The organism is Telmatobacter bradus, from assembly GCF_048629425.1.
Taxonomy (GTDB): Bacteria; Acidobacteriota; Terriglobia; order Terriglobales; family Acidobacteriaceae; genus Telmatobacter; species Telmatobacter bradus.
Map to the genome: position 1 here is coordinate 572,654 of NZ_CP184532.1, position 115,343 is coordinate 687,996.

The 115,343-nt window shown below is 58.0% G+C and carries 83 protein-coding genes and 1 pseudogene (2 of these 84 running past the window's edge); 52 read left to right on the forward strand and 32 right to left on the reverse strand.

Annotated elements, in window-relative coordinates; translation table 11 throughout:
- On the forward strand, positions 1–23 hold the final stretch of the coding sequence (locus tag ACOBR2_RS02505) for a hypothetical protein (RefSeq protein ID WP_420238494.1). It extends 1,936 nt beyond the left edge of the window; the window shows 23 of its 1,959 coding nt (coding positions 1,937–1,959); the start codon falls outside the window, past its left edge; it ends in the stop codon at positions 21–23.
- Between the two features lie 72 nt (positions 24–95).
- Here ACOBR2_RS02505 and ACOBR2_RS02510 read toward each other — a convergent pair whose 3' ends face one another.
- A complete protein-coding gene (locus ACOBR2_RS02510; RefSeq protein WP_420238495.1) occupies positions 96–1,736 on the reverse strand; it encodes a methyl-accepting chemotaxis protein in 1,641 nt (546 codons plus the stop codon).
- Between the two features lie 176 nt (positions 1,737–1,912).
- On the opposite strand from ACOBR2_RS02510, the gene ACOBR2_RS02515 reads away from it, so the two are divergent.
- From ACOBR2_RS02515 to ACOBR2_RS02535, 5 genes are all read left to right on the forward strand, one after another.
- Complete coding sequence (locus ACOBR2_RS02515; protein WP_420238496.1) at positions 1,913–2,665, forward strand: YdeI/OmpD-associated family protein; 753 nt, start codon at positions 1,913–1,915, stop codon at positions 2,663–2,665.
- A gap of 71 nt (positions 2,666–2,736) precedes the next feature.
- The gene (locus ACOBR2_RS02520) at positions 2,737–3,390 is read left to right on the forward strand and encodes an RNA polymerase sigma factor (RefSeq protein ID WP_420238497.1); all 654 of its coding nucleotides are present in this window, start codon (positions 2,737–2,739) and stop codon (positions 3,388–3,390) included.
- Positions 3,387–3,755, forward strand: a complete 369-nt coding sequence (locus ACOBR2_RS02525; RefSeq protein WP_420238498.1) for a hypothetical protein — start codon at positions 3,387–3,389, stop codon at positions 3,753–3,755. Before ACOBR2_RS02520 ends, ACOBR2_RS02525 begins: the two co-directional genes overlap by 4 nt.
- 102 nt (positions 3,756–3,857) lie before the next feature.
- The gene (locus ACOBR2_RS02530) at positions 3,858–4,385 is read left to right on the forward strand and encodes a zinc ribbon domain-containing protein (protein WP_420238499.1); all 528 of its coding nucleotides are present in this window, start codon (positions 3,858–3,860) and stop codon (positions 4,383–4,385) included.
- A gap of 42 nt (positions 4,386–4,427) precedes the next feature.
- On the forward strand, positions 4,428–5,255 hold the full coding sequence (locus ACOBR2_RS02535) for a LytR/AlgR family response regulator transcription factor (protein WP_420238500.1): 828 nt from the start codon (positions 4,428–4,430) through the stop codon (positions 5,253–5,255).
- Positions 5,256–5,414: 159 nt separating this feature from the next.
- Here the strand turns inward: ACOBR2_RS02535 and ACOBR2_RS02540 are convergent, their stop codons facing one another.
- Complete coding sequence (locus tag ACOBR2_RS02540; protein ID WP_420238501.1) at positions 5,415–6,662, reverse strand: sugar MFS transporter; 1,248 nt, start codon at positions 6,660–6,662, stop codon at positions 5,415–5,417.
- A gap of 256 nt (positions 6,663–6,918) precedes the next feature.
- Here ACOBR2_RS02540 and mtnA point away from each other — a divergent pair, with 256 nt between their 5' ends.
- Positions 6,919–7,968, forward strand: a complete 1,050-nt coding sequence (gene mtnA, locus ACOBR2_RS02545) for an S-methyl-5-thioribose-1-phosphate isomerase (RefSeq protein ID WP_420238502.1) — start codon at positions 6,919–6,921, stop codon at positions 7,966–7,968.
- Positions 7,969–8,045: 77 nt separating this feature from the next.
- A complete protein-coding gene (locus tag ACOBR2_RS02550) occupies positions 8,046–8,864 on the forward strand; it encodes a 4'-phosphopantetheinyl transferase family protein (protein WP_420238503.1) in 819 nt (272 codons plus the stop codon).
- On the opposite strand, the gene ACOBR2_RS02555 is transcribed toward ACOBR2_RS02550, so the two are convergent.
- From ACOBR2_RS02555 to ACOBR2_RS02570, 4 genes are all read right to left on the reverse strand, one after another.
- A complete protein-coding gene (locus ACOBR2_RS02555; RefSeq protein ID WP_420238504.1) occupies positions 8,750–14,944 on the reverse strand; it encodes a type I polyketide synthase in 6,195 nt (2,064 codons plus the stop codon). The genes ACOBR2_RS02550 and ACOBR2_RS02555 overlap by 115 nt on opposite strands.
- 13 nt (positions 14,945–14,957) lie before the next feature.
- Positions 14,958–16,799 carry a non-ribosomal peptide synthetase gene (locus ACOBR2_RS02560; protein WP_420238505.1) on the reverse strand — a complete coding sequence of 614 codons (1,842 nt, stop codon included), beginning with the start codon at positions 16,797–16,799 and terminating at the stop codon, positions 14,958–14,960.
- Positions 16,777–18,537 (reverse strand): carbamoyltransferase, encoded by a 1,761-nt coding sequence (locus tag ACOBR2_RS02565; RefSeq protein ID WP_420238506.1) that lies wholly within the window; start codon positions 18,535–18,537, stop codon positions 16,777–16,779. The genes ACOBR2_RS02560 and ACOBR2_RS02565 overlap by 23 nt, the downstream gene beginning before the upstream one ends.
- Before the next feature lie 482 nt (positions 18,538–19,019).
- A complete protein-coding gene (locus tag ACOBR2_RS02570; protein ID WP_420238507.1) occupies positions 19,020–19,148 on the reverse strand; it encodes a hypothetical protein in 129 nt (42 codons plus the stop codon).
- A gap of 27 nt (positions 19,149–19,175) precedes the next feature.
- Here ACOBR2_RS02570 and ACOBR2_RS02575 point away from each other — a divergent pair, with 27 nt between their 5' ends.
- Positions 19,176–19,550 (forward strand): response regulator, encoded by a 375-nt coding sequence (locus tag ACOBR2_RS02575; protein WP_420238508.1) that lies wholly within the window; start codon positions 19,176–19,178, stop codon positions 19,548–19,550.
- A 3-nt stretch (positions 19,551–19,553) separates the two neighbouring features.
- Positions 19,554–20,897 (forward strand): methyl-accepting chemotaxis protein, encoded by a 1,344-nt coding sequence (locus tag ACOBR2_RS02580; protein WP_420238509.1) that lies wholly within the window; start codon positions 19,554–19,556, stop codon positions 20,895–20,897.
- Between the two features lie 88 nt (positions 20,898–20,985).
- On the opposite strand, the gene ACOBR2_RS02585 is transcribed toward ACOBR2_RS02580, so the two are convergent.
- The 7 genes from ACOBR2_RS02585 to ACOBR2_RS02615 form a co-directional block, all read right to left on the reverse strand.
- A complete protein-coding gene (locus ACOBR2_RS02585) occupies positions 20,986–21,465 on the reverse strand; it encodes a VanZ family protein (protein WP_420238510.1) in 480 nt (159 codons plus the stop codon).
- Entirely contained in the window at positions 21,455–22,978 is a 1,524-nt protein-coding gene (gene guaB, locus ACOBR2_RS02590) for an IMP dehydrogenase (protein WP_420238511.1), read from the reverse strand. The genes ACOBR2_RS02585 and guaB overlap by 11 nt, the downstream gene beginning before the upstream one ends.
- A gap of 62 nt (positions 22,979–23,040) precedes the next feature.
- Positions 23,041–23,451 (reverse strand): HEPN domain-containing protein, encoded by a 411-nt coding sequence (locus tag ACOBR2_RS02595; protein WP_420238512.1) that lies wholly within the window; start codon positions 23,449–23,451, stop codon positions 23,041–23,043.
- Positions 23,408–23,815, reverse strand: coding sequence for a nucleotidyltransferase domain-containing protein (locus ACOBR2_RS02600; protein ID WP_420238513.1), 408 nt, complete (start codon positions 23,813–23,815; stop codon positions 23,408–23,410). The genes ACOBR2_RS02595 and ACOBR2_RS02600 overlap by 44 nt, the downstream gene beginning before the upstream one ends.
- A gap of 44 nt (positions 23,816–23,859) precedes the next feature.
- Complete coding sequence (locus ACOBR2_RS02605) at positions 23,860–24,315, reverse strand: hypothetical protein (protein WP_420238514.1); 456 nt, start codon at positions 24,313–24,315, stop codon at positions 23,860–23,862.
- Between the two features lie 117 nt (positions 24,316–24,432).
- Positions 24,433–26,097, reverse strand: coding sequence for a cellulose synthase family protein (locus ACOBR2_RS02610; RefSeq protein WP_420238515.1), 1,665 nt, complete (start codon positions 26,095–26,097; stop codon positions 24,433–24,435).
- Between the two features lie 481 nt (positions 26,098–26,578).
- Positions 26,579–28,096, reverse strand: coding sequence for a retropepsin-like aspartic protease (locus ACOBR2_RS02615; protein ID WP_420238516.1), 1,518 nt, complete (start codon positions 28,094–28,096; stop codon positions 26,579–26,581).
- 90 nt (positions 28,097–28,186) lie between these two features.
- Here ACOBR2_RS02615 and ACOBR2_RS02620 point away from each other — a divergent pair, with 90 nt between their 5' ends.
- Together ACOBR2_RS02620 and ACOBR2_RS02625 are read left to right on the forward strand one after the other, a co-directional pair.
- Positions 28,187–30,664: a protein kinase domain-containing protein gene (locus tag ACOBR2_RS02620; RefSeq protein ID WP_420238517.1), complete on the forward strand. Its 2,478-nt coding sequence runs from the start codon at positions 28,187–28,189 to the stop codon at positions 30,662–30,664.
- A gap of 193 nt (positions 30,665–30,857) precedes the next feature.
- Positions 30,858–31,772: a glycosyltransferase family 2 protein gene (locus ACOBR2_RS02625; RefSeq protein ID WP_420238518.1), complete on the forward strand. Its 915-nt coding sequence runs from the start codon at positions 30,858–30,860 to the stop codon at positions 31,770–31,772.
- 24 nt (positions 31,773–31,796) lie between these two features.
- Here ACOBR2_RS02625 and ACOBR2_RS02630 read toward each other — a convergent pair whose 3' ends face one another.
- Both ACOBR2_RS02630 and ACOBR2_RS02635 read right to left on the reverse strand, forming a co-directional pair.
- Positions 31,797–33,512 carry an NAD-dependent malic enzyme gene (locus tag ACOBR2_RS02630; protein ID WP_420238519.1) on the reverse strand — a complete coding sequence of 572 codons (1,716 nt, stop codon included), beginning with the start codon at positions 33,510–33,512 and terminating at the stop codon, positions 31,797–31,799.
- Positions 33,513–33,675: 163 nt separating this feature from the next.
- Positions 33,676–34,929, reverse strand: coding sequence for a hypothetical protein (locus tag ACOBR2_RS02635; RefSeq protein WP_420238520.1), 1,254 nt, complete (start codon positions 34,927–34,929; stop codon positions 33,676–33,678).
- Between the two features lie 425 nt (positions 34,930–35,354).
- Between ACOBR2_RS02635 and ACOBR2_RS02640 the strand changes: the two genes are divergently transcribed.
- Positions 35,355–38,837, forward strand: a complete 3,483-nt coding sequence (locus tag ACOBR2_RS02640; protein ID WP_420238521.1) for a carboxypeptidase-like regulatory domain-containing protein — start codon at positions 35,355–35,357, stop codon at positions 38,835–38,837.
- Positions 38,838–38,920: 83 nt separating this feature from the next.
- Here ACOBR2_RS02640 and ACOBR2_RS02645 read toward each other — a convergent pair whose 3' ends face one another.
- A complete protein-coding gene (locus tag ACOBR2_RS02645; protein WP_420238522.1) occupies positions 38,921–40,054 on the reverse strand; it encodes a metallophosphoesterase in 1,134 nt (377 codons plus the stop codon).
- An 88-nt stretch (positions 40,055–40,142) separates the two neighbouring features.
- Between ACOBR2_RS02645 and hemW the strand changes: the two genes are divergently transcribed.
- The 4 genes from hemW to ACOBR2_RS02665 all read left to right on the forward strand — a co-directional run bounded on the left by hemW (position 40,143) and on the right by ACOBR2_RS02665 (position 44,541).
- A complete protein-coding gene (hemW, locus tag ACOBR2_RS02650; protein ID WP_420238523.1) occupies positions 40,143–41,360 on the forward strand; it encodes a radical SAM family heme chaperone HemW in 1,218 nt (405 codons plus the stop codon).
- A gap of 74 nt (positions 41,361–41,434) precedes the next feature.
- Positions 41,435–41,683, forward strand: a complete 249-nt coding sequence (locus ACOBR2_RS02655; protein WP_420238524.1) for an anion permease — start codon at positions 41,435–41,437, stop codon at positions 41,681–41,683.
- Between the two features lie 269 nt (positions 41,684–41,952).
- The gene (adhP, locus tag ACOBR2_RS02660; RefSeq protein ID WP_420238525.1) at positions 41,953–42,981 is read left to right on the forward strand and encodes an alcohol dehydrogenase AdhP; all 1,029 of its coding nucleotides are present in this window, start codon (positions 41,953–41,955) and stop codon (positions 42,979–42,981) included.
- A gap of 168 nt (positions 42,982–43,149) precedes the next feature.
- Complete coding sequence (locus ACOBR2_RS02665) at positions 43,150–44,541, forward strand: TldD/PmbA family protein (protein WP_420238526.1); 1,392 nt, start codon at positions 43,150–43,152, stop codon at positions 44,539–44,541.
- 409 nt (positions 44,542–44,950) lie between these two features.
- Here ACOBR2_RS02665 and ACOBR2_RS02670 read toward each other — a convergent pair whose 3' ends face one another.
- Positions 44,951–46,348, reverse strand: coding sequence for an IS1182 family transposase (locus ACOBR2_RS02670; protein WP_420236173.1), 1,398 nt, complete (start codon positions 46,346–46,348; stop codon positions 44,951–44,953).
- A 94-nt stretch (positions 46,349–46,442) separates the two neighbouring features.
- On the opposite strand from ACOBR2_RS02670, the gene ACOBR2_RS02675 reads away from it, so the two are divergent.
- Positions 46,443–47,726, forward strand: a complete 1,284-nt coding sequence (locus ACOBR2_RS02675) for an excinuclease ABC subunit C (protein ID WP_420238527.1) — start codon at positions 46,443–46,445, stop codon at positions 47,724–47,726.
- 133 nt (positions 47,727–47,859) lie between these two features.
- Here the strand turns inward: ACOBR2_RS02675 and ACOBR2_RS02680 are convergent, their stop codons facing one another.
- Positions 47,860–49,149, reverse strand: a complete 1,290-nt coding sequence (locus tag ACOBR2_RS02680; protein WP_420238528.1) for a PAS domain S-box protein — start codon at positions 49,147–49,149, stop codon at positions 47,860–47,862.
- A gap of 380 nt (positions 49,150–49,529) precedes the next feature.
- Here ACOBR2_RS02680 and ACOBR2_RS02685 point away from each other — a divergent pair, with 380 nt between their 5' ends.
- Positions 49,530–51,704, forward strand: coding sequence for a tetratricopeptide repeat protein (locus ACOBR2_RS02685; protein WP_420238529.1), 2,175 nt, complete (start codon positions 49,530–49,532; stop codon positions 51,702–51,704).
- Positions 51,705–51,886: 182 nt separating this feature from the next.
- Here the strand turns inward: ACOBR2_RS02685 and ACOBR2_RS02690 are convergent, their stop codons facing one another.
- The 5 genes from ACOBR2_RS02690 to ACOBR2_RS02710 form a co-directional block, all read right to left on the reverse strand.
- A complete protein-coding gene (locus ACOBR2_RS02690; RefSeq protein WP_420238530.1) occupies positions 51,887–53,242 on the reverse strand; it encodes a sigma-54-dependent transcriptional regulator in 1,356 nt (451 codons plus the stop codon).
- Positions 53,239–55,548: an ATP-binding protein gene (locus tag ACOBR2_RS02695; protein ID WP_420238531.1), complete on the reverse strand. Its 2,310-nt coding sequence runs from the start codon at positions 55,546–55,548 to the stop codon at positions 53,239–53,241. The genes ACOBR2_RS02690 and ACOBR2_RS02695 overlap by 4 nt, the downstream gene beginning before the upstream one ends.
- A gap of 197 nt (positions 55,549–55,745) precedes the next feature.
- Positions 55,746–56,915 (reverse strand): NAD(P)/FAD-dependent oxidoreductase, encoded by a 1,170-nt coding sequence (locus ACOBR2_RS02700; RefSeq protein ID WP_420238532.1) that lies wholly within the window; start codon positions 56,913–56,915, stop codon positions 55,746–55,748.
- A 44-nt stretch (positions 56,916–56,959) separates the two neighbouring features.
- Positions 56,960–58,588, reverse strand: a complete 1,629-nt coding sequence (locus ACOBR2_RS02705) for a hypothetical protein (protein ID WP_420238533.1) — start codon at positions 58,586–58,588, stop codon at positions 56,960–56,962.
- A gap of 18 nt (positions 58,589–58,606) precedes the next feature.
- Positions 58,607–59,146, reverse strand: a complete 540-nt coding sequence (locus tag ACOBR2_RS02710) for a YfiT family bacillithiol transferase (RefSeq protein ID WP_420238534.1) — start codon at positions 59,144–59,146, stop codon at positions 58,607–58,609.
- Between the two features lie 97 nt (positions 59,147–59,243).
- Here ACOBR2_RS02710 and ACOBR2_RS02715 point away from each other — a divergent pair, with 97 nt between their 5' ends.
- Positions 59,244–59,372 (forward strand): hypothetical protein, encoded by a 129-nt coding sequence (locus ACOBR2_RS02715; RefSeq protein WP_420238535.1) that lies wholly within the window; start codon positions 59,244–59,246, stop codon positions 59,370–59,372.
- 155 nt (positions 59,373–59,527) lie between these two features.
- Complete coding sequence (tldD, locus tag ACOBR2_RS02720; protein ID WP_420238536.1) at positions 59,528–60,982, forward strand: metalloprotease TldD; 1,455 nt, start codon at positions 59,528–59,530, stop codon at positions 60,980–60,982.
- A gap of 172 nt (positions 60,983–61,154) precedes the next feature.
- Here tldD and ACOBR2_RS02725 read toward each other — a convergent pair whose 3' ends face one another.
- Positions 61,155–61,901, reverse strand: a complete 747-nt coding sequence (locus tag ACOBR2_RS02725; RefSeq protein ID WP_420238537.1) for a hypothetical protein — start codon at positions 61,899–61,901, stop codon at positions 61,155–61,157.
- 80 nt (positions 61,902–61,981) lie between these two features.
- Between ACOBR2_RS02725 and ACOBR2_RS02730 the strand changes: the two genes are divergently transcribed.
- The 4 genes from ACOBR2_RS02730 (at position 61,982) to ACOBR2_RS02745 (ending at position 72,555) form a co-directional block, all read left to right on the forward strand.
- Positions 61,982–62,593 carry an HAD-IA family hydrolase gene (locus ACOBR2_RS02730; protein WP_420238538.1) on the forward strand — a complete coding sequence of 204 codons (612 nt, stop codon included), beginning with the start codon at positions 61,982–61,984 and terminating at the stop codon, positions 62,591–62,593.
- Between the two features lie 61 nt (positions 62,594–62,654).
- A complete protein-coding gene (gene zwf, locus ACOBR2_RS02735) occupies positions 62,655–64,217 on the forward strand; it encodes a glucose-6-phosphate dehydrogenase (RefSeq protein ID WP_420238539.1) in 1,563 nt (520 codons plus the stop codon).
- A 737-nt stretch (positions 64,218–64,954) separates the two neighbouring features.
- Positions 64,955–71,962, forward strand: coding sequence for an InlB B-repeat-containing protein (locus tag ACOBR2_RS02740; protein ID WP_420238540.1), 7,008 nt, complete (start codon positions 64,955–64,957; stop codon positions 71,960–71,962).
- 134 nt (positions 71,963–72,096) lie between these two features.
- Complete coding sequence (locus ACOBR2_RS02745) at positions 72,097–72,555, forward strand: hypothetical protein (protein ID WP_420238541.1); 459 nt, start codon at positions 72,097–72,099, stop codon at positions 72,553–72,555.
- A gap of 127 nt (positions 72,556–72,682) precedes the next feature.
- Here ACOBR2_RS02745 and ACOBR2_RS02750 read toward each other — a convergent pair whose 3' ends face one another.
- Complete coding sequence (locus ACOBR2_RS02750; RefSeq protein ID WP_420238542.1) at positions 72,683–73,372, reverse strand: ribonuclease HI family protein; 690 nt, start codon at positions 73,370–73,372, stop codon at positions 72,683–72,685.
- Positions 73,373–73,478: 106 nt separating this feature from the next.
- Between ACOBR2_RS02750 and ACOBR2_RS02755 the strand changes: the two genes are divergently transcribed.
- From ACOBR2_RS02755 to ACOBR2_RS02770, 4 genes are all read left to right on the forward strand, one after another.
- Positions 73,479–73,685 (forward strand): hypothetical protein, encoded by a 207-nt coding sequence (locus ACOBR2_RS02755; RefSeq protein WP_420238543.1) that lies wholly within the window; start codon positions 73,479–73,481, stop codon positions 73,683–73,685.
- Positions 73,686–74,492 carry a YncE family protein gene (locus ACOBR2_RS02760; RefSeq protein WP_420238544.1) on the forward strand — a complete coding sequence of 269 codons (807 nt, stop codon included), beginning with the start codon at positions 73,686–73,688 and terminating at the stop codon, positions 74,490–74,492.
- 337 nt (positions 74,493–74,829) lie between these two features.
- Complete coding sequence (locus tag ACOBR2_RS02765; RefSeq protein ID WP_420238545.1) at positions 74,830–74,964, forward strand: hypothetical protein; 135 nt, start codon at positions 74,830–74,832, stop codon at positions 74,962–74,964.
- Between the two features lie 68 nt (positions 74,965–75,032).
- Positions 75,033–75,686: a DsbA family protein gene (locus ACOBR2_RS02770; RefSeq protein ID WP_420238546.1), complete on the forward strand. Its 654-nt coding sequence runs from the start codon at positions 75,033–75,035 to the stop codon at positions 75,684–75,686.
- A gap of 54 nt (positions 75,687–75,740) precedes the next feature.
- On the opposite strand, the gene ACOBR2_RS02775 is transcribed toward ACOBR2_RS02770, so the two are convergent.
- The gene (locus tag ACOBR2_RS02775; RefSeq protein WP_420238547.1) at positions 75,741–77,033 is read right to left on the reverse strand and encodes a glycosyltransferase; all 1,293 of its coding nucleotides are present in this window, start codon (positions 77,031–77,033) and stop codon (positions 75,741–75,743) included.
- 405 nt (positions 77,034–77,438) lie between these two features.
- Between ACOBR2_RS02775 and ACOBR2_RS02780 the strand changes: the two genes are divergently transcribed.
- On the forward strand, positions 77,439–78,398 hold the full coding sequence (locus ACOBR2_RS02780; protein ID WP_420238548.1) for an IS5 family transposase: 960 nt from the start codon (positions 77,439–77,441) through the stop codon (positions 78,396–78,398).
- A gap of 213 nt (positions 78,399–78,611) precedes the next feature.
- On the opposite strand, the gene ACOBR2_RS02785 is transcribed toward ACOBR2_RS02780, so the two are convergent.
- Entirely contained in the window at positions 78,612–80,234 is a 1,623-nt protein-coding gene (locus ACOBR2_RS02785; protein ID WP_420238549.1) for a CTP synthase, read from the reverse strand.
- Positions 80,235–80,519: 285 nt separating this feature from the next.
- Here ACOBR2_RS02785 and ACOBR2_RS02790 point away from each other — a divergent pair.
- Positions 80,520–80,648 (forward strand): annotated as a pseudogene (locus tag ACOBR2_RS02790) (macro domain-containing protein); the annotation flags it as partial.
- Here the strand turns inward: ACOBR2_RS02790 and ACOBR2_RS02795 are convergent.
- Positions 80,630–80,833, reverse strand: a complete 204-nt coding sequence (locus ACOBR2_RS02795; RefSeq protein ID WP_420238550.1) for a superinfection immunity protein — start codon at positions 80,831–80,833, stop codon at positions 80,630–80,632. The pseudogene ACOBR2_RS02790 and the gene ACOBR2_RS02795 sit on opposite strands and share 19 nt — an antisense overlap.
- A 54-nt stretch (positions 80,834–80,887) precedes the next feature.
- Complete coding sequence (locus tag ACOBR2_RS02800; RefSeq protein WP_420238551.1) at positions 80,888–81,382, reverse strand: lysozyme; 495 nt, start codon at positions 81,380–81,382, stop codon at positions 80,888–80,890.
- 302 nt (positions 81,383–81,684) lie between these two features.
- On the opposite strand from ACOBR2_RS02800, the gene ACOBR2_RS02805 reads away from it, so the two are divergent.
- A complete protein-coding gene (locus ACOBR2_RS02805; protein ID WP_420238552.1) occupies positions 81,685–82,239 on the forward strand; it encodes a septal ring lytic transglycosylase RlpA family protein in 555 nt (184 codons plus the stop codon).
- A gap of 634 nt (positions 82,240–82,873) precedes the next feature.
- Here ACOBR2_RS02805 and ACOBR2_RS02810 read toward each other — a convergent pair.
- The gene (locus ACOBR2_RS02810; protein WP_420238553.1) at positions 82,874–84,148 is read right to left on the reverse strand and encodes an MFS transporter; all 1,275 of its coding nucleotides are present in this window, start codon (positions 84,146–84,148) and stop codon (positions 82,874–82,876) included.
- Between the two features lie 466 nt (positions 84,149–84,614).
- On the opposite strand from ACOBR2_RS02810, the gene ACOBR2_RS02815 reads away from it, so the two are divergent.
- The 4 genes from ACOBR2_RS02815 (at position 84,615) to ACOBR2_RS02830 (ending at position 88,621) form a co-directional block, all read left to right on the forward strand.
- Positions 84,615–85,259 carry an RNA polymerase sigma factor gene (locus tag ACOBR2_RS02815; RefSeq protein ID WP_420238554.1) on the forward strand — a complete coding sequence of 215 codons (645 nt, stop codon included), beginning with the start codon at positions 84,615–84,617 and terminating at the stop codon, positions 85,257–85,259.
- 109 nt (positions 85,260–85,368) lie between these two features.
- The gene (locus ACOBR2_RS02820; protein ID WP_420238555.1) at positions 85,369–86,403 is read left to right on the forward strand and encodes a HEAT repeat domain-containing protein; all 1,035 of its coding nucleotides are present in this window, start codon (positions 85,369–85,371) and stop codon (positions 86,401–86,403) included.
- Positions 86,404–86,603: 200 nt separating this feature from the next.
- Entirely contained in the window at positions 86,604–87,485 is an 882-nt protein-coding gene (locus ACOBR2_RS02825; protein ID WP_420238556.1) for a PDZ domain-containing protein, read from the forward strand.
- 86 nt (positions 87,486–87,571) lie between these two features.
- Complete coding sequence (locus ACOBR2_RS02830) at positions 87,572–88,621, forward strand: radical SAM protein (protein ID WP_420238557.1); 1,050 nt, start codon at positions 87,572–87,574, stop codon at positions 88,619–88,621.
- Positions 88,622–88,829: 208 nt separating this feature from the next.
- Here ACOBR2_RS02830 and rpiB read toward each other — a convergent pair whose 3' ends face one another.
- Together rpiB and tkt are read right to left on the reverse strand one after the other, a co-directional pair.
- Positions 88,830–89,288, reverse strand: a complete 459-nt coding sequence (gene rpiB, locus ACOBR2_RS02835) for a ribose 5-phosphate isomerase B (protein WP_420238558.1) — start codon at positions 89,286–89,288, stop codon at positions 88,830–88,832.
- Between the two features lie 114 nt (positions 89,289–89,402).
- Positions 89,403–91,403: a transketolase gene (gene tkt / locus ACOBR2_RS02840; RefSeq protein ID WP_420238559.1), complete on the reverse strand. Its 2,001-nt coding sequence runs from the start codon at positions 91,401–91,403 to the stop codon at positions 89,403–89,405.
- 415 nt (positions 91,404–91,818) lie between these two features.
- On the opposite strand from tkt, the gene ACOBR2_RS02845 reads away from it, so the two are divergent.
- The 16 genes from ACOBR2_RS02845 to ACOBR2_RS02920 all read left to right on the forward strand — a co-directional run.
- Positions 91,819–92,445: a superoxide dismutase gene (locus tag ACOBR2_RS02845; RefSeq protein WP_420238560.1), complete on the forward strand. Its 627-nt coding sequence runs from the start codon at positions 91,819–91,821 to the stop codon at positions 92,443–92,445.
- Positions 92,446–92,829: 384 nt separating this feature from the next.
- Entirely contained in the window at positions 92,830–93,225 is a 396-nt protein-coding gene (locus tag ACOBR2_RS02850; RefSeq protein ID WP_420238561.1) for a hypothetical protein, read from the forward strand.
- Positions 93,226–93,390: 165 nt separating this feature from the next.
- Positions 93,391–102,684: a hypothetical protein gene (locus tag ACOBR2_RS02855; RefSeq protein ID WP_420238562.1), complete on the forward strand. Its 9,294-nt coding sequence runs from the start codon at positions 93,391–93,393 to the stop codon at positions 102,682–102,684.
- A 119-nt stretch (positions 102,685–102,803) separates the two neighbouring features.
- Positions 102,804–104,201, forward strand: coding sequence for an IS1182 family transposase (locus tag ACOBR2_RS02860; protein WP_420236173.1), 1,398 nt, complete (start codon positions 102,804–102,806; stop codon positions 104,199–104,201).
- A 189-nt stretch (positions 104,202–104,390) separates the two neighbouring features.
- Positions 104,391–105,920, forward strand: coding sequence for a terminase (locus ACOBR2_RS02865; RefSeq protein WP_420238563.1), 1,530 nt, complete (start codon positions 104,391–104,393; stop codon positions 105,918–105,920).
- A gap of 97 nt (positions 105,921–106,017) precedes the next feature.
- Positions 106,018–106,890, forward strand: a complete 873-nt coding sequence (locus ACOBR2_RS02870) for a HipA family kinase (protein ID WP_420238564.1) — start codon at positions 106,018–106,020, stop codon at positions 106,888–106,890.
- Positions 106,891–106,903: 13 nt separating this feature from the next.
- A complete protein-coding gene (locus ACOBR2_RS02875) occupies positions 106,904–107,791 on the forward strand; it encodes a DUF3037 domain-containing protein (protein WP_420238565.1) in 888 nt (295 codons plus the stop codon).
- A gap of 446 nt (positions 107,792–108,237) precedes the next feature.
- Entirely contained in the window at positions 108,238–109,377 is a 1,140-nt protein-coding gene (locus tag ACOBR2_RS02880) for a phage portal protein (protein WP_420238566.1), read from the forward strand.
- 4 nt (positions 109,378–109,381) lie between these two features.
- Entirely contained in the window at positions 109,382–109,918 is a 537-nt protein-coding gene (locus ACOBR2_RS02885) for a hypothetical protein (protein WP_420238567.1), read from the forward strand.
- Positions 109,919–109,987: 69 nt separating this feature from the next.
- Entirely contained in the window at positions 109,988–110,389 is a 402-nt protein-coding gene (locus tag ACOBR2_RS02890) for a hypothetical protein (RefSeq protein ID WP_420238568.1), read from the forward strand.
- A 200-nt stretch (positions 110,390–110,589) separates the two neighbouring features.
- Entirely contained in the window at positions 110,590–111,558 is a 969-nt protein-coding gene (locus tag ACOBR2_RS02895; protein WP_420238569.1) for a hypothetical protein, read from the forward strand.
- A gap of 392 nt (positions 111,559–111,950) precedes the next feature.
- Complete coding sequence (locus ACOBR2_RS02900; protein ID WP_420238570.1) at positions 111,951–112,307, forward strand: hypothetical protein; 357 nt, start codon at positions 111,951–111,953, stop codon at positions 112,305–112,307.
- Between the two features lie 3 nt (positions 112,308–112,310).
- Positions 112,311–112,745 carry a hypothetical protein gene (locus ACOBR2_RS02905; protein WP_420238571.1) on the forward strand — a complete coding sequence of 145 codons (435 nt, stop codon included), beginning with the start codon at positions 112,311–112,313 and terminating at the stop codon, positions 112,743–112,745.
- A 73-nt stretch (positions 112,746–112,818) separates the two neighbouring features.
- Positions 112,819–113,277, forward strand: coding sequence for a hypothetical protein (locus ACOBR2_RS02910; RefSeq protein ID WP_420238572.1), 459 nt, complete (start codon positions 112,819–112,821; stop codon positions 113,275–113,277).
- Positions 113,274–114,254 (forward strand): hypothetical protein, encoded by a 981-nt coding sequence (locus ACOBR2_RS02915; protein WP_420238573.1) that lies wholly within the window; start codon positions 113,274–113,276, stop codon positions 114,252–114,254. Before ACOBR2_RS02910 ends, ACOBR2_RS02915 begins: the two co-directional genes overlap by 4 nt.
- 33 nt (positions 114,255–114,287) lie before the next feature.
- Positions 114,288–115,343, forward strand: partial view of a hypothetical protein gene (locus ACOBR2_RS02920; protein ID WP_420238574.1) — the 5' portion only. 1,257 nt of this gene lie beyond the right edge of the window; 1,056 of the gene's 2,313 nt are visible here — the first part of the coding sequence; the start codon lies at positions 114,288–114,290; its stop codon lies off the right edge, out of view.

Consider the following 115,343-nt stretch of genomic DNA (forward strand, 5'->3'; position numbering starts at 1 on the left):
ACCCGGGACCGGTGCAACGTTAAGCCGCATCCCCGCAATGCAAAAAAGCCGCCTTCGGGCGGCTTTTTTGCTGGATATTCTTTCCGGGGTTAAGGTCAGAGTTTGAAGCGGACGGCCTGAGCGTTCAGGTCGTTGGCCAAATGGGTCAGTTCAGCGCAGGCCTGGGCGTTCTGGCTCACGGATTCGTTGGCCTGTTGTACGAATGCGGCTAGCTGGTTGACGTTGCCGGCAATTTCGTGGATGGCCGAGTCCTGCTGGCTGCTGGCGGTGGCAATCTGGTGGGCCTGATTACCGCTTTGTTGGCTCAGTTCCTGAATGGAGTTCAGCGCCTGGCCCATCTCAGCGGTTTTCTTCACGCCGCTTTCCACCTTGGAGGAGCCCATCTGCATGGCCTCGACCGTTTCCACGGTCTCGGTCTGGATATTTTCGATCATGGAACGGATTTCGCCGGTGGCCTGACTGGTGCGCTCGGCCAGACGGCGGACCTCGCCTGCCACTACGGCAAAGCCGCGTCCGTGCTCGCCGGCGCGGGCGGCTTCAATGGCGGCATTCAGGGCCAGCAGGTTGGTTTGTTCGGCAATTTCGTTGATGGTGAGCACGATCTTGCCCACACGGTCGCTGCTGTTGCCCAGTTCGATAATGCGCTTTTCTACTTGGCTGGTGGCGTCGGCAATGCCGCGCACGGCATCCACCGCCTCACCCACGACAGAAACGCCACGACCGGCGGCATCCACGGCGTGCTGTGCCGAGTCTGCCGACTGCTGTGCGCCATGCGTTACCTCCCGAATGGAGGATTGCATCTCTTCCATGGCGGCGGCGGCCTGCTGGGCGGCGCGCATATTGTCCTGAATCTGGTGGGCTACCTGCTCGGTGCTGGAGCTCATCTCGGCCGAGGCTGCGGCCACCAGTTCGGCTCCCTTGTGGATGGATCCCATCACCTCACGGAAGTTTTCCACTGTGCGCTGGACGGCGCGGGCCATCATGCCAATCTCGTCCGTGGAGTCGATGTCGATCTGCACGGTCAGATCGCAGTGGGCCAGTTGGTCAAGGCAGTCTGCCGTCTTGTTGATTTGGTGGGCGATCTGGCGGGCAATCAGCATGCCCAGCGTGATGAGCACAAACAGAATCGCGAGGGCGGACAGCGCCATGGTCCAGGTGCGCGATTTGACCATCGCCATGGCGTCGGTATTATTCTTGGCAATCCACTGGTCGGTCAGGGTGCTGATCTGGTTGATGGCTTCCTGGTTCTGCTTGAAAAGGGGCTGCATCTTGTCCAGCCAGATGCTACTGGCCTTGTTCTGATCGCCGGCCTGCAGGGCAGGAATGAATTCATCCTCGGCCAGTTGGTACCACGCCTCGGCGGTCCGGCGTTCTTCGCCGTTGACCAGGTCGCGGATGGGCCCAGCAGGAATCTCCTGCGCAAACGCGTCGGCGCTCTTTTCAAAGCTCAGGCGGGCGTCGTGGAACTTCTGCTTGAAGCCGGGTAGTGAGTCGGGGGCGGGGTTTTCGATTACCTCAACGGCCCACGGGTGGACGTAGATCAAGGCCTGGGTGTTGTTTTCATAGCTGGAGGCAATGTCGATGGCTACTTGATTCTGCTGGCTCATCTTCGAGCCCACCCGGGTCTCGTTCAGAACGGAAAAGGCCAGCGATGCAAATATCAGCAGGCCCACGGCAGCCAGCGCCGTAAGCAGGTAGAGTTTGGTGCCAATCTTGAAGTTTTTCCACTGATCCATAACTGTCCTCATGGGGAATGAGCATCCATGAACCCGGCCAATCAGCATGGCCGTGGACCCATCGCGGGCGCAAACGGGGAAGAGAGCACTTCCAGTTCATTTCGGACCTACAGCTGCCCCTATCGGCGGAGCCTATGCTTCCAATCACAGTACCGTACAGGAAATTTGCGGCTGCGGTGGCATATTGGATTGCGGCTGCGGAAGAGGAACGGCATACTGAAGCCACGTATTTTTCATCCTCTGCGGGAACCTTGATGATGAAAAAGAGCTTTACCGCCTTGCTCGAACCCGACGGCACCCGGTTGCGCTGGGTGGTGGCGCGTCTGCCCTTCCGTTTGGCCGAGACTTGGCCAGAGCGAGCCGGACGTAGGGTGTGCGGCACACTCAACGGCGCGCCCTTCCGCTCCTCGCTCTTTGGCGACGCGCGCGGGCCGGGCGAGATGCTGCTGGTGAATCGCGCCCTGCAGTTGGCAGCCGGAGTGCGGGTGGGCGAAACAGTGCGCATTGCTCTGGAGCCTGACTTGGAAGAGCGTACGGATGCTCTGCCGGCTGAGCTGGGAAAACTTCTGCGGGGCGAACGGGAGCTCAAGCGCTGGTTCGCGCAGTTGGGGCCCTCAATGCGGCGCGAGATTGGCAAGTGGGTGGCTGAGCCCAAAACCGCCACAACCCGCCAGAAACGCGCTGAAAAAATGGCCGAACGGCTGATGCTGGCCATGGAGGGCGAGCAGGATCCACCACCGGTTCTGCGGGCACTCTTCCGCGAGACGGTAAAGGCCGAGGATGCTTGGCTGGCGCTTACTCCAGTGCAGCGGCGCAATCATCTGTTGGGGATTTTCTATTACGAAAGTGTGGATGCCCGCCAGCGACGCGCCCGCAAAGCTGTGGAAGAGGCACTTGCCAGGGCAGAAAACAGAAAAAATGCACCATAAATAGTGCAGCAGTGTAAAACTGTGTAACTGCGTAAGTCCTGGCACCGGGCTGTGTCGTCTAATGGAGTGTGATGAAGGCCGCACTGCTCAGAACGTTTTCCACTCGGAATGCCGCCACTGCTGAGGCAGAGCAGGTGCGTGCCGAGAGTCTTGCCATTGCCGAAGGCTTGAAGCGCCAAAACGCCGGACTGCTGGAAGAGCTGATCGTGCGTTACCAGCACCGTCTGTTGCGCTATCTGATGTATTTGACCGGAAATCGCGAACAGGCCGAGGACCTTTTTCAAGAGGTCTGGATGCGGGTGATGCTGCGTGGCAGCCAGTTCAACGGCCAGTCGCGCTTTGAAACCTGGCTGTTTACCATCGCACGCAACTTGCTGATTGACCAGCGCCGCAAGCGCACCATGAGCAGTCTGGACGAGTTATTTGAGGTGGGTGGCGACGATGATCGCCCCGTGGGTTTCGAGGTTTCCGATACCGATCCTACTCCGTTTGAGCATTTTTCCCGGCTGGAAGACCGGGAGCGCGTGGCCGCCGTCCTGCTGGAACTGGACGCGTTGCACCGTGAGGTTCTGGTGTTGCGCTTTCATGAGGAGATGTCGCTCGAAGAGATCTCCAAGGTGACGCAGGCCCCTCTTTCCACGGTCAAGTCACGGCTCTATCGGGGTATGGCGATGGTTCGTCCAAAGCTGGAGCGGATGACGGCGCGGCCTCAGGAGGCTCTGTGAGCCAGGATAACGCGGGCCGGACAGACGGGAAAGAAGACCGCGAGGATCTGGTTCGTGCGCTGGCAGGCAAATGCGCCGGTCAGGAATGCGCCACGGCGGATCGCACCCGGCGCGTGGTTCTGACCTCGCTGGGCGTGCGCCGGGAGCAGGCAGCAAGTTGTAAGCGCAATCGCAGTATAGCTTTAGCTGGATTGCTGCTGATGGTTTTTGCGCTCGGCCCCTTTGTCTGGCATCTGACCTACGAACTGCTCGAAGGCGAACACATCTGCGATACTACCGCGCAGTTGGGATTGGCAGCCTGTGTTCTTTTCCCCGCGATTCTGGCGGCGGCGCTGGTGGCTGGCTGGCTGCGTCATCGCTCCTAAAATGTAAAAATTCTCTTAGGTGCGGGCGCAACTTCAAGCGCGCCATGAGCGTCTTTTGTTACAGAGGATTTTTTGTTTCACCCTCCAGGGAGGGATGTGGCTATGCCAAATCCAGAGTCCATTTCGATGCACGACGACGAGCGGTTGATTCCGCTCTGGTCCATCGTGCTGGCCAGTGCGGCCTTTGTGCTGGTGGAGTATTACTTCTGGATCGTAGGGCCCACCCAGCATCATCACGCGCCGCCGCCGCTTGGCTTCCGCATCTACTTCAACCTGTCATGGGGCGTGATGACCTCTCTGTACTTCCTGATGGTGGGTTACATCAGCAAGGATGCGCCGCGGCGCGGCATGACGACCCGCTTCTGGATGCTGATCTGCTTTGTGATTCCAGCCGGAATCGGGGCAGTACTTTACTTTTTGCTGCGTGCCCCCGAAATCAGCGCCTGCCCGGCCTGCGGCAGCAGTATTCAGGGCGAGTTCCATTACTGCCCGCAGTGCTGCTATCAATTGACCGCAAGTTGTGGTCATTGCTTCCGCACTGTGCGCGCCACGGACCAGTTTTGCACCCGCTGTGGTCATGAGCTGGCCTCTGACCACCGCCCCGCCCGGCTGCGTGTACTGGGTGAATAAGGTTTGACCCGATCTGGAGAGCTGCCTACAATCGAAGCCGGAATGAACCTTTCTGCCCTGATCATCGATGACGAACCTTTGGCCCGCGAAGAGTTGAAGTATTTGCTCGAACAGGCGGAAGGCGTGCGAATTCTGGCGCAAGGCTCGAACGGGATTGAAGCGGTTGAGTTGATTGAGCAGCATCACCCGGACTTGGTCTTTCTGGACGTGCAGATGCCGGGCCTGGACGGCTTTGCGGTGATTGACCGGCTACGGACCCGGGCTCGGGAACTGGAAGCCACAGGGGACGAGGCTGAGCCGCTGCCCCAATTTGTTTTTGCCACGGCCTATGACCAGTACGCCGTGCGCGCCTTTGATGTGAATGCCGTCGATTACCTGCTCAAACCCTTTGATCCGGCTCGTGTGCAATCGGCCGTGGTACGGGCGCGGAGCCGCATTGGTGTGGTGGGAGAAAAGTCGGAGATTGCCTCTTCCAATGCACAGCTCGACGCGCTGTTGAAGCTTCTGAATCGGCCGCCTGCGGCGGAACGCCAGCCCGCCAAGGTGATTGTGCAAACCCAGAACCGCATGTTGCTGGTCGATCAGGCCGACATCTGCTTTGCCTCGATCGACGAGGGCGTGATTCGCATCGTTACCCGTAGCTTCGAGGGGCAGTCGCGTAGCCGCACCCTCGAAGAACTGCAGGAGATGCTCGATCCGGTGGTCTTCTGGCGGGCGCATCGCGGCTACGTAGTCAACATCAACCACATCCGTGAAGTGGTGCCGTGGTTCAAGTCCAGCTATCAGCTGCGCATGGACGACAAACAGCAGACCGAGGTTCCGGTCAGCCGCGCCCAGACCCGGCGGCTGCGGGAATTGTTTAACCTCTAAATAGTTTTTGCGCTCAATTCTTTTCCCTTTCAACTTTTGCGCCGAACGCGTTTTCGCATCATTTTTTCCGGGAAATGACGTGCGGGCGCGTCCATTTTCGCAGCAAAAACAAACAGGCCCTTCGGCGGTAGCCGAAGGGCCTGTGGAAGTGCGTTCTGGCTATGCTTCCGTGGCTTGGCTGGGTTTGTAGCCGCTGAAGCCGTAGTAAGTAATGAACAGGTAGCAGAGGATGGGCAGGAAGAAGGCGTGCTGAATGCCCATATGATCGGCCAGCAGGCCGAAGAGCGGCGGAATGGCCGCACCGCCCACGTTGCCGATGGTGATCACGCCCGAGCCCTTGCTGGTGAGCGGGCCAAGTTCGGCAATGCCAAGGGCAAAGATGGTCGGGTACATGATGGAGTTGGCCAGACCGCAGAGCACCAGGCAGGCAACCGCCGTTGTGCTGGTTGTGACCATGCCCGCTGCCATCAGCACGATGCCGAAGATGCCCAGGACGAAGAGCAGTTTTTCCGGCTTGATCTTGGTCATCAGGGCGCTGCCGATAAAGCGGCCGATCATGATCAGCAGGTAGTAGGCCGTAATCAGATAACCTGCGATCTTCACATCGCTGATTCCCTGTTCCTGGGCAAAGCGAACACCGATGGCCGCCAGCGAAATTTCAACGCCTACATAGAAGAAGATGCCAACCATGCCGAGCACGGTGTGGGAGTAGCTCCAGATGGAGCGGCTGAGGACATTCAGATCAGAAGGGCGGAAGTCGCGGGTCAGGGTGACTGCGGGCAGATGCAGGCCCATGACAACAAAACCAAGCACCAGCAGCGAGAGGGCGATGGCAATATAGGGGCCGATCAGCATGTGCGCCTGCTCAGCCTGCGTGCCGGTGGAACTTGCCGAGGTGAGGATGAAGGTGGTGGCGATGATGGGCGCCAGCGCCGAGGCGGCTGAGTTGAAGGCCTGGGCCAGATTCACGCGCAACGCGGCGCTGTGTTCCGGGCCGAGAATTGCGGCGTAGGGGTTGGCCGAGGTCTGCAAGGCGCAAACGCCAATGGCCAGCAGGAAGATGGCGCCGAGCGTCAGCGGAAAGCTGACCGAATAGGCGGCTGGAATGAAGGCCAGCGCGCCCAGCACCATGATGAACAGCGAGATCACCATGGTCTTTTTGTAGCCCACGCGTTCGATCAGCTTGGCGCTCGGTACTGAAAAGACCAGATAGGCCAGAAACCAGGCGGCCGTGGCCAGCATGGCCGCGCCGTAGCCAAGATGGAAGGTGTCCTTGAGCTTGCCAACCAGCTGGTTATTCAGGCTGGTCAGGAATCCGAAGATTCCGAACAGGGCGGTGACGATGATGAAAGGGGCTAGATAAGTCGGGCCCTGATTTATCGCGGGCACATTCGAGCGCGTAGCCATGAGAGGTCTTCCTCCGCTTGATTGCGATCAAGAAATCGAATTCAGCTAACAAGAATAAGCCGTCCCCGGGGACGGATGGCAAATTGGACTGACCACGGCTCCCGGTTGGAATGCGGGGAACAGTGCTCAGAGAGCAGTTTGCGTATCGAAACAACTCTACGCATCGGGCAGTAGCGTCGTCCAGCATTTTTGCGAAAATGTTTTCATCTGGCAGGCCCTGCGCAGCCCGAGTGGCGTCCTATAAACTGAGAACAGCATGATTCCTACCCTGACCTGGACTCCGGAAGGCGTTCGCTTTATCGATCAGACGCGGCTCCCTCTTGAGGAGAGCTATGTGCTGGCCACCACTGTGGATGAGGTGGCTGACGTGATTGTGACCATGGTGGTGCGCGGTGCGCCAGCCATCGGTGTTTCCGCCGCCTATGGCGTAGTGCTGGGTGTGCGCAATACGCAGGCCAAAACTCCCGCCGAGTTTGCGCCGGAGTTTGACGCCATCTGCAAGAAGCTGGCCGGAACGCGCCCCACGGCCGTAAACCTGTTCTGGGCCATCGACCGCATGAAGGCGTTCTTTGCCAAGCGGCTTGCTGCTGGCGACACTCTTGACCAGATCAAAGAGAAAATTCTGGTTGAGGCGCATGCAATGTATGAAGAAGACATTGCAGCCTGCAAGACGATGGGCAAGTTTGGCGGCGCATTGCTGCCGGCCGAGGGCGGCGTGCTGACGCATTGCAATGCCGGTGCTCTGGCCACCTGTGGCTACGGTACGGCGCTGGGTGTGATCCGTGGCGCCATCGAGCAGGGCAAAAAGATTCACGTCTACGCCGATGAAACGCGGCCCTTTCTGCAGGGCGCGCGCCTGACGGCGTGGGAGCTGATGGCCGACAAGATTCCCACCACGGTGATCTGCGACAACATGGCCGCCAGCCTGATGCGCCAGGGCCTGATCAAGGCCGTGGTTGTGGGTTCTGATCGCATTGCCGCCAACGGCGATGTGGCCAACAAAATAGGCACTTACAACGTGGCGATTCTGGCCAAGGAGCACGGCATTCCCTTCTACGTGGCCGCACCCTGGTCCACTGTGGATATGGCCACTGCCACCGGCGATCTGATTCCGATTGAAGAGCGGCCGTATGTGGAAGTGACCCACCACGGCGGCAAGCAGCTGACGCCGCACAACGTGGGCATTCGCAACCCCGCATTCGACGTGACTCCGGCCAAGTACGTGACGGCCATCATCACTGAGCGCGGCGTGCTCAAGGCTCCGTATCCTGAGTCGCTCAAGGCTATGGAAGCGGACGTTCGCTAGACTCTTTACCAAGATGAAAAAAAGAACGGCGGAAGCGATTCCGCCGTTCTTCTTTGGGCAAATGTATGCTGAAGGCAATGCGGAGCGACGCACATACGGCGATGGAAACAGGACTTCTGCAACTCTGGTGCGCACGGCCTGACGATCTGCAGGATGCGGCGCGTCACGCGGCCTGCGTGGCCCTGCTCAATGAAGAAGAAAATGCCCGCTGGCAGCGCTTTCGTTTTGAGGCCGACCAACGGCAGTCGCTGCTGGGGCTGGCGCTGACGCGTGTGGTGTTGGCGCAGGCGGTTGGCGGCGATCCGCATGCGCTGCGCTTTACTGCCAACGCACATGGCAAGCCGCAGCTTGTGGAAGATTGCGGGTGGAAGTTCAATCGGACAAATACGCGCAGCCTGGTGGTGTGCGCCGCGACGCAGGGTGCGGAAGTGGGCGTGGATGCGGAGCCTTTTTCGCGTGCCACACAGGTTCAGCGCGTGGCGGAAGAGGTTTGTACGGCGCGCGAGCTGAAGCTGATGGAAGCGCTGAAGGATGAGCCGCTCCAGCAGCGGGCGCTCGCATTCTGGACGCTGAAGGAAGCTTATGGAAAAGCACTCGGCGTGGGTTTGTCCATGGCTCCGCGCAAGGCGGAGTTCCTCTTTGATACGCAGGGTGCATTCCACGCGGATCTGGAGGCCGTGCAGGTCGGGGAATCACGCCGCTGGCAGTTCGGGCTGCTCTATTTTGCTGAACATCGCATTGCGTTTTGCGTGGAGCGACGTGCGGCGTGGCGCGTGCAGATCTATTGCACCTTGCCGGGCGCATGGCCCTGCGAGCCCTCGGATGCGGACGAGGTTGTGTGGTCGAGTGAGCGCTTAAGCAACGCCGAGAGTTCCTGTGCAAACTGCTGGACGTAAGGCTCAAAGAGCATCTGCATGTGGCCTGTGGGCACGTCGATTACGTCGAGCCCGCCCTGCGCCAGCCGTCCCCATCCGAGGGTAGGATCTTCGACTTTACCGAGTGCTTCGTGGCCGCGGTCAATGGCGCGTACCAGCGTGATGGAGCCCGGAAATGGCTCGAAGCGGTAATGATCAAGGACCCTCCAGTGTTTTTTGGAGAGGTCGATAAAGCGCAGCTTGGCGGTCAGATCGCGCCCGATCATCCGGTAAAGAACAATGCCGGTGGGGTAGAGAATTTGCGTAAGAATCTTGTCGCTGAAGTAGTTGCTCTTTTCGGCAATTTTCTTGCATAGATAAGAGAGTCCTCCTGTACGCAGACTGGTGAGGAAACGCTGGTATTTTTCGCGCCGGGAAAGCTCCACTTCGTTGCCTGGAACGGAAACATCAAAGAGCGCCACCAGCGCAGGATGAACGCCTTGCGCCAGAAGCTGCCGCGCCATCTCGTACAGCACAAGACCGCCATAGGAAGCGCCACCCAGCAGGTAAGGGCCTTGTGGATAGAAGGCGAGAAGCTCACGTACGTAGAGCGCAGCCATGGATTCCATGCTGACGTCGCCGCGTTCTGGGTCTGTGACGAGCGGGGACTGGAAGGCATAGAAAGGCTGGTCAGGGCCGAGCACCCGCGCCAGTTGCTCGTAGAAGACCACGTCTCCGCCGATGGCGTGTACGCAGAACAGCGGCACGCGCTTGCCCTGTGGCTGGATGGGAATTAGAGCCGACCACTTGGGCGGTGCCGAGGATGCAGGATTGCGCAAAGTACGAATGTGCTCGACCTGCTGACGAATGGTGCGTGCTTCAAAGAGTGCAGCCAGCTCCAACTCAATCTGAAAGTGTTTTTTGATGCGGGCGAAGAGCCGTATGCCAACCAGCGAATGGCCGCCCAAAACGAAGAAGTCGTCGTCCGCTCCGACGCTTGCAACGCCCAGCAACTCCTGCCACCAAGCCGTCAGCGTGCTTTCAATCTCTTCATCGTTGGCTGCTGGGGCAGAGTCTGCGCTGCATTCTTCCTGCGCTGGAAGCGCTGCGGATTTTGCTGGAGCGGCTGCACTGAGCGGCTGACCAACGACAGCAATTGCGGAGGGCGTGGCTGGGGTGAGAAGTTGTACCAGCGCACGCACGCCGTCTTCGGGAGCGATGCCTGTGGCGGCAATTTCAAGAGGCTCATCCAGGTTGGAGGAGGCGTGGGCGGACGCACGATGGCCTTCGCGCAATGCGTTGCCTCTATCGTGTACGCGCCGCACGCTGAAGCTTTCGATCTCGGCGACGATCTGCTGATGGGCGTCGAAGATCGTAATGTCGAAGCTCTCCACTTCGTGCTGCGTCCCATGCCTCTGCATGCGGATGTGGCTGTAGAGATGCGCAGGAAATTGTTGGTAGACACGCATGCGCTTGTAGCCGATGGGCAGAAACAGGTCGGTGGAGTTTTCGTACTTGGCCGTTAGATAAAACGCTGCGCCGGTGGCCATGTCGAGCAGGGAAGGATGCTGACGAATGTCGTTTACGTCGGCGGAGAATTCTGCATCGAGCGCAACTTCGGCCAGCGCTTCACCTCTGCCAACGTCGATCCGGCGAAGGGAGCGCCAGCGCGGTCCAAAGGAGAAATGCTGCTCCTGCCGGGTGCGATGGGCTGCGTCGAATGTTAGCGTACGTGCTGTGCAGCGGGCGCGGATAGCCTCAAGAGAGGCAGTACGCGCATGCACATCCAGCAGCGGAGAGATGGTTCCTGCGGCATGCTCGATCCACTCTTCAGCGTGGCCAAAGATGGAAAAGCGGTAGGCGGAAGCCTTGCTGGCCTCGCCGGGGATGCGCTGCAACTGCACGCGCAGGGTGCGAACTTCGCCTTCGCTCAACAGAAACGGCTGCAGGAATTGAACGTCGCGGAACTCAACGCCGGCAGCATGCGTGGTGTGGGCGAGTGCGGCGGAAGCCAGCTCCAGATAGCCGGTGCCCGGGATCAGCGCGCCGCCATGAAGGAAGCGGTGCTCATCGAGCACCCAATGCGTTTGCGCGGAAAATCTTCCCGAGTAGACGATGGCTTGCGGTGTGTCGAGCAGGCGTTCTACTAGCCAGGGATGCGGCGAGCGCGTGCGTGCGGCCATTCCTACTTTCCGCCATGCGTCCCAGTTGATGGAAATGACGTTGTTGCGGCTGGCGGCGAAGGCGTCGAGGAATGCGTTGGCGGCGGCGTAATCTACCTGCCCGGCGGGCGGAAGCACTGCGCTGATCGAAGAAAAAAGCACAAGGCGCTGAATGGAAAAATCCCGCAGAACTTCTTCGAGCGCCAGCGTTCCTTGAAGCTTGGGGGCAAGCACACGCGCGGCAGACTCGGGCGACTTCAGTGCGATCGGTGCGTCGTCCAGCACGCCTGCGGTATGAAAAACGAAGTCGATTTTGCCAAAGTCTTTTCTTGTGGCTTCAAGCGCTGAGCGCAACGCATGCGGCTGGGTTACGTCGGCTTCAAGCACGAGAAGACCCGCGGCCTGAGCGCGGACTTCGATCAGTTTGCGCAGGCGGGAGCGCAACACGGCGGGCTGTGCTGAGTCCTGCGCTAGTTTCTCCCACTCGGCTTCCGGGGGAACGGAGGATCGTGCGGTAAGAACGATTTTCGCATGGATTGTTTGGGCCAGATGCAGCGCGACTTCCAGCGCCAGATCGCCGAGTCCGCCCGTGAGAAGGCACACAGCTCCAATGGCCGGGCTTGCCTGTTGGGGCGCGTAGGGGACGAGCGTCTGTCGCAGACGATGGCCGTTACGCCACGCATAGCTGCCATCTTCGGCAGAAGCATTCAGTTCGGTCCGCAGCAGGTCGGCAGCTTCATGCGCATCGTTCCGGTCCAGATCAACAGTGCGCACACGCACGCCGGGAAGCTCACGCGGCAGTACGCGGGCTGGTCCGTGCAGCACGGCACGCTCTGCGGCAAGCACGGCCTCATCCTTGGTCTGTTCCAACTGGCTGGAAACATAGACCAGCTCAACCTGTGACAGATCGTTGGCGACGATGGCCTGCGAGAGCGCAAGAGGACTGTAGAAGCACTGCGCCAGAGTCTCGCCGATAGAGTGTGGTGCATCTTCGAGTGCCCCAAGATGGACGATCTTGTGCGGCGTTCGATTGCTCTGCTGGAGATCGCGCAAGAGCGCTTCGTAGTCGGCTCGCTCGGTTGCACGCAGTGTGTAGGCGTGCTCACTGCGTTTTGCGAAGGCAGAAGCAGGCTCTACGAGCACAACCGCATCGCCCTGCTGGCGGAGTTTTTCTGCAAGCAGAGCAGCAATGCCAGAGGCGTCGCAAAAAATCAGCCAGTTTGATTTCTTCTGGTCAGTTGCTGCGACGAGTGGAGCAGCTTCCCAAGCGCGTTGATAGCAGTGGAAAGATGCATCCGTTGGCGCGATAGGCAAAGGCGGTGCTTCCGCCGGGTCGGGATTGATCCAGTAGCGCTGATGATCGAAGGGGTAAGTGGGCAGAGAGACGCGCTGCACGGAGCCGGGCGCGTAACGCGGCGCAAAGTCGATGGGCACACCCTGCGTCCATAGATGCGCCATGGTGGTGAGCGCATGGGCCAGCACGGACGTGTTCTGTCTGGGGTGCGGCAGGGCCGCAAAGACGCGCCCCTCTGTGCCGTTCTGCAGGGCTGCCAGCGTGGCAAGGGTGTTTCCCGGGCCGCATTCAAGCAGGATGCGATGGGGCGTTTGCAGTAGCTCGGAAAGATTACTGCTGAAGCGCACCGTGGAGCGCAGATGTTTGGCCCAGTAAGCAGGATCGGTGGCTTCCTGCGGCGTAATCCAGCTTCCGGTCAGGTTGGACTGGAAGGGAATGCGCGGCGCATGCAATGGCACGGAGCCAACCAGTTGCTCGAACTCGGCTAGAACGGGCTCCATCATGGCGGAGTGGAAGGCGTGCGATGTGGTGAGGGGCCGAGAGGCGATGGAACGCGCGCGGAGCTCTGCGGCAAACTGTGCGATGGCCTGCTCGGGACCGCTGACGACGCACATCTGCGGCGCATTGATGGCGGCCAGCGATAGCTCTGCGGGAAGCTCAAGCTCCTCTGCTGCAAATGGCACGGCAAGCATGGAGCCAGCGGGCAGGCTGTAGATCAAGTGGCCGCGTGCAGCAATCAGCCGGAGAGCATCGCTCAGCGAGAAGACCCCGGCGATGCAGGCAGCAACGTATTCGCCCACGCTGTGGCCTACGAGTGCCGTGGGCTGCACTCCATGCGCCGTCCACCACTGCGCCAGCGCATATTCCACGGCAAAAAGCGCCGGCTGGGTCAGCCAGGTTTGGTTCAGCTTTTCGGCGGCGGAGTCTTTTTCTTCTTCGCTCGGGTAGAGCACCTGAATGAGGTCCAGACCGAGAGGCTCACGCAGCAGACGGGCGCAATGGTTGAGCGCATCGCGGAAGACGGGCTCATGCGCGTAGAGTTCGCGGCCCATGTTTACGCATTGCGCGCCCTGCCCGGTGAAGAGGAATGCGACCTCGGATGCGCTTGTTTGCGCGGCTCCTGCGATTGCCTTTTGGTTGCGGAACTGCGGGCGTTCCTGCGGCGTGGTGGCGACTGCCAGAGCACGGCGATGCGCGAACGTCTGACGGCCCATTTGGCAGGTGAATGCAGCATCGGCCAGGTCCACTTCAGGATGCGTGGCAAGATGCGTGAGCAGGCGTTCCATCGCCAGGTCGGCTGCAGCCGCAGTCTTTGCGGAAACGGTGAGCAACTCGGCGGGTCTGGCCGAACGCGCCAGAGAACGTTGCGGCGCTTCCTCCACGATCACATGCGCGTTGGTGCCGCCAATGCCAAGGGCGGTGACTCCGGCGCGGCGCGGCCTGTTTTTCTCGGGCCAACCGCGCAACTGGTCATTGATGAAGAAGGGACTCGATGCAAGTTCGATGTGCGGATTGATCTGATCAAAGTGCAGGCTGGCGGGAATCTGCTTGTGCTCAAGCGCCAGCACGGTCTTGATGAGGCCGGCCACACCGGCGGCAGCGTCCAGATGGCCTACGCTTGATTTGAGCGAACCGAGGGCGCAGAAGTTGGTGCGTTGCGAGCTTTGGCGAAAGGCCTGGGTGAGCGCGCGCACTTCAATAGGATCGCCCACACGTGTGCCGGTGCCGTGGGCTTCCACGTAGTCAATTTCGTCGCCAGAGAGTTCGGCAAAGCCGAGCGCTTCGGCAATTACTTCGGCCTGACCTTCGACGCTGGGCGCAAGATAGCCTACCTTGCGCGCGCCGTCGTTGTTGATGGCGGAGCCCACGAGGACGGCGCGGATCGCATCGTGATCGGCAAGCGCATCTTCCAGTCTGCGCAGCACCACTACACCCACGCCGCTGGCAAAGACGGTGCCGCTGGAACTCGCATCGAAGGAGCGGCAGCGGCCATCGCGGGAAAGAATCTCGCCTTCGCGATAAATGTAGCCCTGGCCGTGCGGAATCTCGATAGTGACGCCGCCGGCCAGCGCCATGTCGCATTCATAGTTGAGCAGGCTCTGGCAGGCAAGGTGCGCGGCAACAAGAGAAGTCGAGCAAGCCGTCTGCACGTTGATGCTGGGGCCGCGCAGATCGAATTGATAGCTGGCGCGCGTGGTCAGTACATCCTTGTCGTTGCCGGTCTGTTTCAGCTGAAAGAGTCCGGCGGATTCGCGCAGTTTGCGATTGGCCAGCAGGTTGTGAATCAGGTAGGTGTTCATGCCCGATCCGGCAAAGACGCCGATCGAGCCTGCAAAATTCTGCGGCACGTGGCCCGCATCTTCAAAGGCCTGCCAGCAGCACTCCAGAAAGTGGCGATGCTGCGGATCCATGATGGCGGCGTCGCGCGGACTCATACCAAAGAAGGCAGCGTCGAAGAGTGGCACATCGTCGAGGATGGCGGCGCGACGCACGTAGTCGGGATGGGCCAGCTCCTCGCGGGAGACGCCCGAGGCCAGCAGCTCCTCGTCGGAAAGATCGCGGATGGCTTCTCTGCCATCGCGCAGATTGCGCCAGAAGGCGTCCAGATCGCGTGCGCCGGGAAAGCGGCCGCTCATGCCGACGATTGCAATGGCGTTCTGCTTCAAACTTTCTGTCCTTTCAGCGAGTGCGGGCCATGCGACGGCGTGCGGCGCGATCCGAGATGGAGCTGCTGGTTTGCGTTCCGGCAAGATGTGCAGCCAGCGTGCGCACGGTTGTGTACTGGAAGAGATCGACCAGTTCAATAGAGCGGTTGAGTTTTTGCTTCAAATTCGCATGGGCTTCGGCCATGCTCAGCGAGTGTGCGCCAAGATCGAAGAAGTTGTCGTCGAGGCCCACGTGCGCCAACCCCAGCGCATCCTGCCAGACGGAGGTGATCTGTGCTTCAAGCTCGTTGGCAGCGTGCGTCTGCGGTGTGGGGACGGCCAGTGTGGCTTCCGGCGCAGGCAGTTCCCGCAGCGCTTTGCGATTCGTTTTGCCGTTGCTGGTGAGGGGCAGTTCGCTCCGGAAAACGATGGCCGAAGGCACCATGAAGTCGGGAAGATGTGCGGCCAGTTGGGTACGCAGGGCGGCTGCGTCGTGCGTTGCGGCAACCACGTAGGCCACCAGACGCTGATCGCCGGGACGGTCTTCGCGCAGCACCACCACCGCCTGCCGTACGCCGGGCTCGCGTTCCAGCAGTGCTTCAATCTCGCCCAACTCGATGCGATGGCCACGCAGCTTGACCTGATCGTCCGTGCGGCCAAGGAACTCCATGCGGCCATCGGGCAGCATGCGGGCCAGATCGCCGGTGCGATAGATGCGGCCACTGGCCAGCGCGGGCAGTGCGGCAAAGCGCTCGGCGGTCAGCTCGGGCCGCTTCCAGTAGCCACGCGCTACGCCGGGCCCGCTGATGCAGAGTTCGCCAGCCTCGCCCGCGGCTACCTGCGCATGGTTTGCATCCAGCAGACAGACCTGCGTGCCCAGGATGGCGTGGCCAAGGGTAATGGCTTCGTCGCCCGTGGCAATGCGGTCGTACGTTGACCAGATGGTGGTTTCGGTAGGGCCGTACATGTTGTACAGATCGCCAGCAAAGACCGTGCGCAGTTGGCGTACGAGCGCGGCAGACAGAGCTTCTCCACCGAGCAGAATTTTTTTGAGATTGCCGAGCATTTGCATGGCGCGGGCATCGAGCGTGAGCATGCGGGCCAGCGAGGGCGTCATCTGCAGATGCGTCACCTGGTGGCGTTCAATTTCGTCGGCCAGGGTATGTGAGCCTTCGTCGCCGTGCAGCACCACGGTGAATCCACGCGTGAGCGTCCAAAAGAGTTCCAGCACGGAAATATCAAAAGAGACGCTGGTGACGGACAGCCATACGCCGGGCTCGCAGCCGAGGGCCTCATCCATGGCGGCAAAGAAGCTGGTCACGTTGCGCTGTTCGATCATCACACCCTTGGGCTTGCCGGTGGAGCCGGAGGTGTAGAGAACGTAGGCCAGATTTTCTTCTGTTGCGGCAGAGACGGCAGGCAGTGCGTTCTGCGTGGCCAGGGCCGGATCCTCAACGTCGATCAGGGTGAGGCCGGATGTGCTCAGTTGAAGCCTCTGCCGGGTTGCGTGGCTGGTGAGTAGCACACGCAGTTCCGCATCCTGCAAAACGAATGCCAGCCGCTCCTGTGGGTAGCCCGGGTCGAGCGGCACGTAGGCCGCACCGGCCTTTAGAGTGCCGATCAGGGCGACCAGAAGCGCGGCCGTGCGCTCCATGGCCACACCGACGAGCGTGTCGGGCGTGACGCCGAGCGCCAGCAACTGGTGGGCAATACGATTAGATTCCGCGTCCAGCGCTGCGTAGGTCAGCTGCCGGTCGCAGGCGATGAGGGCGACGCGATCCGGCGTACGTGCGGCCTGCTGCGTGAAGAGCGCAGCGATCGTTTTTCCGTCGGCGGGCTGGTTCAAGGGCGCTTCAGCGGGAGCGGCGGACGACATGATAATTCTCCACGAACAGGGAATCGATTTCAGTGTTGAGAAACGTCTCAATAGCCTCTGTGGGCGTGTTCACAATGGGCTGCCCTTTGACGTTGAAGCTGGTGTTGAGCACCATGCTGCGGCCGGTGGTTTTGCCCACAGCAACCAGCAGGGCATGGAAGTCGGGATTGCCGTCAGGGGCTACAGTCTGCAGCCGGGCCGAGCCATTCACATGGGTAATGGCGGGCAGCAGGGGGCGGGCTTCGGGCCGCACGTTGACGATGCTAATCATATAGGGGTACTGTGCCTCAGGCTCCACCTCGAACCAGCGCGTGGCCTCTTCGGCGGCGCAGGCCGGAGCAAAGGGACGGAAGGCTTCGCGCTTTTTCACCATGGTGTTGATGCGGTCGCGCATCTCGGGGTGGCCGGGGTCGGCGATGATGCTGCGATTGCCGAGCGCGCGCGGGCCATATTCCATGCGGCCGCGCGCCCAGGCCAGAACGTGGCCTGCGGCAATCCGGCGGGCGGCCTCGGCGCAGGTTTCTTCAAGCGAAGCAAACTTCTGCCAGGTGATGCGGCCTTCGAACGGGGCCAGTGCGGCTTCAATCTGCTGGTCGCTATAGCGCGGGCCAAAGAGCGGCGCGGGCAGGCGGCGATTGTCGACGGAGCCGGCCAGCGCGGAACGATAGAGCGCCGCACCCAGCGCCACGCCGTCGTCGCCCGCCACCGGCTGCACATAAATATCGTCGAAGAGCCCGGAGCGCATCAGCTTGCCATTGGCGGTGCAGTTGAGGGCGACGCCGCCGGCCAGGGCCAGATGACGCAGGCCCGTGAGCTCGCCAAAGTGACGGCAGACGTGCAGAACCACGCGTTCCAGGCACTCCTGCAGGGCGGCGGCCACGTCCTGATGCACGCTCTCGGCGGGCTGGTCGGGCAGGCGGCGGGGCAACAGGTGCTGGTCAAGGTAGGCGCGTGTAGCCAGATAGCTTTCGCGCTCTTCGCGGCTGTGGTTGAGCTTGAGCATGGGAATGCGGAAGCTGCCGTCGTCGCACAGTTCCACGGCCTGCTCAAAGAAGACGCGAAAGCGGGAGGGATCGCCGTAGGGCGCCAGACCCATGATCTTGTATTCGTCGCTGTTGAAGTCGAAGCCGAGGTGCAGCGTCACCAGCGAGTAGAGAATGCCGATGGAGTCATTGGCGCCGATGGAGCAGAGCTTTTCGAACTCTCCGTCGTGAAAGTCGTAGACGCTCAGGCTGTCGGTTTCGCCCATGGCGTCGTTGACGACGACCAGACACTCCTCCCAGCCGGAGGTATAGGCGGCGCTGGCGGCATGGGCCAGATGATGGCAGATGCTGTGCACCTTCTCTGCCGGGAATCCGGGCAGATCGCGTTCCACCTGCGCAAGCAGCGCCTCGCGGGAAAAGACCGTGCGGTAGAGCTCGGCCGAGACCGTGTCCTGCTGATAGAGCGGGCGCAGGGGGGCGTAGTCAAAGCCGTGAGCGATCTCGTCAATATCGTTCAAGGTGAGTCCGGCCTCGGCCAGACAAAAGCGGATGGCGTCGATGGGGAAGCTGCCAGTGGCCTTCTGGCGGCTGAAGCGTTCCTGTTCGGCGGCTACAATCAGGCGGCCATCCATGACGAGGGCGGCGGCGGCGTCCATGCCCTGGGCAATGCGGTACTCGCGTTCTTCAAGGCCGGGGAAATGGGCGCGTTTAAAGGGAACGGCGTTTTCCAGCCCACTGATTCCGATAATCTTCATGGCGCTTTCTTTCTGGTAAAGGGATATATCGGCAAGCCGGAGCTTCCGTGGATGGTTTTGGGGCAAAATGTGAATCCTGCCGGACGGGGAGGTCGGCTGGATGCACATTTTTTACCTTACCCAGAGGTGATGTCGTGTGCAGCGGAAGATCAGCATTGCAGGGAAGGATTTTTTCCCAGGGGAAATCTCCCGCGAAGAAATTGCGAAATCCAAGCATTCTGTACCGTTTACTTCTTGGATGCACGCTTCGTGGAATACGTTGGTGAAAAATCGTGGTTGAGCCCGGAAATTGGATAAAAGTGCTCTTTTTTCTGCGAGGAAGCATGGCGTATGGCGTGGGATACGGTCGGTCGGGGGAGCCCGAAGCAGTCCGGAATAGGGTTTATCTTGAGGCTAGTAGCCCGTTTTGGGGTCCTTGGAAGCCTCCTTTCCGGTTACCGAAAGAATGTCCCGTCTATGGCCTTTTGTACTCTCGGAACGGCTCACATCCTGGGCGTGGCGGACGATGAAGGAAGCAAGTTGTTGGTGCACTCTCCGGTGAAGCCCTGTGCCAGCAGGATGCGGTTCAGGCAGAGGCAGGGCGCGGCGGCAGAGGCAGAGCCGGGGATCATCTGGTTCCCCGTAAACGAGGTAGATGCATGGCGCAAACCGTTCTGATCGTCGACGACTCGGCAACGATGGTGATGAGCCTGAAGACATCGCTAACGATGAACGGCTATCAGGTGGTGACAGCGAGCCACGGCAAGGAAGCGCTGGACAAACTGGAAGCCGGCGCAAAGCCCAACCTGATCATTACCGACATCAATATGCCGGTGATGGGAGGGATGGAACTGATTGGCAAAGTCAGAGCGTTGAGCGGATTCAAATACGTTCCGATTCTGACGTTGACGACCGAAGGCGACTCGGCCAAGCGCGATGAAGGCAAGCGTCTGGGAGCAACGGGCTGGATCGTCAAGCCGTGTTCGGGCGACGACCTGCTACGTGTGATCAAAAAAGTGTTGCCGGGAGCTTGACCCATGGAAAGTGAAGCCAGCATTCTGCGCAGTCAGATTCATGAACCGATTGATCCAGAGATGGATTCGATTTTTGCTCTGGAAAAAAAGTTTGGCGGGCGTATTCGCTGGGCGCGTGTTCGTCTGGTGGCGTCGCTCCTGATTTCGCTGTTTTGTGCAGGCCTGTTTTGGCATCTGCTAAGCGCGGAACAGGGGGCGGCACTCGAAGCGAATGGCAGCCGGATACTCTCATGGTTTCTTTTCCTGGTGGTGATTCCCGCCGTGGCAATGACGGGGGCGCATCTGGTGGGCGTACGCAGTGGCTGCGATGCGCAGAAGGAGCTTTGCGAACTGCTCAAGAGCGAGATGGGACGCATCTTCAAGCGGCGGCGGGCCATCAGTGAAGAGTTTCGTGACTCCGACCCCTACATCAGTGTGATGCACAAGCAGATTGGCGATTCACTGAGTGAGAGCGAAATCAAAGTGGTGGAAGCCATTCGCGAGATTGGCACTCTCAATGAAAAGGCCGTGGAGCAGCGGCAGCGCATTGCTGATTCGATTGAGAGCGGACGGAATCTGACTGAAGATACCGAGCAGCGGTTAAATCTCAATCAAGAGGTGATTGCCTCCATTGAGGCGCAAATGGCCGAGCAGGGCGAGGAAATCGGCAAAAGCTTCCACCGCATTGAAAATATGTCGAAAGAGGTTAGCGCGCTCAAGCCGCTGATTCAGGTGATTACCACGATTGCGCAACAGACCAGCCTGTTGGCGCTCAATGCTGAGATTGAAGCGGCGCGGGCCGGTGAGGCGGGGCGTGGTTTTTCCGTGGTGGCCGGTGAGGTACGCAAGCTTTCTGTGGCAACGACCCGGGCAGCCGGCGATATTGCCACCAAGATTACCGAGACTACTGGCCGGGTTGAACGGGAGATGCTCGACGCTGAATCGGCGCTGGAGCAGAGCAAATCGCACAATCAGATGGGGCGGCTGGTCGAAGGGCTTTCCCAGATGCAGTCCGAGTTTGGCCACAACAGCCAGATGTTGCTCGAAACGATCCACGAACTCGATGCCAGCCATGCTGAAAGCATCAAGCGGCTCAGCCAGGCGCTCGGACACATCCAGTTCCAGGACGTGATGCGGCAGCGCATGGAGCACGTACAGAGCTCACTCGACGAAATGCGTGTGCACCTGACCGATCTGGCCGACAAGCCCTACGATCCGAAGTGGGACGGAGCGCTTGAGTCCACCTTCAAGAGCATTCTGGACTCTCATCTGCAACGCTACAAAATGGAGAGCGAGGCGCTTACGCATCGTGCCGCTACGGGTGGAGAGGCTGCCTCCAGTGGGCGGCCCGACATTGAGTTGTTCTGAAGTTTCAAGCAGGCAAGCACAAGGAAAAACGCCCGGCAGCCAGTGGCTCCGGGCGTTTTTCTTGTCGTGGTTCAACCCTGATTTTGCTCTAGCGCGGGTTTCGCAGGGCGAATTTATAAAAGATGCGCAGAACACACCAGGCCAGTGTGGCCAGCACAAATGCGCCTACGGTGTCGATCAGTACGTCGCGAAAGCAGCCCTCGCGGTTGGGCAGAAAGCTCTGGTGCAGCTCGTCGCAGCAGGCCGTCAGGAAGGCTCCGGCCAGCCCGACAAGCTCGCAACGCAGGTAGTTCCAGTGCGGACGCAAGCGCCAGGCGGCATGCAGCCAGCTTAGACCCACCAATCCGTAGCCGATAAAGTGCCCGGATTTGCGGATCAGGAAGTGGATATTTTGAAAGGTCAGCTCAGAAAAGGGACCGAAGAAATATTCGAGCAGTCGGCGTATGGGGCCTGCAGTGTGATCTGCGCCCATGGTCACCGTCGATTCCATAAAGATCACGGTGGTGGCCAGTGCAACCGGCCACCACGCTTGGATCCAGAAAGCCGCCGAGCGCCGGCTATTCGACATGATAATTCGGCGCCTCGCGGGTGATGATCACGTCATGGACGTGGCTCTCGCGCAGGCCAGCGCCGGAGATGCGCACGAACTGGGCTTTTTCCTGCAGTTCCTTGATGGTGTTGCAGCCCACGTAACCCATACCGGAGCGCAGTCCGCCTACCAGCTGGTAGACCATGGCTTCGAGCGGTCCGCGATAGGGTACGCGGCCCTCAATGCCCTCGGGCACGAACTTGGCCAGGCGATTGCCGCCCGACTGTTCACGCTGCACTACGCCTTCGGTGCCGTTCTTGGCCGCAGCCAGATCGGTGTTGGACTGGAAGTAGCGCTCGCCTGAACCCTGGCTCATGGCGCTGAGCGAACCCATGCCACGATAGGTTTTGAACGTACGACCCTGGTAAAGAATCGTCTCGCCCGGGCTCTCGTCCACGCCGGCAAAAAGTGAACCAATCATGATGCAGTCCGCTCCGGCAGCAATGGCCTTGGTGAGTTCGCCGGAATACTTGATTCCACCATCGGCAATGACCGGAATATCGTGCTCGCGGCCAGCCCGCGCGGCTTCGGCAATGGCGGTGATCTGCGGCATGCCTGCGCCGGTAACCATACGGGTGGTGCAGATGGAGCCGGGTCCGATGCCAACCTTGATGGCGTCCGCGCCTGCCTCGATGAGTGCCTTGGCGCCTTCGTAGGTGGCCACATTGCCGGCCAGCAGGCCAACGTTCGGGAAGGCCTTCTTGATCTGGCGAACGGCATCGAGTACACGCGAGCTGTGGCCGTGAGCAGAATCGATGGCCAACACGTCGGCCCGAGCCTTCACCAGCTCGGCAGCGCGCTCCAGATAGTCGCCGGTGGCACCAATGGCGCCGCCTACGCGCAGACGGCCTTGGTCGTCCTTGCAGGCGTTGGGGTACTTAAGCTTCTTCTGGATATCCTTGACCGTGATCAGACCCTTGAGCTCGTACTGGTCGTTGACCACCAGCAGCTTCTCTACACGGTGCTTGTGCAGGATCAGCTCGGCTTCTTCGAGCGTGGTGCCCACTGGAACCGTGATCAGGTTTTCCTTGGTCATCACGTCGCCGACAGGAATGTCGGTACGGGTTTCAAAGCGCAGGTCGCGGTTGGTCAGAATGCCGACCAGCTTTTTGCCGTGGGTGACCGGCACGCCGGAAATCTTGTAGCGGCGCATGACGTCAAGAGCGTCGGCGATCAGTTGGTCGGGGCCGATGGTGACCGGATCGACGATCATGCCGCTCTCAGAGCGCTTGACCTTGTCGATCTCGCCGGCTTGATCGGCAATGGTGAGATTGCGGTGGACGATGCCGATGCCGCCCGCTTGCGCCATGGCAATGGCCATACGCGACTCGGTCACTGTGTCCATGGCTGAGCTGAGCAGCGGCGTGTTCAGCATGATCTGGCGGGTGAGCCGGGTCGCGGTGCTCACCTGCACCGGGACCACATCGCTGTAGGCGGGGACCAGCAGCACATCGTCAAAGGTGAGGGCTTCGGGTAAATTTTTGATCAGCATATGCGTGGATGCGCCTGGCGGCGGCGGGAATGGGTTCCCGGCCCGGCAGGCGCTTCCATTTATTATACCGGTGCGGAACCGCTGGATTTGGAAAGTGAATGAATTCGCGCGTGTACAAATTCCCTGATCTGCCGGACGGTGGACAAAACGTCTTCAGTCTTTGGAACCGCATATTGAAAAGGCAGGTCATAGCGGTAAAAAACCGCAAAGTCATTCAGATCGCCAAGTGGAAGGGTGGTGTGTGGCAGGTTTTCGCCAGCGGCTTGCAAAAGCCGCACAAGACGCTCCAACTGGTGCGTGCGCTCATAGGTGATTTCAAGTTGAGACAGCAGAGCCTTGAGGAGTTTTTCAATAGCTTGTTGGGCATGGAATCCGCGAATTGCATCGGCAATTCCAGGCGCGCAGACGGTTTGCTCGTCTTCTGCGGCTTTAAGCAGCAGAATTTGCGCTTTGGTTAGATACGTCTCGCTCATATACGGTCTTTCCTTCACGCAAAATCTTGAAGTAGATCGAATTGATGGAGTCCAGAAAACTCTTTGCGCAGGATTCTGTGGTGAAAACCAGGTCGATGCTCATGGGAATCTCGTCGAGCTTTCGGCGTAACTGCCTGCGCCGCAAAGGGATCTCTGCCTCATACTCATCTTCAACCAGTACGGCCAGGTCCAGATCGCTATCCCATCGGGCCTCGCCACGGGGCCAGGATCCGAAGAGGATGACGCGCGAAGGCCGGGCGATCTCAATGGCTGTGCGTACGGCCAGATCAACCTTTTCCTCGGTCGGGCTCAAGGTCTCAAGTGTGGAGCGAACCTGTTCTGCGGTCAGCATCGTCAGCCTCACGGATAGTGTAGCCCGGTTCCGGCTTTTTCTGGAAAGGGAAAGAGCTATTTGGACAAGCGGGGCGCATTGTTCGGAAGAACAAGATTTCCCGCTTCATCGAGCAGATCAAGGCGGCGTGCAAGACCTTCCGGCATGCGCAACGGCACCTGTTCCTCACTGCCCAGGGTCAGTTGCACATATTCGCGGAACCAGTACTTGGCTTTGCTCATGCGGATCTCGTTCCAGGGAATGCACAGGGCGGGATGGCCCATGCGGAATAGAAACTGAATGGAAAGATGCAGGGCGTCGGGGGCTGTAGTCAGGCATACAACGCCGCTGTAATGGCACCAATAACGCATATAAATGGTCAAAAATACCCCCCGGCCGATACGCGTTTCCCCCTTGGGCTCGTTCGTCTGGCGGAAGCGCCGGGAGAGTCCGTGCCAGCCCGAAAAATAGCTGACGGCAAAGATGCTCAGGCACCATACACCTACGAAAAAGGCAGGAAAGAGGATCAGCATAAGCAAAGGGAAAATATTGTTTTCATGCATGGCCATTGGCTCCGGGAACGATTGAACTGCGGGCAAAGAAAAACGCGGGCAAATCCTGCGATTTGCCCGCGTCTAATTTTATGTTTTCTACACGCCTACCGGGAAGGGCTTGGCGCTGGCTTCGTCGTCGTCGTCCTGGCTCTTGCGGCTAAACTTGAAGCGGTCAAAGCGGCCCTGGAAGATGCTCATGAAGCCGGTGTACCAGAAGCCCACCACGAACAGGATCAAAAACGGCGCGGTGAAGTAGTTGTGGTTCATGAAGGTGTAAATGATGGCCGCCATGAACCATGCACCCAGCAGAATCTCGATGTAGGGGGCCAGCTTCAGGCGTTTGCGGTACTTGTTGGCCTTGCTCTTTTCGCCCTTCTTGGCCACGGCGAACTTGGGGGTGCGCACAAACGAGCTCTGCACGCCGAAGATGGCCTCCATGACGGCTTTGGAGTTGGTTACCGTTAGGCCGATGCCAATGGCCATCAGCATGGGCAGGTAGATCAGGCTCTTCTTCCAAGTTTTGGGGAAGAGTTCGCGCTGCGAGAGCGCATAAAATACGCCAATCGATGCCGTGGAAGCGCCAAACAGCGGTACGTCGATCAGCAGCATCTGAAACCAGCCCTGATAGAAGCGGCAGATCATCGACGGCACCAGCAGGGCGGTCATGATGACCATCAGCGGGTAGGCGATGTTGGCCGTCAGGTGGTAGACCGACTCGATCTTGCGCTTGCGGGTCATTTCCGAACTGAAGATCTGGGGCAGCAGCTTGATCGAAACCTGAATCAGACCCTTGGCCCAGCGGGCCTGCTGGGTTTTGAAGGCGGTCATTTCAATGGGCAGTTCGCTGGGGCACTCCACCTCGGGCAGATATTTGAAGCGCCAGCCGGCCATCTGCGAGCGGTAGCTCAGGTCGGTGTCTTCGGTGAGCGTGTCATGCTGCCAGCCGCCGCCGTCCTCAATGGCCTTTTTGCGCCACATGCCGGCCGTGCCGTTGAAGTTGAAGAACTCACCGGTGCGCACGCGCGAGCCGTGCTCAATGACGAAGTGAGCGTCCAGCAGGATGGCTTCGACCTTGGTCAGCAGGCTGTAATCGCGATTCAGGTGGCCCCAGCGGGTTTGCACCAGACCCACGTCGGGCTCGGCAAAGTGGTGGATCACCTTCATGATCCAGTCCACCGGCGGCACAAAGTCGGCGTCAAAGATGGCCACGAATTCGGCGGTTGAGGCCTTCAGACCCTCGTCGAGCGCACCGGCCTTGAAGCCATGGCGGTTGGTGCGGTGGAGGTACTTGATCGGATTGCCCTGGGCTGCGTAGCGCTCGGTGATTTCGCGGGCTACGTTCTGGCTCTCGTCGGTGGAGTCGTCCAGCACCTGGATTTCAAGCTTGTCCTTGGGATACTCCATGGCGCAGACGGCGTTGATCAGGCGCTCCACCACGTACTGCTCATTGAACATGGGCAGCTGGATCAGCACGGTGGGCAGCTCGTCGAAGTGGCCGTGGGGATTGGGGTCGTAGTTCTTGCGGTACTTGAAGTACTGGTAGCACATCGAGTAGCGGTGAATGCCGTAGATCGACAGCACCACCATGACAAAGAAGTACGGGATCAGCAGGGTCAGATCGAACCAGTTCCAGTGGTAGAGGCCGGTAAAGGTGCGGTCGGTCTCCTGCATCGACTTGACGTAGTGGCGCAGGCCCGTGGAGGGAGCAAAGGCCAGCCAGGTTGCCAGCTGCCGGTCCAGCGACTGCAGCGGAAGAATCACGGAATTGAAACAAGCAGAAAACGCGGCGTACAAACTCAGGCCTCCACGGTAAAGCTAGTGGAATTGTACGCGAAATGAAAGAGAAGCCTCAGGAAAGCCGTTCCAGTTTGTGCCTTGGCAGGGGATGTGTTCCGCAGAAATTTCCGCAAAGTTTTTCTGGGAGCGCAACTCCATTACGAAACACGGGTTCAAACTGGCGGGTCGTCTTACGATCCGCGGCGGCTGGCAGGTTACATTGTGAGCCGCGCGGAGGTAGGATCGAGAGCAAAAGTTTGGAACGGCTCTCCCGCCGTAGCCGTGGCCGTCATCTCCCCAGGGATGACGGCCGTTTTTTTCACCACCAACCACCTGCGGTGAGGCCAACCACCTGCGGTGGGGCCAATGGCTTCGCGTGGCACCTGCCAGGATTTTGGGTTGGTTTTTGCGCCGTTCTGCAGAAGACAGATGCCGCTCCGTTCCGCACAATGAGCTGAGAGCTGTTTCACTGCGGCTGGGCGCTGAACTGCATGGTGCGGTAGTCGAAGGTGTAGCTGCCGAACTGGTCGAGGGCGTCAATGCCCAGCACACCGTAAACATCATCCAGGGCCTGATTGCCGAGCGGCTGCGTAAGTACCTGAATGTAATGGATTGGAACGATCTTGGGACCTACCTGCAGCAGGATGGTTTCGGCCGTGAAGGCCGGTTGGGGCGGAACGTCTTCGCTCCCTGGAACCTCAAACAGGGCCATCTTCTGGCCGTCAAAGTCGTTGGTGTGTTCATTGAAGTAGCGGGAGGTCAGGTAGGTCTGCTGGCTGCCGGCGTCAAGAATGTACATGCGCTCGTCGCCCGGGGCAATGGCTGGGGTGGGTTTGCCTTCGGACCCATCACGGGCCTTGCCTAGGGCCACCACAACCTGATCGCCATCGAGGAAGAAGTGTGCGCCGTCCTTGACCTGATCCTTGGGCTCTTTGACCGCGATCTGCTGGGCCGGATGGACGAAGATGGTGCTGTTGCCAGTGAAGGTAACGCTACCCATGGCCATGAGCGCGGGCAAGCCCAGTACACCTTCCACCTGGTAATCGGAGTCGGCAAAGCGGTAATCCGCATCCTCGAAGACGAAGGCTGTCATGTTGTGGAGGGTGAGCTGGCCCTCGATGGTGAAGCGTGGAATGATGGCCATGTGTACCTGGATGGGCTTGCCGGTCAGGGTGTGGATGGTGGCTGCCTCTTCACTGACCTTCAGACCGACCTCGCGGGCCACGGAACGGGCAATCATGTTGAAGGGCAGGGTGGGGTCCAGCATCCAGTCGTGGGGGCGGGCGTCCACAAAAACTGGAATGTCGGTCAGGCCCAGCGGATTCTTTTCCACCTGCATCTGGAAGGGATCGCAGGCGTCAATCGTCATAGGCGGATTGTTTTTGGCCAGTGGCAGCAGCTTGACCGGTAGTTCCAGGTCGTCCTGCTCGTCGGCGGTCAGTTTTTTCCCCAACCGCTCTTCCAGCGCGGCATAAGCTGCGGCGGCTTTGCTCCAGTTGCCCATGCGCAGGTAGTCCTCGCCAAGGGCCTTGCGCAGAAGCTTTTCGCGTTTGCTGTCGCCGCTGGCCACAATGCGGTCCAGTTGCGCTTCCAGCAGGGTGGCGGAGTTTTTGCTGTCGTTGGCGTGGTTTTCCAGCAGTCCCTGATAGAAGGCACGGTCGTCGGCTGGAAGCTTGTTCAGCTCCTGCTCCAGTTGAAGGAACTGATGGTCCTCCAGCAGGCCGAGCAGCAATTGGTCGGCTTCCACGCCGGTGCTGGTGCCGGTGTGTACCTGCGCTTCCATACTAGGTTGGTCGCTTTTTTGTGCGGGCGGAGCCGTGGCCGTGTCGGGAAGTTCCGGGTTCGGGGGAGTGGATTGCGCCTGCACAAAGATTGGTGCAAAAAAGACGAAAAAAGCCAGGGCTGCCAGCCTGCGGGAGCGGCGTAATTCAAGGCGAGCCCACCATGGATCGATTCCTGCCAGCGTGCCTGTTTTTGCGCTCATTCCCCTCCCATTGTGTACGAAGGTAACAGATTCAACAGATTCTATGGAGCATTGAGGCTTTCCTGAGGGGGAATCCGCTACACTTGTCGCGTGGCAATCAAGCGTAAAGTTATCGGGCATTATGAGATCCTTCGCCGGCTGGGAGCCGGTGGCAGCGGTGTGGTGTATCTGGCCAACGATCAGCAACTGGAACGGCCGGTAGTGTTGAAAATCCTGCGGACCGGTCTGCTCACCATTGAGCAGATGCGCAAGACCGTTTTGCGGGAGGCGCGGCTGGCTTCGGCCATCGAGCACCCCAACGTGTGCGCCATCTATGAAGTGGGCGAGTCGGGCGAAGAAGTCTACATTGCCATGCAGTATGTGCCCGGCCAGACGCTGGACCAGCTGACGGCCAAGGGACCGGCTGCGCTGCAGTTGATTCTGTCCGTGGGCATTCAGATTGCCGACGGACTGCATGCCGCCCATTCGCTGGGCATCTTCCACCGCGACCTGAAGCCGCAGAACGTGATGCTGACCGACGGTGGTCTGGTCAAGCTGCTGGACTTTGGTCTGGCGCGTCGCCTGCACGGCGATGATCCAAACGATACTTCGCGTGGAGCGCTGACCCAAAACGGCGCCACTCCGGCCACCTACACGGCACGGGGCGGAACCATCCGCTATATGGCGCCGGAGCAGTTCGTCACCGGGCAATCGAGCGTGCAGACGGACCTTTGGGCGCTGGGTGTGCTGCTTTACGAGTTGGCCACCGGACAGCACCCTTTTGCGCGGCCCAACGATGAAGATTTTCAGGTGATCCGCGCCATTCAGTTTCAGGAACCGGCTGATCTGGCCGAGATTGCGCCCACCCTGCCGGCTGAGCTGCGCAGTGTGATTGCCAACTGTTTGGCCAAGAATCCTGGTGAACGCTACGGCTCAGCGGCCGAAATCCGCGAAGCGCTCAAGACGATCATGCGCACGCTGGAGATCGATACCGGCATTCTGGCAACCGATTCTACCGCCGTTCCGATTACGGAGAGTGAAGCTGAGAAGCGTTCGACGGGCTTTTTGTCGATGTTGGCTGAGCGCTTTCGTGAGTCTGCCAGCGAACGCACGCCCAAAAACTCTCTGGTGGTGCTGCCCTTTACGAATCTGGGCGCTGCCGAGGTTGCGCCGCTCTATGGCCATGCTTTAGCCGATGCGATTGCGGCGCGGCTGGCCCGCATTCCCGGATTGCTGGTGCGGCCCTCCAGTTCGCTGATGGCGCTGCCGCTGGCGCAGATGGACCCGCTCTCGGTGGGGCAAAAGCTGATGGTTTCCTTCATGCTGACGGGCAACTTTCTGCGCTCCGATGCAGGTTTTGATCTGAACTGGCAGCTGATCGATATTTCGTCGCAGTCGGTGCGCTCAGGCGGAGCCATTCGCGTGGCCTCGCTCGATCTGATCGCCGTGCAGAGCGAGATTTCCAATGAAGTTTTTGCCTCACTGCATGGAATTTCAGCAACCGAAAGCATGGATGCGCCGCGCAGTGGACCGCGCCCGCCGATCAGCGACTCCACGCTGCCCGGACCGGTCAGCGAAAAGTATCTGCAGGGTCGCGCGTTGCTCAGTTCCTTTATGGTGCGCACTGGATCGCTGGCAGACCTGGACCGGGCCCACAGTCTTCTGCAGGAAGTCACTGTAGCCGATGCCAACTTTGCCGCTGGTTGGAGCGGGTTGGGCATTGCCGAATTGCAGTATGCGCGTCATGGTTTTGGCGGACAGATCTATCTGGTGAAGGCTCGCCGCGCCTTCGACGAGGCGTTGCGTCTGGATCCTGGCGCGATTGAGCCGAATCTCTACCGCATTTACATGCTGTTGGCGCGTGGCGAAAAAGAGTCGGCCCGCCATGGTGCGGCTAACCTGCTGATGCATGCCGATAACGACTGGAATGTGCACATGGTGGCCGGCATTGCGCTGCGCTGCGATGGCATGTATGACGAGGCTCTGGAGCACTTCAGTCGCGCGCTCAAACTGGCCCCGGCCAATGCGCCCATCCTTTATAACCACCGTGCCCGCGTTTACCACTATCAAAACCAGATGGATCTGGCTGGCGATGAACTGGAAAAGGGTTTGGCCCTCGATCCACGCCACCCCCTTCTGCGGACTTCGAACGGCTATCAGCAGATGCGTCTGGGCAATCTGAAGGAAGCCATCGAGATTCTGGAGGGCGTAATCAAGGACGATACGTCGATGCGTATCGCCGTGCCCACGCTCACGCTTTGCTATGTGCAGGCAGGCATGCGGGAGAAGGCCGCCGGGCTGATCACCGACGACACGTTGGCCGGAGCCGAGGCCGATGGCGAAATGGCCTATCGTTTGGCTACCTATTTTGCCGTCGAAGGCGACTCCAGCGAGGCGCTGCACTGGCTGCGTCGCGCGATCTACCTGGGCAATGAGAACTATCCGTGGTTCCAGAAGAATCCGGCATGGAACCGGCTGAAGACCAACGCCGACTTTGAGCGGATTCTGGATGATTTGAAGAAGTCCTTCCGCAAGAACCAGAAGACGTGGAAGCGGCTGATTGAACAGTTGCCACGCGAGACGGAATAAGGATTGATCGCCGACCATTCAGGTAGAATGGCGGCAAAGATGGTTACAGTTTCCGGGGAATGTCTCTGCCTGAGAGCCATTCCTCTGGGGATTCCGTACGGCAGCCCACACGACGCATATTTTTATTGGATTTATCTTCAATACGCTACGTAGATGGAACTTTACAGCGGACTCTTTAAAGGATTGAACCGCCATGATAAAAAATGGAACGCATAAAGAAGTCGAGTTTCCTTCGATCGGCATAGTGCTGACAAGTTATAACACCTGGGATCTGGCCCGGCAGTGCGTTGAGGCCTGCTTTCAGCATGATTACGGAAACTTTCAATCCATTCTTGTGTACGATGACTGTTCACCGCAGGAGCAGGACGTTGAGTTTCCCGAGGGAACGCAGGTGGAGCGCGGTCAGGTCAATCTTGGATTTTCCCGAGCGCTCAACACCGCAATCCGTACGCGGAATGAGGAGATTGTCCTGGTTTTCGATGCGGATGCGCGTCCACAAACGCCCTTCTGCGCTCGTGTACGGGATGCTTTCAGCAAGGATCCTGACCTGGGTCTGGTGGTGATGAATACAGTAGGAAGTCGCGGCCAGCGAACGGAATCGTATCGTCCAGAAGAAGGGGCGATGAGTCTGATTCTGGGGCAGGGACTGTATGCCTGGTGGAAAAAGATCTTCCCCGAAGACAGCAGACGGCTGTCGTTTTTTACCTGTGCCCTGGCGATGCGCAAAGAGGCTTTTCAGGAGGTTCAAGGATTCGATGAGGACTTTGAATTCCTGGATGTGGACATGGACTTCAGTATGAGGATGAACCGCTCACGCTGGAGGGTGCGGGTTCTGGATGGCCCGGTAGTCTTCCACGAAGGTGGCGGAACCAAGCGCACCACACGCAAGCGTGTGCTGATGTTTTATAAAAGTCGCTGGCAGCTGCTGAATAAATTCGGAATGATTTGGAACAGACCGGTCGTCAAATGGATGATTCTTTTCCGGCTTCGCGGAGAGTATTGGATTCTTAGGCTTTTGGGAAGGTTTTTGTTCAAGCAGCGCGATGTGTATGAAGACAAACTGATCGGGCGGGAAGAGCTGATCCGGTTTTGTCAGCAAAACTACTGACAGAACCGGACCGGGAGTGCCGCTTTAGCAGCGGATGCGTTCGTAGGGCAGGTAGACCGGCTCCCACATGTAATTGGCGATGGCGGTCTTCAAAGCCTCGTCGCTGATGGGGTCGGCAACGCCGTTTTTGATTGCCTGGCGGGCTACAACCTCGCCGATCAGGGCGCTGATCTGGCGGGCGTCGGTGATGGGCGGCAGCAGCGGCGCGGCAGGGTCGTTGGCCGCGGGAGAGAGCGAGGCCAGCGCCTTGGCTGAGGCCATGATCATGTTGTCGGTAACCCGTGTGGCCTGCGCAACCAGAATGCCCAGCGCCAGACCGGGGAAGACGTAGGAGTTGTTTACCTGCGCGATCGGATAGCTTTTGCCGTTGAACTCAACTGGCTGGAAGGGACTTCCGGTGCCCACAATGGCGCGTCCTTCGGTCCACCGCAGCAGGTTGATGGGTTCGGCTTCGGCCTTCACCGTGGGGTTGGAGAGCGGGAAGATCACCGGGCGTTCGCAGTGGCTGGCCATGGTGCGGATGATCTCTTCCGAGAAGGCTCCAGCCTGGGCGGAAACTCCGATCAGCACGGTGACGCCGACGTTGCGCACTACGTCGAGCAGGCTGATGGCGCCGGGATTCTCAACCTTCCATCCGGTCACGTCGGCGCGCTTGTGCACGAGTTTTTCCTGGTCTGGGCGGATACCCTGGCATCCCTCAACGAGAAGGCCGTAGCGGTCGATGGCATAGATGCGCTGACGTGCCTCGGCTTCGGTCAGGCCTTCTTCCATCATGGCTGCTACCAGTAGATCCAGAATGCCGATGCCGGCCGAACCCGCGCCGTAGGTGGCGATAACCTGTTTGCTGAGCGGAACGCCGGTGGCCTTGACGGCGGAGAGCAACGTGCCAGTGGCCACGGCTGCCGTGCCCTGAATGTCGTCATTGAAGGTGCACAGGCTATCGCGATAGCGGGAGAGCAGGGTGGAGGCGTTGGGGTTGGCAAAGTCTTCCCACTGCAGCAGAATGTTTGGCCAGCGTTTTTTTACGGCCTGTATGAACTGCTCAATGAAGGTGGCGTACTCTGCGCCGCGGACGCGCTTGTGCTGCCAGCCAATGTAGATGGGGTCGTTGAGCAGGGTTTCGTTGTCGGTGCCCGCGTCGAGCAGAATCGGCAGGCAGTGCTCGGGTGGAATGCCGCCGAGCGCGGTGTACAGCGCCATTTTGCCGATGGAAATGCCCATGCCGCCCGCACCCTGATCGCCCAGACCAAGAATGCGTTCCCCATCGCTGACCACGATGCAGCGCACGTGATCAAAGCGCGGGTTGGCCAGGATCTGCTCCATGCGGTCCTTTTCCGGGTAGCTCAGGAAGAGGCCGCGGGGTTTGCGCCAGCTCTCGCTGAAGCGCTGGCAGCCCTCGCCCACGGTGGGCGTGTAGACGATCGGCAGCAGCTCTTCGATATTGTTCTCAATGAAGGAGTAAAAGAGGGTTTCGTCATTATCCTGCAGGTCGCGCATCATCACGTACTTCAGGTACGGCGCTTCGCGGGCAGCCAGGGCAATCTTGCGGCGCTCACGCTGGTTTTCAAGCGTACCAACGTGCGGCGGCAGCATGCCGTGCAGGTCGAAGAGGTCGCGTTCTTCATTGGTAAAGGCGGTGCCCTTGTTCAGGCGGGGATTCAAAAGCAGGTCTGCGCCGGAGAGCGTGGTGCGAATCGCGGATTGGGTCGAAAGCTGATCAGAAGGGTACTGGGTAGACACGAAAAGGTGCTCCTTGCGACGGAAAATGCCTGTTCCGGCCGCGCGGAGCAGGGGTGGCAAAAGTAGATGCACGCTCCGGGGGGCGTTCGCTCTCTGTTGCGGACAGAATATCAGTACCACAGTGAGGGAAGGGGCGCTTGTGCCCATACGCACCGGAGGGGAATCAATTCAGGCGATGAAAGCAGACCATGCGCACGTTGCTGGATTCGCCATTAAGGTTATCGGTGGCGATGAGCAGCTCGAAGTGGGGCGGGGTTCCGCCGTTGCCCAACTGCTGCAAAAAGGATGCAAAGTTCTTGTTGAAGAGGTACTCTCCGGCGGCTTCGGTTCCAGCTTTGCTGGTGCCGCCCACAATCAGGGCTGTTCCCTGGCCATCCAGACTGGGCAGATAGGCAATCATGCCGAAGGCCGTATGCGCTGAATTGTTGCCGCTTTCGTAATAGCGTTCCTGCTCGCCGCTGCCGTGGGATCGGTTCCACACAAAATTCAGCTGACGTTGCTGATCGTACTCAATGCTCATCTTTTGGACCGGCATATAAAGGGCAACCCATGGGTTGGAGCGCAGACCGCCGATCAGAACTGCATTGCTTTCTTTCAGCTCCTTCATGGCCACATAGCGGGCAAAGCGGATCCGGGCACCGGAGGCAATGGCGGTGGGTTGCTGCTGCAGACGAGAGACCAGCGTCAGATCGGCCAGACTGGTGTATTGGCTGATGGCGACGGTCTGCCAGGTGCTTTTCAGTGCAGCATCCGGAAGTTCATTCAGATAGCGTCGGTTCATGTAGTCGTCGAGAGGGACGGTGTGGCCGGCGATTGCTTCCAGCAGAACCAGGCTGCTGTCGGAGGGAACGATGATGGGTCTGCGCCGGGAATCGAAGACGCTCTCCCAGAATCGCTGCTCACTTGTCTTATGCAGATTCTGAAGCCATGGAGCGTGGAAGACAAACAGGGAAAGAACACCGGTCAGGAGAGCTAAAAAAAAGAAAATAAATAGGATGTGTTGTAGTCGCGAGGTCGTTTGCGGTGCGTCCTGCGGTGCCTTTGTTGTGTCTGCCGACGTTTGCGGGGATTCTTCCGGGCGCTTTTGGAAGACAGGAACGTAGGAACCCTTGGGAATGCTCAGAAGGAAGGGCTCACTGGAGCCTTCCCGGGTGAAGTACTCCTCAAGATGCAGGCGCAAAAAGCGGGCCTGGGAGCGAACGATGCTGTCGTCGCCCACGCTGTACCCCTCTTTGCGCCCGAAGACGGTTACTCCGATGCGCTGCTCGTTGATCTGGCTGGCCAGCCCCTGGCTCTCCAACTCACAGATGCAGCGCAAAAAGGCCGAGAGCTTGGGCGATCGGACGAACTGTGGGGAGGCAAGAATGCGTCCCAGCAGGGCATTGCGCTGTTCACTGGAGATGGATGGCGCGGTCATTCTCCCCATCATATATGGAGTGTGCGCGAGGGATTTTAAAAGCAGAGGGGGTGTGGAATGGATTTCACGGAGCATTCCATGGTGTGGAAAAGAGTGTAAAAAAGGCAGGGTGGCCAGAGGGCGAGGCGTGGTATGTAATTTTCACGGTGAAATTTGTCCCACGGACAGGGCGGGGAGAGCAGAGAATCTTTAAACGTGTGCAATCGTTTTGTTTCATTTTCGTTAAAAGTGCAGGATTGCGGTCCGCCAATGTGAATTTCTGTGGAGAGGTTTGTATCATGCGTATAAATCCAAAAACCTGCTTGTGAAATGCCGTGAATAACCTATACGTGACCCGCTTCTCTCTCTAAAGTTCAACCTGTGCAATATATCTTTTTAATCTCCCACACCGTAAACCAGAACAAATAACGGAGGAAGGAAGAATTATGATTGGGAACCTATTGCGAACTGCTGAGCGTCAGGCTCGCGTGTTCGTTTGGAGGCAAAAACTGTCGATTCTCTGTCTGGGGCTGCTGACGATTCTGGGTCAGCAGGCGATCTACGGGCAGGAGATCACGGGCACGATAACGGGCGTGGTGGACGATCCCAGTGGCGCTCCGGTGAGCGGCGCCAAGGTGATTATCCATCAGTTAGAGACCAACGCCACCCGCACTCTGGTTACTTCAAACATCGGCAGCTATGCGGCTCCGCATCTGGCGCCGGGCCATTATGACATCCGCATTGAGGCGGCGGGCTTCAAGGCTTTTGAGCAGAAGAATCTGGACCTGATCATCGATCAGGTTGCTGAAGTGAACGCGGCGCTGAGCGTGGGTGCGAACACTGAGGTAGTCGAGGTCAATGCCGATCAGGTTCCCACCATAGAAACCGAGCAGTCCTCGGTGGGTGTGGTTCTGGATAGCAGCGACCTGCAGAATACGCCGAACAATGGACGTCTGAGCTTGTATGCGATGTACATGCTGGCACCGGGCGTGCAGAACCTGGCATATGCACCGGATCAGGTGCAGAAGTATGGCGTAACGGTGTCGGTCGGTTCAACGCGACGCAACTCCTACGGCACCATCGACACTACGCTGGATGGTACGGTGAACGAGCAGAAGGATTTGCAACGTTCCAACCAGGAAATTCCTTCGATTGATGCGCTGGACGAGTTCAAGATGCTGACCAACGGCGTTCCGGCCGAGTATGGCGCGCAGGCCCAGATCATCACGGTGACCAAAAGCGGCACCAACGACTATCACGGAGAACTGCTCTGGTTCAACCGTTCAAAGGGCATGAATGCCAAGCCCTGGCAGAACACAACGCATGCGGCGGCCAGTGCGCGCGCTCCTTATGAGCGCAATGAATTTGGCGGCAATTTTTCTGGTCCGATCAGCATTCCGCACTTTTATGATGGTCGCAACCGGAGCTTCTTCTTCGGTTCCTATGAAGGCTACGACTACACCTATTCGAGCGTGGCGCAGACGAGCCAGCCAACCGACAAGATGCGTTCGGGCGACTTTAGCGATTACATGCCGGGCGGCAATTGCTATAGCAACAACTCAACGCTGACGCTGGTGAACCCGATTACGGGCGTCAACTACACGACTGCATATGGCAACAAAATTCCCTCCGGTCAGTTGAACTCGGTAACGCAGACGCTGTTGAACGTGCTGTACCCGCATGCTACCAATCAGTCGATCTGCGTGAATGCAGGGGTGGCCAATACCAATGAAGTGATTGGCTACACGCAGTCTGCCAAGCGTTTTGCCATGCGCGTGGATCACCGGCTGAGCGACAAGGATCAGCTGCGCGCCACCTTCCTGCATGCCTTTTATGGTCCTTATGCCGCTGGCTATACAGACAGTCTGGCAGGTGGTTCGGGCAACATTGGCGAACATGTTGTGGACAGCATCCTGGGCTGGACGCACACCTTCTCTTCTTCTCTGATCTTTGATATGCCGGCATCGTACTATCACATGCACGTCTACCGCATGCCGCACTCGCTTTATAACTTTGGCGCACTGATCAATGGTCTGGGCACCAGCGCCGGTGCGGGCGCTCCGACGATCTCGATCAACGAACCCTCCAGCAACAACTATCAGATGGGGATTACGGGAGTCAGCGATTACGCGGCGGCCTATCCTGGTCTCGACCAGGTCTACAACGTGGCTCCCAGTCTGACCAAGGTCTTCCCGCGCCACACGGTCAAGGTGGGTGGTTCGGTTCTGGCCGACGACTACTACGTCACCTACCTACCCTCCAATGGCAGCTTCACGTTTGGCAAGGGAGGCAGCAGCACGTCAACGTATTCGGGCGATGCCTTTGCCGACTTCTTGCTGGGCGTACCCGCGCAGAGCTCCAACGGTCTGCCGGCGAACCAGTACCCACTGCGTGAAATCAGCTTTGAGTATGCCGCCTACATCCAGGACGACTGGAAGGTGACGAGCAAACTGCAGCTGAACATTGGCGTGCGCTACAACCAGCAGTGGTTTGCTGGCGACCAGTACCACAAGGAAATTCTGTGGACGCCCGAGCAGCAGAAGCTGGTTTACTTTGGCAACAGCTATCCTTCGCAGTATGTTGCCAAGTACATGTCCATCCTGCAGAGCGATAATGCCATCGAGACCTCCCAGCAGGCAGGCATCAGCAACAAGCTCTACGATTACCTGAAGGAGCCGGCTCCGCACATTGCTCCGCGCGTGGGCTTTGCTTATCAGCCGACGAGCAAGACGGTGGTGCGTGGTGCTTTTGGCATCTACTACAACCTGTTGGTAGCCGACTACATGCACTACTGGTTTGAACAGACGCCTCTGGTGGGCACAGGAACCTACAGCAACAGCAGCACGGCATATAACAGCAGCTACTTTACGATGAGCAATCCGTTCGTGACCTCGGGCAGCTTCTCATCGACCACCTTTGGCGCCAGTGCCCAGCACAAGACTGTGACCCCGTACAGCGAGTCCTACAACCTTGAGGTGGAGCGCGAACTGCCCGGCCAGATGAGTGTGCGGGTGGGCTACGTTGGCATGCTCAACATCAAGCAGAACGACAACGGCAGTACGGTTTCAATGAACCTGAACGTGCCGACGCAGAGCGTCCCGTACTATTACTCGACGCTGCAGAGCAACTATCTGCATCAGCCCTTCAGCTCGATCACCGGCTATAACTATCCTGCGCAGCACACCTCGATGAATGCGCTGCAGGCTGGCTTGCACAAGCACTACCACAACGGCACATCGGTCAACGCTGAGTTCCAGTGGACGCGCATTCTGGGTGTGGAGTCATTCATGAACCCGACCGGCGCAAACACCAGCGACTCATATGGGCCGGTGGGCGGCATTACGCCCGTAGCTCTGAACCTGAACTACACCTATGCACTGCCGGTTGGTCGTGGTCACTGGTTGGGTGGCAATGTGAGCAACCTGCTGGACAAGTTCATCGGTGGTTGGCAGTACTCCGGCGTGGGCTCGTTCCAGGGGGGCCAGCCGTTCAACATCACCACCAACCAGACGGGCACAATGTGGAACAGCCTGCGTCCGAATGTGGTGTCCGGTCGGTCGCTGTACCCCAGCCACAAGAGCCGCACGCAGTGGTTCAACCCGAACGCCTTTGCGGCGCCGACGAAGACCACCGACGCCAATGGCAATGCCTATATTCCGATCGGAAACTCCAGCTATGACAAGCTGCGCGGACCCGGCTGGTGGAATATGGACATGAATCTGCAGAAGAACATCAAGTGGAGCAACCACTACAATCTGCAGGTGCGGGCCGATTCCTACAACATCTTCAACCATCCGAACTTTGCCACGCCGAATGCGTCGGTCTATGCCAGCGGCACAAACAGCGCACTGGGCACGATCACCTCGACCAGCAGCACGCCGACGTATGAAGCGCGCTCGGTGGAGTTCGGAGCCAAGTTCAACTTCTAACGAGACACAAGAACAGCTACAAAAAAAGGCTCCCATCTCCTGCTGGAGGTGGGAGCCTTTTTTATTGCGCAGAGGCAGAAAGGTCAGCGGCCTTTTTCAAAGCGCAGCAACACAACCTCCGAGGAACTGCCCACCCGCATGGGCGGACCCCAGACGCCGACGCCGCTTGATGTGCAGACCTGCAACGCAGCAAATGGGTGCAGACCGTGCGTGTAAACACCGAAGATGCGGCGGGTGAGCCAGGTAAAGGGAAAGATCTGGCCGCTGTGGGTGTGGCCGCAGACCACCAGATCCACGCCTGCCTGCGCAAGGACGGGCAGACGATTGGGCACATGGCTGAGCAGCACCGAGGGCGGACGATTCTCCTCGGCTGGCAGCAGGTGTTCAAGCACGGTTTCCAGATGCAGCGGCGAACTGGCGTCGTGGAAGGGAACACCGAGAATGCGCAGGCCATCCACGTCAACGGCTTCGTTCGAGAGTACCTGAATGCCGGCTGCACGGATGGCGCGGGTGAATTCGGCCATGTCTCCAAATTCGTCATGATTGCCGCTGGAGAAGTAGAAACCCTGGGGCGGGTGCAGGGCGCTGAAGGGGGCAAGCACATGGTCGGCGTCGGCCGCGCCGCCGTCAAAAAGGTCGCCGGGCAGCAGGATCATGTTGGGGGCCAGTTTTTCCGCTAACCGGGCCACGCGGTCGAGGAAGCGACGGCCATTGATGTGCCCCAGGTGCACGTCGCTGAGCACCAGCGCGGTGCGGCCCTGCCAGGCGTCGGGCAGATTTTTGAGGGGTACCGTATAGCGGCGCACATGCAGGATGCGGGCATTCACCAGTCCCCACAGGCTGACGAGCACGGCCAGCAGGGTGAGCGCGGCGGCGATCCGGCCACGCAGCAGCAGGGCGTTGGGGGCGTGGGTCAGCAGAAGTACATCGCTGGCCAGCCAGCTGAGCAGGGCGCTCCAGAAGAAAAAGTTCAGGAAGCCCAGCCAGAGGGCAGAGGCGGCGTAAACGATGCGCACCGGAAGGTTGTGGAAGCGGAAGCTGAGCAGCGATGCGACGATGAAGCTGAAGGCCAGCAGGAAGAGCGTTAGACGCACTCCAGAAACCAGACCCGGCGCAAGATCAGGCCAAAAGGCCAGCCAGCTATGGAAAAGGAACCAGTGTGCCAGGGCCAGCACTGTAGCCACAAAGGCGACTCCGGCAAAGGGCCAAAGTTTCAAAAGAAATCTCCTGTCTTTCATGATGGCATGGACGCAGCGGGGTGGAGCATGGACGCAAAGATTCAGTAAAACATGAAAGAATCTTTCTATGAGCGGTGTTCAGGGGCCGACACTCGGCCTGTACGTAAGTATTCCGTTTTGCCGGTCCAAATGCACCTATTGCAACTTTGCGAGCGGCGTTTACCCGGTGCGCGATCATGAGCGCTACATCCGGCGTGTGGTGGCTGAACTGGCGGCGGCCAAGGCCTGGGCCAAGGAACTGAAGGTGGAACTGCCCCAGCAGGTAGACACGATCTACCTGGGCGGCGGTACGCCCAGCTTGCTGGCGCCCGAACTGGTGGCTGAGCTTTTCCGGGGAATGCGCGGCGAGTTCGATGTGGATCAGGACGCCGAGATTACAGTGGAGTGCGCTCCGGCCCAGATCGAAGATGCGACGCTGGAGGCTCTGGTGGAGGCGGGCATGAACCGTTCGAGCTTCGGCGTGCAGTCGTTCATTGACCGTGAGGCGCAGTGGAGCGGCCGGAAGCACACGCGGGCCGACGTGGAGCGGGACATTGCCCGGCTGCGGGCGGCAGGCGTCGGAAATCTGAACATTGACCTGATTGCCGGCTTGCCCGGGCAGACGGCAGAGAGCTGGAAGGAGTCGCTCGATGCGCTCATTGCCTGTGGTGTGCCCCATGCCAGCCTGTACATGCTCGAAGTGGATGAGGATTCGCGGCTGGGTCGTGAGCTGCTGGAGGGTGGCAATCGCTATCATGCCGGCAAGGTGCCGGAAGACGAGCAGATCGCCGATCTTTACGAAGAGGGCGTGGCGCGGCTGGGCGCGGCGGGAATCGAGCAGTACGAGATTTCGAATCTGGGCCGGACGGGATTCGAAGCCCGCCACAATCTGCGTTATTGGGAGCGCAAACCCTACCTGGGCGTGGGGTTGGACGCTTCCTCCATGCTGCGTGCCCTGCCAGCCGAGGACGATGCGGACGAACTTCCCTATGTGCTGCGCGCCAAGACCTGCGACGACCTGAAGACCTACATCGACGGCAAGCAACCGGCAGAAACGGCCTGGCTTTCGCCCGATCGCCAGCATGAAGAGGCGTGGTTTTTGGGCCTGCGGCTGAATCGCGGGGTGTGTTTTGCCGCACTGGAGCAGGAGTTTGGGCAGAAACGCGTGGCTCCGGCCCGCAAGGCGGCAGCGCGGCTGGCGGAAGATGGCTTGCTGGAAGGCGATGCGGAGTGGGTGCGGCTGAGCCCGCGTGGCAGATTACTCTCAAATGAGGTATTTGCCGAGTTTCTGGAGTTGGAAGGCTAGGGGTGCATTTTTCGGAGGGGCTGAATCAGGGCTTGCTGGCACGTTCTTCGGCCTGCGTCCTTGCGGGGGCATGGATGCCCCTGCTCCTTCTGGCCGAAGGTTTGAGCCGGGTGGGCTTCATCGGCTGGTTTGCCCAGGCCGTTTGCCAGCACGTGGCAGGTTTTGTACCGCTGACGGCGCTGTTGCTGCTGCTCATGGTCTTCTACTTTTCGTACTATGCTTTTGCCAGCATTATGGCACATGTGACGGCCATGCTGCCGGTGCTGTTGGCTGTGCCCTGGGTGCTGGTGGTGGGAGCAAAGACCTTTCTGGCTGGCATGTAGCTGACCTGTCCCTTGCGGATAGGGGTATGAGTCCCCGTTCAACGTATGCTTTCATGCTCTCCGTATCTGTCCTATTTCGCGACAGTATTTTTTCCTGCGCGAAAGGGAATCGTGCGCGAATTCCGTTTTTGGACTTTTGGCATCGGTACTTTTGGGGTGGGTTCTTGTGTAGGGAGTAGTGCTGCACAAAGACTCTTAGTGCAAGGTAAATTCAGGCAGAAACACGTCGGTGTTTGCACAGCGCCGTCGCCGAAAGGATGAACAGAGCAATGGCCAAAACCATGAAAGCCGCCGTCGTGCGGGAGTTCTCCAAGCCCCTTGTCATCGAAGAGGTTCCCATCCCCGAACCCGCCGCCGGACAGATCCAGGTCAAGATCGAAGCCTGCGGCGTATGCCACACGGACCTGCATGCCGCCGAGGGCGACTGGCCGGTCAAACCGAAGCCACCTTTCATCCCCGGCCACGAGGGGGTGGGATTTGTTTCTGGCGTGGGCAAAGACGTAACCGGCATCAAGGAAGGCGACCGGGTGGGTATTCCCTGGCTGCATACAGCTTGCGGTCACTGCGAATACTGCGTTTCGGGCTGGGAGACGCTCTGCGAAAGTCAGCAAAATACAGGCTATTCCGTGAATGGCGGCTTTGCCCAGTACTCGCTGGCCGATCCGAAGTTTGTGGGCCATGTGCCGGATGGTTTGGATTTTGTGGGAATTGCGCCGGTGCTGTGTGCGGGCGTGACCGTGTACAAGGGCCTGAAGATGACCGACGCCAAGGCCGGCCAGTGGGTGATTATTTCCGGTATTGGCGGTTTGGGCCACTTGGCCGTGCAGTACGCCAAGGCGATGGGCTTTAATGTGGGTGCGGTTGACGTGGACGACAAAAAGTTGGAACTGGCCCGCAAACTGGGCGCAACCGCCACGGTGAACGCCATGACCACCGATCCGGCCGAGTTCTTTAAAAAGGAGATTGGCGGTGCGCACGGCGTACTGGTGACGGCTGTTTCGCCCAAGGCCTTTGCGCAGGCTGTGGGTATGGTCAGGCGCGGCGGAACGGTTGCGCTGAATGGTCTGCCGCCGGGCACATTCCCGCTGGACATCTTTAACTTGGTGCTGAACGGCATTACAGTGCGCGGATCGATTGTGGGTACGCGGGCTGATCTGCGCGATTCGCTGGAACTGGCGAGTCTGGGCAAGGTGAAGGCCACCGTTGCTGCCGATAAGCTGGAAAACATCAACGAGATCTTCCATCGCATGCATGAGGGCAAGATCGATGGCCGGATTGTTCTGGATATGAACGCCTGACGCGTGGAACAACGTGGCTCAGCAGGGCACCTGCGGTGCGGCCATCTGCTTTGCGTGACTCAAAAAGCCTGAACAGTTTGTCGCATGTAATGCCCCACAGGGCCCGGAGTTTACCCCGGGCCCTTTTTCCTGCAGAAAGACCCCGCCCGGATTTGGTAGTGTGGACCCATGGCACAAGTGGAAGTTCAGCAGGGAAAAGTGGACATTGAAGCACTGGCGATCGAGGCGGTTGAGTTGGCGCGCAAGGCCGGAGCCAGCGACGCCGAGGCCGTGGCACGCGAAGGCGACGAGTTCAGCGTGAATGTGCGCATGGGCGAGGTGGAAACCCTGAAGGAGTCCGGCTCACGGGCCCTCGGGCTGCGCGTCTTTCTGGGCAAGCGGTCGGCCTCGTCTTCCACCAGCGATCTGACGGCTGAAGGGCTGCGGGCTTTGGTGGAAGGCGCTGTGGCCCTGGCCCGCGTCACCGAAGAAGACCCCTGCAACGGGCTGGCCGAGCGCGAGGAGTTTGGTTCGATCAGTGACGATCAGCAACTCTACTTTGACGATGTGTACTCGCTGGATGGCAAAGAGCGCATCGAGTGGGCGCGGCGGACGGAGGCGGCGGCGCTGGCTGCTGACAAGCGCATTACCAACTCCGACGGCGGCAGCTTTGAGGCGGCCACCGGGCGCAAGGTGCTGGTGAATTCGCGCGGATTTGTGGGCGGCTACCGCACCAGCTATGCGGGCGTGAGCGCGGCTCCGCTGGCTCAGGATGAAAATGGCCAGATGCAGCGCGACGGCTGGTGGTCAAGCGCGCGGCGGCTGGCGGATCTGGATTCGCCCGAGGCGGTTGGTGCTGAGGCTGCGCGGCGTACGCTGCGGCGGTTGGGAGCACGGCGGGTAAAAACCCAGCAGGTGCCCATCGTTTTTGCGCCGGAGGTGGCCCGTTCGCTGCTGGGATCGGTTTTTGAAGCGGCTTCAGGTGACGCCATCTGGCGCAGCGCCTCGTTTCTGGCCGGCAAACTGGGCGAAGCGATTGCCTCCAGCAGTCTGACCATCGTGGACGACCACCTGATGATGCTGCCGAGTGGCGTGGGCGGCTATGGAACCTCGCCCTTCGACGGCGAAGGTCTGCCCGCGCAGCGCAATGTGGTGGTGGAAAACGGCGTATTGAAGAGCTATCTTCTGAATACCTACACGGCCCGCAAACTGGGGCTGAAGTCCACCCACAATGCTTCACGCGGACTGGCCGGAGCGCCGGGCGTGGGCTGCGGTAATTTCTATCTGGAGCCGGGTCCGATTGCGCCGGAAGAGATCATCAAGAACGTTGGGCAGGGCCTGTATGTGACCAGCCTGATGGGCTTTGGCGTGAATGTGGTCACGGGCGATTACTCCCGTGGTGCTTCCGGCCTGTGGATCGACAATGGCGTGCTGACTCATGCGGTGGAAGAAGTCACGGTAGCCGGCAATCTGAAAGAGATGCTGCGCAATGTGACCGCCATCGGCAACGATCTGGTCTTCCGCGGAGCAGTGGCCGCGTCCACGCTGCGGATTGACGGAATGACGGTGGCGGGGGAGTAGAACGAGCTATCAGCTTCTAGCCTCCAGCCTCTAGCACCTAGGTCTCTGACCGGTTGAATTTGTACCCACTCTGGGTGCCCCAGATCCTGCTTTTGGGACCTGGGAAAGCACGAACCAAGGTCCGACTTGATGCGGTCAAAGCTCTATAGCGGTTCTCCAATTGCTGTACACCGAAGCCACTGCCGCTGAGTGGCGTTTTCTCAAGAAAAAGCCACCTTGCACGATCTACAAAGGGCTACACCTATTGGAGAACCGCTCTAGGAGTCTGTCGCTCATAGCGTTTGCGATTTTTGCAGGAGATGTCGGCCTGGCTGCGCAGTACTGGATTTGTCTGTTGCTGTCAGTTTTTCTCTACCGCACCGTATCTTTGAGGCGCGACTCTGATTCGGATTCTGATCTTTCGTTGTTTTTACGCGTTTTGCAGTGCCCATCCGGAGCGAAAGAGCTTCAACAGATTGCTGACCGCGCACACCAGCCTCCACTCTCCGCTCACATTCTGTTTGCCGCGCATGCTGAAGCGACGAAAACCGCGGCACTCCTTGATTTGTCCAAAGACCGGTTCCACGATCGCCTTGCGTCTTTTGTAGACTGCGCGTCCGGCCTCGGTCTTCAACTTATGTTGCATTTGTTCTCGTGCCGTTGCATCTGACGGGGCTTCACCACAGGCTATCTCCGTTGGATCACTATGTTTGTCGCGGCCTGTGGCGATGTATAAGTCGATTTCAGCTACCGTTGCGTCGGTCACATTTGCTTCGCTGAAGTAGCCGGTATCAGCGCTGACTTTCTCGGGCTTTTGGGCAAGATTCTTTTCGATCTGTGCCACCATCGGCAGTAATTGTTTTTTGTCGTTCGTCTCCTGCGTAACCGCGGCGGCCACGATTACCTGCGCGATGGAATCGACCGCGATCTGCGCATTATAAGCCTGTAAAAAGCTGCCTTTATTGGCGCCATCCGGCATGATGCGGCTCTCCGGATCCGTGAAGTTGCGCTGATCCTTGTCTGCGGGTTTTGCCTTGTCCGGATCAGGGGGATTCGACTTGCGACCACGTTTCTTTTTGCCCGCGCGACGATCTTCTTCCTCGTCAGCCTGTTTCTTTTCTGCTTCAGCAAGTTTCTGCTCAGCCTTCTCGCGGGCCTCGTCTTCGAGTGCCTGCTTCGCTTCGCGAATCTTCTGCAACCGGCTCTCGCGTCGCTGTAACTCGTCGGGAAGTTCTTCGCCGTTCCGATCCTTGCCGTACTGCGCGTCCTCGTCGGCATCCGCTTTTTCCGCAGCAGCCAACAGAGCGTTGATTTCCTGCTTCAGGCGCGCCTCGCTCTCGGTCATGCGCTGGTAGCTCATCGCCTTGTGCTTGCTGGCGTTCGCCCTGATCTTTGTTCCATCGATCGACACATGACCCAGCTTAACCAGACCGGCTTTTGCGCACAGCAACAAGGCCTGCGTGAACAGTTCGGACAGCGCAGCCAGATGCCGTTTGCGAAACTCGGCCAGCGTGGCGTGGTCCGGATGCTGGTCGCCGGAAAGATAGCGAAATGCCACGTCTTCCCAGGTATGCTTCTCAAGCCTGCGTGAGCTGTAAACGCCCGTGGCATAACCGTACAAAAGAAGGCGAACCATCATCTCCGGAGCATAAGCCGACTGGCCGCGACCATCCTTCTCGCGATACGAAGCATAGATCGATTCAAGATCCAATGCCGAAACCACATCCACGACAAAACGAGCCAAATGGCCGTCAGGTAGCCAGTCGTGAAGGCTGGGTGGAAACAGAAGCGTCTGGTTGACCGTGTCTGGAAGGAAGTTCTGGCCCATAACAAAATCGTAATCTGCTGGGCCTGGTCTGGACCAGGACCTCGGGCAATTCTATGGGCGACAGACTCCTAGCACAGGTAGAATGATGCAGGAAATGGACACCATCGCATTTGATCCGGCTCAGCCGCTGGCGGCGCTTGGCGCGTTGCCGGAGCAGGCAGCCGTTTTTGCGCTTTACGGCGAAGACGCCAAGGCAGAGCCCTACGTGGGCCGTACGCCGAACTTGCGCTCCCGGCTGAAGCGGCTGCTGACGCCCTCGGCCAAGCACCCCAAACGGCTGCAACTGGCCGGGCGGGTGCGGCGCATTGCGTGGCGGCGGACCGGCTCGGAATTCGAGTCGCTGTTGGCACAGTTTTCTCTTCTGACCGAGGTTTTTGGCGGAGAAAAGGCGCTGGAGCGCATGCACCTGGGCGCACCGGTTTTTGTGCGCTACATGGGGGGCAATCGCTATCCCCGGCTGGCGGTAACCACGCGACCCGGGCAGCGTGAATCGGGCTGGGCCTATGGTCCGTTTGCCAGTCGTGCCGCTGCGGATCGTTTGGTGGACGAGACGCTGAAGCTTTTTCTGCTGCGTCGTTGCGTGGAGGATCTGGAACCGAATCCTGCGCATCCGGGCTGCGTCTATTCTGAAATGAAGATGTGCCTTGCGCCCTGCTTCGGCGGCTGTACCGATGAGCGGTACGACGAAGAAGCCGAAGCCGTGGAGCGTTTTTTGACGACGCGTGGCGAAAGCCGGCTTAAGGAACTGCGTGCGGAACGCGACCGGGCCAGCGAAGCGCTGGAGTTCGAGCAGGCTGCTGCGGCGCACGCCCTTGTGCAGCGCGTGGAATCCGTAGCGGCGCTGGCTCCTGAGCTGGTGCGGCCCCTGAACCAACTGCGTTCAGTTGTGTTGCAAGCCTCGGCTCAGCCGGGCGAGGTGGCTGTCTTCCTTTATGAAGAAGGTCGTCTGCGCGGGCCGGTCGGTTTTTCGACGCTGGGCATGCGCATCCAGAATGAGCAGTCAGGGTCGAGCTCGCTCTTTGCCCAGCCGGTGGCGCTGGAGGCCGTTCCCGAAGAGCAGGGAACAGGGCTGCAAGGGGAGGAAGATGCAGGAAGCCGGGAGCCGGGAACCGGGAAGAGAGAAAAACAAAAAGTAGTTCGGGGAATGCTGGAAGCTAGACTGGATGAGGTCTTGCAGGCTCTGGCGACGGAGTATGGGGCGGAGAGTCTTACGGCGCGTCAGGGGCATTTGGCGTTGCTCAAGCGCTGGTACTACCGGCCCGAGGTCAAGCGTGTGGGCGAGGTCTATTTTCCTGCCGAGGACGGTGACTGGCCGGTGAAGGCGATTCTGCGCGGAATTGGTCGGGTGGCGGCGCGCTCCATGGCTACGAATGCGTAAGGGCAGGTTGTTCCTGTCACGCAAAGCTGGCCTTGTTACTTCATGGCATGGGGAGGTTTTCTTTCCCTTCGTTGACGCAGGGTTGCGTCAACGAAGGGAAATTGATTCACATTCTCCCTTTGGAGGGGAGAAGTCAGGCTGTTTTGCGGGCCTCGCGCAAGATGGAATCGACGGCGGCTACCATGTGGCTGGAGTGCCCGGCGATTTCCTTGGTGACTGCCGTCTGCTGTTCCATGGCCGTGGCGATGCTGCTTACGTACGATCTCACCTGCGAAACGGCTTCAACTGTGTCCTGGATGGTGCTGACGACGTGCTCTGAAGTTTTCTGCACGTTGGCAATCTCATTGCCGATCTCGCTGGTGGCCTTGGCCGTCTGGTCGGAGAGATTTTTTACTTCGCCTGCTACAACGGCAAAACCTCTTCCTGCTTCGCCGGCACGGGCAGCTTCGATGGTGGCGTTCAGGGCCAGCATATTCACGCGGCCTGCAATATCGTGGATCAGGCCCACAATTCGCTCCATGGCGCGCATTGAGTCCGTCAGATGCGAGGCTGCCTGTCCGGATTCCTCCGAGATGGTGGCAATTTTGGTTGTGGCTTCACGCGACAGTTCCATGTTGTGGCTGATCTCTCCAATGGAACTGGACATTTCTTCGGTGGCGGCGGCCACTTGCTGCGCGGTTTGCTGGGTTAATTCCGTCTGATCGATGATTTTGGTCAGATCGGAGGCGAACTTGACGACTTTGGTCGGTTTTCCATTTTCATCGAGGATGGGATTGTAGCTGGCTTGAATCCAGACGCGCCTGCCGTTTTTGCCGAATCGTTCGAAGACGCGCGCATCAGGCCGTCCAGCACGAAGATTCTCCCAGAAAGTCTTGTATTCGGCGCTGGCCGCCATTTCCGGCGAAACAAAGATGCGATGCTGCTGGCCACGGATTTCGTTCAGTGTGTAGCCCATCAGATGCAGAAAGTTTTCATTGGCATTCAGGATTGTTCCCTGCAGGTCGAACTCAATGACGCCCTGTGTCCGGTGGATGGCCTCGATCTGCCCTGCCACATCCAGATTTTTTTGCTTTTCCTTGGTGATGTCGGTGGCGAATTTTACGACCTTGAGGAGTTTGCCGTGGGAATCGAAGATGGGGTTATAACTGGCCTGCAGCCATACATGATGGCCATCATGGGCAATGCGCTTGAACTCGCCACTCTCAAAATTGCCGCTGCGCAATGTCTTCCAGAACGCCTCGTAGGCGGCACTGCGGGCATAGGTCGGATCAACAAAGATGCGGTGATGCTTGCCGAGAATTTCGTCGAGCGTGTAGCCCATGGTGGTGAGGAAGTTTTTGTTCGCGTCGAGAACGTTGCCGTTCGTGTCGAAGTGAATAACAGCCTGTACGCGATTGAGGGCTTCGATTTCGCCGCGCAGCATAGACTCTTCATTCGAATTGTCTTCCAGCGTTTTCTCGTGTTTGTTGCGAGACGGGGACGTAAACAAGTTGGTTGGTAATTTCATCGCAGTTTGTGCTCTTTCTTTGGGGGATGCACCGTCAGGCTGGAGGGGAATCCTGCGCGAGTTTTGTGCAAAACTCACATGTGTTCTCTTATCGACAATTTCACTCCAATAATTCAGAGCGGGCGAAGTTTTTTCTTGGGTGGGTTGGAAGGAAGCAGAGGGAAAGATTGAAAAGAACGGGGTTGGAGTGGGAGACGGTGTGACCAAAGTGGAACAGGTCCCACTCCGGGAAATTTTGTCTTGGTTTTGGCTAAGACTGTTGGAGGGGCAAACGAATCGCGGATTAAGCTCTGCTCATGGAAAATTTCACGTCTATTGCCGCCAATGCTTTTGCGCCTTCCATTCCACCGTTGCACGGGGATGCGCAGCGGGCGGCCATGCAGGGGGCAGTGCAGGCGCTTTTTGAGGGCGCTTTTGCGCTGCACCAGCAGGGACGGCTGAATGAAGCGGCGCGCATCTATGAGCAGATTCTGAAGATTGACAGCCGCCACGCAGACAGCCTGCATTTGCTGGGGTTGATTGTGAATCAGGCCGGGAAGTCGGATCTGGCGATCCAGCTGATTGGTCAGGCGATTAATGTGCGCGGCAACGAAGCTTCCTACTATTCCAATCTGGGAACCATTGTGCAGGCGCAGGGCCAGCTGGATGCGGCGGCAGCCTGCTATCGGCGGGCGCTGGAGCTGAATCCGCGTTTGGCCGAGGTGTATTTGAACCTTGCCCTGGTGGAGCAGATACGCGGCCATCTGGATGAGGCGGAGGCTGGCTTTCGCCGTGCGGTGGAGCTGAAGCCGGAGCTGGCCGAGGCGTGGAGCAATCTGGGCAATCTGCTGGAGCAGCAGAAGCGTGGCGAGGAAGCGGAACCCTACTTTCGCAAGGCCATTGAGTTGAAGCCCAGCTTTGCCGAGGCGCACTATAATCTGGCCAATTTGCTGGAAGTCCGTGAGCAGTGGACGGAGGCGGCCGAGCACTTTGAGCAGGCTGTGCATCTGAAGCCGGGCTTCAGTGAGGCGTGGGCGAATCTGGGCAATCTACGTCAGTTGCAGAAGCGTTATGAAGAGTCCGAGCGTTGCCACAGGGAGGCGATTCGTTTGCGGCCAGACTGGTCTGACGCGCATTACAACCTGGGCAACGTACTGGCCGTGACGCACCGTGACGAGGCTGCCGCGCTGGAGTTTCAGGAGGCTCTGCGGCTGAATCCCATGCTGACCAAGGCCCGCAACAATCTGGGCAATATTCTGCGTGCGCTCGAACGCTACGAAGAGTCGGTCCAGGAGTACAGGAAGATTCCCCGCGGAGACATTGAGTTCGGCGGGGCCTACAACAACATGGGGCTGGCATTGCTGGGCCTGGGCCAGCATGATGAGGCAATAGAGGCTATCAAGCAGACGCTGGAACTGGTGCCGAGCATGGCGGAAGCCTACTGCAATCTGGGCGCGGTTTACCATGCCATGAACCGGCTGGATGCAGCCGAGCTTTGCTACAGGCAGGCACAGAAAATTGCCCCTGAGCTGCCCAAGAATCGCATGAATCTGGGGCTGATTCATTTGACCCGGGGCCAGTTCGAGGCGGGGTGGCGGGAGTACGAATGGCGCTGGGAAGGTGCGCCTCTTCTGCAGAGGCTGTTTCCGCAGCCACAGTGGCAGGGCGAGCAGTTGAATGGGGCGCGGATTCTGATTCATGCCGAGCAGGGCTATGGAGATACGCTGCAGTTCCTGCGTTATGTGCCCATGGTGCAGCAGGTGGGTGGCCGCGTGGTTATGGAGGTGCAGAGCCGCTGCGTGCGTCTGGCGCGGGAGCTGCCGGGCGTGGAAGAGGTGGTGGCCTATGGCGATCCGTTGCCGCAGTTCGATTGCCACATGCCGCTGCTCAGTCTACCGCGCATCTTTGCAACCACGCTGGAGACAGTTCCGGCGGAAGTGCCCTACCTGCGCATTCCTGAAGAGGCGCGGCGCAAGATGGATGCGGTTACGTGGCCGGAGGACAGGCTGAAAGTGGGTCTGAACTGGGCCGGAAACCCTAGCTTTAAAAACGACCGCTACCGCTTTCGCTCACTTAACTTTGCCGACTTTGAGTGCTTCCTTGATCTGGAGGAGGCGCAGTTTTACTCGCTGCAGATGGGCGTTTCCGCCGGGCAGCTTCGTCTGGATGCGGGGCCGATTGTTGACTTGGCAGAGTTGACCGACGATATGGCCGATACGGCGGCGCAGATGGAGCGGATGGATCTGGTGATTTCAGCCGATACGTCGGTGGCGCACCTGGCCGGCGCGTTGGGCAAGACGGTCTGGGTTCCGCTGCCTTACACCGCCGACTGGCGCTGGCTGCTGGGGCGTTCGGATTCTCCCTGGTACCCGACGTTGCGGCTCTTTCAGCAGAAAAATCCGGGCCAGTGGGAGCCGGTGGTGGAGACGATCCGCGAGGCGCTGGGCGAGTTGACGGCGGTAGGCAAGGTGGCGCGTCGGCTGCGGAACTAGAGCAAAATCGGGAACGGTAGCCCCAGAGAATACGTGCAAGGTTGCCGTTCCCTGTTGGTCACGGCAACTGTAGGCCTGCGGCTTTAGGGGACAGCTTCCCGGATTTTGCTATAAAACGCAAACAAGAAAAAATCCCGGAGAGCGCCTTTGCGCCTCCGGGATCTTTCTTGTTTGCAACTGCGTTACTCGCGAATGGCAATTCCCAGCGCCTTCATCTTGCGGTAAAGGTGGCTGCGTTCCAGACCGAGCAGCTCGGCGGCGTGGCTGATGTTGTTGCGCGCCTCTTCGATCTTTTTCAGAATGTATTCGCGCTCGTAGGCGTCGCGGGCCTGTTGCAAGGTGCTGAACTCTTCGGTGGAGCGCGAGCCGGACTTGTGGGTGAGCGGCGGCAGATGTTTGCGCTCGATGCGCAGCGCCCGCGGATTCAGGATCAGCACACGCTCAATCACGTTCTTCAGCTCGCGCACATTGCCGGGCCAGTGATACTGTGCGAGCGCGGCCAGAGCTTCGTCGGCAATTTCCATGCGTGGCCGCCCGTACTGACGGCCGAAGTCGGCCAGAAACTCACGCACCAGTACCGGAATGTCCTGTTTGCGTTCGCGCAGGGGCGGCACAAAGAAGGGCACCACGTTGAGCCGGTAGAAGAGGTCTTCGCGGAAGTTTCCCTTAGCGATTTCTTCTTCCAGATCTTTGTTGGTGGAGGCGATCAGGCGCACGTCCACGTGCAGCGGCTGGGTACCGCCGACGGGCGTAAACATCTGGTCGTCGAGTGCGCTGAGCACTTTGGCCTGGGTCTTCAGGCTCATGTCGCCCACTTCGTCCAAGAAGAGCGAGCCGCTGTTGGCGCGTTCGAGGGTCCCGCGCAACTCAGGTGGTCCGCCGGGCTGTGCGCCGTGGCGATAGCCGAAGAGTTCGGCCTCGATGTGATCTTCAGGAATGGCGGCGCAGTTGAGCGAGACAAAGATGGCATCGCGGCGCTGGCTTTCGGCGTGAATGGCGCGGGCGATCAGTTCCTTGCCGGTTCCCGATTCGCCGTAGATGAGCACGCGGCCATTGCTGGGGGCCATCAGCTTGATCTGCTGGCGCAGCGCCTTCACCGGAACGCTTTCTCCGGTCAGTACGCTGTTGACGCTGAACTGGCGCTTGAATTCGATGTTTTCGGAGCGTAGTTTGCGCGCCTGTACGGCGTTGTTCAGCACGATCAACGTGCGGTCGAGCGAAAGTGGTTTTTCAAGGAAGTCGTATGCGCCTAGCTTGGTGGCTTTGACGGCGGTTTCAATGGTTCCGTGGCCGCTGATGATGACTACTTCAGGGCGCGTTTCGGCTGCGAACTGGCGAATGTCGGCGAGTACGTCCAGGCCGTCGCGGTCGGGCAGCCAGATGTCGAGCAGAACCACGTCAAAAGGTGCGTCGTTCAGCCTCACCAACGCTTCAGCGGCATTGGCTGCCGTGACTACGCCATAGCCTTCTTCGCGCAGAATCTCTTCGAGCGAGTTGCGGATCTCCGCTTCGTCGTCGACTACCAGGATGTGGTTCATGCGGAGACCTCTTTCTCTTCGGAGGGGGGATACAGATTGGACTCGCCCAGCTGCGCATCAGGAGCAGGCGGCGGGGAAGATGGATCGGTCAGTGGCAGGTGGATGAAAAAGCGTGCGCCCTTTGGGGTGTTGCTTTCGGCGCGGATCGATCCGCCATGCTCCTGCACGATTTTGGCGGCAATCGAGAGTCCCAGTCCGGTGCCGCGCTGTTTGGTGCTGTAGAAGGGCAGGAAGAGCCGCTCGCGAATTTCGTCGGTCAGGCCATGGCCGGTATCGGTAATGCAGATCTCCACAGAGGAGCCATCGTCACAGACGCTGCTGGAGATGGTGAGCACCTTGAGCAGGCTGTCCTGCATGGCCTCGGCGGCGTTGTCGATCAGGTTGGCCAGCGAACGGCGCATGGCGTCGGGATCGGCCATGACCTGCGGCAATCCATCTTGCAGATGGCGCTGCAGGGTGATGCCCTCAAGCCGGTCAGCGAAGAGCGCTAGTGCCGACTCCGCCAACTGATTTACCTCGCACAGATGTGGCTGGTGCGCGGGGAACTGCGCCAGCGCGCCAAACTGATCCACCAGGCCGCGGAGGGTTTCAACGCAGCCCAGAATTACCTCGCTGCATTTGCGGATGATTTTGGGCGAATCCGTCTGGGTGCGATCCAGGTGACGGCGGATGCGTTCGGCGGAGAGTGCAATCGGCGTCAGCGGGTTTTTGATCTCGTGCGCCACTCGCTGGGCCACTTCCTTCCAGGCCAGCTGGCGTTGCGCGCGCAAAAGCTCCGTTGTGTCTTCCACGACCAGCACGCTGCCTGTACGGCCAGGAGCCAGATCCAGTCGCGCACAGGTGATGGCCAGATGTACGACCCTGCCGGCGGAGTGGAATTCCACTTCGGTGGAAGCCATGCCCATACGACGGCTGCGGCGGATGACGCCGGAAAAATCCACGATGCATTCCGGAGGAAGAATGGTTTCAATGGGCTCTCCGGCCAGAGTGGAGATTTCGGTCAGCCCCAGTAAGGACGTAAAAGCATGGTTGGACTGGAGGACGGTGCCCGAGGCGTCGAGTGTAACCACGCCGTTGGGAATGGTTTCGAGAATCGTTTCCAGCTCGCGGCGGCGTTCTTCCAGCGCCTGATTGGCGGTGGTCAGTTGCGCGGAGGAGCTTACGGCCAGATTGCGGCTGGTTTCAAGATCGGCAGCCATGTGATTGAACGAAGCCACCAAGTCGCCCATTTCACCGGTAGCATGTGTTTCAACACGCTGGTCATACTTGCCATCGGCAATGGCGTTCATGGCGTCGGCCAGAGCCTCAACGGGGCGGGTAATCTGCTTGCTCAAAAATACTGCCAGCCACACGCTGGAAAAGAAGACAAAGGTGGTGATGAGCAGCAGCATCAGGAAAAACGTGGTGCGCAGGCGGCCGCGTGCACGGAAGAGCGTCCAGTACTCGTTGGCGCCCGTACGAATGCGTTTTACCGTCTGGCTCAGGCCCTGGGGCATGGGCAGCGCAGCCACCACAGCCTTGCCTGATTGGGTAATCGAGAGGCCCAGCGCGTACTGTTGGCCAGCGACTTCAAGCACCGGTTCGTCGCTGCGTTGCGCGGCCGGCAGCAGAACGCTGGAGAGCGATCCGGCCATGGTGATGGAGATGTCGCGCATTCCCGCATCGGTCCACGAATGCAGGCGGACGGGGGTGTCGAGCGGCGGCGTTTGATAAGAGGCCAGCACGCCCTTGTTCTTGTCGTAGACCACCACGAAGCCGCCTTCGAGTGTAATGCGGCGGGAAGCCAGCACGTCCTGCAACTGCGGCAAATCGCGGTCGGTCGCACCGCTGGTGGCTATCGACTCGGCTTCGCTGCGGGCATTCGAACCCACATATTGCACCAGCTCCTGCACTACGCGGGTTGAATCGTCATGCAGCTCACTGGTGTTGGGCGAAAACCAGCGGTCGATGGAGCGGTTCATCAGTTGGAAGCTGAACAGGAACATGAAGACGGCGGGGATGAGCGCGATGAGCGCCGCGCCCAGCACCATGCGGGTGCGCAATCTGGCACCCAGAGCGCCACTGCTCTGCTCGGCCACCAACTTCAAAATGTTCCTGAGCAGCAGCATCAGAAGCACAATGAACAGAAGAAACACCACGACCGTCAGCCCGGTGAAGGCCAGCGTTTCGCCCGAGGTTTCCGGGTTCAGAAAAGAGATGTTCGAAGTATTGAAGGCCTGCAGCGCACCAAGAAGCACAAACACTAGCAGTGCGCCCGCTCCGAACAGAGCGATGGAGCGATGCCGCGGATTGCCGAGGAATGCCATGCGCAGATTATAGGCGAGCCGGTGGGCCGAAGACAGGGAGCATGGGTGGAGGGGGAGCAGCGCCGCCGGAACGGGAAGCCGTCAGAGATTCGGCCGATCAAGCTCGTTTTCGTGCTTTCCCACCCTAGCCACAAAAACAAAGGCGTGGCGAGGGTGGGGCCCCCGGAATTATGCGAATGCTTGAGCCGAAAATGCTGCTAGAGCGCCCGTCCCGCAGCTACGGCCGACGACCACGCCCACTGGAAGTTGTAGCCGCCCAGCCAGCCGGTTACATCAACCACTTCGCCGATGAAAAACAGTCCAGGCACGGCGCGTGCGGCAAGCGTCTTGGAGTCCAGCTCTGCAGTGTCCACGCCGCCGGCTGTGACTTCAGCCTTGTCGTAGCCTTCATCGCCTGCGGGCCGGAACGCCCAGTTGTGCAGGCGGCGTTCGGCTTCTTCTAGTGCTCCATTGGACCAGCTTGAGGGCAGCGCTGCCTCGGCCAGAAAGCCTGCCAGACGCTGCGGCAAGGCTTCGCGCAAAGCCTGACGGAAGGCTGCTGCATCTCGCCGGGCGCGGGGCGCAAGCAGGCTGGCAAACAGCTGCCTGGAGTCGGGTGCAAAGTCCACCGTGAGCGGCTTGCCCTTGTGCCAGTAGCTGGAGGCTTGCAGGATGGCCGGTCCGCTCAGGCCACGATGCGTCACCAGCAGTTTTTCGCGGAAGCTGGACTTGGCGGCGCGCACTTCCACATCGGTAGCCACGCCAGCCAGCTGGGTCCAGGGGGCTTCTTCGCCAGCAAGCAGCAGGGGAACCAGCGCGGGGCGGGTGGCCACCAGATTCAGACCAAACTGGCGGGCGACGTCGTAGCCGAGGCTGGTGGCACCCAGCTTGGGGATGGAGAGTCCGCCGGTGGCGATGACTAGAGCGGGGGCATGAAATTCGCCCTGCGTGCTGGCCACGCGAAAGCCGCTTTCCACTTCGATGCGACCGGCGTTCAGCACCAGCTCCACGCCGCCGCGTTCGCACTCGGCCAGCAGCAGGTCCAGAATCTGGCGGGCCGACTGGTCGCAGAAGAGCTGGCCAAGGGTCTTCTCGTGCCAGCGGATGTGGTAACGCGCCACCAGCTCCAGAAAATGCCGTGGGCTGAACTGTGCCAGCGCCGACTTCACAAAATGCTTGTTCTGGCTCAGGTAGTTGGCGGCCGCGCAGTGCAGATTGGTGAAGTTGCAGCGGCCTCCGCCAGAGATGAGGATCTTGCGGCCCGGCTGGCCGTTGTGGTCGAGTACAGCAACACGCTTGCCGCGCGCGGCTGCCGTGGCGGCGCACATCAGCCCTGCGGCTCCCGCGCCCAGTACGATTACGTCGAATTGCCTTGCAGTTGTGCTCATGGTTCCTGTTCCAGCATAGAGGAACAGGCCGTCAGGAACGCACGTCAGGAACGCTGGTCGGTGCTGCGCTTGCGGAAGACGATCTTCAGTTCGCTTCGCCAGTGCTCACCGAAGGCGATCAGCTCCCAGTCCACGCGGGGCGAAAGATAGCGCAGCACAGTCTCGTTGGCGGGATGGATGCGCAGGGCAGGAGCGGCCAGCAGCAGCCTGGGATCCAACTCGGAAACTTCGTTCCCGGTAAAGTATCCGGCGCGCTCAAAGGCCGAAAGCTGCCGGCCCGCGCCGCCCACCGTCTTGCGGTCGGCGTTCAAGGTGCGTACGCGAATCCAGTAATCGAGGGCCTGCAGGGGCAGATGCAGATCCTCGTCGGCCTTTAGCTCGATCACCACCAGCCGTCCGCTGCGGTCGAGGGTGAGCAGATCGAGCAGGCCGCGGTCGCCAATGCCCACGGCGGGCACCTGCTCGTAGAAAAGATCGCAGCGCAGCGCGGGCAGCAACTCGCTCAGGCCGGCGCGGACCTCCGATTCCAGCCAGCGTTCCGGCTGCAGGCGGAAGAGTGGGTCATTGTGCGCGCCGTCCGGATAGCGGCTCAAAAATAACCGGTGAATCAGTTCGCGGCAGCGTTCGGTGTTGCTTTCGTCCAGCAGGGTTTCGTTCGGTCCCGCGCCAAAGCTCACCTCCAGCACACGGTCGAAAGAGTCGCTGCGGGCCACCTGCCGCACTCGGGCAAACTCCAGTCCGTGCAGCAGCAGGCCGACTTCGGTAGCGGTGCGAGGACGAACCTCAATGCGGCAGCGGGCTCCGTCGGGCACCAATTCCAGCAGGCGGTCCAGGCCTTCGCGGCAGCGGGCCAGCACACTCTCGGGCGAGCAGGCATGCATTAGCCGCGCAGTGGCGTTGCCCATATCGGCATGCTCCACCGGCTCCAGCTCTTCGCTTTGTTCATTCAGGGTGAAAAGCTGAAAGTTGGCGGCGGTGTAGTTCAGCCAGGCCATGCGCTCGGCGGTGGTGCGGGCCGCGCCCTCGGGCACAATCACCTTCAGCCCGCCGTAGTGGCGGCGCGCCGCGGTTTTTTGGCGGCAGTAGTCGAGCCACAGAATGCCCAGGGTGAGCACGCCATCGATGATGGCTCCGCTTTCCGCCGCGCTTACGCCAATTACCGCATCGGCCGCCGTGCCCTGCAGCAGACGACCGCGCACGTAGGCCGGACCAAAGCTGTGTTCCAGATCCATGGCGGAGCGGAAGCCGTCTACCTTTGCGCCCACAAAGCGGCGGCTCAGCACGCGTTCCAGCAGGCGCTGATAGTGGCGGCGGGCAGATTCGCGGGTGGTGGGGGTGCGGCGTTCGTGGCTGGGAACCAGCTCAAGCGTCTGGGAGCGGCTTGCGCCCATGCGGTGGGTGATCAGGCGCAGGCTGTGGGCGCGCTGCTGCACCTCAACCACGGTACGCAGCAAATTGCGCTCGTCATTCCAGAACTGCACCACACAGCGACCGTGCTGCTCGGCGACGGTGCAATGGGCCGAGCGCATGTCAAAGGCCACCTTGCCCTCTTCGAGCACGGCGGCCTCAGGATGCGCGGCCAGATATTCCTCAATGGTGGCAACCAGTGGGGCGGCAGGCAGGGGGGCGACAGGCAGGGGGGCGGCAGCGGCGGCTTCATGAATCCGGGCCACGCGCCGCCTCCTCTTCCATTACCAGTTCATGCGCAAGCGCAGGCTGGTGATGTGGGCCAGATGGTGGCGGCTGTGCCAGTCATACATGGCCAGAGCTTTGGCCAGGGGCACCTGTCCAAGCTCGGGGTGGTTGTAGCCTCGGTGGTAGTCCTCGTTGTCGAGCGACTGCAACAGGGCAACCCAGCGGGCATGAACGCCGTCGATGATGGCCAGCGAAGGCTCAACCGGCAGATTCTTGCTGTCGCCCAGTTCCGCCCAGGCCGCTTCATTGTATGGCTTGATGGAGGGCCACTCCTCGGTGAGCGCGAGCTTGAAGCGCAGGAAGGCGTTGGTGTGGCTGTCGGCCACATGGTGTACCACCTGCCTGACGGTCCATCCGCTATCGCGATACGGCGAATCGAGTTGGCCGTAGCTCAGACCTTCCACTGCCTGACGCATCCGCTGGGGCAGCAGAGTGAGCGTGTGAATGTTTGCCGCACGAATCCCCGGCATGCTGCTGGCCGGAGCGCTGAAGCGGCCTATGGGATAACGAAGTTCCTCTAGATCCAGTTCCCTCATTGCCTGCACCTTACCACGGTTGAGAGGCAGAGCACATAAAAAACCTTGTGGTTTAGTAGGGCGTCTGCCTGTTTAAAAGAAATTTTTACGCCTTGTGATGATGTTTGTGGTTCTTTTTTACGAGGTGATGTACGTGATGCACATTGGTGTGCTGGACAGCCGGGGAAGTATGGTGGGCATGATGGCGAGCGGCAAAGACAGGGCTGGCGCACAGGGCCAGCAATAATGTGGACGTGATGATCTTGTTCATGGCAAAAACTTTAGCATGTTAAGGCTGCTCTTCTGCCGCTTTGTCTACCAAACGGCATCAGAATAGGAAACCTTTGCGGACATTGTTCCACCTCGGTGCGCCACTCCCTGCCGTCGTACACTGGAGCAACCATGACTCAACCGGCCGCTGTACCGCAGCTCGATCATCGTCGCTATTTTTTCGAAAAGTTTGGCATTACCGAACGGCTGTTGGAGCGCTGCCTGGGTGAGGCGCTTTCCGTCGGTGGCGACTACGCTGACCTTTATTTTGAGTCGGTCACGGCTACGGCGCTGGGCGTGGACGAGCAGATTGTGAAGTCAGCCAGTACGGGCACCAGCGCCGGTTGTGGCGTGCGTGTGCTCTCTGGCGAACGTACCGGCTATGCCTATACCGACGATCTGAGCCCCGAGCGGCTGCTGCATGCTGCCCGCACTGCGGCCCTGATTGCTTCCGGCCCGGCAAAGCAGACGGTGGCAGGCTTTACCCAGGCCCCGACTGCCGATCTTTACCCCGTTCCTTTGGGCGGTTACTCGCTGGATCTGGCTGCACGGCTCGATCTGATTCTGCGCGCTGACCGGGCTGCCCGCGCCTTTGACAGCCGCATCACGCAGGTGCGTGCCAGCTACTCTGAAGAGCTGCGCCGGGTGTTGATCGCGGCCAGCGACGGCGCTTTTGCTAGCGACACCCAGCCACTTTGCCGCCTGAACGTTTTTGTTCTGGCGCAGGAAAACGACACCACCACCAAGGGGTCGGCGGGTGGCGGAGGCCGTGCGGGCGTTGAGCAGTTCCTGGGCAGCAAGAGCCCTGAGGTTCTAGCGAAAGAGGCCGTGCGCGGAGCGATTCTGCAGTTGGAGGCGGTTCCGGCTCCGGCAGGCGAGATGGAAGTGGTGCTTGGTCCCGGCTGGCCCGGTATTCTGCTGCATGAAGCCGTTGGCCACGGCCTGGAAGCCGACTTTAACCGTAAAAAGACCTCGGCTTTCACCGGTTTGATCGGTCAATCGGTGGCCAGTTCCAAGGTTACAGTGGTGGATAACGGCACAATTCCCGGCCGCCGCGGTTCGTTGAACGTTGACGATGAAGGTACGCCCACGCATGAGACAGTGCTGATTGAAAACGGCATTCTGCGGGGCTATTTGACCGACAAGCTCTCAGCCCGGTTGATGGGCACGGCTTCCACTGGTTCTGGCCGACGGGAGAACTATCAGGCCATCCCCATGCCCCGCATGACCAACACCTACATGCTGGCCGGCGACGATGCGCCGGAAGATATTCTGCGCTCGGTCAAGCGCGGCCTTTACGCCGTCAACTTTGGCGGCGGCCAGGTGGACATTACCAACGGAAAGTTTGTTTTTTCAGCCTCTGAAGCCTATCTGATCGAGGACGGAAAGATTACGGCTCCGGTGCGGGATGCGACGCTGATCGGCAACGGGCCAGAGGCACTGAAGTACGTTTCCATGGTGGGCAATGATTTGCGGCTGGATGAAGGGATCGGCACCTGCGGCAAGGATGGGCAGAGTGTGCCGGTGGGCGTGGGTATGCCCACCATCAAGCTGGACAAAATGACGGTGGGCGGCACGGGACGCTGAGGAGAGTCGCACGGGGTTTGTTCAGCTTTTTCAGCCTCATCGGCGCTTACTTGTGTTCCTCCGCGCCAAAACCCACCCGGATTGCGAAAAAACGCCGGGTGGGCTTGAATAGATTCACAAAGGCTGGAAGACTGGGTAAAGCTGTTCCGCCCGTGGCAGTAGTGTGTTCAAGCTACGGCTGTGGCGTTGAGGAAGCGCCCTCGTCTGTACTGGGTGGAACAATGGGCTTGGCCGGAGGGGTCAATACAAACCCTGTGCGGACCAAAGCAAAGCCCTGTTGCGGCAGTTCCGCCTGCAAAAGCTGATTTTCGGGACCAGAAAACAGATCGGCCTTCGCTCCGGCAATGGTGGCGATCAGATGGTGGACGGCGATAGTGCGTCCTTCGAGCGTTCCACTTTCGTCAGAACAGGTAGCCAGCTGTACGGCTTCCAGGGATCCGGCTTGCTTGGGAAGAATTGCCCACAGGTCGCGGTTGTTGTGCGCTGCTGCCAGTTGAAGCAGGTTTTCGAGCGCTCCCGGGTCGAAATCCGGCAGCAGGACAGCTTGCGGATAACTGACTAAATCGGTTGATGTTGTTCGTCCGCCAGCCGATACCTTCAGATGGAGTGTTGCATCTTCAGTGGCAGCGATAACGTGAACCGCCTGTTGGTTGACGACCGCATTCAGGTCGGCATGAACAAGTTGGCGGGCAGGGGTGAGTTGCTCTGTTTTGCTGAGGGCGTAATCGATCCCCGGGGTGGAGACGCGAATCATGGTTTTGCTGTCAAAGCCTGACTGGGTAGGAGAAATACGGTAGCTGGCTGAACCAGCCTTCTGGCCGTGAAAGACAAGCTGGAAGCTGGCCGACTGGGCCACAAGCAAGGCGGGAGAAGCCAGGGCTGCAAGGATCGAAAGAATCCGAAGTGTAACGGTGTGCACGGCTGATCTCTACTCCTGTGGGTATAGACACGAAAAATGGGAAAGAGTTGGCGGCACGGAGAAAGCGAGTAGAGAAATCAATGGCGGGTGTGGAAGCAATTCTGTTCGATGTGGGCGGGGTGTTGCTGACCAACGGCTGGGACCTGCGGGACCGGACAGCCGTTCTGGAACACTTCGAGTTGGATCAGAACGAATTCGAGGCGCGGCACAAGGAAGTGTATACGCAATGGGATACAGGCCAGATAACGGTGGACCAGTACCTGGAAGCCACGGTTTTTCATACGCCCCGATCCTTTCGCAGTGAGGCTTTCTTTCTGGCCATTTGCGAGCGTTCCCAGTTGCTTGAAGGCGGAGCCATTGGAATCCTTGAGGAGATTGCCGCATCGAACAAATATCTGCTCGGTTCGCTCAACAATGAACCGCGTGAAACCAATGAATACCGGTTCCGGCGCTTTCAACTGGGCCGTTTTTTGCGTCTGCGCCTGACGTCGAGCTATCTGGGACTGCGCAAGCCGGATCCGGCGGTTTACCACCGCGCCCTCGATATACTGGGCATTCCGGCGGATCGCGTGTTGCTGATCGACGACCGGCAGGAAAACGTGGACACGGCGGCTTTTGTGGGTTTGCAGGCCATGCTGTATGAAAACGCTGCGCAGTTGCGGCGTGAATTGACCGGGATGGGCATACTGTAAGCGTGGAATGGTAATCGAGCGCGCGGCGGAGTAAACCGCGTCTACAGCAGTGGAGGGATAGATGACGACGATCCAGATGAATGTGCGGCCGGAAGATTTGTCGCATGTGCCGCAGGGCAAGGAACGGATTCCCGAGGGGGGAATCCTGGTGATTTTTGGAGCGTCGGGCGATCTGACCAAGCGCAAGCTGTTGCCTGCGCTCTACCATCTGTGGAAGGCCCATCTGCTGCCCAAGCAATACGCTATTGTGGGCGTGGCCCGGCGTCCGCTTGGCCAGGAGTTTGCCGAGGATATGCGGGCAGGCATTCTGGAATTCGGTGACGCCAAGGCCGACGATCCGGAACTGGACGAGTTCGTCCGCCACATTCGCTATTACGCGCTGAAGTTCGACGATCCGGCGGACTATGCCGGTCTGGAAGCCGAACTGGAAAAGATTGAAAAAGACCGTGGCCTGTGCGGCGACCGGCTCTACTATTTGGCCACCGCGCCGGAGTTCTTTGCGGGAATTGTGGAGAATCTGGGCGCGCAGGGCATGGCGCATCCCATGTGTGGCCGCGCGGGCGTGGTGATTGAAAAGCCCTTTGGTCACGATCTGGCCTCGGCCCGCGAGCTGAATCGTCGTGTGAACGCCGTCTTCCATGAGAGCCAGGTCTTCCGCATCGATCACTATCTGGGCAAGGAGACGGTGCAGAACCTGCTCGTTTTCCGCTTCGCCAATGGCATTTTTGAACCCATCTGGAACCGCAACTACATTGACCATATTCAGATTACGGCCGCCGAAACCCTTGGTGTAGAGGGTCGCGGGCCTTTCTATGAGAAGGCGGGAGCCCTGCGCGACGTGGTGCAGAACCACATGATGGAGTTGGTGAGCCTGGTGGCGCTGGAGCCGCCCTCTAGCTTTGAGGCTGAGAGCGTTCGCCGCGAAAAGCTGAAGGTCTGGAAGGCGATTCCACCTATTCCGGTGTTGAATGCGGTGCGTGGCCAGTACGGTCCGGGCGTGGTCAACGGCCAGCATGTACTTGGCTATCGCGAGGAAGAGCGGGTTAGCCCCGAGTCGGGCACCGAGACCTATGCTGCACTGAAGCTGGAAATCGAAAATTGGCGCTGGGCGGGTGTGCCTTTCTATCTGCGTGCCGGCAAGCGTCTGCGCAAGCGCGCCACGGAAATCTCCATCCAATTCAAGCAGCCGCCGCTGCTCATCTTCAATCAGTTGCAGGGCGCGGGTGTTTGTCCTGTGATTGAGCCGAACCTGCTGACCATTCGCATCCAGCCGGATGAGGGAATTTCACTGCGCTTTGGCGCCAAGGTTCCCACCACGCCGGAGATGGCCGTCTGCCCGGTGAACATGGACTTTGATTACGAAGACGCCTTCGGCAAATCCAACGCCAACGGCTACGAACGTCTGCTGCTCGACGCCATGCTTGGTGATCAGACGCTGTTCAGCCATCGCGACGGCGTGGAAACCACCTGGAACCTTTACACGCCCATTCTTGACGCCTGGGCATCTAAAAAGCCCGAAGTATTTCCCAACTACTTTGCCGGTTCTTGGGGCCCGGAGTGCGCCGATCACTTGCTTGAACGTGATGGTCGCGTCTGGCGTAATGATCTGGGCAAGCGTAGCTGAGGGGTCTGAGTAACCTCAGATTCACCCCGCCAATGTTCTTGGTCCGGGGTGTTGATCTGGCAAGAAAAAGAGTTATTTTCTGCAAAAAGACAGGACGAAGGCAGAGCATTCTATGCTCTGTCTTCGTCCTGTTTCGCAGACCTCTGTCTTGTGTGGACCTTAGTTATTACAGAGACCGGTAGACAGATTGCCGTGTGTTTCTCACAGGTCGGCAGTTACCTGAAGATAGATAGCGATAACTTTAGAAATGCAAAGTCCAGCATCGTGAGTTTTTCCTCTGGCCAGCTCGAATTCGAGTTAAGCTGTTTTGACTATTCATATAAACACTTTCATTAGAGGTTTTACCGTTGACTTGACCGAGTCAGGTTGCACGATAACGAAACAAATACCCGCGGCGCTCGTGTCACATTATGGTGCGTGCTTGACGGAGGATGCGTGAATTGGTTAGGTAAACCGATTTGATTAGAAAATGTTAAAAAATAATTGACAAGAAACTTAGGTAACGAGTAGAAGGTTGCACGAATCCGCGTACAAGGCCATTGCACGCGCAGTGCATCCGCAGGAACGGTAGAGTTCTAGATATTTTTTTGAAGCAATTTTTGTGGATGCGCCCAATCAGGAAACAATCTGGAGAGGAACAAAGCATGAAGCTGGGCTATGCTGTTTATCCTTCTGCTGTCATAAGTGTCCAAACAAAATTAGCGCAAATCAGGGGTGCATTCCAGCGGTTTTCCGTCTTGCTGCTGCTCGCGGGATTCTTTCTGGCGCTGCCTGCAAATGCCTCGATTACCTTCGACTCGGCAAGCGGCACAGACGCTACAGTTGGCGCAACCGCTCTGAGCTTTACGCATACGCTCGGCACAGGATCGAATCGGCTGGTGGTGTGCAGTGTGCAAATTGCAGATTACACCGCAGCCTTGGCGTTGGACACACCAACTGTCACCTATGGCGGCATTGGGATGACCGCCATTAGTGGTGCGTTGTATCCAACAACATCCAAGACCAGCAAGATACAGACCGAGATGTTTTATCTCGATGACAACACGATCGGCTCGCTCTCTGGCGTACAGGCTGTTTCTGTCTCGCTTGCGTCGGCTCCCACCGGAGGTATAGCGGCTAGTTGCTCGTCCTATGCAGGCGTGGCGCAAACCGGTCCCGCTGCAAGCGGAGAGAACTATACAGGGAGCGATTTTTCGGCAGGACTTACAGTAATTCTGGCGAGCAGGTCGGTCGGAGATTTGATCGTCGATTCCCTGGCGGGTGGATACACACTGGGATCAGCAGGAAAGACGATTGCTGTTGAATCCGGGCAGACACTGCTGACGGATGAAAACCTGACGTCGGGCGGAATTGCCGGTGGAACAAGTTATGAAATCGTTTCAGCCGCTGGTAGTGTCACCACTGGATGGACAGACGCAAATGTGTCGCGAGGGGCATATGCCGTGGCAGCATTTACAGGCCCCACAGACTACACGGTGACGACTTCAGTAAGCCCCAGCACTGGGGGAAACATCCTGCTTTCGCCGAGCGGTGGTTCGTACGCTTCGGGCACTGCGGTGCAGGCAACGGCCACACCGGCGTCTTACTATAGCTTCACAAATTTTACGGACGGCAATAACAATGTTTTGAGCAGCGCCAACCCATATTCTTTTACTGTTTCAGCCAATTCAACAGTAACGGCCAACTTTAGCCAGAATATGTGCACACTTACCGTGAATGTGGTTGGCAATGGAAGCGCAACGCCTTCCAGCGGCTCCTATGCCTGCGGCTCGACGGTAAGTCTGACGGCTACACCGTCCAGTGGCTATTACTTTGAAAGCTGGGCAGGAAGCGGATATGCCAGCACAACCAGCAGCACTGGAAGCTTTACTCTAACTGCAAATACAATCGAGACAGTTACCTTTGTCTCCGGGTTTTCAGTGGGCATTACGACCAGTGGGTCGGGTTCGGTCAACGTAAGCTCGACGGTGACTGCCAACAGTGATGGTACGTATCCTTCAGGAGCAGTATTGACGCTGACGGCTACACCAGCCAGCGGGTATTATTTTGCAGGCTATTCCGGCGGGGTAACGAATTCAAGCAGCATCCTGCAGGTGACTGTAACAAGCAATCTGAACATTACAGCCACCTTTAATGCTTCGACGATTGTGCAGGACGCGGTAAGCAACGCAAACTCCACGGGGTCGGCTTCGTCGTTGACGTGGACGCATACGTTGGGCAGCGGATCGTCGCGTTTTATGGTGATCGAGGTGGCAACGGCGGACAGCACAACCGGAAGTCCGGATGCCAATGCGACGGTCACCGGGGTGTACTACAACGGTGTTTATGCTACGCCCGTACCTAATTCGCAGGAGTACATTGGAACGACGGGAATGGCGCAAACCCAGTTGTTCTATCTGACAGATGCGGAACTGCCATCGACTGCGGGAACTTATACGGTGGATGTGGAGTTGACCGGCTCTGTGGGTGGAATTTCAGCGGGTGCAATCACGCTGTTCAATGCCAATCAGGGAACGCCGGAAGCTGTGGCTACGAGCGCGGCTACGTGTGGGAGCAGTACATGCTCACTGAATGTAGCGATTACGACGCTGAGCAGCAACGCCTGGTTAGTGGGTGTTGCCTCTGACAATGAAGTGGAGACGCTGGCGGTAAACAACGGCCAGACGCTGTCCTGGACGGGGAACTCAACTGTGGGCACGGGCGGCAGCAGCACTGAACTTGTTGCAAGCCCAGGTGCCACGACGATGGGGTGGTCTGCTACTGCCAACGCGTTGGCGGAATCTGTCATCAGTGTTCCGCCAGCTACGCAGACAGTTCCCGCCACTTATACTTTGACCACAGCCACAAGCAGCACGGATGGAAGTACGTCCGCAGGTTCGATAACCAGCAATCCATCGATTGCTTCGATTTCGGCCAAAACGGCTGTTCTGCTTACAGCAGTTCCGGCAACAGGCTATGCCTTCAGCAGTTGGAGTGGGGACACGACTTCGCTGATTTCTTCGGCGAATAGCACGGTGAACCCCGTATCCATTGTGATGGATGCGAGTCATACGGTGACGGCCAACTTTACAACGGCAGCCACATGCTCGATTACGTATACGGTCACGGGTAGTGGCACTGTATCTGTGGTCTCAGGCTCGACGTATACCTGTGGGACATCGGTGCAGCTGATTGCGACACCTTCCACGGGGTACACATTTGCAAGCTGGGGCGGCGACGTATCGAGCACCTCCAATCCCTACACGTTTACGTTGAATTCAAATGCCAACATTACTGTCAATTTTGTCAACGCGCAGCAATGCACACTGACCACGGCGGTGGCCGGTTCTGGAACTGTAACCCCAGCTACGGAGACAGTTGTCTGCGGAAGCACGGTGAGTCTGGGCGCGACGCCAGCAACAGGGGCTGCCTTCACCGGATGGAGTGGAGATTACACCGGGGTGGACAATCCCCACTCTTTGACCCTGAGTACGAATATGTCAGTTACCGCCAACTTTGGCACCGGTTCCATCTGCTCGCTGACAGTGGCTGCGGGTTCCAATGGATCGGTAACTCCGACTTCTGCTTCGATGCTGTGCGGAAGCAAAGTTACCGTGACGGCGACTCCTAATTCTGGCTACATGTTTGAGAAGTGGAATGGTAGCGTCAACGGAAGCGAGAATCCCAAGACAATCATTCTAACGGCGAGCAGTATGACTGCGAATGCGTCGTTTGCTCCCAGTTGGACCACTGCCTATGCAACAAGCAGTAATAATTACACAATTACGGGTGACTCCACTCGAACGGTAACTGAACCAGTCTATCCGGCAATCATTTGCACAAAACTCTATGCCACCAGAACCGTGGCCACGCCGAACGATTCTTCCATGGAAGATACAAGTGCGGTCCAGAGTGCATTGAATGCCTGTACTGCAGGAGAAGCGGTCGAGTTTTCCCGAAGCAACGACGGGAATGACTACAATGCCTTTGTCATTGGTCCGATTACGCTGCCGACAGGTGTGACGATGTTGATTGATCCGGAAGTTACCATTCTGGGGTCGATCAAGTATGCAGACTATAGCTGCAATACGTCGGAGAGTTGGTGCAACCCGCTGATTGAAATTGCGCCGAACACGAGTTCGTCAACGGGCTCCGCAATCATGGGCCTGGGCACAATTGATGGGCGAGGCGGCACCTCACTTACCGATAAAGGTGAGTCTTTTTGGGCGACTGGATCCGACACGCGTCCGCGTCTGATTTACCTGGGAGATCATGCCTCGGGCGATCCTGCGGATTACTTCACGATTTACAAGGTTACGCTAAGGAATTCTCCTAAGTTTCATGTGTCGGGCGTGGGTAATTACTGGACGGCATGGGGAGTAAAGATCTATGCTCCGCCAGACAGCCCGAATACGGACGGTATTGATCCTTCCGGATCGAGCAATGTCACGATTACCAAGTCTTACATCTCTGATGGAGACGATTGGGTTTCACCCAAGGCAGACTCTGGCCGCGAAGAAAATTTTACGGTCAGTGATAACTACTTCTACAGTGGTCATGGCGTTTCCGTGGGCAGCGAAACGAACGATGGCTTCGACAACATGATTGTCAAAAACGATGTTATCGATAATGGCTTTGGCGGGTCGTCGGTAAATTCGTTGCGCATTAAGTCTGATTCGAGCCGTGGAGGTGCGGTCTACAATATCCTCTACAAGGACGTCTGCATCAAGAATGGTGGCGACACCATCGTCATCAATCCGTACTACAGCAGTGGTACAGGTTCGTTGATTCCAGACTTCCATGACATCATCTTCAGCAATGTCACAAAGACGATCTATACATCGGCGCACAAGAGCACGATTATCGGGTACGACACAAGCCCGTATAATTACCCGGCAATTGTGACCTTAGATAGCGTGGACTTTGTCGGTGAGACGAGTTCGTCTAACGAATTCAAGGAAGGGAGTACGACCAGCGCTAATTTCTTTGACGATACCTTCACGTATGGTCCGGGCAATGTGAATTTTGCTTCACTGCTTGTGGCAAATAGCGCGGATTCGATCGCTGTAACCAACAGTATTTCGGATACCAGCACTACGGATTACTACGATTGCGGTCAGCTCAATTCGGCCAACGCTCCCTTTGTGTATCTGACGGGAGATTTGACCTCGGCGGGCGCTGCAACCACCTATAACTCGGATTCAATCACGTCCTCTGCTGCGGCCAACGGCTATACCCTGACGGCTGTACTGCAAAACGTGGTTTCTCCGGTGGAAGCAGGAACGCTCACTTACTACCAGAACTCCATGCCCACGGGAACGATTGAGATTTATGAGGAATCGACCCTGGTAGCTTCGGAAACCATCACGAGCGGAAACAGACTTACGTCCGTGACGGTTCCCGCAGCCGATCTTACGGTTGGAACGCACGCGTATACGGCAACGTATGTCCCGGCCTCTGGGTCTTCGTATACGTCGCTGAACTTTGGCGCGTTTGTCCTGACGGTAACCAGTACTTCGACTTCTTTGTTGCCTGTGGCGAATGCCCAAACTGTAAGTGTGCAGGAAAACACGGCCCAGGCCATTACCCTTACGGGCACAAATTCTCCCACCTCATTTATGGTAGTGAGTTCGCCAGCGGACGGAACCCTTTCCGGGACGGCACCAAGCCTGACTTACACGCCCAATACCGGCTATACCGGCACCGATAGCTTTACCTTTACGGCAACGAACAGCGAGGGTACGAGCAGTGCGGCAACGGTCTCGCTTACAGTAAGCGCGCCCGTTGTGGTGTCGCCAACACTTGCGTGGAGTCAGCCGTCGTCGATTACCTATGGGACGAGTCTGGCAAATTTGCTGGATGCGACGGCATCCTACAATTATTCGGCCGTAAGTGGATCGTTTACCTATGCTGCGACGTCATCGAGTGGCGTTCCGCAGAAGGTTACCAGTAGCACGGTGCTTGCGGTGGATACGTGGACGCTGATTGCCACTTTCGCTTCGAGTGCCTCTGGCTATACCTCGGGTGGGACAGCTTCTGTTCAGTTGTCGGTTACCCAGGCGACGCCGGTAGTTTTCTGGAGTCAGCCTTCGACGATCAACTACGGAACGAGCCTTACCGGGGTGCTGAATGCGACGGCCGCGTATAACTCATCTGCGCTGAATGGGACCATGGTTTACATCGCAAAGTCGTCCAGCGGAGCGGTGCAGACGGTTACGGGCAGCACGGTTCTGAGCGCCGGCTCATGGACGCTGACGGCAACATTTAGCCCGAGCGATACGACGGACTATGTGAATAACCAGACGGCGTCCGTACCTTTGACTGTTAGACAGATCAATCCGACGCTTGCGTGGAGCCAGCCTTCCTCGATTGTGTATGGAACCAGTCTGGCCAATGTTCTGAATGCGACCGCATCTTATAACTCGAACACGGTGCAGGGGACATTCAGCTATGTGGCAGTGCAATCGAACACAAGCTCGCCAACGATTACGAAGAGGGCATCTGCCAGTGGTTCTGGACAGACCGTAACCAGTAGTACGGATTTAACAGCTGGTACGTGGACTCTTACCGCGACATTCCTGCCGGGTGATACGACGGACTACGTCAGCAATGGGACGGCGAGTGTGACGCTGGTGGTAAGTCAGGACATGCCACAGATTTCCTGGAGCAAGCCGTCGACGATCAACTATGGAACAAACCTGTCGGGTGTGCTGAATGCGACTGCTACTTATAATTCTTCGACGGTGGCGGGCTCATTTGGCTATACGGCAACTTCTTCGTCGGGCTCCAAGCAGACAGTAACGAACAGTGCTGTTCTACCTGCCGGCTCGTGGACCCTTACCGCTTCGTTTACGCCATCGGATAGCACGGACTATATCAACATTGAGACGCAGAGTGTATCTCTGGTGGTAAATCAGATCGCACCGACGCACAGCGTTGGAAGCAGCTCCGGCACGGCGGTGTCTCAGAATCAGGTGACATTTACCGCGACGGTCACTTCATCGGTCAGTTCGCCCACAGGAACAGTCACGTTTTACGATGGCTCAACCTCGCTGGGGACCGTAAGTGTAAGTGGTGGAGTTGCAGAACTGACAACGTCGAGCCTGAGTACTGGAACGCATACGATCTATGCCAACTACTCTGGCGATGGGAATTTTCTGTCGGAGAGCTCATCTCTGACTGAAACGATTGTTGCGTTCACGCTTGGCACAGCTTCGGGAGGAAGTGGGAGCAGCAACTCCAGCAGCGGAGCATCCCAGGTTGTTGAGGCTGGCGGAACTGCATCGTTTGAATTTCCAATTACGTCCAGCAGCAGCACGTTGCCTGTGGATCTGAAGCTGAGTCTTTCGGGCTTGCCTTCTGATGCGACTGTTTCTGTTCTTCCGTCCACATGGAACAAAACCTCGGATACGAGCTGGACGTTGCCCGCCGGGTCCAGCTTGAGTGGAAATGTTCAAATCAATATCATGCTTCCAGCAAATTCGGGCAGTGCTTCGTTTACGCATTGCAGCATGAAACCATTGATTCCGATTTCGCTGGCGTTTTTGTTGATGCCTTTGTTGGGCCGTGTACGCAGGGCGGGTAAGAATCTGAGTCGCATGATTCTTATTGCGCTTCTGGCAGTTACGACCCTGGGTCTTGGTATTGGATTGACGGGTTGCAGCGGAGGGTACATGACGCAGACGCAACAGTCTTATTCCATCACGGCAACTGTATCTGCGGGCACGTTGTCGCAGACGGAAACTCTTTCATTGACTGTGGAGTAAAGAGGGAAATCATGCGCGAAAAGAAACTCTTGTTTTTGGCATGTCTTTTGGTAGGATCCGCAGCCTGGGGGCAGAGCAAAACTCTGCCTCCCAAGGATGCGGGAAGGTTGAGCGTTGCAATTACCTACAATGGCGTGCTTGCCAACACCGTTGCAAAAGATGATTTTTGGATGCAGGGCGGCAGCGTTCAGCTGCAGGGAGATTTCTGGAAGGGATTCAGTGTGGTTGCGGATGTGGCAGGAGGGCACAAGGGGAATATGAGCGGCTCAGGTGTTGGCATTGATCTGCTGACAACGGTTTTTGGACCGCGCTATACCTGTCGGCTGCCGCATCGCAGTATTGAGATTTATGGTCAGGGACTGGTGGGCGAGGCCAATGGCTTTCATAGCGTTTTTACTACTTCCAGTGGAGCGAATAGCTCGGCTTACAGCATGGCACTCAATCTGGGTGGGGGCGTTAATGTTCCCTTGAAGAACTCTCGCTTTGCTGTACGAGCGCTGGAGGCAAGCTGGGTACGTACGCAACTGCCGAATGCAGGGGATAATATGCAAAACCACCTGCGACTTGGAGCTGGTGCGATCCTGCATTTTTAATTTGTACGCCAGCATGTGAGCAACGTCAAAGGCCTCTACTGTGCTTCAAGCACAGTAGAGGCCTTTGACGTTGCGTATTTCAGTTTGGATGGTTGACCAGAAACAGAAAACCCGATGCTCCCCGCAATTACTCCCGCACGATCTTCACAAAAACACCTTCGGGCAGTTCGCCTTCCAGCAGATGAACCACGCCATTTTTCACGTAGCCTTCCAGAATCTGTTTTTTGGGCTGGTCGGGCGTGGCGGGGCGAACCTGCGCGGGGCCGGTGGTTTCCAGCTTGCCGTAGGGCCGAGCGGCGGGGGCGCGCAATGCACTGCCGCCTGCAGGCTGACTTGCTGGCCCGCTGGTGGCTTGCGGACTTGTCGTCTTTCCCATGCCCCGATCCATGGCCTCATTGGCTAGGCGGTCGGCTTCCTTGTTGCCGGCGCGCAGGGTGTGGCGAATCTCGAAACCGTCCAACTGGCGGACGAGCTTGCGCCCCTCTTCCCATAGGGGCTTGATGGCAGGGCTGGAGACCTTGTACTTGCCCTGCATCTGCTTGACCATCAGTTCCGAGTCAGAGACGACGGCCACGCGCCGTGCGCCGTTTTCGATGGCCCAACGCAAAACCGCAATCATGCCGGAGTACTCGGCGTAGTTGTTGGTCTGAATGCCCAGGAACTCGCTCAGGCGGGCCACGGTGCGGCCATCCGCACCCTCAATGAGGGCACCAAAGCCGGCGGGGCCGGGGTTGCCTCGGGAGCCCCCGTCGCAGTGGGCAGTGAAAAGTTCGCTGGTGGCGTCGTCGTCGTCGGGGGCAAAAAGGTTTCCATTCATCGCTCTTTAGTGTAATGGCTGGGTGGGAGGGTGGGTGGGAATTCATTCAATCGTCATTTGGGCTTGTTATTGTGGCAAACAACGTGATTTTGTTGGGGAGAACAGATTGAAGATGCATGGTTTGAGTGTGGTTCTTTCGCTGGCGATGATGGCAGTTGCAACACAGGCGCAGAGCGGCTACAAGGTGATTGACCAGTGGAAGATTGGCGGCGACGGCGGTTGGGACTACCTGCTGGCCGACGGCCCCGCGCACCGGCTCTACGTAACCCATGCAACTCGGGTTGAGGTGCTGGATACTGCCACGGGCAAGTAGGTGGGTGCAATCACTGGCCTGCATGGAACTCACGGCGTTGCGCTCGATCCCGAGGGAAAACTTGGCTACATCTCGGATGGTGCGGGCAATGCGGTGGTGGTATTTGACCGTGCGACGCTCGACAAGGTGGCCAGCATTCCGGCGGGCACCAATCCGGACGGAATCATTTACGAGCCAGCGACGAAGACCATCTGGGCCTTCAACGGTCGTAGCCATGACGCCAGCGTGATCGATCCGGTTAGCCGGAAGGTGATTTCCACTGTGCCGCTGCCGGGCAAGCCGGAGACAGCTATGGCGGACGGTCAGGGTACTCTGTTTGTGAATATCGAGGACAAGAGCCTGGTGGTGAAGATCGATACGCGGGCGCGGAAGGTTGTGGATACGTGGGCTGCCGGTTGCGAATCGCCCACTGGCATGGTCATTGATGTGCCCGGCCATCGCATCTTCCCCGTTGGCGACGGCAACAAGATGAGCGTGATTGATTTCACCAGCGGCAAGCAGCTGGCTACGGCCGAGATTGGCGACGGACCCGATGCGGCTGGCTGGAACGCGACGGCCAAGCTGGCTTTTGCTTCGTCCGGCGACGGCATTCTGGCCGTGGTGGATGCTTCAGCACCGGGCTATCCGACGCTGCACAAGCTGGCCACCCATATTGGTGCCAAGACGATGACGTACGATCCGACTACGGACCGCATCTATCTTTCAGTGGCGGAAAAGGGGCCGAAGCCTGCTCCCACGGCCGCAGTACCGAACCCCAAAGCCGCGGTTGTTCCGGGCAGCTTTAGCGTTTTGGTGGTGGGGCGCTAACAGGCTGCTGAGAAACTCATTGCGGAGGGAGCGGGGGCATTTATGCCCCCGCTCCCTCCGCGCTTGCTCAAGGAAAGAGTTTTTTCCATAGTCAAGACAGCCCCCTCAAGTTTTTCTTACTTTTTGCGCTGAAAAATGCTATCTTTCTCTCAATATAGATTTTTTCGTTCGAAAGATACTGAAGACATTTCTCCCCGTTTTACGGAAGGGCGAAGAGGATTTTCAGTTGTCCACTAGAATTATTTAGGGCAACCTCGCCGCATCAAATTCGCTCAGGGTTTACGGGAGAGGTGTCGCACCTATAGCGGCGACAACCGATGGATGGAGATCTTCCCCCATGATGATCTTTCTTATTTCTACTGCAGTTCTTGTTCTTGCTGGATCTGTATACGCTGACTACAAATGGCACAGCTGGATGCTCGACCAGCAGCATCATCAAAACGATGGAAGTGTGCGCGGTTCCAGGCTGTAACCACAGTGACTCCCGTTACAATATTTGCAGGGAGCCGTCCAACTGACATGTTTCAAAATTTTGCCCGTATGTTTCGCAATCGTCTGAGCTGCGCCGGCGTGCTGTCGGCACTGGCAGTCGCGGTCCTGCTGGGAGGTGTGGCTATGGCCCATGCCCAGTTTGGTGCACCGCCCACTACGCCGGTTCACGATGCATCGGCGTTGCATCCGCCGGCAGGGGCCCGTGTGGCCATCGTGGAGTTTGCCGATCTGGAATGTCCGGATTGCGCTAATGCTTATCCGCTGCTGCGCGATGCCGAGGCGAAGTACCATATTCCGTTGATCTATCATGATTTTCCGCTGCCCTTCCACAACTGGAGCTTTCAGGCGGCGGTGAATGCCCGCTGGTTCGATGCCAAGAGCAAGAAGCTGGGGGATGATTACCGCAGCTACATCTTTGGCAACCAGCGCTCGATTGATACGCCGGCTACGCTAACGACCTACACGCAGAAGTTTGCCACCTCGCACGGCGTTCAGTTGCCCTTCGCGCTTGATCCGCAGGGCAAGCTGTCGGCCAGCGTCAAGGCGGACTATGCGCTTGGTCAGCGCGTCGGTATCGAGCACACGCCCACCATCTGGGTGGTTACCTCGAACTCCAAGGGTGCGCCGTTCATCGAAGTGGTGGACCGCAGCCGCCTGTATCAGCTCATTGATCAGGCCATCGCCAACACACGCGGCAAGTAAGCCTTGGCCAGCAAGCAAAAAGGCGTCCTGCTGGACGCCTTTTTTGTCGACAAATTAAGTTCTAGAGGTTGAAAGCTTTTTTTTCAGCAGTTGTTCCAGCGCATCGCAGGCAGTTTTTACGCCGTCTTCCCGGGCCAGTTGCCGGGCTACGCTCTCACTGCGGCGGAGGAACTTGCTGTCCTCCAATATTTTTGTCAGCTTGCGCGTGACCCGTAGCGGGGTGTAGCGATTTTTGCGAATGGCCTTGGCGACCTTCAGACGCTGCATACGGCGGGCATTGTCCGGCTGGTCGTGCGAGTAGGGCATGATAAGCATGGGTTTGCCGGCGTGCAGGCACTGTGCCGTGGTTCCTACGCCACCCTGGTGCACCACCAGCGAAGCCCGTGGAAACAGCGCCGAATAGGGGGCGTATTCCGCTACGCAAATCGACTCCGGCAGCTTGGTCTTGGGCCGGTTGCGCTCATCGGAACCGATCAGCAGCACGGCCCGTTTGCCCATACGCATGGCCGCCCGCGCCGAGTACTCATAGAAGCTTCCGGCTGCCATCACGGCGGCTGAACCCAGCGTAAAGACGATGGGTGCTTCGCCCTCGTTCAGGAACTTCTCCAACTTTTCCGGCAATTTAGCATTGCCGGCATCGGCATCGTAGTAGCAGAAGCCGGTAATCAGCGTGTTCTGCGGCCAATCCTTCTGTTCTTCGCCCAGGACATGGGAGAAGAGCGCCAGCACCAGGTCGGGTGAGTGTTTGGCGTCGAACAGGGGATTCGATCCGCGTCCCAAGCCGAGTTCGCGGCGCAGTTCGTAGACTGGTTCCGGCCACTTGCGGCTGACAAAGCGTGCCAGTCGCTTGATGGCCCGGCCCATGCCGGGAACTGCTTTGTCGGCCCGCGCCAGCCGCGGATACATGGGCAGCACCGGAGGATCAAAGGCCGAGAAGAACGAGAGCGGAGCCAGCAGGTAGCTGGCCCAGGGAATGCCTGTTACTTCGGCAACAATCGGCCCGGCGTAATTCAATTCGCCAAGCAGCAGAAGATCAGCCCGCTTGGGCTGCGTGGCAGCATCCAGAAGGTCGGCGTAGGTCTCTTTCAGTGAGGGAAAAAGGAACCTGCGCAGACCCGTCTCAGTGCCGTGCTCCACGTCGTAGATCATCTCGGCCAGCGCAGTGTTTTCTGGATCAATGTCGGGACGGATCGGATGAAACTCCAGGCCCAGCGGCTCGATCTTTGCCCGATACAACTCTGGCACCGCCATTACTGGCTCATGCCCGCGCCGCTTGAGTTCGAGAGCGATGGCAATCAGTGGATTCGTATCGCCAAAGGTTCCAATATTCGAAAGAACAATCCGCAAGGTCAGCTTCCTCTCCACTTACCACTCTATTCGAAGGCCCCGGCCCGGGCGATGAAAAGCGCGCAAACTCAATTCTCTGGGGCGGGATTCTCTGCTCATTTTGCAGTACTTACGGACCGACGATTGATCAGGCAAATCAAGAGTGTTTTTCGTGTTTTCACACCTAGAGCGGTTCTCCAATAGGTGTAGCCCTTTGTAGATCGTGCAAGGTGGCTTTTTCTTGAGGAAAAAACCACTCAGTTGCAGAGGCTTCGGTGTACAGCACTTGGAGAACCGCTATAGCCGCAAAAACAAAGGCGCGGCGAGGGTGGGACACCCTCATTGTGGTGACATTCTAGGGAGACTCTGCACAAGTCCCAATACTGCATTCTGCTTGGATAAAATGATAAGTAGAGGGCAAGGGCGATGCGGCAACGAACACTGGCGTCACAAGCGAGTTTTGAGCAGTATGGTCGCAAGGGCAAGCGGGAGCTTTTTCTGGATCAGATGGAGCAAGTGGTGCCGTGGGCGGAGTTATTGGCGCTGGTTGAGCCTCATTATCCCAAGGCTGGCAACGGCCGCCAACCAGCAGGCTTGTCGATCATGCTCCGCACGTACTTCTTGCAGCAGTGGTTTGGTTTTTCAGACCCCGGAATGGAAGAAGCTTTCTATGATTCGCCCGCGTTGCGGCGCTTCGCCGGAGTTGATCTGGGCCGTGCCTCCGCGCCCGATGAAAGCACCATTCTGCGCTTCCGCCACCTGCTCGAAGAACATGAGTTATGCGGCCAGATACTCGATACGGTGAACCACTTTCTAGCCAGCCGGGGCATTCGCATCGGCACGGGAACCATCGTGGATGCAACGATTATCAACGCTCCGAGTTCGACGAAGAACTCGACCGGCAAGCGCGATCCTCAGATGCACCAGACCAGGAAGGGACAGCAATGGTACTTCGGCGCGAAAGCGCACCTTGGCGTTGATAGCAAGTCGGGCATTGTGCACTCAGTCTGCACCTCTGCGGCCAGCGTGGCGGACAAACATATGCTGCCTGACTTACTGCACGGCGCAGAGAAGAAAGTCTGGGGAGACGCAGACTATCAAGGACAAACCGAGGCAATTCATGCGGCCGCGCCCGGGGCGCAAGATATGACCAGCCGCCGCACCAAGTTCAAAAATTATGTAGACGAAGAAGCCAAGCGCAAAAATACGACCAAGGCCAGAGTTAGATCGAAGGTGGAGTGGTGTTTCCGCATTCTGAAGCGCGTTTTTGGATTTACCAAGGTGCGCTATCGTGGCTTAAGGAAGAACCACGAGTGGCTTTGCGCGGCCTTTGCCCTGGTTAACCTTTACCAAAATCGCAAACGGCTGGTCGCGCTGGGGGCGTAGTGTCTCTGGAGGCCGGAAAACGGCCTCCAGAGACAAAAAACAACCACGTAGAGCCCGCGCCTGGATGCAACTGAACCCGCAATTCTGGCTATAACTGCTTCCGAACCCATTGCATTGTAATTACACCGCAAAATCGCGGGTTGTGCAGAGGCTCCCTAAGAGTGGAACGGTAAAACTCTGTCTCCTTTCACACGAGTTTCTCTTTGCACGTACTTACTTGGTGCGGTTTTTGTAGCTGGCTTCCACGAACTTGAGGAAGAGAGGATGCGGCTCAAGCGGTTTGGACTTGAACTCGGGATGGAACTGGCAGGCCAGGAAGTACGGATGGTCGGGAATCTCGACGATCTCGACGTAGGTACGATCCGGCGTGGTTCCACTCAGGCGCAGTCCCTTGCTGGTGAGCGCTGCCTCGAACTCGCGGTTGAACTCGTAACGATGACGATGGCGCTCGCTGATTTCGGAAGCGCCGCTGTAGGCTGCACTGGCGAGGGTTCCGGGCTCCAGCAGGCAAGCCCAGGCTCCCAGACGCATGGTTCCGCCCATCTCTTCCACGCCGAGCAATTCACGCAGCTTGTAGATGATGCGATTCTTGCCGGCGGGGTCGAACTCGCTGGAGTTGGCGTCGGTGATGCCACAGACGTTGCGGGCAAACTCGATGCAGGCCGTCTGCATGCCGAGGCAGATGCCAAAGTAGGGCACCTTGTGTTCGCGGGCGTAGCGGATGGCGTTGAGCATGCCTTCGATGCCACGCTTGCCAAAGCCGCCGGGCACCAGGATGCCGTCGTAGTCCTTCAGCTTTTCCTCGTAGCCGCGATCTTCGGGCGACTTCGACTCCAGCCCTTCGGCCTCGATCCAACTGATCTTGAGCTTCAGGTGCTGGGCGATTGCGCCGTGGGTCAGAGCTTCCTTGAGTGACTTGTAGCTGTCTTCGTACTCCACATACTTGCCGACGATGGCAATGTGGACCTCGTCCTTGGGATTGTGCACTCGCTCGATGAGGGCATTCCACTGCGAAAGGTCCGCGTTGGGCGCGTCGATGTGCAGATACTTCAGGATCAGCGCATCCACGTCCTGGCTGGCAAAGCCGAGCGGCACTTCGTAGATGGAGGGCACGGTTATGGCATTGATCACGGCGCGCTGTTCTACGTTGCAGAACTGGGCGATTTTGCCCTTCATCTCTTCGCCGATTTCGCGATCGGAACGGCAGATGAGCACGTCGGCCTGAATGCCGATGGAGAGCAGCTCCTTAACGGAGTGCTGGGTGGGCTTGGTCTTGAGTTCCTGCGCGGCAGCGATCCACGGCACCAGGGTCAGATGCATGAAAACGGTGTTCTCGCGGCCGAGTTCCTGGCGCATCTGACGGATGGCTTCCAGAAAGGGAAGAGATTCAATGTCACCGACGGTTCCGCCGATTTCGACGATGGTCACGTCGGCACCGTTGGCGGCTACCTTCTTCATGGCAGCCTTGATCTCGTTGGTCACGTGGGGAATGACCTGGACGGTTTTGCCCAGGTAGTCGCCGCGACGCTCTTTGAGGATGATCTGCTCGTAGATGCGGCCCGTGGTCAGATTATTGTCGCGGGTCAGCGGCGAGTGGGTAAACCGTTCGTAATGACCAAGGTCCAGATCCGTTTCAGCACCGTCGTCGGTCACAAAGACCTCGCCGTGCTGGAAGGGCGACATGGTTCCCGGGTCAACGTTCAGATAGGGGTCGAACTTCATCATGTTCACCCGCAATCCGCGGCTTTCGAGGAGGCAGCCGATGGAAGCGGCCGCCAGACCTTTGCCTAAACTGGACACAACTCCGCCCGTCACAAAGACGTACTTTGCCGACATCTGTGCTACCTCTTGATTGAATTGATGGGGTTGGCCAAACTTGGTGGGCACAATCAAGTATGGCAGAGAGTTGCATCGGAAGGAAACAGAAAAAGAGGGGGAAAATGGTTGAAAAAGCAGCTTTCAAAGCGTGTATGCTTTTTGCATTCAGTGGGTTAATAGAAAGTTAATGGAAATTTTCCTTTTCCGGCAATATGCGGCATGCCAGCCCATCCAGCGGGACGCGAACCGGGGTGGAGAAGGATGGAAGGCAGGGGAAACAGCAGACTATGCAGGGAGGAAGCGATGGAACGGATCGAGATTCAGCGCGTCGACATTACCACGCTGGCTGTGGATGCGATTGTGAATGCTGCTAACCAGACGCTGCTAGGCGGCGGAGGGGTGGATGGGGCCATTCATCGCGCGGCCGGTCCGTAGAGCGCCCAGAGCAGAGCAGCGATCCAGCCGAGCACACTCCATCCTAGAAAGATGCTGACCAGACCGATCAGCACAGTGTCGCGGCTGCGACGCCGGTAGGCAAGCCAGGGCGGAAGAGCCAGTGCGGCCACTGCTACGGCAAAGACCAGAAGCGTAAAAAGAAGTCCAAGCAAGTTCAGCACAGTGCTTCCAGTTTACTGGTTCTGCAGACGTTGCGGCGCAGGATGGGGCACGGCTCAGGCGGCCTGTGTTCCGTTTTTCGCCTCCGGTGCAGATTCTGCGACGGGTGGTTTCGGCGCGGGAAGATTCCACAAAGTCAGCTCGGTGATGCGGCGCTGGCGCAATCCATTGCTTTCTTTCCCGTCAATCAGGTCCCAGCGCAGAAGCTGCTCGCCTGCGGCCTGATAGCGTCCACCATTGAGGGCACGCAGCAGGGTGGAGCGGGCCAGACGTTCTGCGCCCAGATTGAAGGTGAAATCTACCAGAGCGTCGAATTGGCCCTGCGTCAGCGGTACTTTGACCATGCGCTCAATGGCCAGAAGGCTGACTTGCAGATCATGGATCAGCAGGTGTTCGGCCTCGGCTTCATTGATTCCCAGCGGAAAGGCTTCGTGCGCAAGGAGTCTGTGGCCGTAGCCGATGGTCGGCAGTCCGGCTCCATCCAGATAGGTGTGACCGCGGAAGCCCTCCGCATGTTTGATGAGTTCCAGCCCTGCCTGACTTAGTTGCATCGATGCCTCCACGGGCGGAGATTGCCCTGGGATGAAACTAGCAAGATGGGGGCGAATGATCTGCAAGGGGACTGGGCGGCATTTTTTTCTGTTTTTCTGGCCGGGCATGAATTTTTGTATTCCTGAAGCGAAGAGGTGGGGAATGGAGGATGAATTGCACCAGAAGTGGGGCAGTACCTAAGTTTAAGATATATAGATGGTTGCCTGTACCTTTGGAGTAAACTGTTGATTTTTCAACAGGAATATCGTTCCCATTTTGCCAACAGCTTTGGAAAGAGGTATCCAGTTGGTAAAATGAAAGGATGGTTATTCGACGGATACTACGCAATTGGGGTCTGCACACGTCAAAGCATGCTTTTGCTGCGGCGGGCGCCTCGTCAGTTGCGCTGGCCGCGTTCATGGTCATGTTCTCAACGCGGACCGTGCAGGCCTATGTGGAAACCACTCACTCTGCACCTGTACTGCAGTCTGAATCGCCAGTTCTGGGACCTACCCCAACCCAGCTGGCGCAGCAGGCTGCGATTAAGCGAGGAGATCGTCTTAAAGGACTGGCCTCCTGGTACGGAAGGGCATTTCATGGACGCCACACGGCAAGCGGAGAAAAGTACAACATGTACGCAATGACCGCCTGCCATCCCACACTGCCCTTCGGGACACTTGTGCGCGTCATCAACCATGCCACGAAACGAGCGGTGACAGTACGGATCACTGACCGTGGCGATCTGGTCGATCAGGGAAGAATCATCGATCTGTCGTATGGGGCTGCCAAGCGGCTCAATATGGCGCACGACGGCCTTGCAGCCGTAGATCTGGTGGTTCTGAAGCTGGGCAAGGAAGAAGCCCCGGCACACAACTGATCGTTTACCAGTGCAAGTAAAATGGCCAGCCCTGAGGGCTGGCCATTTTTTTGGGCGCGGGCTTCAGCCCCGGGAGTCTTTTCGCCAGCAGTCATCCAAAACAAGCAGAGCAAGATAAAGGCTGCGCCTAAAGACGATATTTGAAGCGAAACCAGAGTAGCTGTGCCCTGTTGAACTTTGTGCAGGGTTGCCGCTCCCTGAGGGGCGCGTCAACGAAGCTGGATCAACTCGCTCTACACCTTCAGGAGAGATGCTCTAGCGCATTTTCGGAATGCACGTAGACTTTTTAAGGGGCTTGCAAGGTGCCTTTTTCTTGAGGAAAAAGGCACTTAGCATCCTACTTCCGGTCTATAGTCATTCCGAAAATGCTCTAGCGCATCGGTTCTTCAAGGGCCTGAAGGCCCTTGCTCCCTCCGCAAAGAGAAATCCGTTCGGAGGCGAGTTTTTCCGCAGCCTGTAAAGCCCTTCACCTATTGCAGCACTTACGGCCCGACTAAAGTCGGGCCGTGTTACAAAACACAACCACTGAGATTTGCGGTGGGGCACCCAGAGTGTGTTTCCAGCTTTCCCAGGTTCCAAAAGCGGGACCTGGGGCACCCAGGATGTGGTGGTGGAGCTTTGCCCGGATCGCAGTTTAGTTTGCGGTGATGGATTCCAGCCCGTGGCCGTGGGAGCCGGTTTCGCGCTGGCGCAGGAGCAGGCTGAAGGTCATGCCGACAATGCCCAGAATCGAGAAGATCCACATGCCCATGCGGTAGCCGTTGGGGTTGGCGGCGCTGGCGTGATTGTGGTCATTGGCCCAGCCGATCATCAGGTTGAAGCCGGCCATGCCGATGTTCTGGATCATGGTCATGAGGCCGTAGGCGGTGCCCAGCTTGGATTGCGGCACAATGTAGGCGACCGAAGGCCACATGACTGCCGGGATCAGCGAGAAGGAGAGCCCCATCATGGCCATGGGCACATAGAGGCTGACGTGGGAGTAGCCCATCATCAGGTAGACGGGAATCAGCAGGACTGAGCCGCACATCATCAGCAGGGCGCGTTTGCCGACCTTGTCGACGGCCAGACCGAGCAGGGGCGTGGCGATCATGGCGAAGATGGTGAGGATGCTGACCAGGGAACCGCTGAGCTCACGGGTGGTGCCGTGCACATCCATGAAGAACTGGTAGGCGAAGGTCTCAAAGGGGAAGATGCCGGAGTAGAAGACCACGCAGAGGCCCACGATGTACCAGTAGGAAGTGCCGAAGTTGAAGAGGTCTTTGAAGACCACCTTGTCGGTAGCGCCGGCATCGCCCAGTTCGTAGTTTTTTTCGGCAAAGACTTCCATGGCGAAGTAGATGACGGCGCCGGTGACGCAGAAGGTGGCGAAGAGGACGCTGATCATCAGCGGCTTGCGCCAGCTGTCATAGGCGAAGCTGGCCCAGGTGGGCGAGCGCTGCGCCAGTAGCGTGCCCAGGCGGGCGATGGTCAGGTTGATGCCGAAGGCGAAGCTGAGTTCCTTGCCACGGAACCACTTGGCGAGCGCCGTGGTGACGGCAACAATCAGCGACTCAGCACCCATGCCAAAGACCAGCCGCCCGGCGGCCATCAGGGCCAGCGTGCCGGAGGCAGCGGTGAGCGTTGCGCCGAGCAGGCAGATGGAGCCAAAGAGCAGGATGGCCTTGCGTACGCCGATGCGGTCGACGATGAGTCCGCCCACCAGCACCAGAAAGACGTTGGGAATGCTGTAGATGGCTTGCAGCAAGCCGATGTTGGACTCGCTGAAGCCCAGCTGCCGGGAAAGCAGGTCGGCGATGGGGGCAATGCAGTCGTAGACGTAGTAATTGCCGAACATGGCCAGGCTGACCATGACCAGCACGGCCCAGCGATAGAAGGACGAGGGCGGGCGACGGGTGGGTTCAGTGCTCAATGGGTGTTCCTTGTGGGTGGCGATTCTGTTTGTATGCTAACTCAGCTGGTTAGCTGCACAGCGAGTCAGCAGGTCAGCGGGTCAGCGAGTTGGCGGGTCAGCCGCTGAGTTCATGATCGTGGCATTGCGGAGGTGTGGGTTAATTTTGGCGGGTTGGCGGTTGATTGGTAGGGAAAGTTCGGTGGGGGGCTTTACCCTTACCGCAAAAACAAAGACACGGCTTGGGTGGGGCTCCCGTCGAGTTGTGGCGCTGTTTTGACGGAACTGTGGCTGAGGCCGGGAAGCCGCAGCGGAGATGGTTACGAAGAGTGCTTACCAAAAATGAGGGGCTGCGTCTGAATGGGCAGAGAGACTCTCACTCCCGGAGAGCAGGGCAAGGATGGCGATGGATGGAAGCGGGGTCGCAGCTTCGGCCCTGAATGCTGCTTTGGTCTGGCCTGTCCGGAGGGTACAATCCTCAGCAGGTATGGAAGCAGCAAAAGTAGTCGATGAAGCGGGCCGAGGGGCATTGCGGGCAAAAGACCGCCCAGAGGCGCGTGAGCACGAGACGGAGCTGATTCGCGCTGCGCAGGGTGGATCGCGGGCGGCGTTTGATGCGTTGGTGCGTCAGTACGAGCATCAGGTTTTGCGTCTGGCGTTGCATTTGACGGGTTCGGAGCACGACGCCGAGGACATATATCAGGAGGCCTTTTTGAAGGCTTACCGGTATCTGGGCAATTTTCGCTTCGAATGCTCGTTCTACACCTGGATTTACAGGATTGTGACCAATCTTTGCCTGGATCAGCTGCGGCGCAAGAAGACGCGCCGGGAAGATCATGCGGTGATTACCGACCAGTCGGGCGAAGAGATTGACCTGCTGGCATCGGTATCGGATACGCGGTCGTTTTCGAATCCGGCGCGGGAGTTGGAGCGGAAGGCTTTGGGGCGGCGGATTCAGGCAGCTCTGGATAAGTTGACGCCGCGGGAACGGATGGTCTTTGAGCTGAAGCACTATCAGGGACTGCGTCTGCGGACGATAGGCGAGATGTTGAACACCACCGAAGAAACAGCGAAAAATACGCTGTTCCGGGCAACCAAAAAACTGCGGGCCCAGCTCGCGGAATTGCGTTAAGACTGGTCCCCATGACGGGGCGTTGAGAGTTTGGCCCACTGAGGCCTGCCTGGATGAGTTGGAAATATTGAACTGAATTGTTGTGTTTGAGGCAAAAGGACGTACCGAAATGAATTGCGAAGTTGCCCATGAACGAATCGTGATGGCGGCCTACGCGGAGTTGCCCGATGCGCAGGTGCATGAGTTGGAAGTCCACTTGCGGGGCTGTGCGGAGTGCCTGCAGGAGCGCGAACAGATAGAGGCGCTTAAACTGCTTTCGGCGGCATTGCCGGTGGAAGAGCCGAGCGCCAACCTGGTGGCGCGCTCGCGGCTGCGACTGGACGAGGCGCTGGATACATTGCCGCCGCGTCGCTGGTGGCAGCAGATGGGCACGCGGATGCGCGTGAGCTTGGCGAGTCTGCAGTCGGCCCCGGTAGCGGCCAGTCTGCTGTTGCTGGCAGGACTGGCGGCAGGCAGCGTAGGCGGCTACAAGCTGGCGCTGGTGCATGCTTCCGCCAAGGTGGCGAGCCTGACGGCAGAGCCCGTGATTGCTCCGGCCGCAGCGCTTCCAGCCACAGGTAAGGTGATTCCGGCAGCGCTGAAGCAAACAGCACAGCCGCAGGCGGAAGGACCGAGCACGGTGGCGGAGATCTCGGAGATTGTGCGCCAGCCGGGCAGCAATCAGGTTGAGGTGCGCTTTAATGAGCTGGTTCCGCAGCGGGTGAAGGGCTCACTGAACGATCCGGCGATCCGGCAGTTGTTGATGATGGCCAGCGAACAGGCCCCCTCGGAGGGCGTGCGCAACAACTCGGTTGACCTGATGGCGACGGCTTGCCGCTCAGACCATGGCTGCAATCAGGAAGGCATGCTGGAGGCGCTGATGGTGGCGCTGCGCTACGACCAGAACCCTGAGGTGCGGGAAAAGGCGCTGGAGGGTCTGGAGCCGTTTGTGGCGGAGGACGTTCGCGTGCGCAATGCCGTGCTGGAGACGCTTTTGAACGATAGCGACCCGGGCGTGCGTACGGTTTCGATCAATGCTCTGGAGCCGGTGGATGCGGATACGAGTGTGCGGCAGGTGCTGTACACAATTTCGACCTCGGATGCGAGTCCGCAGATCCGGATGGTTTCACGGCAGGTGCTGAGCCATGCGCCGGAAGTGCAGTAAGAAAAGCTTGGAAGAGGCTGCATCCGCAGGTGAACGCGCCGGAAAAGAAGAGCGCGGGGCAGGGGTGGTCTCAGAGCAAAATCAGAAAGGTAGCCCCAGCGAATTCGTGCAAGGTTGCCGTTCCCTGTTGGTCACGGCAACTGTGGGCCTGCGGCTTCAGGGGACAGCATTCCGGATTTTGCTATAGCGGAGAAGGAAAGATGAAGCACTTTTTGAGGCCGCCGCAATGGGGGCAGGCGCGGCGCGAAGCGAGAAGCCGTTCCCTGGCATTGTTGCTGATGGTTGGAGCGGTAGCAGCCAGCTTACCAGCGCATGCGCGGGCGGCTGTTCTTTTGGAAGAGCCACAGCCAGCACTGGCAGCCATAGGGGCGGTTTCGCCGGGCTATTTGGGTGTTGAGCTGGCCGATGTGGATGCGCAGCGGGCGCTGGCTTTGCGGTTGAAGGATACGCATGGCGCCGTGATCACGTTGATTGACCACGATGCGCCGGCGGGTCAGATCGGTCTGAAGGTGAACGACGTGGTGCTGGAGATCAACGGCACCGCCGTGCAGAATGCCGAGGAACTGCGCCGGGTGCTGCGCGATGTGCCGGCGGGACGAAAGATCAGCCTGCTGATCAGCCGGGATGGAAATACGTCGACGATTGCCGTGGAACTGGCCGATCGCAAGACGGTCGAGCACGATGTGTGGAACAAGATCGACGACAGTGACTCGGGTGCTCCAGCGATGAATGCGTCGGAGAACAAGGGCGATTTCTCGTTTTTGGGCGGCTTTCATCTGCCGTTTTTGGGCGGCAGCCTGAACGTTGGCGTGCTGGTGGAACCGCTGACCTCACAGATGGCCGAGTACCTGGGCGTGGACAAGGGGCTGATGGTGAAGCAGGTGGCAGGCAAAAGCGCCGCCGCAGCCGCCGGACTGAAGGCCTTTGACGTGATTCTGAAGGTGGGCACGGAGCCGATTTCGAACCTGTCGAACTGGGACCGGGCGCTGCGCGCGAATCAGGGCAAGACGATTCAGGTGACGATTTTGCGCGACAGGAAGCAGCAGAAGATCAGCTTGCAGGCGGATTCACGGCACCATTAGTCAGCTTCCAGCTTCTCGTGGTAATTTTGCGGGGATTTTCTGCTGGTTTGGCATGTGTATGGCGGGCTGTGATTGAATAGGAACTGATGGCAATTCCCCGTAGATCTACCCTGCGTGGCCGCTGGAAGCAAGTGAGCCGAAAAGTTCGAGAGCTGGCGATGGTTGGCCGGGCGCTGATCCATACAGGTCACCCCGTGCTCGCCCAGATTGTGCCGGCGCGCTTTTGCAACCTGAGTTGCGAATACTGCAATGAGTTCGACAAGGTCTCTCCGCCGGTTCCGCTGGAGGAGATGCTGAGGCGCATCGACCATTTGGCCCGTTTGGGCACGGCGATGGTGGGCATCAGCGGCGGCGAACCGCTGACGCACCCGGATCTGGACGAGATTATCCGGCGGATCCGCAAGCATGGCATGATTGCCGGTATGATCACGAACGGCTATCTGCTGATGCCGGAGCGGATTGAGCGGCTGAACCGGTCCGGGCTGGATCATATGCAGATCTCGATTGACAATCTTGAGCCGGATGCAGTGTCGAAGAAGAGCTTGAAGGTTCTGGACAAGAAGCTGCAGATGTTGGCTGACTACGCCGAGTTCCACGTGAGCATCAACTCAGTGGTGGGCGGCGGCATCAGCGACCCGCACGATGCGCTGGTGGTGGGCAAGCGGGCGCTGGAACTGGGCTTTGAGTCGACGATCGGCATTATTCACGATGGCAGCGGGCAGTTGAAGCCGCTGGCACCGGCGGAAGCCGAGATTTATCACCAGATGACCAACCGGAAGAAGACGAACTATGCGCAGTTCGACCAGTTTCAGGAGGCCATTGTGGAAGGCCGCCCGAACAAGTGGCGCTGCCGGGCCGGTTCGCGCTACATCTATGTGTGCGAGGACGGTTTGGTGCACTACTGCAGTCAGCAGCGCGGTTTTCCTGGGGTTCCGCTGGGCGAGTATACACGCGAGGATGTGAAGCGGGAGTTTTTGACGGGCAAGGACTGCTCGCCAAACTGTACGATCGGCTGTGTGCACCGGATCAGCTACATCGACCACTGGCGTGCGCCGCAGACACGCATGATTTCGCCGGGGATTCACACGACGGCGGGCGAGACGCTGGTGCAGTTGGACGGAACGCCGCAGAAGTAGTTGCTTTTGAAGAAGCCCCCCGGTCGGAAGATCGGGGGGCTTCTTGTTTTTGCGGGGGATTCCGGGCCTGAAGGCCTCGGCTTCCTCCTTTCGTTTCCAGATCCCAAAATAGGGATCTGGGGCACCCAGAATTGTGGGCGTTCAATCGCTCGCAAAGAAAAGCGCCGGACAGGTGAGCTGTCCGGCGCTTTTGCAGTTTTGCTGCGGATTATTTGCCGGTGTAGCGCTCTTCGATGGCCATGAGCTTGTTGAAGCGGCGGACGAAGCGTTCTTCGGTGGCGCTGAACTTGGCACCGACGAAGGAATCGACGACCTCAAAAGCGAGGGCGGAACCGATGATGCGGGCACCCAGGACGAGGACGTTCATGTCGTCGTGCTCAACGCCCTGGTGGGCGGAGTAGGTGTCGTGGCAGAGTCCGGCCCGAATGCCGGGGATTTTATTGGCGGCTACGCTGACGCCCACGCCGGAGCCGCAGAGGACGATGCCGCGCGGGGCTTCGCCATTACGGATGGCCACGCCAACCTTTTCAGCAAAATCGGGGTAGTCGGAGGGGTCGGTGTTGTATGCGCCGAGGTCGATCACTTCATGGCCAGCTTTGGTGAGGTGGGCGCGGACCTCTTCCTTCAGCGGAAATCCAGCATGATCGGCAGCGATGACGAGTTTCAAAATGCAGCTCCTAGCTTCTAGCTTCCAGCTCCTAGCTTTTTTCTTGCCCGCAAAGAGAACCACTGGCTAACCAGGGCCGAGCTAGAGGCTAAAAGCTAGGAGCTGAGAGCTGTTTTACTTAAGCAGCTTCTTGGCGGTGGCGGCGATGTTCTCGGGGCTGAAGCCGAGTTCCTTCATGGCCACGGGACCGGGAGCGGAGAGGCCGAAGCGGTCAAGACCGATAACGGTGCCTTCCGAGCCCACGTACTTGTACCAGCCAAGGCTGGAAGCGGCTTCAACGGCCAGCTTGGGCACACCGGCAGGCAGGACGCTGGCCTTGTACTCAGCGGACTGCTTGTCGAAGAGCTTGGTGCTGGGGAAGCTGACGACGCGGGCACGAATGCCCTCGGCGGCAAGCAGCTTTTTGGCTTCAACGACGGGCCAGAGCTCGGAGCCGGAGCCGATCAGGACGATCTGCGGATTGGCTTCATCCTCAACGATGTATGCACCCTTGGAGACGCCGCCGTAGATGTCGAGCGTGGCGGGATCGAGGATGGGCAGGTTCTGGCGGCTGAGGGCCATGAAGCTGGGCTTCTTGGTCTCAAGCGCGATACGCCAGGCGGCAGCCGTCTCGTTGGCATCGGCGGGGTGGAAGTCGATGAGGACGGGCAGAGCGCGCAGGGCCAGCAGGTGCTCAACGGGCTCGTGGGTGGGACCGTCTTCGCCTACGCCGATGGAATCGTGCGTGAAGATGAAGAGCGAGTGCACGCCCATGAGGGCCGCCAGGCGGAGAGCAGGCTTGGCGTAGTCGGAGAAGACGAAGAAGGTGGAGCCGAAGGGGATGAGGCCGCCGTGGGCCGCCATACCGTTGACGGCAGCGCACATGGCCAGCTCACGGACGCCGAAGAAGACGTTGCGGCCAGCGGGATTGGCGTGGAAGTTCTCGCCCGGCTTGAAGATTGTCTTGGTGGAGGCAGTGAGGTCCGCCGCGCCGCCGAAGAGCTCAGGCACGACGCCAGCGATGGCATTCATGACTTCGCCACCGGCCGAACGGGTGGCGTTGGCCTTGGAACCGGCGGGATAGCTGGGCAGAGACTTCTCCCAGCCAGCCTTGAGTTCGCCCTTCTGGGTGCGCTCGAATTCGGCAGCCAGTTCAGGGAACTGCTTGGCGTAGGCGGCAAAGAGGGTCTTCCAGGCTGCTTCAGAGGTAGCACCCGATTTATCGCAGGCGCGCCAGTTGGCCAAAGCCGCTTCGGGCAGAATGAAGCTTTGGTCTTCAGGGAAGCCGAGGAACTTCTTGGTGGCGGCAACGCACTCGGCACCGAGGGGCTCACCGTGGGACTTGTTGCTGCCAGCCTTGGGGCTGCCGTAGCCGATGACGGTGCGAACGCCGATGAGCGAGGGGCGACCGGTTTCGGACTTGGCTTCTTCGATGGCGGCGGAGATAGCGTCGAGATCGTTGCCGTCGGCTACCTTCTGGACGTGCCAGTTGTAGGCTTCGAAGCGCTTGTAGACGTTCTCGGTGAAGCTGAGCTCGGTGGGGCCGTCGAGGGAGATAAGGTTGTCGTCATAGAAGACGACGAGCTTGCCGAGGCCGAGGGTTCCGGCGAGGGAAGCGGCTTCGTGGCTCAGGCCTTCCATCAGATCGCCATCGCCGCAGAGGACGTAGGTATGGTGGTCAACGACGTCAAATCCGGGGCGGTTGTAGGTGGCACCCAGATGGCGCTCTGCCATGGCCATGCCGACACCCATGGCGAAGCCCTGACCGAGGGGGCCGGTGGTGACTTCAACGCCATCGGTGTGGCCGAACTCGGGGTGGCCGGGGGTGATCGAACCCAGCTGGCGGAAGCTCTTCAGATCATCGAGCGAGAGCTTATAGCCGCTGAGGAAGAGCGAACAATAGAGCAGCGTGGAGGCGTGACCATTGGAGAGAATGAAGCGGTCGCGGTCGGCCCATTTGGAGTTTGCCGGATTGTGCTTCATCTGCTTGCGATAAAGCAGGTAGGCGATCGGCGCGCATCCCATGGGGGCGCCGGGGTGGCCGCTCTTGGCTTTTTCTACCGTATCGACGGCTAACAGTCGCAACGTGTCGATGGAAAGATTGTCGAGAGTCTGATCCGCTTTACTGGAGGTCATAGCGTTTTACTGCTGTTCCTTTCCTCTGTGAGGCGTGGCGTCTGAGGCCAGTGATAAACCATGCGGCATCGGGTTTCCTCCCTGTGAGGGAACTTGATTCACCGCGCATCAACATTGTACCGAAGCATAGCGGGTTTGGGCTGTACTTCTGCAAGGGGCACGATCTCGGAATTATGGCAGGTCTGTGCTCTCTTGAATGTTTGCAGGGGTGCTTGGGGGGCGATTTTTTGTGAATATTCTTATTTTTGTCGAAAAGTTTCCGCACCTGAACCGGAGTTGGTGCATCCATTGACAGTAGCCGGATTACCGCGAAGGAAGAGTTGGCGGTGATGGCGGCCAGAGATTGAGCATCCGCGTCGCCCAAGGGCGATTTCTTACACAGTCAGTTCACTTGAACGGAGGAAATTCCCCAATTATGGCATACGAACTTGCACCGCTTCCCTACGACTACTCGGCCCTGGAACCTTTCATTGATGCCGAGACGATGCATTTGCACCACGACAAGCATCATCAGACCTATGTGAACAATCTGAATGCGGCTTTGGCGAGCCATCCGGAGCTGGCGGCCAAGCCGGTGGATGAGCTGATCCGCACCCTGGCCGAGCTGCCGGAGGCCGTGCGCGGAGCTGTGCGCAACAACGGCGGTGGTCACGCGAACCACTCGATTTTCTGGGCCATCATGGGTGCAGTGAACACCCCGGGTGTTGGCGGCGCGCCGACGGGCGCAATTGCCAGCCAGATTACAGCCGATTTTGGCGACTTTGAGACGTTCAAGAAGACCTTCAACGAGACGACGGCCAAGCAGTTCGGTTCGGGCTGGGGCTGGCTGGTGTTTGAAGGTGGCAAGCTGAAGATTGTGACGACGCCCAATCAGGATTCCCCCTGGTCGCAGGGGCTGTACCCGATTCTTCTGAACGACATTTGGGAGCATGCGTACTACCTGAAGTACCAGAACCGCCGCGCCGATTATCTGGCCGCATGGTGGAATGTGGTGAACTGGGCTGAGGTGAATCGCCGCTTCGAGATTGCCAAGGGAAAGTAGCAGAGAGCAGTTTTCTGTTCTTTGGGACGGTTGAATCTTCAGGGAAAACGGCGAGGGCAGGAAGCTGCCTTCGCCGTTTTTTGTTGGATCGGGGAAACGGAAGGCAAGGTTTGCAGATGATATTTTGCCAGTGAGCTAAGCTGAGAACATTCAGAACGAAGTGGAATGAAAAGGGAAGGCGCATCTGCCTTCCCTATTTCTTTTCAGACCATCCCCGCAGATTTGCAAAGGCAGGAAGAAGCGAGCGAACGGGTACAGCATTTTCGGAATGGGTGTAGCGCGCATGAGATCTTTGGGCCAAGAGTCGGCTTAAGAGAGATTTCCGAGTGGATCCCGGCAGTATAAGAGCAGAGTCGCGGGGCGATGGCTGGGAATGGCGAAAAGATGGCCGAGATAAATGGAAAGCAGAAACAGGCGGAAGCAGAAACGAATCCGGCGGCAGAAAGAAAAATAAAAAAGCCAAGCGCAAGAAAACGGCAGCAGGAAGAGAAAGCAGTACAGGATGCCGTGACCTATGGAATCGATGCGTTGCGCAAGGCGGTGGGCAAGGAACTGATTGAGAACGGCGAGAAGATTGCAGAAAAGCTAAGACAGAAATCAGCAGAGGGCGATGTGCCGAGTACAAAACTGCTGCTGGCACTGGCGAAACAGGCCGGTCTAGGCAAGACACTTTCGGCGAAGAAGAAGAGTTTGGCGCTCAAATTAGTAGCCGAACGGGAATGGGCAGCCGAGAAGGCCAAGAGCAGGACTGCCGAGGATGATGGGAAGTTAGAAACATAAAAGCAGAAAGATACATTGCAGGCAAAAACAGAGGGTCTTCAGGGATTGGCGGAGCACGCGTCCATGCCTGAAGACCCATTTTGTTGGGCGAATACAGAGAGATTGGCAAAAGGTTTGGAGCGGCGCGAAGTGCGGGCAGGGCGAGCGCCAGAGAGAAGAAGAGCAATGAGGCTCACGGAGGAAGCGGTTATGCGCGACGGCAACAAGGGAGAGAAGCGGCAGAACGGGACTGCATCGCCAAAGCTGGTGAAGAACTGGCTGGTGAAGATGGCAGTGCTGATGATTCTTCTGACGATGATGGCCGGGCGCGCGGCGCTGGCGGCGGTGACGACGACGACAGTGCAGGGCACGGTCTATCTGGCCAATGGGGCGGTGGGATCGGGCACGCTTTACGTGAGCTGGCCGGCGTTTACAACCGAGGATGGCTATGCGGTTGCGGCGGGATCGACGACGGTGACGATTGGCTCGGATGGATTTGTGAGCGTGAATCTGGCACCGAACTTGGGGGCTTCACCGGCCGGGCTGTTTTATACGGTGGTGTATTTGATGAGCGATGGTTCGTCGAATACGGAGTACTGGGTGGTTCCCGAGGCTGCGGAAGCGGCGATCAGCACAGTGCAAACGTTGGTGATGCCGGCAGCGCAGGCCGCAGAGGCCGTGACGAAGGCCTATGTGGATCAAGCGATCGAGGAAATGGGAGGAAGTTATCTGAAGCTGACGGGTGGAACGCTGGTGGGGCCGCTCTATCTGAGTGAGGATCCTGCCGAGCCGATGGAGGCCTCGGATAAGCACTACGTAGATACGACATTTGCGAAGGCTGTAGCGCTGGCTGGTGGAAACATGACGGGAGCGCTGACTTCACCATCGGTGAATGGCGTGAAGACGCCAACGAGCGTGAGCGCGCAGACAACGCTGCAGTTGGCGATGACGGCAGCGGGAACGACGGGGTCGATGCTGATTCCGCCGAACTATACGGGAACGGATACGTTCACGAATGCGAATGGTGTGTATGTAGACGACAAGCGTTCAACGGTAGCGCAGCAGTATGCGCGCAGCGTGAAAGAGTTTGGCGCGGTATGCGATGGGGCGACGGACGACACGAGCGCACTACAGAGCGCACTGAATTATGCGCATGCAAATGGCGTGGCGCTGACGCTGCCCGCGGGGACCTGCAAGACACAGGCGCTGACGTGGCGGGGTGAGTCGATGAGCGGCCTGGGCAAGCAGGTTTCAGCGCTGAAGGGGTTTCCAGGGCAGGACGTTCTGGTGTCGCCGACAGACAGCACGAGCATTCTAAGTTTTACGCATTTGCGCGATCTGACGATTTATGTGAATCAGAGCGAGGATGTGTCGTGTGCCGCGGCAGCGGGCCGGGCAAGCGCGGGTAGTTGCGCGGTAAGTCGCGCGATAGAAAACAATTCGATTTTTTCATCGGGAGGCAGCGGGTTTACTTCGACGGCAGGCACGGGGGCGGGCTGGTATGTGGGCAATTGCGCAATAGCCATGCCCGCATCGACGGGCGCGGGCGGCAATGGACTGAATGTTGCAGAGATCGAGAATGTGGAGATTGCGACGACGGGAACCGATCCGCTGGCGGCGAGTTATTCAGGTGCGCGTTCGACGCATACATGCGGCTTGTATCTGGCGCAGTGGCCGAAGTGGAGTTTGTTTCGCAGTCTTGATATTCGCGGAGTGAATACGGGTATTGCGATGCCAGCGCTGACGAGTACACCAGCTGGCCTGAATGCGGATGGGAACCGCTGGCAGGATGTGACGATTCAAGCGGCGCATGGATTTGTGGCGGCTGCTGGATCGAACAACGTGCTGGATCATCTGGTGGCGTCGGCGGAGAATTCGGCAGCAACAGCGGAGCCTCCGACGGGTTTGGTGCTGGATTTGACGAGCGCGCAAAAGGGCTGGACGGTGCGGAATGCGCGTGTGCAGCCAGTGTGGACAGCGGTGCAGCCGAAGCTTACGGTGACGGCGTCAGGCGGCGCAGTGACGGCTGTGGCGGTGGGGTCGGAGCTAGGTTTAGGGTTTGATCCCTATGGCACAACGGTGCCGCTGGCCTTCAGTGGAAGTTGCACGGCTGCAGCCACGGCGACGGTGAACGGCAATGGATCGATTGGTGCGGTGACGGTAACATCGGGCGGCTATGGATGCTCTTCGACGACGACCGCGAGCATCCATGTGGCGGGCACGTGGGATACGGACGCGCCGGTGAACCTGATAGGTGGCGCGAATATCAGTCTGCTGGCGGGGAATCTGCAGGATGGAACAGGCGGCTATACAGTGTGGACGGCAACGAACTCGCAGGCAAGTGGCACGCAGCTTGCGGGCGGCGGGGGCGGAAATTTGCCGGGCGGAGGAACGTATGCCGCACTGCAGGGAACGAAGCAGACGGGCAGCGCGTTCCAGGTGGATCAGATGCCGGGCAGTGACCTGGGCGCAAAGCTGCAGGCCTGTGTGAGTGCGGTGAATGCGAGTTATGGCGGGATCTGCGATGCGCGGAATTTTACGGGCGCGCAGAGCATGTCGTCTAACCTTACGATTTCGACAAACAATACGACGATTTTGCTGCCATGCGCAACGATTACTACAGCGTATGCGGTGATTGTGCCGGCAGGCGTGCGGAATGTGACACTGCGTGGCTGCACGCTGCGTGGCGGAACGACGTCAAGCGGTACGCTCGGCGGAACGGTTCTTGCTTATACGGGAAGCGCAGCCGCTGTGCAGGTGGGCGATTCAACATATGCAGCGGACACGTTGGGATTCCACGTGGATGACGTGGTGATTAATACGACGGGATCGTCGAGCAGTTCAACGGTAGGCCTGATTGCGTATCGCACGCAAGAGATGAATCTGGAGAGCTTGTATTTCCTGGGGAATTCCACGCAGACGGGCATGACTCTGGATGGAACAGGGAACTATACGGGAGGAACGTACTACGACGTAGCGTTCAACGGATTCCTGATGGCAGTGAATGCAATCGGGCATCAGGCAACGAATGCAGCTACGACGGACTGGATGAATGCGAGTACGTTTGTGCGGCTGCACATTGATTGCCCGACGAGCAGTGGAAGCCCGATCAGTGGGACGTACGGCATCAATCTGCAGCAGGGTGACGGAAACACGTTCACGGGCGGCGATGTGGAAGGATGCGCGACAGCGCTGCATCTGGGCGCGAATGCACAGAATAATACGATTGTTGGATTGCGGAACGAGAACTCGACGGCGCAGGTGGTGGCGGATTCCGGCAGCAAGTACAACAACTGGATGACGGGCGGCACGATGTTCACGGGTGCGCTGACCGACAACGGCACGCGCAACAGCTTTCTGGATACATTCCATCGCAGCTTTAACGGGATGAATGGCGACTGGTACGGAAGCCAGCAGGATGCGACGGTGACAAATCATTATCGGCTGGGAATTGGCGCGGGGAATGAACGCGGGTTGCTGGATCGCTACCAGACGGACTATGGGTACCGTTGGACGATGGGGCTGAGCGATGCGACGGCAGGGGAGCAGTTTTATCAGGTTCTGGATGAGCTGAACAGCGTGTACCGGCTGTCGATTGGGCAATACAACAGCGGGTCGTCGAGTACGAACAATCAGACGGTGATCAATTCCGCGGGTACGGGTGCGGTGGTGCTGAATGGTTCGACGAATGCGGGAACGGGGGGTGTGATCTTTGGTTCGGGAGGCACGGGCGAATCGACCGTGGCGATGGTGGATGCGTCGGGCAATGCGACCTTTGATGGAACGTTGAATGTGGGAAGCACATCGACATTTGTGGGTACGCCCTCGGTGCGTAATAGTGCGAACAGCGAGATTGATATGACGCTGTGGGCTGGATCGACGGCGAGCCAGAAAGAGTCTTTTATTTACAAGGACTACACGGGCACGAGCCAGTGGTACATGGTGAAGGATACGTCGAATAACTGGGCACTGAACTCGGCGATTGGCGGGCTGGACAGCTTCAAGGCGTATCAGAGCACGAACTCGGGCGACACGTACGTGAATGCGTCGAACTCTTCGGGCGCGGTGCGTGTGAACTACGAGAGCGGATCGGGTACAACGTTCAATGTGTATGGCGGCAGCAGCAGTTCGTTGTATGCGAGCTTTGCGGGTACGGCAGCAATCAAGTTTCCGGGGTTGTCTGCAAGCAGCGGACATAACTGCCTGCAGGTAGATAGCTCGGGTTACATTACCAATACTGGTTCGGGATGCGGCAGCAACACGACGACAGGCACGACGGTGAGTTCGGGCGCGACCAGTCAGATTGCCTATTACACCGGGAATGGCACGTCGATTGGCGGAGAGACGACCGTGCCGCTGACGGCGGGAGGCACGGGCGCGGCGACTGCGGCGGCGGGGCTCGAGAATCTGAACGGAGTGTCTTCGACGCTGACGACAGCGCAAAGCATGGCAAGTGCGCTTACGTTGCCCATGACGATTACGACGAATTCACCGGCGGCGGATATTCGCGCCTATGGAGCCGTCATCGATGGAACGACGGACATAACGAGCGCGTTGCAGAGTGCGATGAGCGCCTGCCCGAGTACGGCCGCGACAGGAGGCCAGAGCTGCACGGTGTTTCTGCCCTGCGCGGGAGCGGGATGTTCTCTGAAGAACGCATCTTCATTGACGGACACGGGCTATGGCGTGATGAAGATTGTGCTGCAAGGGAAACTGATTCTGGGTAGCACGCTGGTCCTTCCTGACTACATCACGCTGGAGGGCGAGGGCGGCGGCGCGACGATACAGTTCGAGGGGAAGGGCGCATCGGCGCAGATTACAGCGCCGGCGGCATACGGAACGCTGGGGACGGCGATTACCTCGATTCAAGCTTCTAGTACATTTACGCCGAGCTTCAGCAGTGGAAGCATTTCGAATATGCCGGTGAATTCCGCGATCACGATTGCGGATACCACGAGTTGCACGATCAGTTCGATCAAGAGAGTGTCGGGTAGTGTGACGGCGACATTGAGTTCCTCGTGCCGGATTCCGGCGGGATCGACCGTGACGGTGGCGGGAGTGAGCGATTCGAGCTTTGATGCGACGCCGATGGTGACGATTGCCGATTATCCGGCGCTGACATTGACCTGGACGCAGACGGGCTCGAATGGGACAAGCAGCGGTGGTACGGTGACAGGGTTCAACGAAGATACATTTGAAACGGTACGCATCACGGCGGTGAGCGGGTCAACAGCGACGGCATATTTTCTGCATGACCATGCTGCAAATGCAAAGTGGGGAATGGTGGCGATAGCCCCGCCGGGATCGACGTATGGTCATCATGACTATAAAAATCTGACGGTGGTGGGGAATTATGGAGCGGCTTTTTGGGCGCAACATATTGCCATGTTCAATCTGACCAATGTTGGTTTTACGGCGGAGCAGTATCCTGCATCGATGCCGCTGGAACTGGATAGCTCATGGTGGTACACGATCAGTGATTCTTCGCTTCTGCCTGCGTTTGTGCATGGCTGCGGGTCGAGTTGTGGAACGACGAGTTACCCGTATGGTCTGCGCTGCTCGGATATGGGATCGGACGTGAACAGTGGTGGGGATGAGGGATGCGGGTTGGGGGCGATCAGCGGGCTGACGACAATTGGTGGCGGCATCAAGATGGACTCGAATGGTTTGGTTGTAGGGATGGGTGGGCCGACCCTTTCGAATACGGTGTTTGAGCAACCGGTTGCATCGGCGATGATGATTGATCCGCGTTATGAGGCAGTGGGTCAGCCGATAGTGTTCGACAATGTGTTTCTGCAGGACAACTTCTGGAATTATCCGAACTCGTATGTTGGTTATACGGATGCGGTGACGAACGGATCGTCTTTAAGCGTTCTGGAAATGCGGGATATGTCGGCGGATTTGAGCAATGTGATCGCGAACAAGTATTACAGTGGTCGCATTATGGTGAATGGCGTCAATGGCAATGTGGTCCTTCCGGATGGACGAGGCGTTCCAGTGGGGACACTGGATGATGGCAATCTGCGCGTGGAAGAACTGGATGGAATTGGCGCTGGCATGGGGCCGAGTCTTATGCCAACCGTGGGCACGGTGGCATTGACGACGAGCCCATCGTCGTGGAGCTGCTCGGGGACATCGTGCTCGATTACGACGGGAGTTTTGGCGCCGGATGGAACGAGTACGGCAGCGACGATTACGCCAGGAAGCAATGGTTATACGAATGTGACGGGTGTGGGTGGTTACACGGGAAGGACCAGCGCTGGGGATTATTTTATTGCAGGCGCATGGTTGCGGGGAGATGCGTCGTTTCAGCTCTGGACGTATGGATCGAGTGACACATTTGCGGGGATCCAGTCGAATGTAGGTTGTTCGCTAGGGACAGGAAAATGCGCGGCTCCGTCGGCGTTCGAGAGCCGGATTTCCGGACTCTGGTGGCATCCGGTTGTGATGCTGGTGGAACTGGCGGCAGGAACTTCTACATCCCATTCGGTGAACATGATTTTGAATAATGCGCTCGACGATGGAGACTCCGGATCGGTCTGGATGCCATTCCTGATCCGCATTCCGGCGTCGGCGGGAATGAGTGTGGATGAAATAGAGCGCATCCGTCAGCAACTTCTGCATGGGGTTGTTCCACCGGGGATTCCCTCGGGAGGCGGAATCCTGGCGATGCATCCGAATCATAAGTTGTACTGGGGAAGCGATACGGATCTTTATCGCAGCGCGGCGGGGGTGGTGAGGACGGATGGCGCACTGGATGCGGCAGTGGGCTATTTGTGCAATGGGAGTTATGGCAGCGCTGGACAGGTGTTAGCGACGACGGGCAGTGGCTGCGCATGGGCGACAGTTTCTGGGCTGGTTTCCTGGTCGGATGTTATAGAGGCTCCAAATACGGTGCTGGCTGGTCCGGCATCGGGAAGCATCTCGGGCGCAGTGAGCTATCGGGCGCTGGTGGGCGCGGATCTTCCTGCGATCAGCGAATCGCAGGTGACGAATCTGACGAGCGATCTGGCGAACAAACAGGCGGTGTTGACGAATCCAGTGACGGGACCGGGCAGCGGAGTGACGGTGGGCGATCTGGCTGTGATGGGCAATGCAGCGGGCACGACGGTCATCGATGGCGGTCCGATTCCAACGCTTTCGAGTCTGGGTGGTGTGGCCAATACGACAACGGTGAACGGACATGCGCTGAGCAGCAATGTGACGGTGAGCGCATCGGATCTGACGACGGGGACGTTGCCGCATGCGCAATTGCCAACGCTGGTAAGTGGTGATATTCCGAACAATGCCGCGAGCACGAGTGGCAATGCGGCGACGGCGACGGCGCTGGAGGCAACGCCTGCGAGTTGTGCCACGGGAACGTATGCGACTGGGATTGCGGCCAGCGGAAATGCGGTGTGTGCTCAGGTAAGTGCTGCGCAGGTGCAGGCGGGCGCATTGCCGAATGGCACGACGGCAACGACACAGACGCAAGGGAATGACTCGACAAATCTGGCGACGACCGCGTATGTGGATACGGGGCTGAGCAGCAAGGCATCTTTGAGTGCGTCTGCAACGGTGAATGGCACGAGCTGCACTCTGGGATCGAGTTGCACGGTGACGGCTGCGCCGAGCGGAACGGCGAGTGGAGATCTGAGCGGGAGTTATCCAAATCCGACAGTGGTGAATGTGAACGGAAGCTCCATGCCAGACAGTGCAACCGTGGTGGGCACGAATGCGGTGGGGCAGTTTGTGGATGCGACGAGCGCGACGTTGAGCAACAGCACGACGGGCAACGCGGCGACGGCGACGGCGCTGGCGGCGATTCCCAGTCAATGCGCAAGCGGGTACTATACGACGGGCGTGACGGCGTCGGGCGCGGCGAATTGCGCGCAGGTGACGTATGCGCAACTCTCTGGAACGGGTAGTACGAGCGTCACCACACTGGGCACGATTGGGACAGGTGTGTGGAACGGCACAATTGTGGGTGCGGCGTATGGGGGCACAGGACAGAATGAGTCCTCGGTTACGGGAGTGGGGCAATGGTTGAGCGGAACATATAGTGTGTCGAAGGCGCTGGCAAGCGGCACGACGGCAACGACGCAGAGTACAGGGGACACGACGACGGATGTAGCCACGGATGCTTTTGTGGCGAACACGCTGGCAGCACCCCCTGCGATTGGTGCGACGACAGCGGCGGCAGGATCGTTTACTACACTGTCAGCGTCGAGTACAGCGGCGCTGGAGAATGCGTCGTTCACAAATCCATCCACCTTTTACGATGGACCATCGTTAGGGAGTGAGCTGACGACCAGCAGTAATATGACGGCGGGCACGGGCTGGAGCGGAAGCTACGACAGCTATACCGGAACAGCGGCAACGGGTACGCTCACAAGCAGTCTTTCGGTGACGAGCGGGGCTGGGTACAGGATAGCTCTGACGATCAGCAGCTACACCTCAGGTTCAGTAACAGTGACGATGGGTGGACAGGCGGCATTCAGCGCGAAGGCGGCAGCGGGAACGTTTGTCACGTATGTTTATACGACGGGTACAACGGCATTTACACTGACGCCATCGACGTTCACCGGTGTGGTTTCGGTGAGTGTGATGAAGGCGTCGGGGGCGAGTCTGGCGATTGCGAATTTCTATGATACAACGGGAGCGGTCGCGAATCAGATACGGAGTGGGCTGGCGAGCCTGGGCAATACGTGGATGGGACAAACAGCGGGCGCCGCAAATAATGCAGGAGTGCAGAATGTGGGGGTTGGGTATTACGCATTGTCTGCAAATGCAAACGGACAGCAAAATACAGGCGTTGGTTATTATGCGTTGGGGGCAAACACGACGGGGGGGGCGAACGTTGCGCTCGGCTCGTTTGCGGCAGCATCTTTGACAGGCTCCAACTCGGGTAATACGGCGATTGGTACAGGTGCTTTGCACTACCTGACGTCCGGCGCGTATAACACGGCGATTGGTGATGTGGCGGCGGGCACCAGCAGCTATACCACGCTGAACAACTCAACTTTCTTGGGTGCGTATGCCTACCCGAAAGCGAGTGGAGATACGAACGAGACCGTGATCGGATATAGCGTCACTGGCGCTGGATCGAATACGGCGACGGTTGGCAATACAAGCCAGTCGGCGGCGGTGATCAATGGTGGAGTTGGATCTTCTGTGGCGGCCACTCTTGCTGCAGGAACGGCAGCGGGAACGAGTCCGACGATTGCCTGCGCGACTAGCCACGTATGTTCGGCGCTGAGCGGGAGCGTGAGTTTGACGGCCGGCACGAGCACAGCAACGGGAGCGTTACTGACGATCACGGCTGCAGTTGCGCATACAAACTATCCGGACTGCACGGCGAATGTGGCGTTGACGGCAAGTCCGTATACGCAACTTCCATACCAGTACAGCTATACGACGTCGGTGTGGACGCTGAATGTGGGAACGGCACCGACAGCATCGACGGCGTATACGGTGACGTACCACTGTCTGGGGTATTAGAGCAGATGTTATGCGGACTGGAGAGCGCTCTCCGGTTTTTGTTTGTGCTAGGAGTCTGTCGCCCATAGAATTGCCCGAGGTCCTGGTCCAGACCAGGCCCAGCAGATTACGATTTTGTTATGGGCCAGAACTTCCTTCCAGACACGGTCAACCAGACGCTTCTGTTTCCACCCAGCCTTCACGACTGGCTACCTGACGGCCATTTGGCTCGTTTTGTCGTGGATGTGGTTTCGGCATTGGATCTTGAATCGATCTATGCTTCGTATCGCGAGAAGGATGGTCGCGGCCAGTCGGCTTATGCTCCGGAGATGATGGTTCGCCTTCTTTTGTACGGTTATGCCACGGGCGTTTACAGCTCACGCAGGCTTGAGAAGCATACCTGGGAAGACGTGGCATTTCGCTATCTTTCCGGCGACCAGCATCCGGACCACGCCACGCTGGCCGAGTTTCGCAAACGGCATCTGGCTGCGCTGTCCGAACTGTTCACGCAGGCCTTGTTGCTGTGCGCAAAAGCCGGTCTGGTTAAGCTGGGTCATGTGTCGATCGATGGAACAAAGATCAGGGCGAACGCCAGCAAGCACAAGGCGATGAGCTACCAGCGCATGACCGAGAGCGAGGCGCGCCTGAAGCAGGAAATCAACGCTCTGTTGGCTGCTGCGGAAAAAGCGGATGCCGACGAGGACGCGCAGTACGGCAAGGATCGGAACGGCGAAGAACTTCCCGACGAGTTACAGCGACGCGAGAGCCGGTTGCAGAAGATTCGCGAAGCGAAGCAGGCACTCGAAGACGAGGCCCGCGAGAAGGCTGAGCAGAAACTTGCTGAAGCAGAAAAGAAACAGGCTGACGAGGAAGAAGATCGTCGCGCGGGCAAAAAGAAACGTGGTCGCAAGTCGAATCCCCCTGATCCGGACAAGGCAAAACCCGCAGACAAGGATCAGCGCAACTTCACGGATCCGGAGAGCCGCATCATGCCGGATGGCGCCAATAAAGGCAGCTTTTTACAGGCTTATAATGCGCAGATCGCGGTCGATTCCATCGCGCAGGTAATCGTGGCCGCCGCGGTTACGCAGGAGACGAACGACAAAAAACAATTACTGCCGATGGTGGCACAGATCGAAAAGAATCTTGCCCAAAAGCCCGAGAAAGTCAGCGCTGATACCGGCTACTTCAGCGAAGCAAATGTGACCGACGCAACGGTAGCTGAAATCGACTTATACATCGCCACAGGCCGCGACAAACATAGTGATCCAACGGAGATAGCCTGTGGTGAAGCCCCGTCAGATGCAACGGCACGAGAACAAATGCAACATAAGTTGAAGACCGAGGCCGGACGCGCAGTCTACAAAAGACGCAAGGCGATCGTGGAACCGGTCTTTGGACAAATCAAGGAGTGCCGCGGTTTTCGTCGCTTCAGCATGCGCGGCAAACAGAATGTGAGCGGAGAGTGGAGGCTGGTGTGCGCGGTCAGCAATCTGTTGAAGCTCTTTCGCTCCGGATGGGCACTGCAAAACGCGTAAAAACAACGAAAGATCAGAATCCGAATCAGAGTCGCGCCTCAAAGATACGGTGCGGTAGAGAAAAACTGACAGCAACAGACAAATCCAGTACTGCGCAGCCAGGCCGACATCTCCTGCAAAAATCGCAAACGCTATGAGCGACAGACTCCTAGAACGACGAAAAATGCAGATCAATGAATCCGGAGAGCGATGAAAAACGGGAAGAGACAGAGCGGGCCGATGCTGCGGATTGAGGATCTGGATGGCGAGGAGTTACAGCGTTTTGGAAAGATACTGGACCGGAGGCCGGAGAGTCTGCGCGGAGAGACAGTTGCGATATCGCTCGCGCGGGCTCTGCTGCGCGTGCGTACGCGCGATGGAGCGACTGGGCCATTGATCGCGAATGAAGCACAGCGCGAGTTTGAAAGACGGCGCGGGCAGAAGAATATTGTTCTGAAGGCGCGGCAGATGGGACTGACCACATGGGCCGCTGCGCGCTTTTTTTTGAAGACGATCACGCATCCAGGTGCGTTGACGCTGGAGGTGGCGCATACGCAGGAGGCGGCCGAGGAGATCTTTCGGATTGTGTATCGCTTTTTGGACTGGATGCCGGAAGTGTTGCGCGATGGAGTGTTGAAAACGTCGCGGGCCAATGTGCGGCAGTTAGTGTTTCCGGAACTGGATGCGCAGTATAGAGTGCTGAGCGCAGGAGACCGCAATGCTGGGCGCGGATTGACGGTGCAGAACCTGCACTGCTCAGAACTGGCACGCTGGCCGGGGGATGCGGCGGAGACGCTGGCAGGATTGCGCGCCGCGCTTGCTCCGGGGGCGGAAGTGATTCTGGAGTCGACCCCGGAGGGGATTGGCGGTTGTTTTTATGAGGAGTGGCAGAAGGCGGAGGAGACGGGAACAGTAAAGCACTTTCTGCCCTGGTGGCTGGAGAGCCGCTATCGGGCTGATCCGGTGGATGAGGCAAGTTTGACGGAGGACGAGCGGCTGCTGAGGGAACGCTACGGATTGACGCTAGAGCAGATCGGATATAGAAGGCAGATCCGGGCAAACTTTCGCGGATTGGCGCGGCAGGAGTATGCGGAGGATGAGCAGAGCTGCTTTCTGGCGAGTGGCGAAAGCGTCTTTGAATTGTCGGCAGTGGATGCACGATTGCAGGATGCTCCGGAGGCAGTGGAGGTGCGGGACAATGGCGCAATGGAAATGTGGTTGCCGCCGATTGCGGGGCGGAAGTATCTGGTGGCAGTGGATCCGGCGGGTGGGGGAAGCGAAGGTGATTTTTCAGCCATTGAAGTGCTGGACTTGGAGACTGCGATGCAGTGTGCCGAGTATGCGGGGCATATCGGTGGATCGGAATTGGCAGAAAAGACGGTGGAGATCGCGGATCGATATTGCGGAGCGAAGATCGTGGTGGAGCGCAATAATCATGGCAGTGGCGTGCTGGCCCATCTGGAGAGAATGGTTCGGGCAGATCGGGTGTACAGGCAGGGCGGGCAGGCAGGTTGGTTAACAACATCGCTGAGTCGCCCCCTGGTTCTGGGACGGCTGGATGCTGCTTTGGTGGAGTCTCCAGAGAGGTTCATGAGCAGAAAGCTGCTGGCTGAGTGCAGGAGTTTTGTGCGGTTGGCGAATGGAAAAAGTGGGGCTCGATCTGGGACGCATGACGACCGGGTGATGGCAATGGCAATTGCACTGGGAGCGCGGGAAGAAATTCTGACCAGGCGGCAATAAGTAACAGTTAGGAAGAAAATTGCGCTGCAGGGCAGATCTGTGCCGGCTTTGAATGTACAATTCGGGCAAGGAAAAATCAGGTCACGGGAGAGCGCGATTGGCGGTTCTGGCGGTGCAGCAGATCCGACGGATGCGGGGCGGAGCGCAGGGGCATTTGATGCTGGGCGCGGATGGCAACGTGTACGTGGTGAAGTTCCAGAACAATCCGCAGCATATTCGGGTACTGGCAAATGAGTTTTTGACTTCACGCCTGGCGCATGCGGCTGGGCTGTCGGCGCCGGAAGTTGATCTGGTGGAAGTGTCGCAGTGGCTGATTGCGCACACCCCCGAGCTGGAGATGGACCTGGGAGAGACGCGAGAACGTTGCAGTGCAGGGTTGCAGTTTGGGTCACGCTTTGTGGGTGGATTGATGCCCGGGCAGGTGGTGGACTATCTGCCGGAAGAAAAGCTGCTGGAAGTGCGTAATCTGGAGGAGTTTGCGGGAGTTCTGGCGCTGGACAAGTGGACCGGGAATGCGAATGGACGGCAGGCGGTGTTTGTTCGCAAGCAACGGGAGAGACGGTATAGAGCTGTATTTATCGATTTTGGATATTGTTTTCATGCGGGCGAATGGATATTTGAAGATGCGCCGCTGCGGGGAATCTATTATCGCAATCTGGTCTATCAGCACATCACCGGATGGGGCTCGTTTGAGCCATGGTTGACCCGGCTGGAGAAGATGCCGGAGGACAGGGTGTGGGATGCGGCGAATGAGGTTCCGCCCGAGTGGTATGGGGGGGACCTGAGCGAAATGGAAGCGCTGGTAGAGAAACTGCTACGAAGGCGGGGACGCATCCGGGAAAATATCGAGATGTTTCGGAAATCGGACCGGAATCCTTTTCCCAAATGGGGGGTGAAGGAGATGGAAACAGGGGGAGCGCGCTGGAAAGAAGACCGAAGGGGCGGTAGCATCATAGGGAGCGCGATGTAGAGGAAACGGCGTGATGGTGCGCCAAGAAAAAAGGATCGCCAGGCAGACGGCAAAAAAGATGAAAGAAGCAGGGCAGCAGAGACGCGCATGTGAGTTCTATCTGCTCCGGTATATGCCGGATGCGGTGAGGAACGAGTTTGTGCATATTGGCGTTCTGCTGCGCGAGCAGGAGACGGGCAGGATCGACGTGCGTTTTACGAGGGACTGGCGGCGAGTGCGATGCCTGGACCCGGATGCGGATACGGACCTTCTGGAAGGAATGGAAGGCGAACTGAAGGCACGTCTTCAGGCAGATCCAAAGAATGAGTTGCTCCATAAAATGCAGGATCAATTCTCATTGAATGTGCAAATAACGGAGCCGAAAGCTTATCTTGCGGAGAGCTTTCCCGCCGGCATGGAAGAATTAATGCGGTTGTACGTGGATGCGCATGTGAAGGTCAGATTACCCAAGATGAGCGGGCGATCAGCCATACAGAACCGCATGCGGGCAGAGTTCGAACAGGCGGGCGTATGGGATGTTTTGCGGAAGCGCATTGCAGCATCCGACTATACTCGTCCCGGAGATCCACTCCGAATTGATATGGGGTATCGACCTAATGGAAAAATTCGGATGTTTCATGCCGTGAGTCTGGAGCCGGGAGTGGAAATGGCCAAGGTGCTGGCGTTTTCGGCTGCAAGTTTAAAGGCGGGGGTGGAACGGGTTGAAAAGGCGGAACTGGAATTGACGGCCATTGTCGAGCCGATTACAGAGTTTGTTGGAGAAGATGAAGAGAGTGAGCGCCGGGCATTCTATCGTTTTGGCATTGAAACAATGGAAGAAAATCATATTCGCGTACTAACGACATCTGATATGCACAGGGTAGCCGAGACAGCAAAGCGGGAGTTAGAGCCGCGCATGTAAGTTGCAGGAACGCTGCGTTAGAGAAATACGCAGAGATAAATTGATCGGGTGGTTTACATGCTCTCACCGTAATGTACGGTGGGAGTATTGCTGTTTATGAAGGTTTTATGGCGGGCGATTTATGCTGTACGGGTAGCAGGTAATATCAGTTTTGAGAGTTTGCAGATAGTTTCTTGTGGGTGCGATAAGATACGAATCATAGACAGCTTCTAGATCATTTTCTGTCTGCAGTAATTCCGAAAAGGCTATAGCTCCCCAGAAAAGTGAAAAGTTACCAGGCGTCAGGAATATCCTGCGGGGAGTCGTTTTCTGTCAGAAAAAGGAAGGTGCGTGTGCGAGTCGGGGAGAAGATATTCGAAATGTTTCGCCAGGCTACCAGTAACCACAAAAAAGAGGAGAGCGGAGTGGGTACTCAGAAAGTGGACGCAATACGGAGGACTCTTCCCTTGCCTTCGATACTGAGCCCGGTTGCCTATCCTGGCCGTTTGTTACCAAAACTTACGCCGGTAAATTTGCGGAAGTTTGCAGAAACTCCTGTGGTGCGGCGGGCAATCAATGTAATCAAGGACAGAGTCGCAGCAATGGACTGGCAGATTCGACTCCGGCGGCATGTGAATGCCGAAGAGGTGGAAAATCTTCCTGAAAAGTTAAAGGCGTTGCGGATAGTCCTGGAAGAACCGAATGAATCGGATAGCTTCAGGAGCCTGATTGAGCAGGCCATCGAAGACGCTCTGACGGGTGGATTTGGGGCGATCGAGATGGAAGCCTCAGGGGATGCGAACAAGCCGGCGCGCATGTGGGCTGTGGATGGAGCGTCGATCCGAATCAATGCCAAGTGGAGTGGTGATCCGGAAGACCCACGTTATGCGCAGGTAGTACTTGGGCAGTTGGAGTCCAATGCCGTGCAGTTGCTGGATGACCAACTGATGTACATTCGCATGAATCCGCGGAGTTTTACTCCATTTGGTTTGGGGCCTCTGGAAGTAGCATTTGAGTCGATCAATCAGTTACTGAGTGCGCAGCGCTTTGCAGGGAAACTGGCAAGCAATGCGATAGCTCAGTATGCGATTTGGCTCAATGGTGCGACTCCGGAACAGCATGACAGGATGATTCGCTGGTGGCAGGATGAGGTTGAAGGAACAGGGAGAGTTCCTTTTCTTTCAGCAGATCAAAAACCTGAAGTGCTGCGCTTTGCCCAGGGAACAGATGCAGATCTGCGCATTGCGTGGCAGGAGTTTTTGATACGCATGGTCGCGGATGCTTTTGGTTTGCCTCCACTGTTGCTTGGGTTGGAAAGCGATGTGAACCAATCGACCGCGTCCGAGTTAGCGGATGAGGCGTTTCGCGGGGCGATTTCACCGCTGGCAATGTTACTGGCTGGCCATATTACCAGGGATTTATTTGGTAAATGCATCGGCTGGGACGAGTTTGAATTTGTATTTAACGAATTAAGCGCACGAGATGAGGAAACGGAGTTGGATGTGCAGGTGAAATTGCTGCAGGCCGGTGTATTGACAATCAATGAAGTGCGCGCGATGCGTGGGCTGGGTCCGTTGCCGGAGAAGGGAAACCCTCAGGTGGCATAGATGCGTGAAGTTTTTCAAGGTGCAGGAATTAAGAGGGATTATGCAGATTAAAGCAATGTCGGCGTTTGTTCCTCCGGTGGAAGGGCATCCCAATCGAGTTCCATTTGAAGGAGTTTTGGCGAAGGTGGATGTGCCGAGTGATAGGCCACCAAGCGGATCCAGAGGGCATCGCGTGTTGTTGACGCGCCAGGCGGCAGAGGATGCACTGCCAACGCTGCTTGGAATGGCAATTGACTATCGACCCGGATGGGATGGGCATGATGCAAGGCGCAAGATTGGGATTTTGACAGACGTCAATCTCATCGGCCGGAAGCTTCATGTGCAGGGGTTTATTTATGCGCGTGATTTTCCGGAAGTGACGGCTTCGATTCTATCGCAGCACCACGACGCGATGGGGATGAGCTATGAGGTTTCGGATGCCAAGGTAGAGGATGTGCGATCCGATATCTGGAAGCTAACGCGGGTCACGTTTACAGGGGCAGCGATCTTGCTGCGAGGCAAAGCCGCTTATGCAGACACTAGCTTTAAGGTCAAGCGCTGAGTCTGTGCTGTGTGGGACGGTTGAATTAGATAGCGATTGTGAATTTGAGGTAGTCAGGAAAGGAAAAGTATGGAACAGATGGAAACGAATATTGCAGCCAGACTGGAAGAGGCAACCGGACTTTTGGAAAGCATTCTGAAGCGTCTTGACGAGCGGGAGGAATCGGTTGCTGGCAATGTGGAGCGCATCTCTGCAACGGTTGAGCAGAGCCGCCGTGAAATTGAATTGGCCGAAAGGTTGATGAATGTCGAAAAAGAGCTGACCACGCTGAAGGCGAGTTCGGCTGCCTCGGTGATGAGTTCTTTGCGTCGTACGATTCCTTCGGCGGCGGCGGAGATGTTAACGAAGTATGGTGTGGGCGATGGCCCGGTTGACGTTCGTACTCTTGATCAGGCACTCAACGGCCTAAGCCTTGAACAGCGGATTGCAGTGAAAAGTCAGTTGCTGCGTTCGGGTGCGATTGCGCAGTAAGTGATGGGCTACGTCCAATGGCCATTTCAATGGCTGTTTATAAAAAGGCATCCCATAAATTCAGGATGCAAGTGCGCAGGTAGTTAGCATCCTTCTTTTCTCTAAACAGCCATAGCATAAAACAGTCCGGAGTGCGTCAGGGAGCACTTGGCGAAATGCGGACCTGTACGAATACGGCCCCATGGAGGGGGTGTAAAACTATGAAGGCAACGTTTGCAGATATTCATGCCGCAGCAGATTACATTGGCCCTGGCGCGATTGAAGTTCCCTTGTATCAGACAGAAGTGTTTGATATCTGCCGGAGGTCGAATCCGTTTGGGCAGCGGATTAAGCAGGTTCCGGCGACGGGCCATCCGTCCCGTTTCTTCGAAGAGACAGCGATTCCGAATCCGAGCACTGCCGGTTTTGTGAATCCGCGCAGTATCTCTCCGGCGGTAGTAACGCCGACGCGGATTGAGCTAAGCGTTCCGCTTAAGTCGGTTGTTGCGCAGATCAACTACAACCTGTTTGACATTGAACTTGGCAATCAGCAGCAGCAGTTTGCTTACCTGCAGGCCAAGGATCTTGCCGACACGGTAAGCGGGGTGATGGTGGCGCACGACGTGGCCTTGTGGAACGGCAACGATACGAGCCTGAGCGCGCCAACCACCCTGCAGTATATGGGAGCAATTGCGCAGATTGAGGCCGGTGGCAACACGGTGACGATTGGCACCACCAGTTCGATTGTCAACGGATTGAAGACGGCAGTAGCCAAGATGGTTGCAAATTCGAACTATCGCGTCCGACCGACTGCAATTTATGCAAATCCGGTTCTTCTGGATTTGATTGACCAGGAGATGAAGTCTGAATTCAACGTGGTGTTGAATACCGAAAACATTGTGGGTGGCGTGCGAGTGAAGATGCTCGCTACTCAGGCGGGCGATCTTCCTCTGATTCCCGACTGGAGTATCAGTTACACAGGTACGCCAGGAAGTGGAAGCGCAGTTTTGCCTGCCTACATTGTGACGGAGGATCTGATTGAGTATCACTGGCTGGGAGATCCGACGCCGCGTGTATTTCAGTTGGGATTGCCGAACACGCTGACCTTTGAGTATGTAGTGGTTAAATTTGGCGCTTTGGTTGTGAAGGGCGCGAATTTTGCGCATTACGAAGTGCTGGTAGATCGCTAAATAGCAACAATCCCGCGGGACGCTGCCACGTCCCGCAGGATTGTTATGCCTCATCAAGTTACCAATACAGTTAAGATGGTAGATATTTTTCCGGATGGATTAAGGTTGAGAGAGAGGGTAGTTGCATGGCGTACTTGGATGCTACGGAATATACCAACTATGGGTTACCAGCAGCTACTACAGCGGACTGGATTACGGCTGCGACAGCGTTGATCAATAGCTATTGCAGACGCCCGGACATTAACATCACAGAGTATACGGAACGAATACGTCTTGTGGCAGGTTCTCATAGTGCGAAATTAAGTTATCTTCCTCTCGCCCCATCGGGGACGGCCACTTCGCCATTGGTCAGCATTGAAGGGCGCTATGCGAAGCCGCGTCGAGGTGAGTGCTTGAATGAAGCGATGTTTGAGCTGGCATGGGCATTTTCACTGCCTGGGCAATGGGCTTCGATCGATATAAGTACGGTGGATTATGACGAAAACACAGGGGAGATCGACCTTCCATGGTGCGTTCTTGGCGTGCCCTACAACGAGGTCAGTGTTACGTATACGGCTGGACTAGCCACCATCGGGGACGATATTAAGTCAGCTTGCGCACAGATTGTAAGAAATGCGCAGTCAACACCAGCGTTGAATGCCAGTCGCATGAAGATAGACACGATGCAGATACAGTATTTTTCAAGTTCTCTGGTGGATCAGACGGTACAGGTATGGCTGCGTCCTTATGTGGCGACTAGGTTGGGGTGAGAAATGAGCGATACTTCGGCTCGGAATCCGTCAGGTGGCCCGAAGTTACTCGCAGATGCGTTGTTGCGAAGTGTGAATGGGACGACGGCGCAGTTGCGTGTGACAGGAGTCAATACAGATTCCAATCAACTTGAAGTCGGGCTTATGGCAACTACATTTTATGAGGTTGTGTTAAGCCCTGTGGTCATGCGGAAGCTTCGCCCTACCTGGAAGGAGGGTGGAGAGGCCAAGTGGGAATTGCTTGTGTCAGCAACCAGTGTAGAAGCACAGGTGCATGCGTTGGATTTGAGTTCAGCGCAGGCTTTGTTCAATCTGGCGCTGGCAGTTACAGTGTCAGGGCAGGACTACCTGATTGAAGCAATTGCTTCGAATGAGGCGTTTGGAACCACATACATGTACCGCCTCTTGCTGCGAGAAACGCATACCGAGTCACTATAGAACCAGAGGAAACGAACGGTGACAGAAGAACTTCGGGAGAGATTCAGTGCAGAATGCAAGAGACTCGTTTTACATGGCATTGCGCAATAGGCTTGCGACGGTGAACTCATCGCGCACTATTCTGATCCGTGGCGTGGACCGTCCTGGTGTACTCGTAGAAGATGCAGAGGCTCCTTTTAGCCAGATACCGAACGATGTTTTTGTGCTTCGCTGGAACAGCCTGGGCATCGATCTGGAACTGGGATCGACGATGGCGATGGAGGGGTGCGAAATCCTCTATCAGACCAGTGGTTCACAGAGTTATGGTGGGCTGGATAGAGGGCGGGCGCTGAGCGAGATGGATGAAGAACTTTTGGAGATATTAACCCCCTACAGTACGCAGAAATATAGTTACACACCGACTCCCGCAGTGGCTATGGCAACCTATGTGTTTTGGGCGTACCCAGTGTTTTCTCCAACTGTAGTGCTGCGCGACACGCTCACGCGAACAGCAAAAGTTTCCGTATATAGCTATCAAGAGCAAGGGGAATGACGACAATGACCTGGTATTCATCACCGGCTCCTGTTACACCTCGTGTGCAGGCGTATTTTGCACCGGTCGACAGGACCACGCAGACGCCTGTGTTCTTTGACCCCGCAGAGTTAGGCACGTCCTTCGACGTGGATAGTCCGCTGTCTCCATGGATCAGTCTGGGATGGATCAAGGGGTTTGAGCGTACGTCCGCCAGTAAGTCTACGGCGGTTCTGACGGGCATTCCGGCTGCTCCGCTTGAGCAGGTGCGTGAGACGTTGCAGGCTCAGGTGAGTTTTCAGTTTCTGTCGTGGACAAAGCTGACCATGGCGCTGGCCACGGGGTCGCAACATATGAATTTGCTTGCACCACAAAGTGGAGCGAGCGCGTCGGCGGATGGCGCGACAGCAGTTACTGCGGTTGCTGTACAGAGTGGATCGACCTCGACTTCGATTGTATTGAGTAGCACAGATGAGCCGCAGTTTGCAGCGGGTGAAATTGTGGCTGTTGATGTGGACTATAGCGGCCAGACAGGGTATGTGGGCAGTCCTGTATCCGGGGCTTATGTGAAGACGGCACTGACGGATGTGGATTATGTTCGGCGGGTAACCTTCAATATCGGCCTTGTTTCCAGTGTGACTTCCAGTGGGCTGACGCTGTTGTCCGCACTGCCAGGAGGGGTACCGTCGAGCAGCGCAAAGGTGCAGCGCGTGATTGGCTTTCTTGATCGAGAAGGGGGAAGTTTTTATCAGGAGTGGTCTGCGCTGTTTGTGGAAGTTGGAAGCCAGGGAGAGCGTATTTATTATCACTATCCTCGCCTGCAGTCCATGACCAGTGGGGAAGAGGTAGAAGATATTTTGGATACACAGCATAAAGATGGGCTGTATCGAGTTGTGCTTAAGGCTAAATTTTGTGCGCTCCCTGTGACGGATGTTTTGGACGGAGAAAGAGTGGTTTGCTACAGGAGTTTTATTCCTGCGGCTGGGGCCGAGGTGTAGGTAACTTCTCTTGATGAAGGGGTGAGGTTTCAGATGATAGTTAAGTTGCAGGGGTTAGACTACAGTTCTGCGCTCGACGCGAGTGTGTTGTTGACGATCGAAAGAAAGCTCAACGCCCCTTCCATCTGCAATTTTCGTTTGTGCCTTCCGGATAGCAGCGCATTGAGTATTCCGGTGCGGTTTCAGGCAGTATCCGTGGCCGGGGATGATGGAACGGTATATTTTACAGGCTATATTGCAGCGAGTCCGGTGCCGGAGTATTTGGGGTTGGGGATTGAAGGTCCAAAGTACGGCTATCTTGTTTATGCCATCAGCGACGAAATTCTGTTGGACCAGTATTTGCTTGCAGCGTGCAAGAATGTTACTGGACTGACCGTCAGCGCCATGCTGGAATCGCTTGTGAACAAGAGCGGATCAAGTGCTCTGTCGACGAAATTATTGACACTGGATAGCCAGTTGGGGAACGTTGCATTTCGTTTGGGAACATCGTGGAGCCAGTGCGCGGGGCAAGCCGCAGCGATGGCAAGAGCGACGTACCGAGCAGTAAGTGGAGTGCTCGAACTTAGTTCTATCCAGTCCGTCGTTCATGAGCTGGATGAGAGTGACGGCACGCTGAATATGGCGAATCTTGTGTTTGAGGCACAAGAGAAGCGGGCACTCGCCAATGATGTAACAGTCTGCGGCGAGCATGAGCCTGTTGCCTATGTGACGGAATATTTTGAAGGGGATGGGACGACACTGGATTTTTATCTGTCGGCGGATCCTTTTTCCCTGTCTTCGTCGAAAGAAGTTGTTATCGATGAAGACTTCAATGAGTCAGTGGTCAATAGTAGCGTCTGGGGAAATACGGGAGACGAGTATCTTACGATTGGAGCCGAGGGGCTCTCCATGAACGGTGGAAATGGAGTGGATGGCCAGGCCGTATTGAAATGGCTCGATCCAATCGAAATGGGCGGCACGGTAGTGTTTGAAGCTGCCGGGGTGCTTCTGGATGCAGGTAGCTCCGGCGTGCTGTGTGGGTTATACAACGGAGACGTGACGGTGGACGGATGTGTGGCTGGTTTTCAGGTTACTTCCGCTACGGGAACA

Coding starts and splice junctions, on each gene's coding strand:
- ACOBR2_RS02510 (WP_420238495.1), bottom strand. CDS start 1,736: ATGGATCAGTGGAAAAACTTCAAGATTGGCACCAAACTCTACCTGCTT.
- ACOBR2_RS02520 (WP_420238497.1), top strand. CDS start 2,737: ATGAAGGCCGCACTGCTCAGAACGTTTTCCACTCGGAATGCCGCCACT.
- ACOBR2_RS02530 (WP_420238499.1), top strand. CDS start 3,858: ATGCCAAATCCAGAGTCCATTTCGATGCACGACGACGAGCGGTTGATT.
- ACOBR2_RS02535 (WP_420238500.1), top strand. CDS start 4,428: ATGAACCTTTCTGCCCTGATCATCGATGACGAACCTTTGGCCCGCGAA.
- ACOBR2_RS02540 (WP_420238501.1), bottom strand. CDS start 6,662: ATGGCTACGCGCTCGAATGTGCCCGCGATAAATCAGGGCCCGACTTAT.
- mtnA (WP_420238502.1), top strand. CDS start 6,919: ATGATTCCTACCCTGACCTGGACTCCGGAAGGCGTTCGCTTTATCGAT.
- ACOBR2_RS02550 (WP_420238503.1), top strand. CDS start 8,046: ATGCGGAGCGACGCACATACGGCGATGGAAACAGGACTTCTGCAACTC.
- ACOBR2_RS02560 (WP_420238505.1), bottom strand. CDS start 16,799: ATGTCGTCCGCCGCTCCCGCTGAAGCGCCCTTGAACCAGCCCGCCGAC.
- ACOBR2_RS02565 (WP_420238506.1), bottom strand. CDS start 18,537: ATGAAGATTATCGGAATCAGTGGGCTGGAAAACGCCGTTCCCTTTAAA.
- ACOBR2_RS02570 (WP_420238507.1), bottom strand. CDS start 19,148: ATGATCCCCGGCTCTGCCTCTGCCGCCGCGCCCTGCCTCTGCCTGAAC.
- ACOBR2_RS02575 (WP_420238508.1), top strand. CDS start 19,176: ATGGCGCAAACCGTTCTGATCGTCGACGACTCGGCAACGATGGTGATG.
- ACOBR2_RS02580 (WP_420238509.1), top strand. CDS start 19,554: ATGGAAAGTGAAGCCAGCATTCTGCGCAGTCAGATTCATGAACCGATT.
- ACOBR2_RS02585 (WP_420238510.1), bottom strand. CDS start 21,465: ATGTCGAATAGCCGGCGCTCGGCGGCTTTCTGGATCCAAGCGTGGTGG.
- guaB (WP_420238511.1), bottom strand. CDS start 22,978: ATGCTGATCAAAAATTTACCCGAAGCCCTCACCTTTGACGATGTGCTG.
- ACOBR2_RS02595 (WP_420238512.1), bottom strand. CDS start 23,451: ATGAGCGAGACGTATCTAACCAAAGCGCAAATTCTGCTGCTTAAAGCC.
- ACOBR2_RS02605 (WP_420238514.1), bottom strand. CDS start 24,315: ATGCTGATCCTCTTTCCTGCCTTTTTCGTAGGTGTATGGTGCCTGAGC.
- ACOBR2_RS02615 (WP_420238516.1), bottom strand. CDS start 28,096: ATGAGCGCAAAAACAGGCACGCTGGCAGGAATCGATCCATGGTGGGCT.
- ACOBR2_RS02625 (WP_420238518.1), top strand. CDS start 30,858: ATGATAAAAAATGGAACGCATAAAGAAGTCGAGTTTCCTTCGATCGGC.
- ACOBR2_RS02635 (WP_420238520.1), bottom strand. CDS start 34,929: ATGACCGCGCCATCCATCTCCAGTGAACAGCGCAATGCCCTGCTGGGA.
- ACOBR2_RS02640 (WP_420238521.1), top strand. CDS start 35,355: ATGATTGGGAACCTATTGCGAACTGCTGAGCGTCAGGCTCGCGTGTTC.
- hemW (WP_420238523.1), top strand. CDS start 40,143: ATGAGCGGTGTTCAGGGGCCGACACTCGGCCTGTACGTAAGTATTCCG.
- ACOBR2_RS02655 (WP_420238524.1), top strand. CDS start 41,435: ATGCCCCTGCTCCTTCTGGCCGAAGGTTTGAGCCGGGTGGGCTTCATC.
- adhP (WP_420238525.1), top strand. CDS start 41,953: ATGGCCAAAACCATGAAAGCCGCCGTCGTGCGGGAGTTCTCCAAGCCC.
- ACOBR2_RS02665 (WP_420238526.1), top strand. CDS start 43,150: ATGGCACAAGTGGAAGTTCAGCAGGGAAAAGTGGACATTGAAGCACTG.
- ACOBR2_RS02670 (WP_420236173.1), bottom strand. CDS start 46,348: ATGGGCCAGAACTTCCTTCCAGACACGGTCAACCAGACGCTTCTGTTT.
- ACOBR2_RS02675 (WP_420238527.1), top strand. CDS start 46,443: ATGGACACCATCGCATTTGATCCGGCTCAGCCGCTGGCGGCGCTTGGC.
- ACOBR2_RS02680 (WP_420238528.1), bottom strand. CDS start 49,149: ATGCTGCGCGGCGAAATCGAAGCCCTCAATCGCGTACAGGCTGTTATT.
- ACOBR2_RS02685 (WP_420238529.1), top strand. CDS start 49,530: ATGGAAAATTTCACGTCTATTGCCGCCAATGCTTTTGCGCCTTCCATT.
- ACOBR2_RS02690 (WP_420238530.1), bottom strand. CDS start 53,242: ATGAACCACATCCTGGTAGTCGACGACGAAGCGGAGATCCGCAACTCG.
- ACOBR2_RS02695 (WP_420238531.1), bottom strand. CDS start 55,548: ATGGCATTCCTCGGCAATCCGCGGCATCGCTCCATCGCTCTGTTCGGA.
- ACOBR2_RS02700 (WP_420238532.1), bottom strand. CDS start 56,915: ATGAGCACAACTGCAAGGCAATTCGACGTAATCGTACTGGGCGCGGGA.
- ACOBR2_RS02710 (WP_420238534.1), bottom strand. CDS start 59,146: ATGAGGGAACTGGATCTAGAGGAACTTCGTTATCCCATAGGCCGCTTC.
- ACOBR2_RS02715 (WP_420238535.1), top strand. CDS start 59,244: ATGATGTTTGTGGTTCTTTTTTACGAGGTGATGTACGTGATGCACATT.
- tldD (WP_420238536.1), top strand. CDS start 59,528: ATGACTCAACCGGCCGCTGTACCGCAGCTCGATCATCGTCGCTATTTT.
- ACOBR2_RS02730 (WP_420238538.1), top strand. CDS start 61,982: ATGGCGGGTGTGGAAGCAATTCTGTTCGATGTGGGCGGGGTGTTGCTG.
- zwf (WP_420238539.1), top strand. CDS start 62,655: ATGACGACGATCCAGATGAATGTGCGGCCGGAAGATTTGTCGCATGTG.
- ACOBR2_RS02750 (WP_420238542.1), bottom strand. CDS start 73,372: ATGAATGGAAACCTTTTTGCCCCCGACGACGACGACGCCACCAGCGAA.
- ACOBR2_RS02765 (WP_420238545.1), top strand. CDS start 74,830: ATGATGATCTTTCTTATTTCTACTGCAGTTCTTGTTCTTGCTGGATCT.
- ACOBR2_RS02770 (WP_420238546.1), top strand. CDS start 75,033: ATGTTTCGCAATCGTCTGAGCTGCGCCGGCGTGCTGTCGGCACTGGCA.
- ACOBR2_RS02780 (WP_420238548.1), top strand. CDS start 77,439: ATGCGGCAACGAACACTGGCGTCACAAGCGAGTTTTGAGCAGTATGGT.
- ACOBR2_RS02785 (WP_420238549.1), bottom strand. CDS start 80,234: ATGTCGGCAAAGTACGTCTTTGTGACGGGCGGAGTTGTGTCCAGTTTA.
- ACOBR2_RS02800 (WP_420238551.1), bottom strand. CDS start 81,382: ATGCAACTAAGTCAGGCAGGGCTGGAACTCATCAAACATGCGGAGGGC.
- ACOBR2_RS02805 (WP_420238552.1), top strand. CDS start 81,685: ATGGTTATTCGACGGATACTACGCAATTGGGGTCTGCACACGTCAAAG.
- ACOBR2_RS02815 (WP_420238554.1), top strand. CDS start 84,615: ATGGAAGCAGCAAAAGTAGTCGATGAAGCGGGCCGAGGGGCATTGCGG.
- ACOBR2_RS02820 (WP_420238555.1), top strand. CDS start 85,369: ATGAATTGCGAAGTTGCCCATGAACGAATCGTGATGGCGGCCTACGCG.
- ACOBR2_RS02825 (WP_420238556.1), top strand. CDS start 86,604: ATGAAGCACTTTTTGAGGCCGCCGCAATGGGGGCAGGCGCGGCGCGAA.
- ACOBR2_RS02830 (WP_420238557.1), top strand. CDS start 87,572: ATGGCAATTCCCCGTAGATCTACCCTGCGTGGCCGCTGGAAGCAAGTG.
- tkt (WP_420238559.1), bottom strand. CDS start 91,403: ATGACCTCCAGTAAAGCGGATCAGACTCTCGACAATCTTTCCATCGAC.
- ACOBR2_RS02845 (WP_420238560.1), top strand. CDS start 91,819: ATGGCATACGAACTTGCACCGCTTCCCTACGACTACTCGGCCCTGGAA.
- ACOBR2_RS02850 (WP_420238561.1), top strand. CDS start 92,830: ATGGCCGAGATAAATGGAAAGCAGAAACAGGCGGAAGCAGAAACGAAT.
- ACOBR2_RS02855 (WP_420238562.1), top strand. CDS start 93,391: ATGAGGCTCACGGAGGAAGCGGTTATGCGCGACGGCAACAAGGGAGAG.
- ACOBR2_RS02860 (WP_420236173.1), top strand. CDS start 102,804: ATGGGCCAGAACTTCCTTCCAGACACGGTCAACCAGACGCTTCTGTTT.
- ACOBR2_RS02865 (WP_420238563.1), top strand. CDS start 104,391: ATGAAAAACGGGAAGAGACAGAGCGGGCCGATGCTGCGGATTGAGGAT.
- ACOBR2_RS02875 (WP_420238565.1), top strand. CDS start 106,904: ATGGTGCGCCAAGAAAAAAGGATCGCCAGGCAGACGGCAAAAAAGATG.
- ACOBR2_RS02890 (WP_420238568.1), top strand. CDS start 109,988: ATGGAACAGATGGAAACGAATATTGCAGCCAGACTGGAAGAGGCAACC.
- ACOBR2_RS02895 (WP_420238569.1), top strand. CDS start 110,590: ATGAAGGCAACGTTTGCAGATATTCATGCCGCAGCAGATTACATTGGC.
- ACOBR2_RS02905 (WP_420238571.1), top strand. CDS start 112,311: ATGAGCGATACTTCGGCTCGGAATCCGTCAGGTGGCCCGAAGTTACTC.
- ACOBR2_RS02910 (WP_420238572.1), top strand. CDS start 112,819: ATGGCATTGCGCAATAGGCTTGCGACGGTGAACTCATCGCGCACTATT.
- ACOBR2_RS02915 (WP_420238573.1), top strand. CDS start 113,274: ATGACGACAATGACCTGGTATTCATCACCGGCTCCTGTTACACCTCGT.